Annotated in this window: 95 protein-coding genes, 3 tRNA genes and 9 pseudogenes (2 of these 107 cut by a window edge); 84 read left to right on the forward strand and 23 right to left on the reverse strand. The window is 54.1% G+C overall.

Features of this window, described 5'->3' with window-relative positions:
* The 4 genes in view from OZX57_RS01380 to OZX57_RS01395 are tightly spaced (at most 36 nt apart) and all read left to right on the forward strand, a layout consistent with a single transcriptional unit that may run on beyond the window.
* Positions 1–543, forward strand: the final stretch of a protein-coding gene (locus tag OZX57_RS01380; protein ID WP_277162416.1) for an iron ABC transporter permease. 1,167 nt of this gene lie to the left of the window's left edge; the window shows 543 of its 1,710 coding nt (coding positions 1,168–1,710); its start codon lies off the left edge, out of view; its stop codon occupies positions 541–543.
* An 8-nt stretch (positions 544–551) separates the two neighbouring features.
* Positions 552–1,691, forward strand: coding sequence for an ABC transporter ATP-binding protein (locus OZX57_RS01385; RefSeq protein ID WP_277162417.1), 1,140 nt, complete (start codon positions 552–554; stop codon positions 1,689–1,691).
* On the forward strand, positions 1,691–2,314 hold the full coding sequence (locus OZX57_RS01390) for a 2'-5' RNA ligase family protein (RefSeq protein WP_277162418.1): 624 nt from the start codon (positions 1,691–1,693) through the stop codon (positions 2,312–2,314). The genes OZX57_RS01385 and OZX57_RS01390 overlap by 1 nt, the downstream gene beginning before the upstream one ends.
* Before the next feature lie 36 nt (positions 2,315–2,350).
* Positions 2,351–3,358 carry a LacI family DNA-binding transcriptional regulator gene (locus OZX57_RS01395; protein WP_277162419.1) on the forward strand — a complete coding sequence of 336 codons (1,008 nt, stop codon included), beginning with the start codon at positions 2,351–2,353 and terminating at the stop codon, positions 3,356–3,358.
* A 143-nt stretch (positions 3,359–3,501) separates the two neighbouring features.
* Here the strand turns inward: OZX57_RS01395 and OZX57_RS01400 are convergent, their stop codons facing one another.
* Both OZX57_RS01400 and OZX57_RS01405 read right to left on the reverse strand, forming a co-directional pair.
* Positions 3,502–3,996 (reverse strand): inorganic diphosphatase, encoded by a 495-nt coding sequence (locus tag OZX57_RS01400; RefSeq protein ID WP_277162420.1) that lies wholly within the window; start codon positions 3,994–3,996, stop codon positions 3,502–3,504.
* A gap of 134 nt (positions 3,997–4,130) precedes the next feature.
* Positions 4,131–6,401: an alpha-1,4-glucan--maltose-1-phosphate maltosyltransferase gene (locus tag OZX57_RS01405; protein WP_277162421.1), complete on the reverse strand. Its 2,271-nt coding sequence runs from the start codon at positions 6,399–6,401 to the stop codon at positions 4,131–4,133.
* A gap of 341 nt (positions 6,402–6,742) precedes the next feature.
* On the opposite strand from OZX57_RS01405, the gene OZX57_RS01410 reads away from it, so the two are divergent.
* The 4 genes from OZX57_RS01410 (at position 6,743) to OZX57_RS01425 (ending at position 15,492) form a co-directional block, all read left to right on the forward strand.
* Positions 6,743–7,858 (forward strand): hypothetical protein, encoded by a 1,116-nt coding sequence (locus tag OZX57_RS01410; protein ID WP_277162422.1) that lies wholly within the window; start codon positions 6,743–6,745, stop codon positions 7,856–7,858.
* A 131-nt stretch (positions 7,859–7,989) separates the two neighbouring features.
* Entirely contained in the window at positions 7,990–13,464 is a 5,475-nt protein-coding gene (locus OZX57_RS01415) for an LPXTG cell wall anchor domain-containing protein (protein WP_277162423.1), read from the forward strand.
* A gap of 384 nt (positions 13,465–13,848) precedes the next feature.
* Positions 13,849–14,622 carry a hypothetical protein gene (locus OZX57_RS01420; RefSeq protein WP_277162424.1) on the forward strand — a complete coding sequence of 258 codons (774 nt, stop codon included), beginning with the start codon at positions 13,849–13,851 and terminating at the stop codon, positions 14,620–14,622.
* A gap of 240 nt (positions 14,623–14,862) precedes the next feature.
* Positions 14,863–15,492: a hypothetical protein gene (locus OZX57_RS01425; protein ID WP_277162425.1), complete on the forward strand. Its 630-nt coding sequence runs from the start codon at positions 14,863–14,865 to the stop codon at positions 15,490–15,492.
* 91 nt (positions 15,493–15,583) lie between these two features.
* Here the strand turns inward: OZX57_RS01425 and OZX57_RS01430 are convergent.
* A tRNA-Met gene (locus OZX57_RS01430) sits at positions 15,584–15,660 on the reverse strand.
* Between the two features lie 106 nt (positions 15,661–15,766).
* Here OZX57_RS01430 and metA point away from each other — a divergent pair.
* From metA to nucS, 10 genes and pseudogenes are all read left to right on the forward strand, one after another.
* Complete coding sequence (gene metA / locus OZX57_RS01435; RefSeq protein ID WP_277162426.1) at positions 15,767–16,807, forward strand: homoserine O-succinyltransferase; 1,041 nt, start codon at positions 15,767–15,769, stop codon at positions 16,805–16,807.
* Positions 16,808–17,401: 594 nt separating this feature from the next.
* On the forward strand, positions 17,402–18,217 hold the full coding sequence (gene atpB / locus OZX57_RS01440; protein WP_277162427.1) for a F0F1 ATP synthase subunit A: 816 nt from the start codon (positions 17,402–17,404) through the stop codon (positions 18,215–18,217).
* A 149-nt stretch (positions 18,218–18,366) separates the two neighbouring features.
* A complete protein-coding gene (gene atpE, locus OZX57_RS01445; RefSeq protein WP_277146158.1) occupies positions 18,367–18,594 on the forward strand; it encodes an ATP synthase F0 subunit C in 228 nt (75 codons plus the stop codon).
* 59 nt (positions 18,595–18,653) lie between these two features.
* Positions 18,654–19,181 carry a F0F1 ATP synthase subunit B gene (locus OZX57_RS01450; RefSeq protein WP_277162893.1) on the forward strand — a complete coding sequence of 176 codons (528 nt, stop codon included), beginning with the start codon at positions 18,654–18,656 and terminating at the stop codon, positions 19,179–19,181.
* Positions 19,182–19,272: 91 nt separating this feature from the next.
* Positions 19,273–20,100 (forward strand): F0F1 ATP synthase subunit delta, encoded by an 828-nt coding sequence (locus OZX57_RS01455; RefSeq protein ID WP_277162428.1) that lies wholly within the window; start codon positions 19,273–19,275, stop codon positions 20,098–20,100.
* Positions 20,101–20,187: 87 nt separating this feature from the next.
* Positions 20,188–21,816 carry a F0F1 ATP synthase subunit alpha gene (atpA, locus tag OZX57_RS01460; protein WP_277162429.1) on the forward strand — a complete coding sequence of 543 codons (1,629 nt, stop codon included), beginning with the start codon at positions 20,188–20,190 and terminating at the stop codon, positions 21,814–21,816.
* 3 nt (positions 21,817–21,819) lie between these two features.
* Positions 21,820–22,826, forward strand: a pseudogene (locus OZX57_RS01465) (F0F1 ATP synthase subunit gamma).
* 8 nt (positions 22,827–22,834) lie between these two features.
* Positions 22,835–24,328: a F0F1 ATP synthase subunit beta gene (gene atpD, locus OZX57_RS01470; protein ID WP_277162430.1), complete on the forward strand. Its 1,494-nt coding sequence runs from the start codon at positions 22,835–22,837 to the stop codon at positions 24,326–24,328.
* The gene (locus OZX57_RS01475; RefSeq protein WP_277162431.1) at positions 24,328–24,621 is read left to right on the forward strand and encodes a F0F1 ATP synthase subunit epsilon; all 294 of its coding nucleotides are present in this window, start codon (positions 24,328–24,330) and stop codon (positions 24,619–24,621) included. Before atpD ends, OZX57_RS01475 begins: the two co-directional genes overlap by 1 nt.
* A 158-nt stretch (positions 24,622–24,779) precedes the next feature.
* Entirely contained in the window at positions 24,780–25,652 is an 873-nt protein-coding gene (gene nucS / locus OZX57_RS01480) for an endonuclease NucS (RefSeq protein ID WP_277162432.1), read from the forward strand.
* A 199-nt stretch (positions 25,653–25,851) separates the two neighbouring features.
* On the opposite strand, the gene OZX57_RS01485 is transcribed toward nucS, so the two are convergent.
* The gene (locus tag OZX57_RS01485) at positions 25,852–26,823 is read right to left on the reverse strand and encodes an FKBP-type peptidyl-prolyl cis-trans isomerase (protein ID WP_277162433.1); all 972 of its coding nucleotides are present in this window, start codon (positions 26,821–26,823) and stop codon (positions 25,852–25,854) included.
* A gap of 117 nt (positions 26,824–26,940) precedes the next feature.
* Between OZX57_RS01485 and OZX57_RS01490 the strand changes: the two genes are divergently transcribed.
* The 4 genes from OZX57_RS01490 to OZX57_RS01505 all read left to right on the forward strand — a co-directional run bounded on the left by OZX57_RS01490 (position 26,941) and on the right by OZX57_RS01505 (position 30,909).
* Complete coding sequence (locus tag OZX57_RS01490; RefSeq protein WP_277162434.1) at positions 26,941–27,654, forward strand: hypothetical protein; 714 nt, start codon at positions 26,941–26,943, stop codon at positions 27,652–27,654.
* Between the two features lie 8 nt (positions 27,655–27,662).
* Positions 27,663–28,688 (forward strand): hypothetical protein, encoded by a 1,026-nt coding sequence (locus OZX57_RS01495; protein WP_277162435.1) that lies wholly within the window; start codon positions 27,663–27,665, stop codon positions 28,686–28,688.
* Positions 28,685–29,692 carry a hypothetical protein gene (locus tag OZX57_RS01500; protein WP_277162436.1) on the forward strand — a complete coding sequence of 336 codons (1,008 nt, stop codon included), beginning with the start codon at positions 28,685–28,687 and terminating at the stop codon, positions 29,690–29,692. The genes OZX57_RS01495 and OZX57_RS01500 overlap by 4 nt, the downstream gene beginning before the upstream one ends.
* A 242-nt stretch (positions 29,693–29,934) precedes the next feature.
* The gene (locus OZX57_RS01505; RefSeq protein ID WP_277162437.1) at positions 29,935–30,909 is read left to right on the forward strand and encodes a tetratricopeptide repeat protein; all 975 of its coding nucleotides are present in this window, start codon (positions 29,935–29,937) and stop codon (positions 30,907–30,909) included.
* Between the two features lie 198 nt (positions 30,910–31,107).
* Here OZX57_RS01505 and lepA read toward each other — a convergent pair whose 3' ends face one another.
* From lepA to OZX57_RS01525, 4 genes are all read right to left on the reverse strand, one after another.
* A complete protein-coding gene (gene lepA, locus OZX57_RS01510) occupies positions 31,108–32,904 on the reverse strand; it encodes a translation elongation factor 4 (protein WP_277162438.1) in 1,797 nt (598 codons plus the stop codon).
* Between the two features lie 49 nt (positions 32,905–32,953).
* On the reverse strand, positions 32,954–33,097 hold the full coding sequence (locus tag OZX57_RS01515; RefSeq protein WP_277162439.1) for a hypothetical protein: 144 nt from the start codon (positions 33,095–33,097) through the stop codon (positions 32,954–32,956).
* Positions 33,097–33,609: a TetR family transcriptional regulator gene (locus OZX57_RS01520; protein ID WP_277162440.1), complete on the reverse strand. Its 513-nt coding sequence runs from the start codon at positions 33,607–33,609 to the stop codon at positions 33,097–33,099. The genes OZX57_RS01515 and OZX57_RS01520 overlap by 1 nt, the downstream gene beginning before the upstream one ends.
* Before the next feature lie 266 nt (positions 33,610–33,875).
* Positions 33,876–34,502, reverse strand: coding sequence for a hypothetical protein (locus tag OZX57_RS01525; protein ID WP_277162441.1), 627 nt, complete (start codon positions 34,500–34,502; stop codon positions 33,876–33,878).
* A gap of 108 nt (positions 34,503–34,610) precedes the next feature.
* Here OZX57_RS01525 and OZX57_RS01530 point away from each other — a divergent pair.
* The 7 genes and pseudogenes from OZX57_RS01530 (at position 34,611) to OZX57_RS01555 (ending at position 43,385) form a co-directional block, all read left to right on the forward strand.
* Positions 34,611–34,684, forward strand: a tRNA-Arg gene (locus OZX57_RS01530).
* 355 nt (positions 34,685–35,039) lie between these two features.
* A complete protein-coding gene (argS, locus tag OZX57_RS01535) occupies positions 35,040–36,953 on the forward strand; it encodes an arginine--tRNA ligase (protein ID WP_277162442.1) in 1,914 nt (637 codons plus the stop codon).
* A 234-nt stretch (positions 36,954–37,187) separates the two neighbouring features.
* Positions 37,188–38,803, forward strand: a pseudogene (locus OZX57_RS01540) (diaminopimelate decarboxylase).
* Positions 38,804–39,105: 302 nt separating this feature from the next.
* Positions 39,106–40,413 (forward strand): homoserine dehydrogenase, encoded by a 1,308-nt coding sequence (locus OZX57_RS01545; protein ID WP_277162894.1) that lies wholly within the window; start codon positions 39,106–39,108, stop codon positions 40,411–40,413.
* Between the two features lie 198 nt (positions 40,414–40,611).
* A pseudogene (locus OZX57_RS08615) lies at positions 40,612–40,737 on the forward strand (homoserine kinase); the annotation flags it as partial.
* Between the two features lie 114 nt (positions 40,738–40,851).
* Positions 40,852–41,757: pseudogene (locus OZX57_RS01550) on the forward strand (homoserine kinase); the annotation flags it as partial.
* Between the two features lie 143 nt (positions 41,758–41,900).
* Positions 41,901–43,385 (forward strand): Maf family protein, encoded by a 1,485-nt coding sequence (locus tag OZX57_RS01555; RefSeq protein ID WP_277162443.1) that lies wholly within the window; start codon positions 41,901–41,903, stop codon positions 43,383–43,385.
* Between the two features lie 5 nt (positions 43,386–43,390).
* Here the strand turns inward: OZX57_RS01555 and OZX57_RS01560 are convergent, their stop codons facing one another.
* Complete coding sequence (locus OZX57_RS01560) at positions 43,391–44,335, reverse strand: AEC family transporter (protein WP_277162444.1); 945 nt, start codon at positions 44,333–44,335, stop codon at positions 43,391–43,393.
* A 165-nt stretch (positions 44,336–44,500) separates the two neighbouring features.
* Between OZX57_RS01560 and dapE the strand changes: the two genes are divergently transcribed.
* The 13 genes and pseudogenes from dapE to OZX57_RS01625 all read left to right on the forward strand — a co-directional run bounded on the left by dapE (position 44,501) and on the right by OZX57_RS01625 (position 58,313).
* Positions 44,501–45,688, forward strand: a complete 1,188-nt coding sequence (gene dapE / locus OZX57_RS01565; RefSeq protein WP_277162445.1) for a succinyl-diaminopimelate desuccinylase — start codon at positions 44,501–44,503, stop codon at positions 45,686–45,688.
* A gap of 264 nt (positions 45,689–45,952) precedes the next feature.
* On the forward strand, positions 45,953–49,069 hold the full coding sequence (locus OZX57_RS01570) for an Rne/Rng family ribonuclease (RefSeq protein ID WP_277162446.1): 3,117 nt from the start codon (positions 45,953–45,955) through the stop codon (positions 49,067–49,069).
* A 211-nt stretch (positions 49,070–49,280) separates the two neighbouring features.
* Complete coding sequence (rplU, locus tag OZX57_RS01575) at positions 49,281–49,589, forward strand: 50S ribosomal protein L21 (protein WP_277143582.1); 309 nt, start codon at positions 49,281–49,283, stop codon at positions 49,587–49,589.
* Positions 49,590–49,628: 39 nt separating this feature from the next.
* The gene (rpmA, locus tag OZX57_RS01580) at positions 49,629–49,880 is read left to right on the forward strand and encodes a 50S ribosomal protein L27 (RefSeq protein WP_277162447.1); all 252 of its coding nucleotides are present in this window, start codon (positions 49,629–49,631) and stop codon (positions 49,878–49,880) included.
* A gap of 179 nt (positions 49,881–50,059) precedes the next feature.
* A complete protein-coding gene (gene obgE, locus OZX57_RS01585) occupies positions 50,060–51,769 on the forward strand; it encodes a GTPase ObgE (protein ID WP_277162448.1) in 1,710 nt (569 codons plus the stop codon).
* Between the two features lie 72 nt (positions 51,770–51,841).
* Positions 51,842–52,969, forward strand: a complete 1,128-nt coding sequence (proB, locus tag OZX57_RS01590; protein ID WP_277162449.1) for a glutamate 5-kinase — start codon at positions 51,842–51,844, stop codon at positions 52,967–52,969.
* A gap of 109 nt (positions 52,970–53,078) precedes the next feature.
* The gene (locus OZX57_RS01595; protein WP_277162450.1) at positions 53,079–54,284 is read left to right on the forward strand and encodes a pyridoxal phosphate-dependent aminotransferase; all 1,206 of its coding nucleotides are present in this window, start codon (positions 53,079–53,081) and stop codon (positions 54,282–54,284) included.
* Positions 54,285–54,470: 186 nt separating this feature from the next.
* Positions 54,471–54,546: transfer RNA gene (locus OZX57_RS01600), tRNA-Trp, on the forward strand.
* A 29-nt stretch (positions 54,547–54,575) separates the two neighbouring features.
* The gene (gene secE, locus OZX57_RS01605; RefSeq protein WP_277162451.1) at positions 54,576–54,803 is read left to right on the forward strand and encodes a preprotein translocase subunit SecE; all 228 of its coding nucleotides are present in this window, start codon (positions 54,576–54,578) and stop codon (positions 54,801–54,803) included.
* A 30-nt stretch (positions 54,804–54,833) separates the two neighbouring features.
* A pseudogene (nusG, locus tag OZX57_RS01610) lies at positions 54,834–55,746 on the forward strand (transcription termination/antitermination protein NusG).
* Between the two features lie 330 nt (positions 55,747–56,076).
* Complete coding sequence (rplK, locus tag OZX57_RS01615; RefSeq protein ID WP_277162452.1) at positions 56,077–56,559, forward strand: 50S ribosomal protein L11; 483 nt, start codon at positions 56,077–56,079, stop codon at positions 56,557–56,559.
* 14 nt (positions 56,560–56,573) lie between these two features.
* Positions 56,574–57,269 carry a 50S ribosomal protein L1 gene (gene rplA / locus OZX57_RS01620; RefSeq protein WP_277162453.1) on the forward strand — a complete coding sequence of 232 codons (696 nt, stop codon included), beginning with the start codon at positions 56,574–56,576 and terminating at the stop codon, positions 57,267–57,269.
* Positions 57,270–57,605: 336 nt separating this feature from the next.
* Positions 57,606–58,313, forward strand: a complete 708-nt coding sequence (locus tag OZX57_RS01625) for an HNH endonuclease family protein (protein WP_277162896.1) — start codon at positions 57,606–57,608, stop codon at positions 58,311–58,313.
* 61 nt (positions 58,314–58,374) lie between these two features.
* On the opposite strand, the gene OZX57_RS01630 is transcribed toward OZX57_RS01625, so the two are convergent.
* From OZX57_RS01630 to OZX57_RS01640, 3 genes are all read right to left on the reverse strand, one after another.
* Positions 58,375–60,132: an MDR family MFS transporter gene (locus tag OZX57_RS01630; RefSeq protein WP_277162454.1), complete on the reverse strand. Its 1,758-nt coding sequence runs from the start codon at positions 60,130–60,132 to the stop codon at positions 58,375–58,377.
* A gap of 243 nt (positions 60,133–60,375) precedes the next feature.
* On the reverse strand, positions 60,376–61,287 hold the full coding sequence (locus OZX57_RS01635; RefSeq protein WP_277162455.1) for a sugar transferase: 912 nt from the start codon (positions 61,285–61,287) through the stop codon (positions 60,376–60,378).
* On the reverse strand, positions 61,221–62,123 hold the full coding sequence (locus OZX57_RS01640) for a hypothetical protein (RefSeq protein WP_277162456.1): 903 nt from the start codon (positions 62,121–62,123) through the stop codon (positions 61,221–61,223). The genes OZX57_RS01635 and OZX57_RS01640 overlap by 67 nt, the downstream gene beginning before the upstream one ends.
* 221 nt (positions 62,124–62,344) lie before the next feature.
* On the opposite strand from OZX57_RS01640, the gene OZX57_RS01645 reads away from it, so the two are divergent.
* From OZX57_RS01645 to OZX57_RS01680, 8 genes are all read left to right on the forward strand, one after another.
* A complete protein-coding gene (locus OZX57_RS01645; RefSeq protein WP_277162457.1) occupies positions 62,345–62,917 on the forward strand; it encodes a hypothetical protein in 573 nt (190 codons plus the stop codon).
* Complete coding sequence (locus tag OZX57_RS01650) at positions 62,914–63,972, forward strand: DUF4012 domain-containing protein (RefSeq protein ID WP_277162458.1); 1,059 nt, start codon at positions 62,914–62,916, stop codon at positions 63,970–63,972. The genes OZX57_RS01645 and OZX57_RS01650 overlap by 4 nt, the downstream gene beginning before the upstream one ends.
* Positions 63,973–64,215: 243 nt before the next feature.
* On the forward strand, positions 64,216–64,686 hold the full coding sequence (locus OZX57_RS01655; protein ID WP_277162459.1) for a glycosyltransferase family 2 protein: 471 nt from the start codon (positions 64,216–64,218) through the stop codon (positions 64,684–64,686).
* 100 nt (positions 64,687–64,786) lie between these two features.
* Positions 64,787–65,083 (forward strand): hypothetical protein, encoded by a 297-nt coding sequence (locus tag OZX57_RS01660; RefSeq protein WP_277162460.1) that lies wholly within the window; start codon positions 64,787–64,789, stop codon positions 65,081–65,083.
* Between the two features lie 57 nt (positions 65,084–65,140).
* The gene (locus tag OZX57_RS01665; protein ID WP_277162461.1) at positions 65,141–65,524 is read left to right on the forward strand and encodes a glycosyltransferase; all 384 of its coding nucleotides are present in this window, start codon (positions 65,141–65,143) and stop codon (positions 65,522–65,524) included.
* Entirely contained in the window at positions 65,428–66,093 is a 666-nt protein-coding gene (locus OZX57_RS01670) for a hypothetical protein (RefSeq protein WP_277162462.1), read from the forward strand. Before OZX57_RS01665 ends, OZX57_RS01670 begins: the two co-directional genes overlap by 97 nt.
* A gap of 165 nt (positions 66,094–66,258) precedes the next feature.
* Positions 66,259–66,903 carry a hypothetical protein gene (locus OZX57_RS01675; protein WP_277162463.1) on the forward strand — a complete coding sequence of 215 codons (645 nt, stop codon included), beginning with the start codon at positions 66,259–66,261 and terminating at the stop codon, positions 66,901–66,903.
* A gap of 292 nt (positions 66,904–67,195) precedes the next feature.
* The gene (locus OZX57_RS01680) at positions 67,196–67,585 is read left to right on the forward strand and encodes an oligosaccharide repeat unit polymerase (protein ID WP_277162897.1); all 390 of its coding nucleotides are present in this window, start codon (positions 67,196–67,198) and stop codon (positions 67,583–67,585) included.
* 13 nt (positions 67,586–67,598) lie between these two features.
* On the opposite strand, the gene OZX57_RS01685 is transcribed toward OZX57_RS01680, so the two are convergent.
* A complete protein-coding gene (locus OZX57_RS01685) occupies positions 67,599–68,540 on the reverse strand; it encodes an acyltransferase family protein (RefSeq protein WP_277162464.1) in 942 nt (313 codons plus the stop codon).
* A 175-nt stretch (positions 68,541–68,715) separates the two neighbouring features.
* Here OZX57_RS01685 and OZX57_RS01690 point away from each other — a divergent pair, with 175 nt between their 5' ends.
* The 4 genes from OZX57_RS01690 (at position 68,716) to OZX57_RS01705 (ending at position 71,093) form a co-directional block, all read left to right on the forward strand.
* Positions 68,716–69,174 (forward strand): hypothetical protein, encoded by a 459-nt coding sequence (locus OZX57_RS01690; protein WP_277162465.1) that lies wholly within the window; start codon positions 68,716–68,718, stop codon positions 69,172–69,174.
* Between the two features lie 67 nt (positions 69,175–69,241).
* A complete protein-coding gene (locus OZX57_RS01695; protein ID WP_277162466.1) occupies positions 69,242–70,240 on the forward strand; it encodes a hypothetical protein in 999 nt (332 codons plus the stop codon).
* Positions 70,241–70,266: 26 nt separating this feature from the next.
* The gene (locus tag OZX57_RS01700; protein WP_277162467.1) at positions 70,267–70,713 is read left to right on the forward strand and encodes a LicD family protein; all 447 of its coding nucleotides are present in this window, start codon (positions 70,267–70,269) and stop codon (positions 70,711–70,713) included.
* Positions 70,623–71,093, forward strand: coding sequence for a LicD family protein (locus OZX57_RS01705; protein WP_277162468.1), 471 nt, complete (start codon positions 70,623–70,625; stop codon positions 71,091–71,093). Before OZX57_RS01700 ends, OZX57_RS01705 begins: the two co-directional genes overlap by 91 nt.
* Positions 71,094–71,172: 79 nt before the next feature.
* On the opposite strand, the gene OZX57_RS01710 is transcribed toward OZX57_RS01705, so the two are convergent.
* Genes OZX57_RS01710 through OZX57_RS01720 form a run of 3 tightly spaced genes read right to left on the reverse strand, consistent with a single transcriptional unit; the run spans position 71,173 to position 72,954 of the window.
* The gene (locus tag OZX57_RS01710; protein WP_277162898.1) at positions 71,173–71,640 is read right to left on the reverse strand and encodes an NAD-dependent epimerase/dehydratase family protein; all 468 of its coding nucleotides are present in this window, start codon (positions 71,638–71,640) and stop codon (positions 71,173–71,175) included.
* A complete protein-coding gene (locus tag OZX57_RS01715; RefSeq protein WP_277162469.1) occupies positions 71,537–72,241 on the reverse strand; it encodes an NAD-dependent epimerase/dehydratase family protein in 705 nt (234 codons plus the stop codon). Before OZX57_RS01715 ends, OZX57_RS01710 begins: the two co-directional genes overlap by 104 nt.
* Positions 72,238–72,954 (reverse strand): IspD/TarI family cytidylyltransferase, encoded by a 717-nt coding sequence (locus OZX57_RS01720; RefSeq protein ID WP_277162470.1) that lies wholly within the window; start codon positions 72,952–72,954, stop codon positions 72,238–72,240. The genes OZX57_RS01715 and OZX57_RS01720 overlap by 4 nt, the downstream gene beginning before the upstream one ends.
* A gap of 334 nt (positions 72,955–73,288) precedes the next feature.
* Between OZX57_RS01720 and OZX57_RS01725 the strand changes: the two genes are divergently transcribed.
* A complete protein-coding gene (locus tag OZX57_RS01725; RefSeq protein ID WP_277162471.1) occupies positions 73,289–74,128 on the forward strand; it encodes a LicD family protein in 840 nt (279 codons plus the stop codon).
* A gap of 40 nt (positions 74,129–74,168) precedes the next feature.
* Here OZX57_RS01725 and OZX57_RS01730 read toward each other — a convergent pair whose 3' ends face one another.
* From OZX57_RS01730 to OZX57_RS01745, 4 genes are all read right to left on the reverse strand, one after another.
* Entirely contained in the window at positions 74,169–75,122 is a 954-nt protein-coding gene (locus tag OZX57_RS01730; protein ID WP_277162472.1) for a DMT family transporter, read from the reverse strand.
* A complete protein-coding gene (locus OZX57_RS01735) occupies positions 75,119–76,696 on the reverse strand; it encodes a phosphotransferase (RefSeq protein WP_277162473.1) in 1,578 nt (525 codons plus the stop codon). Before OZX57_RS01735 ends, OZX57_RS01730 begins: the two co-directional genes overlap by 4 nt.
* Before the next feature lie 478 nt (positions 76,697–77,174).
* Positions 77,175–77,588 (reverse strand): hypothetical protein, encoded by a 414-nt coding sequence (locus OZX57_RS01740; protein WP_277162474.1) that lies wholly within the window; start codon positions 77,586–77,588, stop codon positions 77,175–77,177.
* On the reverse strand, positions 77,554–78,531 hold the full coding sequence (locus OZX57_RS01745; RefSeq protein WP_277162475.1) for a DUF6056 family protein: 978 nt from the start codon (positions 78,529–78,531) through the stop codon (positions 77,554–77,556). Before OZX57_RS01745 ends, OZX57_RS01740 begins: the two co-directional genes overlap by 35 nt.
* A 1,294-nt stretch (positions 78,532–79,825) precedes the next feature.
* On the opposite strand from OZX57_RS01745, the gene OZX57_RS01750 reads away from it, so the two are divergent.
* A complete protein-coding gene (locus tag OZX57_RS01750; RefSeq protein ID WP_277162476.1) occupies positions 79,826–80,944 on the forward strand; it encodes an acyltransferase in 1,119 nt (372 codons plus the stop codon).
* 111 nt (positions 80,945–81,055) lie between these two features.
* A complete protein-coding gene (locus OZX57_RS01755) occupies positions 81,056–81,316 on the forward strand; it encodes a hypothetical protein (protein ID WP_277162477.1) in 261 nt (86 codons plus the stop codon).
* 296 nt (positions 81,317–81,612) lie between these two features.
* On the opposite strand, the gene OZX57_RS01760 is transcribed toward OZX57_RS01755, so the two are convergent.
* Positions 81,613–81,807 (reverse strand): hypothetical protein, encoded by a 195-nt coding sequence (locus OZX57_RS01760; RefSeq protein ID WP_277162478.1) that lies wholly within the window; start codon positions 81,805–81,807, stop codon positions 81,613–81,615.
* 208 nt (positions 81,808–82,015) lie between these two features.
* On the opposite strand from OZX57_RS01760, the gene OZX57_RS01765 reads away from it, so the two are divergent.
* From OZX57_RS01765 to galE, 9 genes and pseudogenes are all read left to right on the forward strand, one after another.
* Positions 82,016–82,810, forward strand: coding sequence for a TIGR04255 family protein (locus OZX57_RS01765; protein WP_277162479.1), 795 nt, complete (start codon positions 82,016–82,018; stop codon positions 82,808–82,810).
* Between the two features lie 25 nt (positions 82,811–82,835).
* Positions 82,836–83,468 (forward strand): hypothetical protein, encoded by a 633-nt coding sequence (locus OZX57_RS01770; protein ID WP_277162480.1) that lies wholly within the window; start codon positions 82,836–82,838, stop codon positions 83,466–83,468.
* 2 nt (positions 83,469–83,470) lie between these two features.
* The gene (locus OZX57_RS01775) at positions 83,471–84,283 is read left to right on the forward strand and encodes a hypothetical protein (RefSeq protein WP_277162481.1); all 813 of its coding nucleotides are present in this window, start codon (positions 83,471–83,473) and stop codon (positions 84,281–84,283) included.
* 20 nt (positions 84,284–84,303) lie between these two features.
* Positions 84,304–84,468: a hypothetical protein gene (locus OZX57_RS01780; protein WP_277162482.1), complete on the forward strand. Its 165-nt coding sequence runs from the start codon at positions 84,304–84,306 to the stop codon at positions 84,466–84,468.
* A gap of 618 nt (positions 84,469–85,086) precedes the next feature.
* On the forward strand, positions 85,087–86,109 hold the full coding sequence (rfbB, locus tag OZX57_RS01785; RefSeq protein ID WP_277162483.1) for a dTDP-glucose 4,6-dehydratase: 1,023 nt from the start codon (positions 85,087–85,089) through the stop codon (positions 86,107–86,109).
* 86 nt (positions 86,110–86,195) lie between these two features.
* Positions 86,196–87,649 (forward strand): annotated as a pseudogene (locus OZX57_RS01790) (bifunctional dTDP-4-dehydrorhamnose 3,5-epimerase family protein/NAD(P)-dependent oxidoreductase).
* 129 nt (positions 87,650–87,778) lie between these two features.
* On the forward strand, positions 87,779–88,690 hold the full coding sequence (gene rfbA, locus OZX57_RS01795) for a glucose-1-phosphate thymidylyltransferase RfbA (protein ID WP_277162484.1): 912 nt from the start codon (positions 87,779–87,781) through the stop codon (positions 88,688–88,690).
* Positions 88,691–88,933: 243 nt separating this feature from the next.
* Positions 88,934–90,361, forward strand: a complete 1,428-nt coding sequence (locus OZX57_RS01800; RefSeq protein WP_277162485.1) for a polysaccharide deacetylase family protein — start codon at positions 88,934–88,936, stop codon at positions 90,359–90,361.
* Positions 90,362–90,610: 249 nt separating this feature from the next.
* Positions 90,611–91,629: pseudogene (gene galE / locus OZX57_RS01805) on the forward strand (UDP-glucose 4-epimerase GalE).
* A 327-nt stretch (positions 91,630–91,956) separates the two neighbouring features.
* On the opposite strand, the gene OZX57_RS01810 reads toward galE, so the two are convergent.
* Together OZX57_RS01810 and trxA are read right to left on the reverse strand one after the other, a co-directional pair.
* Positions 91,957–92,958 carry a G5 domain-containing protein gene (locus OZX57_RS01810; RefSeq protein WP_277162486.1) on the reverse strand — a complete coding sequence of 334 codons (1,002 nt, stop codon included), beginning with the start codon at positions 92,956–92,958 and terminating at the stop codon, positions 91,957–91,959.
* A 435-nt stretch (positions 92,959–93,393) separates the two neighbouring features.
* On the reverse strand, positions 93,394–93,744 hold the full coding sequence (gene trxA, locus OZX57_RS01815; RefSeq protein ID WP_277162487.1) for a thioredoxin: 351 nt from the start codon (positions 93,742–93,744) through the stop codon (positions 93,394–93,396).
* 164 nt (positions 93,745–93,908) lie between these two features.
* Here trxA and OZX57_RS01820 point away from each other — a divergent pair, with 164 nt between their 5' ends.
* From OZX57_RS01820 to OZX57_RS01905, 18 genes and pseudogenes are all read left to right on the forward strand, one after another.
* Positions 93,909–94,541, forward strand: coding sequence for an NUDIX hydrolase family protein (locus OZX57_RS01820; protein WP_277162488.1), 633 nt, complete (start codon positions 93,909–93,911; stop codon positions 94,539–94,541).
* 113 nt (positions 94,542–94,654) lie between these two features.
* Positions 94,655–95,512: an alpha/beta hydrolase gene (locus tag OZX57_RS01825; protein ID WP_277162489.1), complete on the forward strand. Its 858-nt coding sequence runs from the start codon at positions 94,655–94,657 to the stop codon at positions 95,510–95,512.
* A 166-nt stretch (positions 95,513–95,678) separates the two neighbouring features.
* Positions 95,679–96,766, forward strand: a pseudogene (gene nudC, locus OZX57_RS01830) (NAD(+) diphosphatase).
* A gap of 190 nt (positions 96,767–96,956) precedes the next feature.
* Complete coding sequence (locus tag OZX57_RS01835; RefSeq protein ID WP_277162490.1) at positions 96,957–98,480, forward strand: L,D-transpeptidase; 1,524 nt, start codon at positions 96,957–96,959, stop codon at positions 98,478–98,480.
* 188 nt (positions 98,481–98,668) lie between these two features.
* On the forward strand, positions 98,669–99,079 hold the full coding sequence (gcvH, locus tag OZX57_RS01840; RefSeq protein ID WP_277162899.1) for a glycine cleavage system protein GcvH: 411 nt from the start codon (positions 98,669–98,671) through the stop codon (positions 99,077–99,079).
* Positions 99,080–99,219: 140 nt separating this feature from the next.
* A complete protein-coding gene (locus OZX57_RS01845; protein WP_277162491.1) occupies positions 99,220–100,461 on the forward strand; it encodes a phosphatase domain-containing protein in 1,242 nt (413 codons plus the stop codon).
* Positions 100,462–100,615: 154 nt separating this feature from the next.
* Positions 100,616–103,158, forward strand: a pseudogene (locus tag OZX57_RS01850) (S9 family peptidase).
* Between the two features lie 78 nt (positions 103,159–103,236).
* Complete coding sequence (locus tag OZX57_RS01855; RefSeq protein WP_277162492.1) at positions 103,237–104,280, forward strand: 3-isopropylmalate dehydrogenase; 1,044 nt, start codon at positions 103,237–103,239, stop codon at positions 104,278–104,280.
* Positions 104,281–104,466: 186 nt separating this feature from the next.
* Positions 104,467–105,141, forward strand: coding sequence for an NINE protein (locus tag OZX57_RS01860; RefSeq protein WP_277162493.1), 675 nt, complete (start codon positions 104,467–104,469; stop codon positions 105,139–105,141).
* Positions 105,113–106,216 (forward strand): lipoate--protein ligase family protein, encoded by a 1,104-nt coding sequence (locus tag OZX57_RS01865; RefSeq protein WP_277162494.1) that lies wholly within the window; start codon positions 105,113–105,115, stop codon positions 106,214–106,216. The genes OZX57_RS01860 and OZX57_RS01865 overlap by 29 nt, the downstream gene beginning before the upstream one ends.
* An 81-nt stretch (positions 106,217–106,297) precedes the next feature.
* The gene (locus tag OZX57_RS01870; RefSeq protein ID WP_277162495.1) at positions 106,298–107,011 is read left to right on the forward strand and encodes a Crp/Fnr family transcriptional regulator; all 714 of its coding nucleotides are present in this window, start codon (positions 106,298–106,300) and stop codon (positions 107,009–107,011) included.
* Between the two features lie 195 nt (positions 107,012–107,206).
* Entirely contained in the window at positions 107,207–109,489 is a 2,283-nt protein-coding gene (locus OZX57_RS01875; RefSeq protein ID WP_277162496.1) for a transglycosylase domain-containing protein, read from the forward strand.
* Between the two features lie 243 nt (positions 109,490–109,732).
* Positions 109,733–110,530 (forward strand): DeoR/GlpR family DNA-binding transcription regulator, encoded by a 798-nt coding sequence (locus tag OZX57_RS01880; RefSeq protein WP_277162497.1) that lies wholly within the window; start codon positions 109,733–109,735, stop codon positions 110,528–110,530.
* 140 nt (positions 110,531–110,670) lie between these two features.
* The gene (gene galT, locus OZX57_RS01885) at positions 110,671–111,924 is read left to right on the forward strand and encodes a galactose-1-phosphate uridylyltransferase (protein WP_277162498.1); all 1,254 of its coding nucleotides are present in this window, start codon (positions 110,671–110,673) and stop codon (positions 111,922–111,924) included.
* Between the two features lie 53 nt (positions 111,925–111,977).
* Positions 111,978–113,243 (forward strand): galactokinase, encoded by a 1,266-nt coding sequence (galK, locus tag OZX57_RS01890; RefSeq protein ID WP_277162900.1) that lies wholly within the window; start codon positions 111,978–111,980, stop codon positions 113,241–113,243.
* Between the two features lie 230 nt (positions 113,244–113,473).
* On the forward strand, positions 113,474–114,814 hold the full coding sequence (locus tag OZX57_RS01895; RefSeq protein ID WP_277162499.1) for an MFS transporter: 1,341 nt from the start codon (positions 113,474–113,476) through the stop codon (positions 114,812–114,814).
* Between the two features lie 163 nt (positions 114,815–114,977).
* Positions 114,978–115,250, forward strand: coding sequence for an ACT domain-containing protein (locus OZX57_RS01900; RefSeq protein WP_277162500.1), 273 nt, complete (start codon positions 114,978–114,980; stop codon positions 115,248–115,250).
* 14 nt (positions 115,251–115,264) lie between these two features.
* Positions 115,265–115,343, forward strand: the start of a protein-coding gene (locus tag OZX57_RS01905; protein WP_277162501.1) for a PFL family protein. 1,286 nt of this gene lie beyond the right edge of the window; only the first 79 of its 1,365 coding nucleotides appear in the window; its start codon is at positions 115,265–115,267; its stop codon lies off the right edge, out of view.

Below are 115,343 nucleotides of genomic sequence, written 5' to 3' on the forward strand. Positions count from 1 at the left end.
GACCTCTGGGGTATGCTCGGCGTGGCCGTTCCTGGCACCGTGCTCGGCCTGGGCTTCGCGCTGGTCTATTCGCAGCCCATCACCGTTTTCGGAGTGGATATTCTCCCGCCGCTTGCAGGCGGATTGGCAGTCGGCGGCGGCGCAATAGCCATTGTCATGGTCTTCATCGCCCGTGGCGATCCGACTGGTCAGCAGTCCTTCATCGCGGCATTCAAGCAGATCAATCCTGAAGTTGAGGAAGCGGCTGTATCTCTGGGCGCCGACCCACTGACGACAGTCCGCAAGGTCACGTTGCCACTGATGTCGTCTGCAGTGGTCACTGCGGTCACTTACGCGATTACCAAATCGATGACGACGATCACCGCAATCATCTTCATCACCACACCGCAGACCAAGGTCATGACCTCCCAGATTCTGGATGAGGTCGATGCAGGTCGATTCGGCAACGCATTCGCCTATTCGAGCTTGCTGATTGTTCTGGTGCTCATCATTCTGGGCATCTCGAACCTTCTGCTTCGCCAGCTCAATCGTTCAAAGGGATGAAATCTACAATGTCAGAAGAATCAACAACAAAAGGCACCGTTGCCGGCGCGCTCACGCTGCGCAACATCAGCAAGGTCTATCCGGGCAAGAAAGGTGATTTCACCGCGGTTCAAGGCACGAGTCTTGACATTGCGCCTGGCACGTTCGTCACCCTTCTGGGCCCTTCGGGCTGCGGAAAGACCACTACGTTGCGCATGATCGCAGGCTTCGAACAGCCTACCGATGGCGACATCCTGGTGGACGGCAAGAGCATCCTCGATGTGACTGCCGACAAGCGGCCGATGTCGATGGTGTTCCAGTCCTACGCGCTGTTCCCGCACCTTACGGTGAGCGGCAATGTGGAATTCGGTCTGAAGCTCAAGAAGATGAGCAAGGCCGAATGCAAGCAGAGGGCCGATGCCGCCTTGAAGATGATGGGCATCGAGGAGTATGCCGATCGCTATCCGAACCAGCTTTCCGGCGGCCAGCAGCAGCGTGTGGCTTTGGCCCGTGCGCTCGTGATGGAGCCGAAAATCATCCTTTTCGACGAGCCTCTTTCCAATTTGGATGCGCGCCTGAGAGTCAAGATGCGCGGCGAAATTCGCCAGTTGCAGCAGAAGCTTGGCATCACCGCCATCTTCGTGACCCATGACCAGTCCGAAGCGTTGACCATGGCCGATGTCATCGTCGTGATGAGCGCCGGCAAGGTTGAGCAGGTGGGCACTCCTTGGGAGATTTACCATAGGCCGGTCAACAAGTTCGTCGCTTCCTTCCTGGGAACTGACAACTTCCTCAAGGGCAAGGTTGCGCAAGTGGTCTCGCACAACGAGAAGGACGATTCATACCTGCTCGATACCGATTTGGGCCAGCTCAGCGTTCGGGGTGTTTCCGGACTTACTGTGGGCCAGCCGGTAAGTATCCTGATTCGTGCCGAGAACCTCACCGTCCACGACCAGTCGGTCGGGGCTCATCTGGAGATTCCGGCCACCATCGCCTCTTCCGCGTTCGATGGGGAGGCTGTGCACTATGAGCTGGATTCCAAGGTCGGCCATCTGACCGGTAGTGCTCCGGGTGTCTCCACACCTCTGCACAATAACGATTCCGTGGTGTGCGCGGTGGATGAGGAAGGACTATGGGCTGTTCCCGAAAGTGCGGGTGCTGAAGACTGATGCGTCGTTTTTTTGATAGGGCCGATACGAAGTGGAGAAGACTGGATGGGGCCATCCATCTTTACGCCTTGCCTGAACCTCATGAAGAGGTGACGGAAACGGCGAGGATGGAAGACCGCGCTCTGGCCGATATCGCAGGTCTGGCGGTTCAGCCGACGGACTATCTGCACATGACACTGCAACGTTTCGACCTGTATCGTGACGAGATTAGTGATGAGCAATGGAACCAACTCGATGAGGAACTTACCGCCCGAATCAGTGCGTTGAACGCTTTCGATGTTGCATTCAACAAGCCGCAGGTTCGGCAGGCTGCCATCGAGGTGGTCGGTAAGGACGGCGTTGAATGGCAGAAACTGGTGGATGCCATCAGGGATGCCTTCAGCGCTAGCGGGTTGGGCGATTCGCTTACCGATCAGCCGTTCGGCCCGCATTACACCCTTGCCTATTGCTCCAGTGACACCGACGAGCAGACCGATGAGAAAGTCCGGAAGATTCTGGATGAGGTATCGGTTGAAACGACGATGCACGTGAGCCGGGCTTGGATGGTTGCAGTCGATCAGTCGCCGCAGGAAGGTGTGTTCCGTTTCAAGAAAATGAAAGAATGGCACCTTGGCGTAAAATAGGGTTATCCATTCCTCGAGACCAGTAAGGGAGAGGCCATGCAGCAGCGCAAGCGTCGTGTGAGTATGACAGATGTTGCGCGTCTGGCGAAGGTCTCTCCCGCTACCGTCTCTAGGGTGTTGAACGATACCACGAATGTGAGCGAAGAGGCTCGTTCCGCTGTGCTGAAGGCCGCGGATTCATTGGGTTACGTGCGCAATCTTGGTGCGGTTTCGCTTGCAACCACTCAGACCATGACCATTGGGCTGCTCATTCGCGATTTGGGCAACCACTTCTATGGTGCTGTGGCTTCGCATGTTCGTAATCAGGCGGCAAAGGCCGGTTTCGACCTGCTTATCGTTTCTTGCGCGGACAATCTGGAAAGTCAGATGCGTGCAGTTCGTTGTCTCTTGGGCCATAGCGTGGGCGGCATCATCATTTCCTCAGGTCGCGTGGCGGCATCGGTCGCCGAATACGCGGCGAAATTCGTGCCCACCATCGCTTTGGCTACGGGTCTTGACTTGCCGAGTTTGAGTTCAGTACGCATTGATCCTCAATCCGAATGCGACTTGGCGCAACAGGTGGTTGAGCACGGGCACACCTGCATTGCCGTGACCGCCTCCACCAGTGAGCTTACTTCGGCGTTGCACGCGAGGACGGCGAATTTCCTGACACAGCTGGTCATCTCGGGTGCGCAGACTCACATCATGTCGATTCAGTCGGATTTGGGGAAACCCCTTTATCGTGCGGTCGATGAGGCCATTGATGCTGGTGCGACGGCGATTATGGCTGGTAATGACGCTATTGCATTGGCTATTCTTGAATACCTTGACACCATCGGACTACGCTGTCCGGAAGATATATCGGTCACCGGTTTCGACGGTATGGGAGCGTATCGCTCTCCGCTGCTGGGACTGACGACTGTGGAGCAACCTGTCGCCAAATTGGCGGAATCGGCCGTGGACATGATTTGCCAGAAGATTCTGGATGAATCGCAGGCGACCAGTCAGACGCTTATCCAGGGGCGTTATATAGCTGGACGCACCCTTGGAATGAAGAAGGGCTGATGTGTTTAGCAGTCTTTGCAGCTAGAAACTAAAAACGAAAAAAGGGACCGGAATCAATCCGTGTCCCTTTTCTGCATAGTTAGCGATGGTTATGAATCAGTGATATCTCAATGACTCATGCCAGCGCTTAGCCTAGTACGATCTCACTTCTTGGAAGCTGCGAGGCGCTCGCGAGCGGCCACGATCTGCTTCTCGGCCTCTTCGGCGCCGGTCCAGTAATCGCCGGGCATGACTTCCTTGCCGGGCTCCAGAGCCTTGTACTGCTCGAAGAAGTGCTTGATTTCGGCCTTGTGATAGTCGTTGACGTCGTCGACATCCTTGATGTCGTCGAAACGCACGTCAGCAGGCACGCACAGCACCTTGTCGTCGCCGCCCTCTTCGTCTTCCATGTGGTAGAGCGCCACGGCGCGGCACTTGATCTCGCAGCCGGGGAAGACCGAGTTCGGAATCATGACGAGTGCATCGAGCGGATCGCCGTCCTCGCCCAGGGTGTCCTCGATGTAGCCATAGTCATCCGGATAGCCCATCGCGGTGAAGAGGGTACGGTCGAGCTTGATGCGGCCGGTCTCTTCGTCCATCTCATACTTGTTCTTTGATCCGCGCGGGATTTCAACGAGGACATTGAATGTTTCTGCCATGTTTGCTCCTTTTGAACGTGCTTGCGTACGTTGTTTGTACGATTTTGTTACCTTCCCAATTCTAGCGCAGATACTCGCCGTAATGCCCGTCTGCTTCATCCGGGCATGGGTGATGGCCTATCGCTGAACTGTTGCTATTCCGACGTAACTCCGGCAATGCTGAAAATATAGGCCGGGCGTTCGATGGGGTCGAGGGTGACTTTGTTGTTGCTTGACCACGTGAAGCTGCCGCCGCCAAGCTCGTCGTGGACATCGAAGGTGTGGTCGCGAGGAAGCCCCAGTAAGGCCGGGTCGAAATTGACCTCCGAGGTGTGGGCTGCCTTGCAATCGAGATTCACCACAACGATAAGGGTGTCGTCGGGAGTGGTTTCTTTCATGTCGTCAGTGGCGTCGTTGGTTTGGTTCGCCGCGCCGGTGTTGCTGCTTGCGTCCGGCAGTTCGGTGTTTTTACTTTGCGCATTGTCGTTGGCGTTGTCACTGTCACCGTCAATTTTCCCGCTATCTTTGGGTACGAATTCGATGCAGGAGTCTGCTGGAATATGACGGGCGAAGGCGACGACATTCGGGTCGCTCGTCCAGAGCATCACCAAATCGTGATAGCTGCGGCATGCAGGGTGGTCGCGTCGAATGTGGTTGAGGTCGGCGAGCAGTGTGGCGATGCCGTATTCTTCAGCTTCGTTCCAATCGCGGACCTTGATTTCGTATTTCTCATTGTCGGCCTGTTCTTCGCGGCCCTCTTGCTGACGGTTCTCCACCAGTTCGTAGCCGTTGTAGATGCCCCACGAAGGTGAACCCATGGCTGCAAGCACCGCGCGAACCTTGTGGCCTTCTGGGCCATTGTCGCGCAGATAGTCGGTGAGGATATCGGGTGTGGTGGGCCAGAACGTGTTGTGCTGGTAGTAAGCCTCGTCGCTGTTGGTGGTCTGCAGGTATTCGGTCACTTCATCCTTGGTGTTGCGCCAGGGGAAATAACTGTGCGACTGAGTGAAGCCAGCCAAGCTCAACGAGCGCATAATGGCCGGACGGGTGAAGGCTTCGGCGAGGAAGAGGATTTCGGGGTGCTTGCGCTGCACTGCCTCGATGACGTCCTGCCAGAAGCGTACCGGCTTGGTGTGCGGGTTGTCGATGCGGAATATCGTGACGCCCGCCTCGATCCAAAGGTCCATGATGCGTTCGGTTTCGCGCTCGATGCCAGGCATATCGATGTTGAAATCGATGGGATAGATGTCCTGATACTTCTTCGGCGGGTTCTCGGCGAACGCGATGGTGCCGTCCGGCTTGTGGCGGAACCAATTCGGATGTTCTTTGACCCACGGGTGGTCGGGCGAGCACTGTAGCGCGAAATCAAGCGCAATTTCCAGTCCTAGTTTGTGTGCGTGGGCGCAGAAAGCCTTGAAGTCGTCCATCGTGCCCAGCAATGGGTCAACCGTGTCGTGCCCGCCCAGCGACGAGCCGATGCCGAAGGGAGAGCCGGGGTCATCTGGCCCTGCGACCAAAGCGTTGTTGCGTCCCTTGCGGTTGGTGACGCCGATGGGAAAAATCGGTGGCAGATAGACCACATCGAATCCCTCGGCTTTGGCTCGGTCAAGTCCGGACAGTGAAGTTTTGAGCGTTCCTTGGGTGATTTCGCCGGTTTGCGGGTCGCGCGTGGCTCCTTCCGAACGCGGGAAGAACTGATACCAAGCGGTAAAGCTTGATCCGGGTCGTTCGACCTTGAAGCGTTGCGGGGCGCTCAGAGTAAGACCGTCCCGGAGCGGATTGGAATGGTGCAATTCCGCGATGGCAGGATTGTCGGCGGCGGCAAGCCGTTCTTTGGTGTTCAATGTATTGTCGGCAAGTTGCTGGGACGCTTTTCTTAAGGTGTCTCGTCCGGTTTCATCAAGTTTGGCGTCTTCGTGTTCTGCCCAGCGTGCAAGCAGCTGAGAGCCGGAGATCAATGCGTTTTCGGCATCGTCATTGACCTCGACCTTGATTCGAGCGTCTGACAGCCATGAGGCATACACGTCCTCCCAGCCTTCGAGCGTGACCGTCCATTCGCCGAGTTGCCTCTGAATGACGGCGAAATCCTTGTTCCAGGGCTTGATATTGCTGGAATGGCCGGCAGTGAGTTCGGCTTTCCACAGGTCGAGGCCAGGGTTGATACAGGTCATCGGAATCCGTTGCCTGATTTCACCATGCGGGTCGCGCAGAATTGCTGTGGCGCCTGTATGGCTACGCCCCTCTATGAAGATTTGCGCGGTGACGGTGAACGTCTCGCCGAGTTCGATGCGAGCCGGGAAGATTCCATGTTCGGTGCTCGGAGTGATCGACATGATGACCACTCGTCCGAATTGGTGAGGCGCGGATACGGGGATGCTGGGCGTGGCCGGCTCGCTGAACTTCTGCTTGATTGTATTGGCTGCCATTTTGCTCCCACCTTGTCGTTATCGACGTTGATGAATCGTTCCGTATTGTTCATTGTAAAGGCAGGTTTGATAGCTTTCGCCGTTTTTGGTCTGAATAATAAAATTTGTGCATAAGTATTTTGTTGCATTACGGTACGGTTGATAATCATGTGGATGAATCGGGCAAAGATGACCTGAAAACGGCGAAATGTGGATAGTAAAAATCGAGTTATCCACAACACGCCGAGCCCTCGAGCATTTGACCACAGTACCTGAAATTGACCCGGAAGTTCGCGGATTTATGCAACCATGGCATGTATCGGGTCATGAACACAGAAGCGAGAAGAACAATGAGTGATGAGATGGAATCGGAGTTAACCTCTGATGAACATGGTGGGAAAGATACGCCACCTCCTGCTGAAGCGGATGTCCAAACGGTTTTGCCAAACGTTGGTGGTGACGAGTCAAGCGAGCATGATGTTGTTTCCGATGCTGACGTACAGCCATTTTGGAAGCGGCGAGTGGTGTGGATTGCTGCCATTGCAGTGGTCGTCGTCGCTGTGGCTGGTATTGCCGGCGCGGTGGTCTGGAGCGGTCATGCCAAGGATGAAGCGCTCGCAGACTGTCGACAATATACGGCGCAGGTTCGGAAGCTCAACAAAACATCCCTTGATAACAAGACCGTTGAGGCGACGAAGGTGGATAAGAACGGTGTCGCCGATGTCAACACATGGGAAGCACTGCAGAGAGATCAGAAGAAGCTAACCAATTTAACGCATAAAGGTGTGACTGTTTGTGATGCCACTTCTCGTAAGGTTGCTCAAAAGCAAGAGAGCGAGGCTAGTTCATCGCTGGAGTCGTTGAAGTCGGCGCGCAAAACCGTGGAAAATTCAGCGAAAGCGGTGTTGGCAAGCCGCGACGCGAAGGTCTTGAAAGATGTGCGTGACTCGCTGACCGCGAAGGTGGGGCAGGCGAAGCAACTGCTGGACTCATCGGCCGGCAACGTGGCCGACGAGAACACCCGCACCGTTCTGTCTCAGCAGATCGATGCGGCGAATGGGATGCTCGGCAACGGGCAGGCCAAGCTTACCGATCTCCAGCAGGCCGCCCAGTCGCTTGATGGCGCGGTGAGTGGTGCCAATGCGAGTGTGCAGGCCAAGACGGATGCCGATGCGCAGGTTGCGGCTCAGCAGGCTCAATCCATCCAGACAACCCAGTCGGGGCAGGTATCTTGGTCGCAGGGTTCACGTCAGAAAGCGCCGGCACAGTCCAGTCCGTCCCGGTCCTCTCAGCCGTCGCAGCAATATGCCTCTTCGGGCTCCGCTTCTTCCGGTTCCCGTGTCCCGAGCGGAGGTGCGGCTCCAGGTCCGCAGTCAAGCCAGCCTCAGCAATCTACAGGCAACTCAGGCTTTGATCTGTCGGGATCCATTAATCCCAATTGCGTTGCTGGGCATACAGGTGTTTGCCCGATTGGCTAAGTATTAAAAAATTTGTCGTGTCCCCCGCTGTTGATCTTGGCGGACAAGGGCGGGGGATGCGACTCCAATATCTGGAAGAGAGACCCCTGCGGGCTTCTCTTCCTCCATCCTACCGAATGGAGAGAAAATATATGAAACGTACAAAGGCAAGGGCCGTAGGCTTTAGCCGCCTCTTGGCCGGCGCGGTCGCCGGTCTGGCGGCCGTATCCATGCTTCTGCCGGGCGTGGCAAACGCTGATGGAGGCGCCGGTTCTGGTGGTTCTGGTACCGCAGGCAGTGGAACCGGAGAGGTCAAATGGACGTACCAGGACTCGTTTGGAACCCCGAGCGATGCGAACGTGACCAGCGTTCTCCAGGGCATGGGCATGCGAATGGAAGGGGCAGATGCTCCGGTCGCCATCAATCAGGCGACGAGCGGAGCGTTGAACGAATGCCAAGCACGTTACGGTGAGGCGCATCCCGGGCAGGAAGCACAGGCAAATTGTAGGCTTGTGTCCGTCGGAGCGATATATACCCCGTCGTTCGCAAACAGCTTCACTGGGCACCCGGCCGGTTTCACTTCAAGTCAATGGGCGGCGGCATGGAACAGCGAAACCCAAGGCAAGACTTACACCTACCAAGGTGCTAGCTATCAGACTAGGGATTTGTTCTCTGATGGAGTGACAAGCATCAATTCCCTTGTCGCCCGTGAGTCTGAAAAGAATGTTGCACTGATTGTAGTGGTTCTGAGCCGTGACGAGCCGCCGACGAACTACAGTCTCGGCCTGTCCACGAGTCAGCAGATGCCGGCAGGCGTCGTGGTCGGCTCCACGAGTCCGGTCCGTGACCTTATCCACGCCACCAACAACGGGTCTCCCATCATGGAGGACGTGAATGCCAACGTGACTCTTTATTACGGCGGTGAGGGCGACGGATATGTACCGGGAACTCATACCACGAAGACAGCGTCGATTCACAACAACGGTGATTCGTGGTCGCCGACATTCACCCCGGCTGACCTGGGTATGAGGCACTGGCAGGAGGGCTCCTACTGGTTCGATATAGCCGTGCCTAGGCAGGGAGGGATGAACGCCGACACTGGCCACATCGGCTATGCCGATGCCGCCGAGCGTTGGAGCGTGGCTGCTATGGCACCTTCAGCTCCCACGAAGTCCGTGCAGCAGGGAACGAGTACGGACGGTATGTCGAATACGACCGCCATCGAATCGGGCACCGGCCGGGGCGGCTATGAACTACATTTCAGGGACATCATCGCTCCCAACGGAGTCAATTACGACGTGACGGGTATGAAAGTCATGGATGCCACCGCGAATACGGATGTGTCAGGCCAGTTCTCGATGAATTGGGACCGGTCCGCCAACATGGTGAAGGCTGACCGTTCGAAGGACAAGGGTGAGATGCCTGCGGACCATATCTTCCGGTTTGAGTTCAGGGTGACGGTGCACCAGCCCAACGCGAACAAGGTGGGCGACACCGCCTCGGTCGCGTGGAACGCGCATCCCTTCGTAGACACCCCGCATTACGAGTTCCCGACACGTGGTCCGGATCCCGACAAGGCATGGACCACCGATCCCAACGAGGCCCTCGCTACGGCTGACCCGAATCACACCAACCAAGCGGGTAGCGACGGTCGGACGTTCGTCCCGGGCGACCGAGTCTCCAGCGTGGTCAACGGCACACTACCGAAGGATTTGATTGAGAACCTGAGCCAGTACAGCCTGACCGACGACTGGTCGGCCGCCTCCCGCTATGTGGATTTTCCGAACGGCAGCGCCAAGGTGTACGTGGACGGCATTGACCGTACCGCCGATTTCACCGTCGCCACCGTCGGGTCGAAGACCACGGCGACCGCGAAACCATCCATTCTTGCCAGCAGCGCCCATCAAGCGGCCGATCGTAAGGTCAAACTCGTGCTGGACGGCGCCTTCAAATCCTCTGTCACCGCAGCTGACGCAATCTCGATGACCAATTCCGGCGCCGAAAAATGGAACGGACAGATCTCCGCCACGAACACGCCTCCGGTGCTGGTACGTAGTCCCAACCCCGACAAGGCGTGGGTCAAGGACACCCCGGAGGCGTTGGCGACCAGCGACCGCAACCACACCAACGCCGTGGCCGCGGACGGCAAGACCTATGTGACCGGCGACGATGCCGTGGTGGTCGTCAACGGCATCCTTCCCAAGAATCTGGCCAAGGACCTCTCGCAGTATTCGGTTAGCGATGATTGGACTGGAGCCGCGCAGTACGCCGACTTCCCCAATGGCAGGGCCAGGGTTTACGTGGACGGCGTCGACCGCACTGCCGACTTCTCGGTTTCGACCACAGGCCATGTCACCACGGCTAGCGCGAAGCCGTCCATCCTCACCGGCAGCGGCAAGCAGACCAACGACCGCAAGGTCAAACTCGTGCTCACCGGCACCATGACCAAAGACGTGGACGCTCACACCGCGGCTACCATCGTCAACAAGGGTAGCGAACGGTGGAACGGCAAGACCGCCGCGACCAACGAGCCGCAGGTCCATATCTGGAGCCCCAATCCCGACAAGAGTTGGGTCAAGCTTGGCGCTAACGGCCGCTGGCAGACGGTCATCGACCCGTCGAGGTCCAACGCGACCGGTGCTGACAACCTGACGTTCCTTGACGGCGACCAGCTCGGCGCCGTCGTCAACCTGCCGATTACCAACCCGAAGTCGCTGGAATACGGCGTCAACAATCTGACCCTCACCGACGACTATGCGAAGGCCGACTACCTGGTCGACCCGCAGGCGCTCTCCAAGGTCCGCGTCTACATGGCCGCCGTCACCCGTTTTGACCAGTCCAGCGTGACGGGCATCAACGGCTCCGGCACCGACGTGACCGACAAGTTTGACATCACCCGGGCGGGCACAAGGATTACCGCGGCCGCGAAAACCGACTGGCTGGCACAGCTCTCCCGCCATGCCGGGCCCGTCCAGGTGACGATGCTGGTGCCGTTCACCGCTAACTACGCCAACGGCAAGGGCGCGAAACAGGTACGCGAGGACTTCCACAAAGCCCCCGGCGACGAACTCTCGTTCTGTACCAGCCCCGACGGCTCCGCCCTGCTCAACGCCGGGTCGATTACTGTCAATCGGCAGGGCAAGACCACGAACCTCCCCAAGGTCTGCGGCTACGTTCCGCCTACCAAAAAGGATGTTGTAGGCGAGGCATCACAGGGTGGCTCGCAGGAGAGTGTGGACGGCAAGGTCGTCTACCCCGGGCAGAAGGTCGAATACGATCTCGACACCCAACCGCATCTGCCGTCATCGCTTGCTTACACGGTCAAGACTGTCACGTTCACCGACAAATACGATCAGTACCTGAAGCCTGACAAGCAGACCCTCGAGCTCATGGACCTCAACACCGGCCGGATAATCCCCAAATCGAAATATGCCAACCGCTGGGACGACACGGCGCACCAGGTGGCTGTCAATGTCATCGATGCGGCGCTGATTGCGCAATGGCAGGCCGGCGGAGCCCCGCGCATCCAGGTGCGCTTCGAGGGCACCGTGGCCAAGGACGCCCCCACCGACCACAAGGTCAACAACCAGTGGGTGCTCATGCTCAACAACAGCCTGACGCCCAGCAATGAAGTGTTCAACATCCCGCCCAGCCTGAACCCCGCCAAACACGACTTCCAGAGCGCCCAGCAGGGCGACCCGACGGTTTCCATCGACGGCAAGACCCTGCTCAAGGGTGACACCGGCAACTACGTCATCGACCTCGATGCCACGCAGTCGAACATGGCCTACAAGGTCTGGAGACTTGGAGTAATCGACGATTTCGATGAGGAATACTTGAAGGTTGACCCCACCAGCGTCACTGTGACCGGCGACGACGGCAGAGACTATACCTCCGGATTCAATATCCAGGTGAGCGACGGTGTGCTTTATGCCTTCGCCAAGCGTGTCGACACATTCGTGCCTGCCACAGGCGAAACCGTGCATGGCAATCCGCAGCCTGCTGATCTCAAGGCCTACGCGTCCTTGGATACTTACCATCCTTTAACCGATCCTGCCATCAATCAGACGCTTCTGGGCCAGCACTACCACATCACGCTGCCCTACACGGTGCAGAAGGTCACCGACGGCTATGTGGTGAAAAACAAAGCCACGCAGGTCGAGAACGCTGTGCGAAAGGAGACCAACCAGGTGTCTAATCCGCTCAAACCAATCAATCCTGCAAAGGATGTGGTCGTGAAGGTGGGCGGAGAATCGGTCAACGGTTCCAGCATCTATCAGGGCAGCACCTTCCTTTATCGGCTTGATAGCTCGGTACTTCCTGCCAACCGTGCCTATCCTGCTGTCGATAAATGGAGCATTACCGACAAGCTTGACCCAGATTATGACGAATATACGGGCCAATGGGCAGTATATGCCACACGGAATTTATATGGCAGAGATGGCGGAGTGCTTGCGGAGCAAGGGCGCAGGATTGCCGGCAACGGATTCGACAGTGCTCAGCTTGGCAGTGATATGTTCACCTTGGAGGCGGCAAGTGATGGCACATTGAGCGTCATCGCCACGCCAGCCTACCGTGATTTGGTATCTGCTGACACCGCGCATGAGCAAGGTTGGTGTGCCTATCTGCAGGTCCGCAGGCTTAAAGCGACCGAGCGACATGAGAACCGGTTCACCGAGACCATGAATACCCATGTCAACGAGTCGAACATCGTGTGGACGCGCACGCCAGAGCTCACTCCCAGCCTGCATATCGAGAAATGGGACAAGGGCAGTGGCTGGTCTACCGGTGACCGGGACGAGCCTGATGACTCGTTGCTGATGGTGGGCGACACCGATATCGTCTTCACCGTCACCAACACCAGTAACAGCGAAGACGGCCACGGTGCGGTGTTTAGAGCCAAGGATCTGACAATCGCCGACACCACCATTTCGGGTGATGGTGCGATTGCGAGTCTGAAATATCCCGATGATTGGTCGACATTGGTGTTGAAGCCTGGCGATCATGTCGATGTCATCGGCACATTGAAGGACGCCACGCTGAAACATCGGGACCGCGCGAAGGTTACGGGTATACCGTTGGCCGAGTTGCCGACGGTGGACCGAAATCCTTGGGGAGAAAATTCTGTCAATGGCGTTGCCGAGCGAGACGCCCAAGGCCTTGTGATTGGGCTTCGTGAATCCGTACCGTCAACGGCGGCAGATGCGCCGGGTTCGGCCGAGACTATGTCAGATTCCGCAGGACCGGTGGACTCCAAAAACGGTACCGGCATCGCACCTTCGTCCGGATTGCAGAGGCGGGACAGTGCTGTCTGGCAAAATGTGAGGGCTTCACATCGAGGTAGTGAGGCCATAGGCGCGGAATCGTTTGCGCAAGGCAGCGGTGCACCAAGCGCCGAAATCGACGGCAAAGTCATGAGTGTCATGCAGCCTGTGGTCTCCAATCTAGATGATTGGAACGGGAGACGGGAAACGCAACCGGTAGGAATCGTGCCTTTGACAGGACAACCCTTGGTGAATACCGGATCATCCATTGTTTTGATGTTGCTTGTGGCCGGTGCGTTCTTCTTTGGTGCTCTTCTGCTGATGCTTCTGACTCAAAACAAGCATCGTCCACGGCATCGTTGACCGCAATCGTATGCCTGTTGTGGCAAGAAACGAAAGGATGAATCCAGATTGACGGGTCCAGTCAATGGATTGAGTCCCGAAGGTTCTTGCCAAAATAGCAGATATTGGGAATTCAGCAAGTATTCAGTAAATGTCCAAGAATGTTTCCTGAAAGTTGTTGCCTATCTTAGGCATTGTTGCAGTGATTGCCCATGAATGTGTTGTTTCATAAAAATATCTACGCAGAAAGCTTTAGAAGGATATTTGGAGTTGTTGCTTTGCTGCATAGACGAAGCGATGTACTTGAGCAATATGTGGGGAAGTCCCAAGTCACCGCTGTTCATATCGCTCGATGTGTATGTATCGAAATCTTCGAGCGAACAATAGCAAAACAGGAGTGTAATTATGAACGACAATATGAACAAGAATGATGCCACTCATACCGGTGCTGGCGCCCGTCAGGACGATACCGCCGCATTCAGCAGCGAACAGCCGACCACGCGTTTTGAACCAGATAATGGCTTTATGCAGTATCCGCCGGCTAACGGGGAGACTTTCTCTGCTAACGGTTCTACGGACCAATCTGGCCAGTCTGGTCTGCCGAACCAGCAGCCCAAGCGGCGCTTCAGCAAGATGTGGGGTGTAGTTATCGGCGTCGCTGTGGCATGCGGATTGGCCGGCGGAGCCATCGCTGGAGTGGCCACGGCGAAATCCGTCACTCCTTCGCATCCTCAGCAGATGCAGCGTGAGATGTCTGGCGGCCACAATGGTCAAAGCGGTCGTGGTGGCCGCGACGGAATGGGCCAGATGCCTGGTGCGGGTCAAGACGGGTCTGCAAAGGGCAACGGTCAACCGGGCCAAGGTGGATCAAGCCAGCCCAATGGTTCCGGGCAAGCTGATGGTTCCGGGCAAGCTGATGGTTCCGGTCAGAACGGCGGCATGGGTTCGCCGAATGACGGTGGTTCGTCGAACGGTCCCGATTCGCAGAATTCCGGTAACGGAAATCCTTCCGGCAAATCCGGTCAATCCGGCAACGGTCCATCTGCTACCAACCGAGGCAACGGTAATGGCATGAAAGACTCCGGAGCTGGCAAAACCGATGGCAGCGACACGGCCAATAACTCTGCCTACAAGGTTTCTGGTTCATCATTCGCTACATCGACCAGTGCACTGATCTAGGAGCGCTTCATATGACTTCGCGATGAAGTAGATCTTGGTATTCATACAGTGGCGGTCTCGACTTAGTCTGGGCCGTCACTGTGCTCAAATATCGATAACTGCTACAGGCCCAAGACGCACCGACATCACACAATCTTGCCAACCTTTCTCATCGACATCCTCTTGGAATAGGTACCTTCCTGTGCAGTAGACTAGTAATTGCCAGAAAAACCTAGCGGCCAATGATGGAAGGTAGGAATAATGGAACTCAAAGAGTGGGCCACGTTAGCCATATCGCTGGTCGCACTGTCCATATCGGTGGTAGTAGACTGGCGGCAATGGCGATGGCGGCCGCAAGCCGAGATATTTTTCAAGCACATTCCCAACGGCGACAACAAAACTCTGCCAAACTGCTCGCTTCTGAAAGAAAGCCGGAAGTTCGGGGAACCCATGCTGATCGGTTACATCATGAATTGTGGTGATGGAGAAGCATATCTGGCTGATTTGGATTTCGGAGGCTGTGTGGCCGCTCTGTACGAGCTAAGAAGGGGAAACGACTGGTCGCTTGTCGGATACGGCGAGGCTGCCAAGATAACGCATGAGCCGCTGAAACAATTTGTCGTCGTTTGGGATCTGCCCCACCAGGGAGAACAATTTGTAGGGGTGCACTGGACAGAACAGCCGACACGGTTGCATAGATGTCGGTACAAGCGCCTGCCGCTCCAAGAAATACCGAAACCGGTTGAGCATAGCCGGTCAAGAAGCCGTCGGTACCGTCTTCTCGAGAGTCTAAAGAACGCGCATGCTCATGCCATCTATCACAATCCGCCGAAAGATGGTTATTCCCAGATAATTGCCGAGGAATGGTCGCAGGAGGCACGTCAAGTTTGATGGTTAAGTCATTCTGATTCAGCATGCTTGCAATAAGCAAAGCTTTATATAGAAAAAGCCTCCGGCTTCATCAATATGAAACCGGAGGCATTGGTAGCGGGGTTAGGATTTGAACCTAAGACCTCTGGGTTATGAGCCCAGCGAGCTACCGAGCTGCTCCACCCCGCGACGGCTGTTTAAGACAGCAATAATCTAGATTACGGATAATGGCGGAAAAGTCAAATCTTCGGCGCGTTTTTTGCTATGAGGGCAGATTTGCGACCATAATAGGACTATGCCTATCAAGATTGCTAGCGGACTGCCGGCGCGCGAAATACTCGATTCGGAGCGGATTTTCGCCATCGAGAAGCCGGAAGCGGAGCAGCAGCGAATTCGTCCGCTCAAATTGGTCGTCTTGAATCTCATGCCCAAGAAAATCGAGACGGAAACGCAGCTGTTACGTCTGATTTCCAAGTCGCCGCTGCAGGTCGACATCGATTTCATGAAGACCTCGACCCATGAGTCCACCCATGTCAGCGCCGATCACCTACTCAAGTTTTACGAGAACTTCGACGCATTCAAAGACAATTACTACGACGGTCTGGTGGTCACGGGCGCTCCGGTTGAACATCTCGATTTCCAGCAGGTCGATTATTGGGATGAGCTCACGCAGATCCTCGATTGGGCGCAGACCCACGTTTTCTCCACGATGTACCTCTGCTGGGGAGCGATGGCCGGGCTCAACTATCGCTATGGAATCCGCAAGCAGAATTTCAGGGAAAAGCTTTTCGGCGTCTTCCCGCAATATCTGCAGGATGAGTACTGCTTCATCACCAACGGTTTCGACGAAATCTCGCTCCAGCCGCATTCGAGAGTGGCTGGTATCAACGAGGATGACGTTGCCGCCAACCCTGACCTGCAGGTGCTCACCTGGGGCCCGCAGGCTGGTTCCGGTCTCATCGCCGCCCGCGATTTCTCTGAGGTTTTTGTACTCGGCCATTGGGAGTACGGCAAGTACACGCTGCGCGACGAATACGAGCGCGACAAGGCCAAGGGACTGACGAACGTGCCCTTCCCGGCCAATTATTTCCCGCACGACGATCCGTCGCTGGAACCTCTCTTTTCATGGCGCGCACACGCCAATCTGCTGTGGCGCAACTGGCTCAACTGGGTCTACGAGACCACGCCTTACGACTTGAAGGAAGTGCCGAGACTTCGCGCAGAGAGGAAATTGGGGACTGACCGTTCCATTCGCCATGAGCCCGGCTCGCCGCGAGTGGATGGATTCAAGCCTGTGGAACAAGACGGTTACGGTCTTATTCCTGGCAAAGCTTGAAACGGCAAGGATTCCAGGACATTTGTAGGTCGCTGGACCTTTTATCCCCGCAAGGTTCTGCATACCTATATATCAAAGGTTGCGTTTGACGGTTCCAGAATGTTCCAGAATGTCCCAGAGTGATCTGTTCTACACGTTGCCATTAACCCATTTCAAGCCAGATTTGCTATATTTTGGCCACTATTCAATGGAAAAATAACAATATTTCGTATCATTTTTCAAAAAATGGACGAAACGCTAGATAAAAATATTTTTTCAAGAATCTTCCAGCGTTTTGTTGACAAAGAAATTTGTTGCAATCATTGGGTTTTCAACATCAAATTCCGAAAATCTGCAATATAAATTATCGTCTGAAATACCAAAAATCGTGATGAAATGTGTTCTAATTTACATTTCTCAAAAAAACGACGTACAATCGTCTGCGGCCGTTCGGAGTTGATCGCCATTTCGAAGCTCCGTGCTTCTATTTGGCTATTCTCTCTTCGACCACCAAAGTGAAATTGTTCCCACTACGCGCCATTTAGCGAAATGTAGCGGCTTCATTTCTTTTGGATGCAATAGACTGGTAAGCCTGAGATTAATCAGGGAGGGCATATGATCGAAGCTGTTGGCGCGAATATGTTGTTGGCGTCGGCGTCCGGTGCGGATTTGCCGGGTGTCAACGACTTCCTGCCTCCGGAGATTCTTTTCCAGGGCACCCCGTTCGCCATCAATCGCATCATCCTCATCCGCATTGTCGCTACGATTCTGCTGCTCATCATCTTGGGCATCACCGCAGCCCATGCCAAACTCATTCCCGGCCGTTGGCAGGGTCTTGTCGAAATGGGCATGGACTTCGTACGCAACAACGTGGTATACGAGACCATGGGCGAGTTGCGCGGCAAGCGTCATGTGCCGATGATTACCACTCTGTTCTTCACGATCTTCTTCTTCAATCTCTTCGGGGTCATCCCCGGAGCGAATATGGCTGCAACGGCCACGATCACCATGCCTTTGGTTTTCGCCATCTGGGTGCTGGTGCAGTACTGGATTACCGCGTGCCGCGAAAAAGGTCTCTGGGGCTACATTCGTGACGAATGCTTTACTCCCGGAGTGCCGTGGCCTGTCTACATTCTTCTGGCTCCGATTCAGCTGCTCGAGTTGGTCATCATCCGCCCGGCGTCGCTGACGATTCGACTGTTCGCCAACATGATTTCCGGCCACCTTACGGTAGCCACCTGCCTGGCGTTCGCACAGTTCTGGATGATTGAGTCGTCCAACAAGATGGTCGGTGTGCCGGTCGGCGCGGCGTGGTTCCTCGGCGGCATCGTGATGACACTGTTCGAAGTGTTCGTCGCCTTCCTGCAGGCCTATGTCTTCTCGATTCTCGCCACGGTCTATATCAACCTGAGCTATCCGGAGGCTGAATAGTCAACGACTGGCTTGGTCGAGACAACGCACGGTCTCGCTTGAAATGCGATACAGCGCGTAAACAATAAATTTTTACAATTGAACAAAGCAGTAACCAAAGTTGTACCGGTTTTTTTAAATGCCGACACGGCACTTGGAAAGGAAAACAAATGGATATCATCACTCTCGCAGCGGTTTCTGGCAACCTGAGCGTCATCGGCTACGGCCTGGCCACCCTCGGCCCTGGCCTCGGTCTCGGCATCCTCTTCGGCAAGGCCATGGAGTCCACGGCTCGTCAGCCCGAAGTCAGCGGCAAGATTCAGATGATCATGTTCATCGGCCTGGCACTGGTCGAGGTTCTCGGTCTGCTCGGCTTCGTTGCCGCTCTGGTGCTCTGAAACCAGCCCACGCAACAAGCGAAAACAATGACAAAAACGAACGATGAAAGGAGATCATGATGACATTTGCTGCCTCGAAGGGCATCAACCTGTTTATTCCCAAGGTTTATGACATCGTATGGTCCCTGATCATTCTTGCCATAGTCGCTGTGTTCTTCTATAAGTTCTTCATGCCCAAGTTCAACGCGATTTTCGACGAACGTGCCGAAAAAATCGAAGGCAACATCGCCAAGGCCAAGAAGGCCAAGGACGATGCGGACTCGGCCAAGAAGAAGTATGAAGACCAGCTCAACCATGCTCGTGTCGACGCTTCAAAGATCACCGACAATGCTCGCACCGAGGCGACGAAGATTATCTCCGACGCCCATACCCGTGCGGACAAGGAAGCGGAACAGATCACCGCGAACGCCCAGCGTTCGATTGCCTCGCAGCAACAGCAGGCGATGGTGACGCTGAAGAGCGAAGTCGGCACTTTGGCTACGGCTCTTGCCGGCAAGATTCTGGGCTCCAAGCTTCAGGACACCGACGTGCAGAGCAACATGATCGACAGCATGATTGACGATCTCGACAAGAAAACTGAAAAATGAGCGATGACACGTTTTCGGTTGTTTCCGGAGTCACGTGCCGTTGTTGATGGATTGAAGACAGTGTTTATTATTCAACGAATGGAGGTGAGCAATGCGAGGAGAAGCGTCGTTACAGGCTGATCGCACATCGCGTGATTCCCTGGCCCCTAGATTGAAGGAGAAGGGAACCGATGCGTGGCGTATCGGCGAGGAGCTGTTCGTCGTCACCAATCTGCTTGATCACAACGACCAAGTGGAGCGTTCGCTCACCGACCCGTCCCGTCCGTCGACCGATAAGGTTGCGCTCATCAACAACATTCTGGCCGGCCAAGCCGATGCCCTTACGGCCGATATTCTGTCCGATCTGGTTTCTCGTAATTGGAGCCGGGTCAAGGATATCGCCAACGCCGTCGAGGATTTCGCGGTTGACGCCATGATGTACTACGCCGACGCAACCGACAGCACGCTCACGGTTTCCGTGGAGCTGGCGCAGATTCATTCCGCCATGCTCAAGATGTCGGTGTTGCGTTCGAAGCTCTCGGATGATTTCGTGCCGGCCAAGGCTCGCCTCGATTTGCTGCACTCCGTTCTTGACGGCTCTCAGCTCAATAAGGTGACTATGCGACTGGCAGAACATGCAGTCGCGAATCCGCGTAACCGTCGTTTCCTGGAGACCTTGCAATGGCTGATCGCCAAGTTCACCCGTCATATGGGTGAATCGATGGTAACGGTCACCACGGCCACGCCGCTGGATGAAGCGCAGATCAAGCGTCTGGTGTCGATTTACTCGGCCAAGCTCGGACGTCCTGTGCATATCGACTCGACGGTCGATCCCTCCGTTATCGGTGGCATGCGTGTGCAGGTCGGCTCGGATGTGACGGACAACACCGTTGCCGCTCAGCTTTCCCAGCTCAAGCGCAAGGTTGCCACACAGATGTAGCCGGAACGCCGGAACAAACAAAAAGGCGCCGTAAAGGTGCCTGTACCAAGACTTATCAGTCAACAAATTAATCAATAAGGAGTGATCATGGCAGAACTTACCATTGATCCTGCGAATGTGCGAAAGGCCCTCGACGATTTCGTCGATTCGTACAAGCCCAGCGACACTCCCACCCAAGAGGTGGGCTATGTCGCCACGGCCGGCGATGGCATCGCGCATGTAACAGGACTGCCTGGTTGCATGGCCAACGAGCTGCTGACGTTCGAAGACGGCACGCTCGGCCTGGCTTTCAACCTTGATCCCCGTGAGATCGGCGTGGTTATCCTCGGCGACTTCGCAGGTGTCGAGGAAGGCCAGGAGGTACGGCGCACCGGTGAGGTGCTTTCCGTGCCGGTCGGTGACGGCTATCTCGGGCGTACGGTTGACCCTCTGGGCAAACCGATCGATGGCTTGGGTGAAATCAAAAGCGAAGGCCGCAGAATTCTCGAGGCTCAGGCTCCCGATGTGATGCATCGTCATCCCGTCGATCAGCCGCTGTCCACGGGTCTGAAGGCCATCGACGCGATGACGCCAATCGGCCGTGGTCAGCGCCAGCTCATCATCGGCGATCGCCAGACCGGCAAGACGGCCATCGCGATCGATGCGATCCTGAACCAGAAAGACAACTGGAAGAGCGGAGACCCGAAGAAGCAGGTGCGCTGCATCTATGTAGCCATCGGCCAGAAGGGTTCCACCATCGCTTCCGTGCGTCAGAGCCTTGAAGAGGCAGGCGCTATGGAATACACCACGATTGTGGCCAGCCCGGCTTCCGATTCCGCTGGTTTCAAATACATCGCACCCTACACCGGCTCGGCCATCGGCCAGCACTGGATGTATCACGGCAAGCACGTCCTCATCGTCTTCGATGATCTGTCGAAGCAGGCTGAGGCCTACCGTTCGATTTCCCTGCTGCTGCGTCGCCCGCCGGGGCGTGAAGCTTACCCGGGAGATGTGTTCTATCTGCACTCCCGTCTGCTCGAACGCTGCGCCAGGCTCTCCGATGACCTTGGTGGCGGCTCGATGACCGGTCTGCCGATCGTAGAGACGAAGGCGAACGATGTGTCCGCCTACATCCCGACGAACGTCATTTCGATCACCGACGGCCAGATCTTCTTGCAGTCCGACCTGTTCAACGCCAACCAGCGTCCCGCTGTGGACGTCGGCATCTCCGTGTCCCGCGTCGGTGGCGCGGCCCAGAGCAAGGCGCTGAAGAAGGTTTCCGGCACGCTGAAGATCTCGCTGGCACAGTACCGCTCGTTGCAGTCCTTCGCGATGTTCGCTTCCGATCTGGATGCGGCTTCCAAGGCTCAGCTCACCCGCGGCGCTCGTTTGACCGAACTGCTGAAGCAGCCCCAGTTCTCCCCGTATTCGATGGAGCAGGAGGTCGTCTCCGTGTGGGCCGGCACCCATGGCAAGCTCGATGACCTCGAGATCGCTGACGTGCTGCCCTTCGAGCATGGTTTGTTGGATTATGTCGAGCACAACACCGACATCATGAAGACCATTCGCGACACCGGTGACTTCACCGCTGAGACGGAGAAGGCTTTGGATGCAGCTGTCGAGGAGTATCGCGGCAACTACGTGACCAAGGCCGGCAAGCCGTTGGTCGTCGATAAGCCGACTGCCACCACGCCCACGAAGATCGAGCAGGAAAAGATTGTAGCGGGGGATAAGTAACCCATGGCTTCTCAACTCGGATTGAAATCACGTATCGCCTCCACCACGTCGTTGGGCAAGATCTTCAACGCGCAGGAGATGATCGCTTCTTCGCATATCGCCAAGGCTCGTACCGTGGCGTTGAACGCGAAGCCATACAGCGACGCGATTTTCGATGCCGTTGAGGCGTTGGCTGCACATACCGAAATCGACCATCCCATCGTCAAGTCCACGGAACACAACCCCAGGGTTGCCGTTCTGGCCTTGACGTCGGATCGCGGCATGGCCGGCGCCTATACCTCGTCGATCATCCGCGAAACGGAGTCACTGCTCGCTCGTCTCGACAAGGTGGGCAAAAAGCCTTTGCTGTATGTCTACGGCCGTCGCGGTGTTTCCTATTACCGTTACCGTAATCGTGAGATTGCGGCGACGTGGGAGGGTGACAGCGATCAGCCAGGGGCCGATATCGCTCGCGAGATTTCCGATCGGTTGCTTGCGGACTATATGAAGACGGCTGCGCAGGGCGGCGTTTCCGAGCTGTACATCGTCTTCACGGAATTCGTGAACATGGTGGTGCAGAAGGTTCGCGTGCTGCGTATGCTGCCGGTGGAACTGGTCAAGAACAGTGACCAGAAGACTGCAGTCATGAGCGATTCTGTCGAATCCGTCAATGTCGAGCAGTCGAAAAGCTCCACGTCCTCGAGTGCGTCCGCAGCTGCTACCAGTGACGTGACGGCAGTGGCGAAAAAGGCGAAATGGCACCGTTGTACACATTCGAGCCGAACATCAGCAAGGTGCTCGACGCGGTTTTGCCGATGTATGTGCAAGCCCGTATCCATGAATGCCTGTTGACCGCCGCCGCCTCTGAGACGGCAAGCCGTCAGAACGCCATGCACACCGCGACCGACAACGCCAACAATCTGATTGATTCCCTGACCCGCCAGCTCAACGCTTCGCGTCAGGCCTCGATCACCCAGGAACTTACTGAGATAATCAGCAGCGCAGACGCGCTGAATAAAGAGGAAGAGTAGGAACGCATATGGCTGAAAATGAGTCAACAGCTCAGTCCACAGCGACCTCCGCCGATTCGGCGACTGACCTGAATGCCGGACGCATCACACGCGTCCAGGGTTCGGTGATCGACGCCGAGTTCCCGGCGGGGCACCTGCCCGACATTTACAATGCCCTGAAAGTCAAGATCAGCAACGTGGGCAACACCGAAGGCGAGACCGTCAAGGAGATTACCCTTGAGGTTGAGCAGCAGATCGGTGATTCCACGGTGCGCGCCGTTGCATTGAAGCCTACCGATGGCCTCGTGCGTGGCGCATCCGTCGTCGATACTGGCGGCCCCATTGAGGTGCCGGTCGGCGACGTGACCAAGGGACACGTGTTCGATGTTACGGGCAATATTCTCAACGCCAAGCCTGATGAGCATATCGAGGTCAAGCAGCGTTGGTCCATCCACCGCAATCCGCCGGCCTTCGATCAGCTCGAGAGCCGTACCAAGATGTTCGAGACGGGCATCAAGGTCATCGATTTGCTCACCCCGTACGTTGAGGGCGGCAAGATCGGCCTCTTCGGTGGCGCAGGCGTCGGCAAGACCGTGCTGATCCAGGAGATGATTCAGCGCGTGGCGCAGAACCACGGCGGCGTCTCCGTATTCGCTGGTGTCGGCGAGCGTACCCGTGAGGGCAACGATCTGATCGGCGAAATGGGCGATGCAGGCGTTTTGGAGAAGACCGCACTGGTCTTCGGCCAGATGGATGAGCCCCCGGGGACGCGTCTTCGCGTGCCGCTGACCGCTCTGACGATGGCTGAGTACTTCCGCGACGTCGAGAACCAGGACGTGTTGCTCTTCATCGACAACATCTTCCGCTTCACGCAGGCAGGCTCTGAGGTCTCCACGCTGCTCGGCCGTATGCCGTCTGCAGTGGGCTATCAGCCGAACCTGGCCGACGAGATGGGCTCCCTGCAGGAGCGCATCACCTCGACCCGTGGCCACTCGATCACTTCGCTGCAGGCCATCTACGTGCCCGCCGACGATTACACCGATCCGGCCCCGGCCACGACCTTCGCCCATTTGGATGCGACCACCGAACTTTCTCGTGACATCGCCTCCCAAGGCATCTACCCGGCCGTCGACCCGCTGTCGTCCACCTCGCGAATCCTCGATCCGCGCTACGTGGGCCAGGAGCATTACGACACTGCGAACCGCGTCAAGGCGATTTTGCAGCGCAACAAGGAACTCCAGGACATCATCGCCCTGATCGGCATCGATGAGCTCGGCGAGGAAGACAAGACCACTGTCAACCGTGCCCGTAAGATTCAGCAGTTCCTTGGCCAGAACTTCTACGTCGCGAAGAAATTCACCGGCTTGGAAGGCTCGTATGTGCCCGCTGACGAGACCGTTGAGGCCTTCAAGCGCATTTGCGACGGTCAGTATGATGAGTTGCCGGAGCAGGCGTTCAGCGGCATCGGTGGCATCGATGACCTCGAGCACAAGTGGCACGACATGCAGAAGGAATATGCGTGATGGCTGGCTCCACGATGAAGGTGAATATCGTCGCTTCAGATCGACCGCTGTGGGCGGGCGAGGCAAAGTCCGTAACCATTCCCGCGAGTTCGGGTGGCATGGGCATCCTTCCCGACCATGAGCCGGTGATGACGGTCATTGACAAGGGTATTGTCTCGGCCGTGGATGTCGACGGAAACCGCCACAGCTTCGAGATGACCGACGGCTTCGCGTCGTTTGATTCCAATTTGCTCACGGTTGCTGCTGAGACTGGCGTGGACGTCGAGAAGAAATCGACGGAAGCGGCAGAATAGCGCTGTCGCTGACATCTTTCGTCACTTAAGTGGAGGCACCGATTCATTTCGGTGCCTCCACTTTTTAATATCAGAGCCAAGATTGATCTGGATAACGACGTCTGGAATCTCATGAACGGCTGATGTGTTCCTTCCATCGCCTCAGGTACAGTGGCAGGGTGCGAATTATTGTTGCTGATTGCTCTGCCGTCTATTCCGGAAGACTGAATGCCTCGTTGCCCATGGCCAAGCGCGTGCTGATGATCAAGGCCGACAACAGCCTACTGATCTTCTCCGAACTTGGTTCCTACAAACCGCTTAACTGGATGGCTGCCCCTTGCACCATCCGCGAAGTCACGCCGGAACATGACGATGAGATGGTGCCGGAAAGCCAAGAAGAAAGCGCCGAAGCGGTGGCGGATTCGAATGATGACACCGTTACAGCGACTTCGAACAGTGACCTTGCTATAGAAGATTCTACGGAAATCGATATCGACGTGGCAGCTGACTCGAATGACGACGTTGTTGCAGAGAGTTCAGGGGATACCGATGCTGAAGTGGCGCCGGAGAAGGTGTTCCGCGTGGCTGCGCAGAAATCGACTGATGTTCTCGAAGTAACGGTGCAGCACGTCTATTCCGACGAGACCTACGATTTGGGGGAGGACCCAGGGCTCGTCAAGGATGGCGTCGAAGACCATCTTCAGTATTATCTGGCCCAGCAGATTGAGCGCATCGGCAAGGGTGCGAAGCTGGTGCGTCGCGAGTATCCGACACCCGTTGGCCCGGTCGACATCATGGCTATCGACGGCAACGGTCAGCACGTCGCCATCGAAATCAAGCGTCATGGCGGCATCGACGGCGTTGAACAACTTACCCGCTACGTGAAGCTCCTCAACAAGGATCCGCTACTCGCTCCGGTCCGAGGCATGTTCGCCGCGCAGACCATCACCCCACAGGCCAAGGTCTTGGCACAGGAACGTGGCTTCGACTGCCTCATCCTCGACTATGAGGATATGAAAGGCACCGAGGACGACAGTCTGCGCCTGTTCTGACGAAAGTCAGTATCAAGAAAACGTGTCGGTCGGTTCGTTTGGCGTTCTGTTTTTGCTGACTGGTTGTTATTCTGTCTGCTTTTATTGAATCAAAGTCAACGAGGCGTTGCTACGTCATATGAAAATTCCCGGACATCGCTTGATAGTGGATGTCCGGGAATTTTGTTTCTCTACTTATTGCTGAATCTCAGCAACCAACTCATTGCTCAGTCTGCATCTCGCCGTAATCGTAGAGGATATCGACCACGAAGTAAAGCGTCGAATTAGCGGGAATTTTGGCTTGCGCCTGATTGCCGTAGCCCAAAGACGGAGGGATAACCAGCAGCACCTGAGAGCCAACCGTTTGACCGGCCAAGCCTTGCTTCCAACCTGTGACGACCTGCTGCAGCGAGAACTGCGCGGCCTTGCCCTTGTCCCACGATGAATCGAACTTCGAGGGCTTGCCGTCCTTGTCCATCACCCAGCCGGTGTAATGCGCGTCGATGGTGTCTTTCTCATCCACCTGCTTGCCTTTGCCCTTGATGAGCGGCTGTACGACGAGGTCGTTGCCGGGCTTATAGCCGTTAAAGTCGATGGACGGGGCGCCCTTGCTGTTGAGTGTCACCTTGGGCAGGTTCGCCGGCACATCGGTGACTTTGTCACCTTCGGCTCGGGTGAGCGACTTGGACTGGGAAACCATGGTGAGCGCCATAATATAAGAAGTTTTGGCGCTGTTCTTGTCGTTGACGCCGAAGGCCACGGTTGAGTTAATTCTCTGGTCTTTCAGCACGTTGTAATAGGTCTTGTTAATGCTCTGCTCGTTCATCACCATCGAGCAATCTGGGGTGTTCTTCTCCCAGGTGCTCATCATCTCACCGTCGTCCTTGGCGTTGAGTGCAACAGCCTGCACACAGACGTGATTGTCCTTCTTGATGGGCGCGCCGTTGCCCTTTTGCAGTACGGCGTAAGAATTATTGACCACGCTCATCGGGGTGTGGAAGGTGATCTTCGGCTTCTTGCCGAGTTCTCCGGTGGCCTTAACGCCCGCCATCTGGATGCCGTTCGAATCGGCAGAATTGTTGGAATCGTCGCCTTTACCTGATCCGCAAGCCGCCAAACCGAATGACAGCGCGATGGCGCAGGCCGCCGCAAGAGCACGGCTGAGCTGTCGTGAAAGATTGTTGTTATGCATGGTTCACCAGCTTAGCTGCGAACCTTGATTTATACCTGAATGTGCCTGTGATACGAAAAGCGTTCAGTATAAATTCCCAGCATTCTATCGGATAGGCCTTGTAGAATGTAGAACAATATGACTTCAGAAAACGATGAACAACAGAAGCGGAATACGAAACCCACGAAGCATGCGCTGGTCATGCGTGGCGTTGTCGCGCCCATTTTCGGTCTTTTGGCAGTGTTGTTCATCGTGCTGGGCGCGTTGAACGCGACCGTCTGGAAACCTGCAAAAGAAATCACTGCGGATACTTCCGTTTCGGGCGCACAATATGTGGTCACCGATCCTGGCATGCTTAACTTGCTCAACAAAACGGTGACGGTGAAGGTCAAGACGACGGCCGCCGACGATAATGGCAGCAAATCCGCGAAGGGCGAAAACGCCGATTCTTCTGTGAAAACCTGTGTCGCGATGGGCAGCTCCAAGGATGCTACGGGCTGGTTGGCCGGTCAGGACTACACCCGTATCACCGGCCTGCAAGGTTGGAAGACGCTTTCCAGCAAGACTGCCAAAGGTCAGAAACTCGCGTCGAGCGGCACGGCGGACGGTGAAGTGGCGTTCAAGGATTCGGATATGTGGTCTTCCGTTCAGTGCAGCAACGGAACTATTTCGATGAATTTGAACGATGTCAAGGCCGATCAGGTGATGGTTATTGATACTGGGATTTCTTCGGCAAAATCGGGGTCTGACACTGCAGACGCTGCGAGCGGCAGTGAAACCAATGCATCTGGTGAAGCCAATGCATCTGGCGATTCCAGTGATTCCGCTAAAAGGTCGCACAACCAAAGCTGACACTCACCATGCATTGGGTGCGTCAACAGGTGCCGGATCATGCCACACCGCTCTTCATCGTGGCGGCGGTTTGCGCGGTGCTGACGGTATTGTCGGCTTCGATCTTCGCGATTTCGGCCAACGAATCGGTCAAGCGCAAGCGCGAGGCTCGTCGTGAGAAGCGAGAAGCGGCAAAGGCCGAGGAGATTTCCATTTCGGAAGCCATGACCGGCAGCTTCGCCGTTCTGCGCACCAGCATCGTGCACACCACCCATAATCATCGGGCTTCGCACAAAAAGGTAGCGCCTGTCGATACGCCTGCCGCACCGGTCGGAATGTCGGATGATGGTAATGCGCTTGCCTCCGCCAGTAACGGTCTGGCCGGAGCAGACAATGGTGATGGATTCGATGACGAAACTTCCGCAGATGATGTATCGACACCCAGTATCATCGATCCGACCCGTCGCAATCTCGTGGCCGACATGCAGATGCGTAGCGACGACGATAAGTCCGCAGAAACTTTGCCAAGTGACGAATCTGGCAACGGAGTCGGACGCCATCGGGGAGCCTCTGAGCAGGAATCCGAATCTGATGCCAATCAAGAGGGCAAGGTCGGCAGACATAGCCGCTTTGCACCCGAGGCTGATGGTCAGGCCGCTGCGTCCGTTCAGGCGCCCGTTGCCGTCTCGTTGGATGAATCGTCCAGAAGCTCGGATGATGCTGGTGAAACAAACAAGGATGGCGAGGGTCGAAGGACTTCCAGTGCCGATGCCGTGATCGATGAAGGCCATGCCGAGGATGAGACCAGCGTCATTTCGCTGGATGAGCTTCGTGCCTATTACGCCCGCTTCTCCCAGGAAGATGATGAAAAGGACGAGACACCTTCACAAGACGCAGAGCATGAAAAAGCGGATGCGAATACCGATGAAACGGATGACAACGAGACAGTGGTAAAGCAGGCGAAGAAAACTGAGGAAACCGGCCAACAGGTTGATGACGACGGCGACAAGCCGCAGGCCAATGAGGATGACCATAAGGCCGAGGAGGACGCATGAACTCCAAGAGACTGCTGAAAACACTAACAGCCGCTGCATTGGCTGCGGCCACACTCATCGGAACCGCTGCGTGCGGCGACCAGGCCCCGCAACCGCAGGGCAGCCAGGCATCCGTGCAAACACCCGACATCACCGAGGCCCAGGAAAAGAAGATACGCAACGCAACGCTCGATGCGCTTGATGCCGCCGACAAGGCCAAGAGCCCCGACGGTTTGGATGTGCGTGTCACCGGCCCGGCGCTTCAGGTGCGCACCAGCGAACTGGCGATTGCCCAAGCCACCGGCAACCTCGATCCCAAGGCCACGATTCCCAAAGACATCGCCCAGACGATCATCCCCACCCAGTCGGGTTGGCCGCGCTCCGTTTTCTCGATTACGACCACCACGCAGGATCAGCAGTCCAAGCGTTTGCTGGTGATGACGCAGCAGAGTCCGCGCAGCAACTACAAGCTGTGGGGCGTGGTACGTCTGTTCCAAGGCGCCAAGCTGCCGGAATTTGCTATTCCCTCGATCGGCTCAAGCATGGGCGGTGTCGACGATTCCGGACTGTTGCTTTCGCCCAAGCAGACCGTCGACGACTACGCCGATGTGCTGGTCAACGGCCAGCAGAGCAAATATTTCAACGATTTCTCGAGCGATTATTTCCGTGAGGACCTGACCAAGCTTTCTCAAACCGTCCAGCAGGGCATGGAACGCAACCACGGCACGCAGACTCAGACCTTCACGCCGGTCAAAGACCAGATTTCAGTGATGCGCTCCAGTGACGGCGGTGACCTTGTCGTCGCACAGATCGATTCCGAATGGACTCGTTCGGCTGGCGAGGGACGCGAATCCCAGCCCGCCAGCGATGCCGAACGTGCGCTTTTCGGACAGGGCAAGGCCACCTCCACGATGAAAGTCACCTATGTCAATGTGGTCGCCTTCTATGTGCCGCCCGCCAAGTCCGGTCAGAAGGTTGTTGCCGTGGGCGCCGAGCGTCAGCCGATTAAGGTTGAGGCACTCTAAGCACGCTATTCGAACTCCCTATTGCGGCTCGACGTGTACAGGACATCAGATGCCAGTCGACGCAAATTGTTGCCCGGTATCGGTGAATCGGGCATGTGAAATTTTCCTTGCATCTGGGTCCGCCATCAGACAAAGCAGTGTCTTTTGGGGTCGGGCGGCAGGTAGATTAGACATTGTCATATACGGTATCGGGTAGATAGCGGGTTCTGCGTCGCAACGACGCAAGGAGAAAGAAGGTACTTTTGGCAGCAGCAAGCAATTCACAGTCGAATCCGGGCATTTCGTTGGCTGGTGCGGTCGATTTGAGCTCGATCAAGCATCAGGTGCAGGCCGAGCCGGGTCAGGCCGGCGGTGCGCCTTCGGCGGGCGGCTACGTCATCGACGTCACCGAGTCCACATTCCAAGCGGTTTTGCAGACTTCCGCCACGTATCCTGTGGTGCTGTTGCTGTGGATTCCCACCGACGACCGGCTGTTTGCCATGGCCAAGACGCTGGGCGATACCATCAACGGCATGAAGGGACAGTTGCAGCTTGCCCGTGTCGACGTCAATGCTGAACCCGGCATCGCTCAGGCCTTCCAGATCAAGGGTGCGCCGGCGTTGTTCGCGCTTATCGGCGGCCGTCCGATGCCGATTCTCGAGGGGCTGCCGAGCGACGAGGAATTGAAGCAGATTACCGACACCTTGTTACCGCAGATCGTTCAGCTTGCCCAGCAGGCGGGGGTTAGTGGAACAGCGCCGTATTCGGGCGATCCCGATGCCGATGCGGCTGCGGGTGCTGATGGAGACGCAGCGGCCGAGCAAGTGCCGCCCGAGCATCAGCAGGCTCACCAGCTCGCGGCCGACGGTGACTACGCCGGTGCCGCCGAGGCCTATGCTCAAGTTCTTGAAGCGAATCCGAATGATGCGCTGGCTGCCCGCGAACGTTCCAAGGCCTTGCTGCTGGCGCGTTCCGGTGAAGCCGATGTGCGCAAGGTTCGCACCGCTGCGGCAGACAATCCCGATGACGTCGATGCGCAGCTCGCCGTCGCCGATATCGATATGATCGGCGGTCAGATTGAAGATGCGTTCTCGCGTCTGCTCGATTACCTTGCAGCAGGCCACAAGGCAGACCTGGAGCCGGTTCGCCAGCGCCTGCTCGAATATTTCGTCATCCCCGAGCCCGACGACCCTCGACTGAAGGCTGCTCGTCGTCGCCTTTCCACGCTGATGTACTGAGCTTAATGCAAGTTCTTTATTCGTAAGAATGCACTTTCCTGATCCCACTGTCAGGAAAGTGCATTTTGCTTTCCGCAACATGCATGTTGATGGCACTGCTGCCGGAGACGAGCACCGAGATCCTTGTTAAATGCGCTTCCTTGTCATCTCTGTCAGAGAAGTGCATACCTCCCTGGCCTTGTTGTCGGGAAACACACTCTACATTGACAGCTCAAGCACTGCGTCGAAGACCTCCTGCGGTAGCTTGATGTCGCTTTTGGCGGCCTGGCGTTTGTTGATGCTCTGGCGTCGCAGCAGTGCCTGTTTCTTGGAAATGCTTTTCTTCTCGCCGCTCACCGCAGCGTTCTTGCGCAGCGGCGGCACGTCCACCCGAGCGAGCACACGGCCTTCAACCATCGCCTGCACCGGCATGGGGTAGAGCCTGCGTGGAATGGTGTACTTGAGCTTTTCGACCAGTGCCTGGGTCTTGGCCGGCGCATCCTGGCGGTGGATGATGAACGCCAGCGCATCCACCGGTGCGTAGTTGACATCCAGTTCCACCTTGACCACGTCGGCCATGCCGTAGTCGGCGAATTGCGTTTCCAGCGTCGCGTAGCCGTGCGAGATCGATTTCAGGGTGTTGAAGAAATCATAGGCGATCTCGGCGGTCGGAATGTGGTAGGTCACGGTGATGAGGTCGCCCTCGTTCGCGATGTCGGTCAGCGTGCCCATGTGCTTCTCAGCCAGCTGCATCACGGCGTTGAGCTCCTGCTCATCGGTAGTGATGACGGCGTTGGAGAACGGCTCCTCGACGTAATCGATTTCGCCGTAATCAGGGAACGTCGAAGGACTGTCCACTTCGTTGACAGTCTCGCTGCCCTTCATATGCACACGGTAGGTGACGTTCGGAGCCGTCGTGAGCACATCCAGTCCGTATTCGTTCTTGAGCCGCTCGCGGATGATCTGCAGGTGGAAGATGCCGAGGAAGCTGCAGCGGAACCCAGGGCCGAGCGCGTCCGAGTTTTCCTTGACGTACTGGAACGAGGAATCGTTGAGGCTCAGTTTTTCGACGGCCAGCTCGAGCTCGCGGTAGGTGTCGCCCTTGGGGTAGAAGCCGGCGAAAACCATCGGGTGCGCGGGTTCATAGCCGGGCAGCGCTTTCGTGGCGGGATGCGAGCTGTCGGTGATAGTGTCGCCCACGCGCAGCTGAGTCGGGTCCTTCACGCCGGTTTTGACATAGCCGACTTCGCCCAGCCCGAGCGTTTTCACTGGCGTTTGGCCGGGGGCGAACACGCCGATTTCGTTGTTCTGCAACGTCTGTTTCGAAGCCATCGCCTTGATGTTCTGGCTTTCGCCCAGCGTGCCGTCGATTACGCGCAGATAGGCGATGACGCCTTGGTACGGGTCGTAGGAGGAATCGAAAACCAAGGCCTTAAGCGGGGTGGAGGCATCACCCGAGGGTGCCGGAATCGTGGTGTGCACGGCTTCCAGCACTTCGTGCACGCCGTCACCGGTTTTGGCCGAGACGTACAGGATGTCGGCATCTTCGAGTTCTGGAGCCAGCGAGCGAATCTGCTTTTCGGTGCGTTCCAAGTCGGCGGCAGGGCTGTCGATCTTGTTGATGACCGGCAGAATGGCCAGCTTGTTTTTGCGGGCGAGCCGTAGGTTGGCGATGGTCTGTGCCTGCACGCCCTGCGTGGCGTCGACCAGCAATATCGCGCCTTCGCAGGCGGCGAGGCTTTTGGAGACCTCGTAGGAGAAGTCGACGTGGCCGGGGGTGTCGATGAGGTTGTATTCGTATTCCTTGCCGTCGTCGGCGCGATAGAAGTTGCGGACGGTGCGCGACTTGACGGTTACGCCATGCTCGCGTTCGACAGCCATGTCGTCGAGCAACTGATCGCTGGCCTCGCGCTCGCTGATGGTTTCGGTTTGCTCCATGATGCGGTCGGCCAGCGTCGATTTGCCGTGGTCGATGTGTGCGATGATGGCGAAGTTGCGGATGAGTTCGGTGTTCATACTTGTTATGTCCTTTAAGGTATTTGGTATTGGGGAAATCAGAACTTCGTCAGAGTTTTACGGACGGGAACTTTCCGATAAGGTAGTTGCGCATCACTTCCGTGCAATCATGTGCCAGATCCACTTGGAAATCGCTGAAATCGCGGTTTTCGAGTGTGACATGGTCGAAGGAATCGAGTCCGTTCATGTTCATCAGGCCGCTGATGACGGCGCTTTGCACAATGAAAAGCCTGCTGACCTCGGACTGGGGAGGCTCGGGATCTGGTCGGCGATAAGCGTGGCAAGCTGCTGATTCTTGTCATAGAGTTTCTGACGGTGATCGATCGTCTGCTCCATATTCGCGCCATGTTCGAGAATCGGTCCTCGCAGGGCGTTGAGCCGTACCAGCGACGGGCGCTCGCGCACAAGCTTTGAGGTGCTGTCGAGCAGCAGGTGCGCAAAGTCGTGCAGCGAGAAATCGGTTTGGGCGGAGATTTCGCTCATCAGGTCGTCGAAATAATCCTGATATCCGTCGAGCAGCAAGGTCATGAACAGGCTTTCCTTGCAATCGAAATAATTGAAGAGCGTTCCTTTCGACACCTCCGCGGCTTTGGCGATGTCGGACATGGTGATGGCGCCGAACGAACGTGTCTCGAAGAGTTTGAGCGCGGCAGCTGAAATACGTTGCGCCCGTTCCCGTTTCTGTTCTTCGCTGAGTATGTTCATGGCTCTTTCTTTCGAGAATCTATCGTGACCACCGGTCATTTTTAATGATAAACAATTACTGACCGCCGGTCAAATTTAACTTAGAAAGTGTTTGGTCAAGCTAAAAAGAACTTTGCAACGTGTGATTTGTTGAATGCTGCCGTTGTAAAAGTGCACTCAAGCTATCGTAAAACGTACTTTCTCGACGGCACCTTTAAAAATATGCAGTGTAGGCTCGCCAGAGTGAGCCTTTATAGTGCAGTTATCCAAAGACGTATCGGCGTCGATTATTCGTGCCGATTGCGGCCGTAGATCTGCTCGAAGTGGGGGCCTTGCTCGGCCAGTTCGCGGTCGAAGTCCTTGTTCCATGTGCTAAACGGCCTGCCGGCGAGTCCGTCGTTGGAGAAGCGTGCCTGATCGGTGATTTCGGTGATGCAGAAGTCGGGGATGATGAGGTTCGTCACCGGCCTCGAACGCTTGGCCTCAGCCACGATGAGCGGCGCGTTCGACCCGCCGAACACGTCGATATCCCATCCATCCTCGCCAATCCATGCGGCAAAACGATTCTTGATGATGATTTCTCCGCCACGCTTGATGAGTTCTGCGGCGATGTTGGCATCGATTTCTCGTTCGGCCTCGTAACGGGTGCCGCCCACGGACGGTCCTTTGATGGCGACGGATGCCTCGGTGAAACTGTCTCGATACTGGTCGAGCACCGCCATTGCGTCGGTTTTGGCATCCATTTCAATGCGAATCTTTCGACTTAGCAGCCGCACGCGCAGCGCATAGTTGTCGGAGTGAACGTAATAACTCTGTACGATGAGCGTCGGCGCACTGCCGTCGTCCAGTTCCGCGGGCATGGTTCGACAGAAGAACCGCCGGTCGAATTCGAAGTCGTTCATTTCAGGAGCCATATTCCAAGTCTAGACGAAACGGCGGTGTCGCGCATTTTCCTATGCAGATATGTGATTCTTCATGCCACGCCGTTGGTCGGTTGCGGTGCTATGCTGTAACAGTTGTTTGGGTCCGTAGCTCAGCTGGATAGAGCGTTCGCCTCCGGAGCGAAAGGTCGTGGGTTCGAATCCCATCGGGCCCACAAAGTCAGCGATGTTGTTACATTTTTCAAATCTTTAGTAATTATTGGGCGCTGTATTGCAGCAAGTTGCGAATGAAAAATAGTTAAAAATGATCCGTGATATCTAAAAAGTTTAAACTGTACTTTAAACTATTCGTCAATTTCCCCAAAGTTTTCAGTGTACTTTAAACTTTTTCGTTTTTTGCAAAAAGCTGTAAGTATAAGTGAAACTTTTTGTATTATTTTCAAGTTTGTGATTAACGATATCGGGATTTGTTAAGTAACGGATTAAAATCGAAATCTCGATACCTTTGATTGGGTTTCAGTTATTTGGCTGTGATCCAGTTGGTTTACTCGGCAGGATAGACTGTGGAACATGAATCCTGAAGCGTTAAGTGAACTTATTTCTGATATTGCACATGGGCTGGTTGGCGCCGGTGAGGCTGGCGAACTGACCGTCGAATTGATTCCGGCTGTTGATAAGCTGGCGGTTATGCGGCCTAAGGACCGCGCGCACGGTGACTGGTCGTCGAACGTGGCGATGCAACTGGCCAAGAAGGCCGGCATGAAGCCGCGCGATCTGGCTGAGGCGTTCGCGGCGAAACTGCGTGATGCCGATGGCATCGCCTCTGTCGAAGTGGCCGGGCCCGGATTCATCAATATCACTCTTGATTCTGCTTCAGCTGCTGCCGTGGTCTCGCAGATTCTCGATCAGGCCGTTGAGATGGAGCCGGTCGATAAGGGTGTCGAGGTCTGGAAGGGCAAGGACGGAGATACCGAAACAAGTGCTGATTCCGAAGCGACTTCACAAACTGTGCATTCCACCAAGTTCGGCCTGAACGACCACTTGGGTGGCAAGACGCTCAATCTCGAGTTCGTTTCTGCCAACCCGACTGGCCCGATTCACATCGGCGGCGTGCGCTGGGCGGCGACCGGCGATGCCATGGCTCGTGTGCTCGAGGCCAACGGCGCCAAGGTGGTACGCGAATACTACTTCAACGACCACGGCGAGCAGATCAACCGCTTCGCCAAGTCGCTCGTTGCTGCAGCCCATGGTGAGGAAACTCCGTCGGATGGCTACAAAGGCACCTATATCAACGAAATCGCCGACCGCGTCATCGCCGAAGCCAAGGCCGATGGCATTGATGTGCTGAATCTGCCTCGCATCGACGGCGGCAAGGACAAGGACGGCAACGACCTGGGCGAGGGAGACTCCGAGCAGCGCGAAGAGTTCCGCAAGCGTGCGGTGCCGATGATGTTCGCCGAAATCCAGCAGTCCATGAAGGATTTCCGCGTCAACTTCGACGTGTGGTTCCATGAGAACAGCCTGTATCAGGACGGTGCCGTCAAAGAAGCCATTGCTAAGCTGCGCGAGCAGGGCGACATCTACGAGAAGGACGGAGCCACCTGGTTCGCCTCCACCAAACATGGAGACGACAAGGATCGCGTCATCATCAAGTCCAACGGTGAGTACGCCTACTTCGCCGCCGACATAGCCTATTACTACAACAAGCGTCATCGCGACGGCAAGCCTTCCATGCCTGCCGACATTGCGATTTACATGCTCGGCGCCGACCATCACGGCTACATCGGCCGCATGATGGCGATGTGCGCCGCGTTCGGCGACAAGCCCGGTGAGAACATGCAGATCCTCATCGGCCAGCTGGTCAACGTGATGAAGGACGGCAAGGCCGTGCGCATGTCCAAGCGCGCCGGCAACGTCGTCACTATCGACGACCTGGTGGAAGCCGTGGGTGTGGATGCCGCGCGTTACTCGCTGGCCCGCACCGATTACAACACCAGCGTCGACATTGACCTCGATGTTCTCGCCTCGCACACCAACGAGAATCCGGTCTATTACGTCCAGTATGCCCACGCCCGCAGCTGCAACGTCGATCGCAATGCTGAAGCCGCGAAGATCGATGCTACCATCGCCGATCTGTCGTTGCTCGACACCCCTGCCGACGGCGAGGTGCTCGGCGCTCTGGCCCAGTGGCCGTCCGTCGTCTCGGACGCAGGCGACCTGTGCGCCCCGCACAAGATCGCGCACTATCTGGAGACGCTCGCTGGCACCTACCACAAGTGGTACAACCTCGAGCGCGTGGTGCCGATGGATCTCACCGACCTCGAGGCCCGCGAAAAAGATGCCGAGAAGCTCGAGGCCGCACGGATTGCCAAGAACCCTGAGCCGGCCCGAGCCGCAGCCCGTCTGCAGCTGAACGATGCCGTCCAGCGTGTCATCGCCTCCGGCCTGGCAATGCTCGGTGTCACCGCGCCCGACAAGATGTAAGAGCATATATCGTTTGTGAGCGCCAAACATCCCGTCGAAATCGTAATTTCGGCGGGATGTCGTGTATTCCGAGCTGGATGGATCAACGCAATAGAGAGTCTCTGAAACAGATTTTTGGGAGAATTATTGAAATTTCAGATAGAAAGCAGCGAAAACGATCTGGTTTTCAAACTAATTCGCTATCGTTAGAGACAACTTAAAAATATCGTGACAGACGAAAAGAAGAGGCGGATTATGGGTATCACTCCGATTTGGCCGGAAGCGACGGCGTTCAACGATAACGGCGAACTGACGTTCCATGGGCACAGCGCAGCGTCGCTGCTCGACGAGTTTGGCTCGCCACTGTATCTGATCGATACCGATGAAGTGCGCAACCGCGCGCAAAAGTTCGTAGGTTCCGCTGCGAAGGCCTTCAATACCAATACCACCCACGTCAGCTTCGCGGGCAAGGCGTTCCTCTCCAAGGAAGTCGTGCGCATCGTCACGCAGGCTGGCATGTACGTCGATACCTGCTCAATGGGGAGATCCAGATCGCGCTCGCCGCCGGCGCTCCGGGCCGCAGACTCGTGCTGCATGGCAACAACAAATCCGATGAGGAGATCGAGCTGGCCATCAAGGAAGGCTTCTCGAAAATCGTCGTCGATTCGCCGGACGAACCTGCGCGCATTGCCGCCATCGCTCATCGCTTGGGCAAGCGCGCCCGCGTCATGCTGCGCGTCACCTCTGGAATCCACGCCGGTGGACATGAATACATTTCCACCGCCCACGAGGATCAGAAGTTCGGCGTTCCTCTGCTGCCGGCTGGTGTCGGCCCGGAAGTGCTTGAAATTATCGACAAACTCGGCAATCCGCAAAGTGCCTCGAATGCAGCAAGTGCCAATGATGCTGTTGCAGGTGCGTCGCCGTCCGCCGACACATCGAGCGAGTCCAAACTCGATTACTCCGTCAAATACCCTTATGATATGAGCCACGTCAAGGTCTCCGACGAGGATCGTGAGCTGGCCAAGGCCATGAACGCCGTGGCGGATGGCCCCGCGCTCGCCGTGCTCAAAGACATTTATTCCCGTCAGGAAGACCTTGAACTGGTCGGCATCCACTCCCATATCGGTTCGCAGATTCACGATGCCAGTGCCTTCATTGAAGCCGCACGGCGCATGATGCTGTTGCGCAAGACCTTCTACGCCACCGATGCCTACATCATGCCCGAGGTCGACTTGGGCGGTGGCTATTCCGTGGCCTACACCGATGCTGAGGATTCCATGGACATCGACGTCGAGCTTGGCCGCCTTGCGCAGGCCGTCGCTTCGATCAACAAGGCGCTCGGCATGCCGGCCCCGGTCATCTCCTTCGAGCCCGGTCGATGGATTGTCGCTCCGGCAGGTGTGACGCTGTATCGAGTCGGTACCATCAAACACGTCACGTTGCCGAAGGGCACGAAAGACGAGGCTGGCAACCCAATCAGCGAACGCACTTACGTTTCGGTCGATGGTGGCATGAGCGACAATATTCGTCCTGCGCTCTATGGAGCGGATTACACTGCGGTGCTCGCCAACCGCGATTGCGGCGGCGCGAAAGACGGAAACGGCAATCTCAAAGACTCCATGCTCGCCCGAGTGGTCGGTATGCACTGCGAATCCGGCGATATTCTTGTCCACGAATGCCGTTTGCCGCGCAATCTCAAGCGTGGCGACATCCTCGCCATTCCGGTCACCGGCGCCTACGGACGTACGATGGCCAGCAATTACAACCAAGCGCTCATCCCCGCCGTGGCCGCCGTCAGCGATCAGGATGCTCATCTCATGTTGCGTCGTCAGACCATCGACGACCTGCTCGATCTCGACGTGAGCTGACGGGCTACTGACATCATTGCCGATAAAGAGAATAATCGGCAACGATCAAGCATCGCATCAATCGGCATGATGACAAGCGAAATGCGACAAATTATTATTGCAGATGAGTGCTGGTGACACTTCAAAAATATGCTTCTGGAGTGATGCCGTCCTATCTGTCGGATTCACTCCCTAGGATTGAACAGTCTAACGTGTGGTGCAGCAAAAGCGATTGAAACGGGAGAATTATGGGTCAGGTGGAAGGTTTGTCGCAACAGGAAGCCGGTGGTGAAGGCAATGACGCGGAAGTGTCGCGCAAAGGTATTCACCACAGCTCAACCCCGATTCGTGTAGGTCTGCTTGGCGTTGGCACTGTCGGTTCCGAAGTCGCGAGAATACTTACCGAACAGAAGGACGAGCTCCAGCAGCGCATTGGACAGCCGCTTGAGATTTCCGGAATCGCCTGTCGTGACCCCGAAAAGGTCACTTTCCCATGGATCGATAAATCTCTACTCACCACCGACACCAAATACGTTGCCACACACAGCGACATTCTCGTCGAGCTCATCGGTGGGCTCGAGCCCGCACGCAGCCTGGTCTTGAAGGCGCTCGACAGCGGTGCTTCCGTGGTCACGGCCAACAAGGCGCTGCTGGCGAAATACGGTCCCGAAATCTATCGCACAGCCGAGGAAGACGGCGTCGATATCTACTTTGAAGCGGCCGTGGGTGGCGCGATTCCGCTGGTTCGTCCGCTCCGTGAATCTCTGGTGGGTGACAAGGTCACTAGCGTCCTGGGAATCCTCAACGGCACCACCAACTACATTCTTGACGAAATGACCACTAAAGGTCTCGATTTCGATGTGGCCTTGAAAGACGCGCAATCCAAGGGCTATGCCGAGGCCGATCCGACCGGTGACATCGAGGGTAAAGACGCGGCCAACAAGGCAGCCATCGTCGCTTCGCTTGCGTTCCATACGCCCGTGAGCATCGACGACGTCACTACGGAAGGCATCACCCGCATCACCGCCGATGACATCGCCTTGGCCAAAGCCGAAGGCAAAGTTATCAAGCTGCTTGCCGTGGTGGATAATGACGATAATGGTGTTTCCGCGCGCGTCTATCCGGCTCTCATTCCCGACGATCATCCGTTGGCTAGCGTCCACGGCAGCTTCAATGCCGCATTTATCCATGCTCAGGCGGCCGACGACCTCATGTTCTACGGACGTGGTGCCGGCGGCGCTCCCACGGCCTCTGCCGTTTTGGGTGATATCGTCACCGTCGCACGCCATATTGTCCAAGGCAGCACGGGCCCGCAGATTTCGATGTACCAGGACCTGCCCAAGGCCCCGCTGAGCGCTTCGAACGCTGCGTTCGCTGTACGTTTCCGCGTTTGCGACCGCCCCGGCATCCTTGCCGCGATTTCCAAGATTTTCGCCGACCACGGCGTCTCCATCAACGGCATCAACCAGGATTTGAAGCCCACCCCGCACGATCCGGGCTATTCCGGTGAGCTGCAGACCCTGCGCGTGGTGACTCACCAGTGCAATGAGAACACGTTGCGCGAGACGGTCGATGATGTCTGCAAATTCGATTTCGTCATCGGCGAGCCTTCGATTCTGCGCGAGATGTAGCCTCGCCGCATTCAATCTTGTATTGGATGTGCGGTTGGCTTTGTTGATATGGTTCAGACGTCGCTTCTGACATTTGGTGGCGTCTCGTGGACTTTGAGTTGGTGGGCGACCCATCCTGTTGATGTGGCTTTCGCGTTATTCTATTGTCATTGAGACGTAACGATGCAAACAGCAGGCGAGGAGACGGCTATGGCAGGAATGATGCCGAAGGTAAAACAGGTCAAGGTGCGGGTGCCGGCCACGAGTGCGAATCTCGGTTCCGGATTCGACACCGTCGGTCTGGCGTTGGATTATCACGACGAACTCACGTTTACGATTAATGAGACTGAGCTGGTTGATAATCATGGCGGCGAAGCTGATCAAGGTGGTCAACGTAATCAGCAAAGCCAAGGCAATCAACTCAACCAAAGCGACGCGGCCGTTTTCCCCGACACCGCCGCAACAGTGATCATTCATGGCGAAGGCGAAGACACTCTGCCTCGCGATGAGACGCATCTGGTCGTCTCGGCTTTCCGTAGGGCGTGCGAGGCGTTCGGATTGAGCCGTTTCGGTTTCACTCTTGAGGCGCACAACAACATTCCGCAGGCGCGTGGCATGGGCTCCTCGGCCGAGGCTATCGTCGCCGGCATCGCCGCGGCCGCCGCATTCGCGCAGGGTGACGCCGATTTCAATCGTGAGACGATTTTCCAGATGGCCGCTTCCATCGAGGGCCACCCAGACAACGTGGCTCCGGCGGTTTATGGTGGACTGACGGTCTCGTGGAATTTCGAGACCGCAGAAGGTGTGGGCTCTGTGGGCATCCCCGGCGGTGAGCCGTTGCTCGCCGGTTTCCATACGGTCAATTATCCGGTGGCCGAATCCATGACTGCCGCCGTTTTCGTCCCTGATTTCGAGCTTTCCACGCAAAAAGCGCGCGAGGCTCTGCCTCAAAAGCTTCCATACAAGGATGCGGTGTTCAACATCTCTCGCGTCGCGCTGCTGCCGGCCGCGATGAATCCGATGAATATTGCCGGAGCCGAAACCGAAGGGTCTGAAAACCCGGACGACGTTGCTCACCATGATCTGGCATCAAAGGCGAACGCCATGCTGTTCGCCGCCACACAAGACAAGCTCCACCAGCCTTATCGCAAAGGGCTCATGCAGCCTTCGTGGGATTTGATCGAGACCTTGCGTGCCAAGGGTTTCGCGGCCGCGGTCTCGGGAGCTGGACCATGCGTTTTGGTACTTCATTACGGCGACGCCTCGACGCAAATCGACGAGATTGCCGCCTCCCAGCTGGCGAGCGGCCACTGGCGAGTTCTCCATCTTCCCGTCAGTTCCCAAGGCGTTCAGGTTGAGCTCTAGCTTCGGTCAAGGAGCCGATGGAACGGTATCGTTCGCGGTCTCTGAAATTTATTTGATTTGCCCTGACATCAGACACGGGATTTGGGTAGGGTAGCAGTAGATATGTTGTGTGCCGGTCGAGCCGGTGAAATGTTTGGAGTGTTATGTCGATTCCGCTGATTCTCGCCTCGCAGTCGCCCTCGCGACGCAATGTGCTCAATGCCGCTGGCATCAGCCCGACCATCCACGTCTCGCACGTCGATGAGCCGGCTGCCGTCGCCGCCGAGGCGAAGGCGCGTGGCGTCACGGTCGAAGATCTCAGCTGCGAGCAGCGCGTGATGATTCTGGCGCAGGCTAAGGCGCAGAGCGTCTATCAGGCTTATCGGCAGGTTGCCGAGACCGCAAAGGACGCCGGTGGTGAGCAGGTGACCGCCTATCCACTGCAAGCGGTGACGGACGATGATTCCGCTGACGAGGCAGCCCAAGCGGATTTGGAGCCGGCGAATGGCGATGTGACGACGATAACTCGCGATTTTTCTGACGTCACGGTGCCGGTCGAGGCCGAGCCGATGAAGGTAGCGTTGACTGAGCATCCAGGGTTTGCCAATGCCGAAGTTGGGCCGTTGATTATCGGTTGCGATTCCATGTTCCTCTTTGAGGGCAAGGCACTGGGCAAGCCGCATACCCCGGAGGTCGCATGTGAACGGCTGCGCGCCATGCGTGGCAAGTCGGGGGAATTGTGGACCGGTCATTGCTTGATTGATTTCGCCACCGGTCGCCAGGAGCTCGAATCCAGTCGTGCCACGGTGCGTTTTGGTGATTATTCCGACCGTGACATCGAGGCATACATCGCCTCCGGCGAGCCGTTGGAAGTTGCCGGTTGCTTTACGCTGGAAGGCCTTGGCGGCGCGTTCATTGACGGCGTTGACGGCGACCCTAGCGGTGTGCTTGGCCTGAGCCTGCCACTGCTGCGTCGCATGGTCGAGAAGATGGGCGTGGCATGGACGGATCTGTGGAATGTCGGTCTCGGCAGAGTAGCTGCGGTGAACTTGGCAGGTCAAGCCAAGTCAGCTTCGGTCGATTCAGCTAAAGGTGAGGTCGATACCATTCAAGAGCAGGCCGCATCGGTGGTTCCGCCGAAAGACAATGTTCATCAGCCCGGTGATGGGTGGGTGGATTGCGCCTGCGGCCGTCGCCACTGGGGTCTGAACGGTGCTGCCGGTGTGCTGCTCGCTCGTCGTAGCAAGGAAACTGGCGAAGTCACCGATATTGTCATGCAGCATCGGGCGATGTGGAGTGCGGAGGGCGGCACGTGGGGCATTCCCGGCGGGGCGCTCGCCGATGGCGAAAGTCCAATCGAGGGCGCGTTGCGTGAAAGCTACGAGGAAGCGAACTTCACTCCGGAGGATATCGAGGTCATCGGCACGCATCGTGAGGAACACGGCCCGTGGGCCTACACCACGGTTTTCGCCTTTGAAAAGCCGGGCCACGAGGTCAATCCGCGTCCCAACGACGACGAAAGCATGGAAATCGCATGGATTCCGGTAGATGAGGTTCCCAAGCGCAAGCTCTTGACTGCAATGAACGCCGATTGGCCCCATTTCGTCGAGCGTCTCAACATTCTGGCTGCTGATTACCACAACCGGTAGAGGCGTCAGCTTAGCAGTGCCGCGATGATGGCGATGACAATGGGGCTGGTGATCGTGGAAATCAGCACGCCATCGCGGGCGAAGGTCATGCCGACGTTGTAGCGGGCCGCGTAGTTGTAGACGTTCTGGCCTGCCGGTAGCGCCGCGAGCACGACGCAGGCGTAAAGCACCTTGCCGCGGAAGCCCATGATGAAGAACGCGATGAGGAAGGCGATGAGCGGCATCACCACGTTCTTCAGAACGGTGACCGCAATGACAGCCGAGCGCGAGCTCTTGTTGTTCTGCATCGGCTGGGAACCATGCAGCGACATGCCGAACGCCATCAGGATCATCGGCACAGCCGCCTGCCCGATCATGTTGACCGGGTCGTAGATGAATTTCGGAATCGGATAGTAGCCGATCCAAGCGCTGATGGCCGAAACCAGAATCCCGCCAAGTGAGCCGATGAGCAGCGGCTGGTGCAGCGGTTGCATCAGTGCCTTCTTGAGCGACATCTTGCCGGTGGTCGTGTAGTCGAGCACGGTCAAGGCGATAGGCGTGAAAATCGCCTGCTGCATCACCAGAATCGGCGCGACCAGCGCAGGGTTGCCGAGAATGTAGGTAGCGATGGGCAAACCGATGTTGTTGGAATTGAGATAGAGCGAGTTGAGCGCGCCCACTGTGGCGTCGGCCGGACCCATATGGAAGAACATCTTGTTCAAGATCAGGAAGAGCACACCTACAGCCAATGCCGAGAAGAATGCGACGATAATCGAGGGGTGGAAGATTTCCAAGATTGGCTCTTTGGAAAGGATCGCGAACATCAAGAACGGGTTGGTGACGAAGAACGCGTAGCGGTTCAGCACCATCTGCGCGGTCGGTCCGCCGATGTTGAAACGTGCGGCTACATAGCCGGTGCCGATGATGATGGCGATAACCACGAACCCTTGCATCGCGCTCAGCAGACCCATGAATCTCTCCCTTTGTGTGGCTGAAATAAAACCACGACTACCTTAATATAGTGCCTCGTTGTCGGCGATTTGTGAAGATGTATATCATGTGGACGTCATCTGTTCAATAACTTATGCGGTCCTTTGCCTTTGCGGAATAGGGCACGGGTTCGCTAGGATGAAACCATGAGTTTGACGATAAAGCAGGGAGCCACGCGCGAGGCTGCGCTGGTCGGGTTGTTCGAAGCATTGATGAAGTCGTATTCCGTCTCCGACGATGAGACGGCGCTCGCCGACGAGGTTGAGGAGTTTTTGCGTAGTCAGCCTCATCTCACGGTTCACCGCATGGGTGACACGGTGGTTGCGTCGACTTCGTTGGGTCGTGAGCAGCGGGTCGTGCTTGCCGGCCATCTCGATACGGTTCCGGTCATCGACAACTTCCCGCCTGTCTGGCTCGAGCCGGGTGACAAGCGCATCCGTGAGGATGTGGCGAAGGCGTATCCTGCAGATCGTGTGATGTTCGGACGCGGTGCGACGGATATGAAGGCTAGCGACGCGGTGATGCTGTATCTCGCTGCAACGATGACGGATCCGAAATACGATCTGACATTCGTCTTCTACGACCACGAGGAGGTCGTGGCGGAAAAGAATGGACTGGGCAAGGTCGCCAAGGCTCATCCCGACTGGATTCAGGGCGATTTCGCCATCATCGGCGAGCCGACCGATTGCGGTATCGAAGGCGGTTGCAACGGCACCATGCGTTTCGACGTCGTCACCCACGGTGTCGCCGCGCATTCCGCCCGCGCATGGATGGGCGAGAATGCCATCCACAAGGCCGCACCGGTGCTTGACCGGCTTGCCGCCTATGTTCCCCAAGACGTGGAAGTGGACGGGCTGACCTACCGCGAAGGTGTCAACGCCACTCTGATTTCCGGCGGCAAAGGCACCAACGTCATTCCCGACGAATGCCGTATTCACGTCAATTACCGTTTCGCGCCCGACAAGGACCTGCCGGCTGCCAAGGCGCTGATGATGGGGGCCGATTCCGGTGCCGAGATGGGCAACGGCGAGCACAAGGCCACCGGAGGCATGTTTGAAGGTTTCGATATCGAGATGAAGGACGAATCTCCGTCCGCGCGCCCGGGCATGGATGCCCCGCTGACACGTTCCCTGGCCAAGTTGGTCGAAGAGCAAACCGGGCTCGCACCTCAGGCGAAGCTTGGCTGGACCGATGTCGCCCGTTTCTCGTCGATCGGCGTTCCTGCCGTCAATCTCGGCGCGGGTTCACCGTTGCTGGCGCATAAGGCCGATGAGCAAATTCCGGAAAGCCAGCTCACGCTGATGGCCGACATTCTTGGAAGTTGGCTGCGCTGACGGTTTGGTGTTGAATTTGCGGTCAATATGATAATTCCGATCATAATGGCGCGTGATTGACGTACAATAAACGCAGGTAATTCTGCAAGTTGCCGAATTCCGATGGCGTTGATCCCCTCGCGTGTCAATCCGCAAGTGCCGGTGTCCGCTGTCGTGAACGTATGACTTTTAGAAATGCTGGCTACGAGCGCAATTGTTGCGTGGCCGCGGTGAGAGCGTGGCGTGAGAGCCGTAGACGGCCGGATAAGCCGACATGGTTGCAGCATGTCGCCAAGGAGCATTGTGCCCAGAACAACCCGAGGCGGGGTCGATCAAATCGACGACGCCAAATTAAGCGATATCAATTCATCTTCTGCATCTTCTTCGAACGACACCGAACCCACTAAACGCCATCGTGTGGTCCGCCGCCGTGTGGTTCGTGGCGCAGGCGCGGCCGATGCCGATGTGGCGTTGAAGGTCGAGGAACGCGAGAGCGCCAAATCGACGGAGAATGTCAAGGAAACGTCCGAAGACGATGCCTCTGCCAAGGAAACGGTGAAAACTCGGAGCGCAGGAACGCGGAAATCCGCATCGAATACCCGCTCTTCAACGGCAGCGAAAAGGACCCGTACGCGTAGCCGTGTTCGTGACGACGAAGCACTCGATGACGATTCTCGAGCACGAAGCCGTAGTGCCAGAAACGATGACGACGATATGGAAGCTACGTCGAACCGCAGCCGTCGTACCAGTCGCTCCCGTTCCCGCAGCGTGTCCAAAAACTCTGCACCGGCAAATGATGATGTGGAATTCAAGATTGAAGCGACCGAAGATCGTGCTATCGACGCCGTTGAAGGATTGCCGAAAGGCCACGAAAGCCGCCATACGCCTCGTCCGATGACCTCACTGCTCTTCCAGGAACCGGTACTTCCGGGCGTTGAAGATGATGAGGATGAGTCGAAGGGAACTCGTCGGCGCACCCGTTCCCGTAGCCAGGAAGAGAACGAGGATGATGAGCGCCGTGTGGAGCGCGGGTCTCGTCGTTCCTCGCGTTCCTCTCGTACCACCCGCTCGCGTCGCGGTGCCGAGTTCGCTGATGAGGATTCGGATGAACCTCGCGCAGAACGTGGTAGCAGGTCCGTCTCCAGGCGAGGCCGTTCGAACGACCGCGATTATGTGGACGAGAATGAAAGCTCCTCGCGTTCTGTCCGTCGTTCGCGCCGTGATGATGACGATGATATTTATGACGAAGAGGCAGCCGAGCGCACCGAGCGCCGCACGCATCGCCGCCGCAGGCTCAATGCCGAGGAACGGCATGCCGCCGATGAGATTGAACAGATCGAGGAAGACCTCGAGGATGACGACATCATCTATCGCCCGATTGACGATGTTGAAGCCGAACAGTCCGAAGCGAGGTCGCGTCGAGGACGCGGCAGTGAACGTCCGTCCGAGCGTAGCTCACGTCGTTCCCGTGGTGCACGTGGTTCCAGCCGCAGCGAACGTGATGAAGACGAGGATGAGGAAGAAGAGAACGAAAGCCGTAGCAGCCGTTCTCGTGGTTCGCGCAGCGAACGTGATGAGGATTCGTCAAGCCGTGGCGAGACCCGCCGCCGTAGGCGCCGTGAATCCGATGAGGAAAGCGACGATCAGCCGCTGACCCGTCGTCGTCGCCGTCACCGCGGTTCCAAGGGCGAGGAAAACGATAGTGGTCGCGATTCGTCGCGTTCCAATTCTCGTCGCTCGCGCAAGCAGCAGTATATCGACGAAATCACCGACATCGAAGGCTCCACCCGTCTCGAGGCCAAGAAGCAGCGCCGCCGCGACAACCGCCGCGAACGCAGCCGTCAGAACCAGCTGATCGAGCAGGACTTTCTCGCCCGTCGCGAGAACGTCGATCGCTTGATGGTCGTGCGTGAAAGAGGCCAGCACACTCAGATTTCCGTGATCGAAGACAACGTGCTCGTCGAGCACTACGTTTCCGATATCCAGGAAGTCGCCACCGTCGGCAACATCTACCTGGGCCGCGTACAGAACGTGCTGCCCAGCATGGAGGCCGCGTTCGTCGACATCGGCCAGCCGCGCAACGGTGTGCTTTATGCCGGCGAAGTTAACTGGGACACCACGCGTCTCGAAGGTCAGCCGCGCCGCATCGAGCTGGCGTTCAAGTCCGGTGATCCGGTGCTGGTGCAGGTCACCAAGGATCCGATTGGCCACAAGGGTGCACGTCTGACCTCTCAGGTTACTCTTGCGGGCCGTTTCCTGGTGCTTGTTCCCTCCGGCGGCATGACCGGTGTAAGCCGTAAGCTGCCCGAACGCGAACGCGGTAGGCTCAAGTCCATCGTCTCCAAGATCGCTCCGAAGGATATGGGCGTCATCATCCGTACCGCCGCCGACGGTGCCAGTGAAGAGGCACTCAAGAAGGATCTCGAGAACCTGCAGCGCCAGTGGAGCAAGATTGAAGACAAGCGCAAGCTTTATCACAACGGCAAGCGCGCCAAGCTGCTGCAAGGTGAGCCCGACGTCGCCATCCGCGTGGTGCGCGACATCTTCAACGACGACTTCTCCAAGCTCATCGTCGAGGGTGACAAGGTCTACGATCGCATCGAGGAATACCTCGACACCATGGCTCCCGACCTCAAGGATCGCCTCGAGAAGTGGGATCCGGAAGAGCATCAGGGCAAGGATGTGTTCGATAAGTGGCAGATTGATTCCCAGCTTCGCAAGGGCATGGAGCGTCAGGTCTACCTGCCCAGCGGCGGTTCGATCGTCATCGATCGCACCGAGGCCATGACCACCATCGATGTCAACACTGGCCGATTCATCGGCAAAGGCAAGTCGCTCGAGGAGACGGTCACCCGTTGCAACCTCGAAGCGAGCGAAGAGATCGCCCGTCAACTGCGTCTGCGCGACATCGGCGGCATGATCATGATTGATTACGTCGACATGGTGATGCCCGCCAACCGCGACCTCGTGCTGCGTCGCCTGGTCGAATGCCTCGCGCGTGACCGAACCAAGCATCAGGTGGCTGAAGTCACCTCACTGGGCCTTGTACAGATGACCCGTAAGCGTATCGGCCAGGGACTGGTGGAAGCGTTCTCCGAGGAATGCCCGACCTGCAAGGGCCGCGGCTTCATTCTCCACGACGAGCCCACGATTTCCGCCGATTACTCCGATCCCTACGCCATGAAGGGCGGCGATCCGTTCGTCCACACCAACAAGCACGGCCACGGCAGTGCTCCCGAGGTGCAGGCTCCGAAGGGTTCCAGCCCGGCGGTCAAGGCCAAGCTGGCGCAGATTGCGGCAGCTGCGGTGGCAGCTAATGACGATGACAAGGAAGATGTGTCCGATTCGGATTCGTCTGCTGAAGTGGATACGAATTCCGAGTCCTCGATGCAAGAGGACTGAGGCAACCAGTCCGGAGTTCCCGGTTTCGCTTTCGCCTGTCTTTGGCGAAATCGGGAATGCAACACCCTAACCCGGCCATAACGTACCGACATGCCGTTATCATTGATTGACGTTAGTACGTGGGTCGGTGTACTCTAAAAGACTGGTGTCTGGCCGTGGAAGTCGAAGACGTGCTGGGCAGTTTAGCTTTCGAAATAGCAAGGAACGAGATATGTACGCGATTGTGAAGGCCGGTGGCCATCAGGAAAAGGTCGAGGTCGGTGACGTCATCCTGGTCAACCGTCTCAATGCGAAGAAGGGCGATACCGTGGAATTCCCGGTCGCGCTCGTGGTCGACGGCGCCAAGGTGACGCTCGCCGCCAAGGATCTTGCCAAGGTTTCCGTCAAGGCTGAGGTTGTTGACGATGAGGCCAAGGGTCCGAAGATCAACATTCAGAAGTTCAAGAACAAGACTGGTGTCGCCCGTCGTAAGGGTCATCGTCAGCCGCTTTCCGTCATCAAGATCACGGCAATCGCCTGATTTCGGGTTACGGTAATTAAGGACTGAAAGGAACAGACAATGGCACATAAGAAGGGCGCATCCGCTTCCCGCAACGGTCGCGATTCAAGCGCGCAATACCTGGGCGTCAAGAAGTTCGGTGGCGAGGCTGTCGTCGCCGGCAACATCATCGTTCGTCAGCGTGGCACCAAGTTCCACGCCGGCCAGAACGTCGGCACCGGCAAGGATCACACCTTGTTCGCGCTGTCCGACGGCAATGTGAAGTTCGGCGTTCGCCGCGACCGCAAGGTTGTCGACGTAGTCTCCGAGTGAGACCCGAGCTAGCTAGCTTTTAACAAAAGGTCGTACCCCGAACGGGTGCGACCTTTTTGCATGTATCGATAATTGAACTCGTGCTATACAAGCATGGTGACTTTTGCCCAAAACGATAATCCCTCGTCTCGTCGGTGGGGGTATGGGAAGATGAATACCCACCGGTAAGGTAAGGAAATATGACAGACTTTGTAGATAGAGTGACCGTCCACGTCAAGGGCGGGGATGGCGGCAACGGTTCCGCAGGCGTGAAGCGCGAGAAATACAAACCGTTGGCTGGTCCGAACGGCGGCAACGGCGGAGACGGCGGTTCCGTCATTTTCGTGGCCGATGCCAACGCCAACAACCTTTTGGATTATCGTTTCGTTCCACATCGTAAGGCTGAAAGCGGCACGATGGGCTTGGGAGACACCAAAGACGGCTCGAAAGGCGCCGACGTGGTGCTACCCGTTCCGCCGGGAACCGTGATTTTCGAAGCCAAGGGTGCCCAGGGCAAGGCCAAGCGCCCCGGCCGCGAACTGGCTGATTTGCGCCATGCCGGGGATAAGTTCGTTGCCGCGGCAGGCGGTATGGGCGGCCTGGGCAACGCCGCGCTGGCCAACAAAACGCGCCGTGCCCCTGGATTCGCCTTACTCGGTGAGCCAGGCGAGGAACGCGACGTGATTCTGGAGCTCAAATCCATCGCCGACGTGGCGTTAGTGGGCTTCCCGTCGGCCGGCAAGTCCAGTCTTATCGCTGCGATGAGTGCAGCCAAGCCGAAAATCGCCGATTACCCGTTCACGACTCTCGTGCCGAACCTTGGCGTGGTCAGTCTCGAGGAATATCGCTATACGATTGCCGATGTGCCAGGTCTAATTCCCGGAGCTTCGGAAGGCAAGGGTCTTGGTCTCGAGTTCCTGCGTCATATCGAGCGCACCGAAATCATCGCGCACGTCATCGATTGCGCGACGCTTGAGCCAGACCGTGATCCGATTTCCGACTATCACGCACTGGAAGACGAACTGGCGAAATACGCTGCCCAGCTGAAGTTGCCGCTTGGCGTCATTCCGATTCCCGATCGTCCGCGTGTCATTATCCTCAACAAGGCCGATGTGCCCGAGGCCAAGGAGCTTGCTGAATTCGTGCGTCCTGAGTTTGAAAAGATGGGACTCAAAGTCTTCATCGTTTCCACTGCTTCGCATGAGGGCTTGAAGGAACTTGGTTTCGCCTTGGGCAAGATGGTCACCGAACTCCGTGCGAAGTTGGCTGAGGAAGAGGCCGAGCGCGACGAGGAACGCGTGGTCATCAAGCCGTTGGAGCAGCCAACGCGTCGTCGCCGTCGTGCCGACGATGAACGGGGTACATCGCTCGATTTCCATGTTGAGCGCGAAAGCAACCCCAATGGAGACGTGTGGTTCACCGTCACCGGCGCTAAGCCGGAACGCTGGGTGCGACAGACCAATTTCGACAACGACGAAGCCGTCGGCTATCTTGCCGACCGCTTGGCAGGTTTGGGTGTCGAGGACGACTTGCGTCGTCACGGAGCCAAGCCGGGTGACGAAGTGCGTATCGGTAAGGGCGACAACGCGGTTGCGTTCGATTGGGACCCGACCATCGCCGCCGGCGCTGAAATGCTCGATGGTGCCCAGCTGGGCGCTCGTGGCAAGGATTTGCGCTTGGATGATGGAGCCGATGGCAATCGTGTCCGTCGTCGTACCAATGCCGAGCGTCGTCGTCAGTATCACGAGATGATGGATGCCAAGACCGCCGTGCGTGAGGCCATGCGTCAGGAACGCACCGCCGGCCACTGGGCCGACCCGAGCGTCGATGACGATCGTCACGACGAACACGCGATTCTCGGTGGCCACCATTCCGACGACGAACACGAGTCTGGAACCAGCGAAAAATAAGGTTCGTAAGATGGTTCTTCAGGAACGATAACGCAATAATCAAGAGGCTTGGCTGAAATGTCGGGAAACCAGATGCAGACAGAACATGAGGTGCGAGCTGCGGTCGCGGCCGCACAGACCGTCGTGGTGAAGGTCGGTTCGAGCTCGCTGACCAAGCCTTCCGGCCATTTGGATGTGGATAAGGTCGGTGCGCTCGTCCAGGTTCTGGCGCAGCATGCCAAGCGCGGCACCCGTATGGTGCTGGTCTCGTCTGGTGCCATCGCCGCAGGTTTTGGCCCATTGGGATTCGACGCAAGACCGGACGATGTCTCGACCCAGCAGGCTGCGGCATCGGTGGGCCAAGGCGTATTGATGCAACATTACGAAACCGGTTTCGCCCGTTACGGTGTGCGTGTCGGCCAGATTCTGCTCACTGCCGACGACACCATGCACGCCTCGCGCTACCGCAACGCCCAACGCACGTTGCGGCGGCTTCTTGATCTTAACGTGGTTCCGATTGTCAACGAAAACGATGCATTGGCAACCAACGAGATTCGTTTTGGCGACAACGACCATCTTTCTGCACTGGTGGCCAATCTGGTACGTGCCGATGCTTTGGTACTTCTGACCGATGTTGACGGCCTTTACACTGCTCCGCCTTCCAAACCGGAGGCTAAACGGGTCGGTTTTGTAGCCGATGCCAACGAGATTCTCGACAACGTTGCGGTAGGCGGCAGCTCGTCGGGTGTCGGTAGTGGCGGCATGGTCACCAAGCTGGAGGCGGCGCGTATAGCGGTCAATTCCGGTATTCCCGTCGTGCTTACCAGTGCCGACAATATTGAAGGGGCGCTAGACGGCAGGCCTACGGGAACTGCCTTCGCGCCGTCAGCCCACCGTGATTCCTCGCGTCGTCTCTGGATCGGTTTCGCTGCGAACCCGCGTGGGTCGTTGGTCGGCGATGAAGGCGCAATCAAGGCGATTCTTGGTGGCAAGGCCAGTCTTTTGGCAGCCGGTGTATTAGAAGTGCATGGCGAGTTTTCCGCCGGCGATCCGGTCTGGATTGACGACGAGAACGGCAACCACATCGCCAAAGGTCTCTCGGGCTTCGATTCCGATGAGATTCCGCATACCCTCGGCCGCGACACTTCCCAGCTCAAGCGTCTGCTTGGCGAGGAGTATGCCCACCCGCTGGTTCATCGCGACGATTTGGTGCTGTTGTAAAGCATTTTTGGTCCATATTCCGAGCTCCATGCTGCTGTTCGTCTTACCAATTCGTCACTGCGGTCTAGTCTTAAAGTGGTAATAACCACCAAGAACGTGGGAGATAAAAATGGCAGAGTGGCAGACGTTGAGTGACCGTGTGAATTCCGTGGCGCCGAGCGCTACATTGGCCGTGGATTCCAAGGCGAAGGAGATGAAGGCCTCCGGTATCGATGTCATCGGTTTCGGTGCTGGCGAGCCCAATTTCCCGACTCCCGATTATATCGTTGACGCTGCTGCGGCGGCTTGCCGAGATCCAAAGAATCATCGCTATACCCCGACTCCCGGTCTGCCGGCGCTGCGCAAGGCCATCGCCGAAAAGACGTTGCGCGACTCTAGTTACGAAGTCTCACCCGACCAGGTCGTGGTGACCAATGGTGGCAAGCAAGCGGTTTACGAGGCATTGCAGATTCTCATCAATCCTGGCGACGAGGTTATTATTCCTGCGCCCTATTGGACCACCTATCCCGAAGCCGTGAGGTTGGCAGGTGGCACGCCCGTCGCTGTCTTCAGCGGTGCGGAAAACGGTTTTGCACCGACGGTCGAGGCGCTTGAGGCAGCAAGAACGCCGCATACCAAGGCCATCTTTATCAACACTCCCTCGAATCCAACCGGAGCGGTCTGGAGCGAGGAAACACTGCGCGCAGTAGGCGAGTGGGCCCTGGAACACCACGTGTGGGTCTTGAGCGACGAGATCTACGAACATCTGACCTATGATGGCGAAAAGACTGCATACATCGGCGCGTTGGTGCCGGAGTTGCGCGACCAGCTCATCGTCCTGAACGGTGTGGCCAAGACCTATGCCATGACCGGCTGGCGGGTCGGCTGGCTCATAGGCCCAGTTTCGGTCGCCAAGGCCGCTGCCAAGATGCAGAGTCATATGACTTCAAATGTTGCGGACGTCTCTCAGCAGGCCGCATTAACGGCAGTATCCAGAACGTTGGATGCGGTGGCGATGATGCGTACGGCATTCGACAAGCGTCGTAAAGCCATTGTTTCCGATCTCAATGCCATCGACGGTGTGACCTGCCGTACTCCCAAAGGTGCTTTTTATGCGTTCGCCGATGTCACTGCATTGTTGAACCGTCCTCTCGGCAAGAACGGCTCGATTGTCAAGACCTCCTCCGAACTGGCTGAGCTTCTGCTCGAAGAGGCCCATATCGCCGCCGTCCCTGGAGAAGGGTTCGGCGCTCCTGGCTTCCTGCGTTTCTCGTATGCGCTTGACGACGACGATTTGGCCGAAGGCATGCGTCGTTTCAAAAAATGGGTCGGCTGAGAACCGATATCGATAAACGTCCACGTTTGCAGATTCGGTCAGGCATCTTTCAACATCAGCGTTGTTTCCTGATCTTTTAAATGCGACACGTGGAGTGGACGAAATCGCGAAAAACGGCTAAGCTATTCTTTCGGCGGTTTATGTTGCATGGTCTCGTGCTTCGAGTACTGTGGACAGAGTTCACCTAGGGAAGTGGCGCAATTGGTAGCGCAACGGTCTCCAAAACCGTAGGTTGTGGGTTCGAGTCCCGCCTTCCCTGCCAAGTAATCACAAGCCGAACGAAGGACGGATATGGCGAAGGCACGAGAGTCTGAAAAGAGCGTCAAGCCGAACATTTTTATGCGTATCGGCTTGTTCATCAAGCAGGTTATTGACGAACTGCGTAAGGTCGTCACGCCGAGCGCCAAGGAACTGGCCGGTTGGTCGGTTGCGGTGTTCATTTTTGTGCTTATTCTGATGGCTCTTGTTTCAGGTATGGATTTCGGTCTTGGCAAGCTGATCCTCTGGATCTTCGGCTGAGCATAGACGATTTTAAAGGTGACTAACAGTATGGATAATGAAGTAAATCTCGAAGGCTTGGACGCATTGCCCGATTTGCCGAGCGACGATCAGTCTGCGGCTGAGGCTTCTAGCGTTGATAGCGCGGCGGTTGATGCCGTTGACGGTATCGAAAACGCAGATGTTGCTGAAAAGACTTCCGATGATTCTGCAGATACTGCTTCCGCTATGGATTCCGATGTTTCTGATGACACATCCGAAAGTGCTACCGAATCAGCAGACGGGGAAGCTGCTGCAGAGGCGACTAGCGACACCGCCGCAAATGCTGAGAACGAAGATGCTGACGATGCCGGCGCAAAGGCCGTCAAGGAGTTTTCCAGAGAGCCTGCGTGGTTTGGATGGCAAGTGGTATGTGCTCCACACCTATTCCGGCTATGAAAAGCGTGTGAAGACCAACGTCGAATCCCGTATCCAGAGCTATGGCCTCGAAGACCAGATTTTCCAGATTGAAGTTCCGATGGAAGAGGTCGAGAAGCATACGGACAAGGGCAAGAAGGTTGTCACCCGCGTGCGTGTGCCCGGTTATGTGCTCATTCGTATGTGGCCTGATGAGAACGCTCGTCGCATCGTCCGTGAGACGGAAGGCGTCACCGGTTTCGTAGGACCCACCAAGGATCCTGCACCGCTGAGCCGCAAGGAAGTCGTCAAGATGATGGCTCCGATGATTGCTTCCGAAGCGTTGAAGGAAGCGGGCGACAAGCCTGCTGCTGCCAAGAAGCGCACCGTTGAGGTCTCCTACAAGGTCGGCGACCAGGTCACTGTTATCGATGGCCCATTCGCCACGATGGCCGGCGCGGTTTCCGACGTCGAGCCCACCACCCAGAAGCTCACTGTCTTGGTCTCCATCTTCGGCCGCGATACACCGGTCGAGCTGGGCTTTGGCCAGGTCGAGAAGATCGTCTGAGTTCCGTTCCGCTTAAGTTTTAAGTAATTGATGCCGCAGATTGCAAGGTCTGCGGCATCATTCGTATTTACGGTGTTTTTACTATGCCGATGGCCGTGAAGTGATTGCCATTATGTCGTGCTGGCTTGGAATAATGGAAAGGCTTGTGTCTGGAGGGGAGACCCGCTAGCACAGCACAGCAATATCAGTTGCGGGAGGAGACCCGTGACACTTGATATACCAATGGTTTTACCGAGACTGGTGATAGTCGGTTTCGGTTTTATCGCAGCGTGGTTCGTTGACCATCGCAAGATGGCACTCAACGGAAACTGTCGGAACCTGATATATCGCATGGTGTCGTGGGCGACCGTTATTACCGCACGGACAACGAAAAGGAGCCATTTCTATGGCTGGAAAAAGGTCACTGCGCTGATCAAGCTGCAGATTGAGGCCGGCAAGGCCAATCCTGCGCCGCCGCTCGGTCCTGCCCTCGGTTCGCATGGCGTCAACATCATGGACTTCTGCAAGTCCTACAATGACGCGACGAAGGACAAGATGGGACAGGTCATCCCTGTTGAGATCACCGTTTACGAGGATCGTTCCTTCGATTACATCCTCAAGACCCCGCCGGCAGCAGCACTTCTGCTCAAGGCCGCCGGTATCAAGAAGGGCACCGATAACCCGCTGACCCACAAGGTCGGTTCCGTCACCTCGGCTCAGGTCCGTGAGATCGCCGAGACCAAGATGGCCGATCTGTCTGCTCGCGACGTCGAGGCCGGAATGAAGATCATCGCGGGCACCGCCCGTTCGATGGGCATCACGGTCGAAGGCTGAGGGAGGAGAAACAGATGGCTAACAAGCATTCCAAGAAATATCGTGAATCGGCCGAAAAGGTCGACGGCAGCAATCTGTACACCGCTTCCGAAGCTATCGCACTGCTGAAGAGCATGCCTGCACGTGGTTTCGATGAGACCATCGAAGCTACTTACTGCCTGGGTGTCGACCCGCGCAAGGCGGACCAGCTGGTCCGTGGCGTGGTCAACCTCCCCAATGGCACCGGCAAGACCGCCAAGGTCCTCGTGTTCGCACGTGGCCCGAAGGCTACCGAAGCTACCGAAGCCGGAGCCGACTTGGTCGGTGACGACGACATGGTCGCCAAGGTGCAGGGCGGCTTCCTCGACTTTGACGCCGTGGTTGCTACTCCTGACATGATGGGCAAGGTCGGCCGTTTGGGCCGCGTGCTCGGCCCCCGTGGCCTCATGCCGAACCCGAAGACTGGCACCGTGACCATGGATGTGGCCAAGGCTGTCAAGGACATCAAGGGTGGCAAGATCGAGTTCCGCGTCGATAAGGACGGCAACCTGTCGTTCATCATCGGCAAGAAGTCCTTCGATCAGAAGGCTCTGGAAGAGAACTTCCAGGCTGTGGCTGCGGAAATCAAGCGTCTGCGTCCTTCCACTGTGAAGGGCCGCTATATTTCCAAGGCGACGATTACCTCGACGATGGGCCCCGGCGTTCCGCTGGATCTCGCCCCGCTTGCCTGAAATATGTGAAGCGTAGTCGATAAGTTAAGTTGCCCGATACCTCGCAAGAGGTGCCGGGCAACTTTTGTTTTGCGGGTCAAGAAATCTTGATTTTTCCTTAAAAATCGCTCTTGGCTCTTGCGTTTCTGCTTGGTTTCTTATATTCCTTAATCAGTGTTTCATGATTATTCCTGTTGCATATCTTGTTTGCAATGGAAAACATTGAGAAAGGATATATAAGAAAGCATGTCTATTTGGGGCAGTGAAGGGCCTAATGGGTCTCGACCAAATAACTACGGCCGTCGGCCGGGAAAACGTGGCAGAAGTGGCAGAAATGCTCATTTTCGGCGTCGGAGAATTAATCTCGACAGTTTGCTGACACGATTTCTGATTTTGCTGGTTGCGGCTGTGTTCATCGGCGTCGGTTCCGGTCTGTTGCTGCCGAAAATCAGCAAGCCTTTGGGGCAGATGACCGGCCAGTATGTGGCTACTGGACCGGTGGCTCAGGTCCTGTCGACGTTAACGGTGGACGATCACCCGAACACGTACGGCTACAACCGCGATTCTTTTGGTTACAACACGACTGATGACGATGGTGATGGCTGCACCATCCGCGATGACATTCTCAAGCGCGACATGACGGATGTGAAGTACAAAGCGCCTAGCACTTGTAAGGTCAAATACGGCACGTTGCAAGAGCCGTACACGGGCAAGACCATTCATTTTGTCCGAGGCAAACAGACGAGTGCAGCGGTACAGATCGATCATGTAGTGGCACTCGAGAACGCCTGGCAGTCCGGTGCCAAGAAATGGGACTCGGCCAAAAAGCTGCAATATGGCAACGATCCCTATAATCTGCTGGCCGTCGATGGCCCAGCTAACCAGGAAAAGAGTTCTGCGTCCGCAGCCTATTGGCTTCCTTCCAATCGAGCGTTCCAGTGTTCCTATGTCGCTCGTCAGGTTGGTGTCAAGCAGAAATATAATCTCACCGTCACCACCGCTGAAAAGCAAGCGATTTCAAAGGTTCTGCGCACCTGCCCTGCGCAGGAAGTCCCTAAAAGCTGAAAAATGCCGATGACATGTTGAAATGTCATCGGCATTCTTATATCAGCAGGAATATCGAGCTTTACTTGTGCGTGTGGAAGCGGGGAACACGGACATGGCGCAGAGTGCGATTGGCAAGGTCACGAGCCGAACCGGCGCCTTGGCCTCGCACACCGAAGGTGACCAGCAGAACCATACCCAGCGCAATAAACGAGCTGACGATAAGCGACACCCTGATGCCGTAGACGTTAGAGAGGATCGCGGCCGAATGGCTCGATCCCATCGAACGCTGGAAGATCTTGGTGAACTCCTCCATGAGGATGACCAGAACAGGTGCGCCGATGGCACCGGATATCTGACGAACCGTGTTGGTGACGGCTGAACCTGCCGAAACATTTCCCGGGGACAGGCAGTTGAGCGACCAGGTTGTGATGGGCATCAATACGAAGCCCATACCGATCTGGCGAATGAACTGGCAAATCGAGACCCACCAGATGGGCACGCCCATGCCGATGAAACTCATCATGATGGTACCGGTCATCAGTGTGAAGGAGCCGATCAACGCCACCGGTCGCGCACCGAACCTGTCGAGCAGCCTGCCGCCGCCGAACTGGGATATGCACTGTCCGAGTGCGCCCGGAAGCATCACCAAGCCGGAGATGGTCGCGGAATAGCCGCGATCGTTCTGGATGAACAGGGGAATGATAACGGTGATGGAACTGAAGGCAAAGAAGCTCATAGCAGCCGTAATGGTGCCGACCCTGAAGCTCTTGTTCTTAAGCACGGTGAGATCAAGCAGCGGCGGCTGCAACTTGCGGATTTTTTCGATTTGTCCACGAACCTGAGGGGTCTTGAAATGTTCCTCGACCTTAGCTGCGGAATCCGGATCGGCCCGCAGGCGCTTGATGGCTGCACGCAGTTCGGCAACGTTCTTGGGCTTGTTCGCTTCTTCCTGAAGATGTTCGTTCTCTTCCAAGCCGGCAATCAGAGTACGAAGCTCAGCTTTGTAGCGTTTGGCGCCCTTGAGCTGACGGACGACGAACCAGACGATGCCGATAAGACCAATAGTCATAGGCAGCCAGACCATCGGGTTGAAGAACGCATAGGTTTCGATGTTGGTAAAGCCGAACAGCAGGCCACCGAAACCGAGAACGGAAAGGCATACCGAGAAGAAGTCGGCCTTGGCGTCGTTGTCACGTTCGCTGAAGTTGTGCATAAAGAAGATGGCAAGTACCAGAGCCAAAGCGCCGACGATGGTCAGCGAGACGAAGATGGAACGCCAGCCGCTGGAATCTGTCTGCCAACCGCCGAAGGTCGGGCCGATGGCAGGGGCCACGCTCATGGCCACGCCAACAGTACCCATAGCCACACCGCGCTTCGACATCGGATAGACCGAGAAGACGATGATTTGCAGCACCGGCCACATCACGCCGGAACCGATGGCCTCGAGCGTACGTCCGGCAAGTACGAGGGTGAAGGTGGGTCCGAGCCAGGCGAGCACCGAACCCAGCGTGAAGATGCTCATTGAGGTGATAACGATCTGGCGGGTGGAGAAGCGCCGGGTGAGATAGGCCGTCAGCGGCACCATGACACCCTGCACAAGCTGGATGACGGAGGTCAGCCACTGGCCGGTGGTCACGTTGATGCCGAATTCATGGACGATGGTCGGCAACGCGGCGCTCAGTTGCAGCTGGGTGAAGTTGCCGATGAAGGTGATGAACGTGAGGATGGCGATGGATACAAAGGCCGCATGGCTCAAATGTCCATCGACGTATGATTCCTCTTTGGTAAGGACCTGCGACAATGCTGGTTTGGAGGAAGACTTTGCTTGTGATTCCACGAGATTAATCGCTCCTTGTTGGCTGCATGGAAATTTTCATGATTATTTGCATACGTATTCCACTATATCCAAAAATGTTCGATGATGACGATAATGAAAAAGATTTGGCCTTCAATATCGCCAGAGTAACTGGTTTAGCCTACACCCTCAGGCGGATGGCCGGAGCGTTGTGTTTCATTATGGGAATGCAAAAATCCTGCAATATGTTATTGCAGGATTTTCAAAAATCACGGATGCCGAATGCTACATTCCGGTGCCACGAAAGACGGCCATCACCGTCTTGAGCAGAATGGCGATATCCCCGGTGAATGACCAGTTTTCCACATACGAAATGTCAAGCTGCTCGCTCTCCTCCTGATTCAAAGCGTTACGTCCTGAAATCTGCCAAGGGCCGGTGATACCAGGTTTGACCAGCAAGCGTGCCGAATACAGGGAATCATATTGATCCACTTCATACTGCTGTTGCGGACGCGGACCGACAAGGCTCATGTCGCCTTTGAATACGTTAAAGAACTGTGGAAACTCGTCCAGTGAAGTCTTGCGTATAAAATGCCCGAACTTCGTGATGCGTGGATCATCTTCGGCCTTGAAGAGGATACCGTGTTCGTTGCCGGTTTCCTCCGCCACTTCTTCGTCATATTTGTCTGCATTTACGCGCATCGAACGGAACTTATAGAGTGTAAACGGCTTGCCATAAAGTCCGATACGTTGTTGCGAATACAGAGCTGGACCGCCATCCTGGGTTTTGACTCGCAGAGCGACAAATGCCATGACAGGGGAGGAAATAATGATGGCTATGGTGGAACCTACGAGGTCGAATATACGTTTGAGGAAGCGGGTCAGTGTGGAATACTGTGGCAAGCGCGCTGTGAGCATTGGCATTGATGGATTGCTTCGTAGATGCAGTTGCGAGGATGCGATATCGGCAACGTTGGCCATAAGTACGAGTTCGATGCCCATGGACTCGACCGCCAGTGAGAAAGTTCGCATCGTCTCAGAATATCGTGACATGACATCTGCGATGAGAATGGCCTGTGCCTTGATCTCCTTAGCTTTTTGTGGCAGATGGGAATCCATCGGCAGCACTTTCAGCTTCTTTTCCTCTGGACAAGTGCTGCGGAATGGCACGGATACGAGTTGCTGGGCCTCTGCCAAATTTGAATCTTTTTCCCATTCGAGACAGAGACAACGGGACAGACAGCAACGGGCTTGTAACCCATTCCGGGGTTTTCCTTGAGTTGTGCAATGACTTTATGGATTCCCTCGGGCGAACCGACAATCACAGTGTCATACATATAAGTATCTTTACGCCGATGACGATGCAAAGAACGTCGCATGATCCACCGCTCCAATAGTTCGAACACACAAGAACATAGTGGTATGAGAATCGTCAACGAACGGGGAATGTCAAGTTTGAAAATATAGCTGAACATACAGATGATGACAAAATCAACCAAAGTAGCGTTCAGGATTTCGCTGTATAGCTCGTAGCCTTCACCCATTGCGTGTCGATGGTAGATATGCTGTGAGGCTAGGCTGGCGACCCATGCAATGCAGATTAACGCAAGAAATTCATTTAGTCGTCCTGGATTAGTACCACTGCCTTGTATATTTGCATAGGCATCGGGCTCAATAGTTAATATGAATAGTGTTGCTAGAAGCGTCATTACAACGTCAAGTGCAATTAAGGTGGCGTTGAAAATAATACTCCATGTGGGAATGGAATAGTTCAACAGCTGATGGTTGGAATTTTCAGCTTTGGAGTGGAATACGCCTTTGTTATCTGAAAGAAAGTATGAGCCATCGAAGAAACTGTTGCCGACGGACGGTTTTGGGTGATGGAGAGTCGATGATGCTGTCCGCTCAACCGGAGTTATCGGAGGCAAGGATGTTTTCTTATCCTTAGCAGCCTCAACTTTTACTGTATCTTTTTTGAGTTGCGCGGTGGCAGAAGCCTGAACATCGCTACTTGATCTGTCTCTTTGCAACATTACAATACCTTCTTCTCTTAATGCTTCATTTATTTTACATACTGTCCAGTCTGGAAATGATTGATTGGTGTCACTTCGAAGATTTTTATTTTGGAATTGCACAATTTCCCCACAGAACATCGACATGCGCATACCAAGTTTGTGCAGAATCTGCGTTGGCTCACTAAATTTCGAGACAGTAGTGGATAATGGTTCACGGTCGTATGAATGAGGGGAAACCTATGCGTGAGCCAAGAGGACAACATCTAGCAGCCATTCAGCCGAGGCATCGTCATCGTGTTTGGCCTTGGGCGTTACTGGTGATATTTGTACTGTTACTTGCTATGGCTGGAATTGGCGCTTATTGCGGCAAAGTTATGTATAGCCAGGCTAAAGAAGTGAAGACCCATGAACAAAATGCTGTGACCATGCTCAGCGGCTTTTCTGGTACTAATGATCTCAATTCGCTTGATCAGGTTTCCCAAAAATTACCGCAAGTCCAGAGTGAGACTCAAAAAGCCGACAGTATCGCTCACGGAAAATTGTGGAATCTGGCTGCCAAGGCCCCGTTTGTGGGCAATGATATCAAGACGGTGCAGGGTATGACGTCTTCGGTGAATAGCATTGTGCATGATTCGATTCCACAGTTCCTGAATGTTGTCAACAATCTTAAAAGTGCACAGTTGAGCGAAGGCAATGGCCAGATTAATCTTCAGCCGATTCTTCAATCGCAGCAACAGATAAAAACTGCCAACACTGCTATGCAGACCCAGGTATCGTCTTATAATCAGTTGCCGGCGCAAAAGCTCAGTTGAAAGTAGTACGGGATGCTTACGGAACATCCAAAACTAAGCTTGACGCCCTTGCACAGAAATTTGACCAGCTATCGAATGTTTTTCAAGTGTTGCCAGATTTTCTTGGCGCAAATCAGCAACGTAACTATGCGATTACAGCTATGACCACTTCGGAAGCTCGGTCTTCTGGCGGTTTGATTGGCTCAGTAGGCGTACTCACCACTGATAATGGGAAAATTACAATAGGTAAATTTAGGCCCAATGCTGAGTATCAAGCGTATGGAATGGCCAAAGTCAGTCCAAGTGAAAGTGCAATATTCAGGCAATGGGGGCCGATGCATCAATCTTTGGTGATGCAGGATTTGGCTTCTTGCCCTGATACTCAACGTCTTGCCGAAAATGTGAACTCCGTTTGGAAACGTACACCATGGGGCATGAAACAGCCGATTGACGGTGTAATCGCCATGGATCCTGTTTATTTACAAGCGATGATAAAATTGAGTGGAAACGTTACTCTTGACGATGGACGTGTGCTAACCGGTGATAATACGGCTCAATTCTTGTTGAACACTATATACAAGGAGTATCCTCCGTCACAACAGGATTCGTATTTCGGACAGGTGGCTGCCAAAAGTACTACTTCTTTGTTCGCCAATATGAATGTGAGCAAGATGATGGGCCTTATGAGTGTATCCGGTCAAATGGCTGCAGGTCGTCACCTCTCAATGTATGCGTTCGATTCGAATATAGAATCGGAATTTGCATCTTCGGGGCTGACCGCTCACACTCCCAATGATGAGGCAAAGCCAACCATTGGGGTTTATTCCAATGAGCAGAATGCGTCGAAAATGGATTGGTACATTCATAAAACGTCGAAAATTACCAGAACAAGTTCGAATTCTACTGGCGTTCGTACTTACCATGTGGATTATACGATGACTAATACCATGACCCAGGCAGAGTTGCAGTCTGTACCGGATTATATCAAGGGTATGGGGGTGTACCACGTGGGAATGGCGTGGAAAAGACCTTGCTTTATGCTCCAGCTGGTGGATCCATCAGTCATCTTTCAGTAATAGGCTATGACGAGACGATGCAGCAAAAGACATTGAACGGTGTCCCACTTTACGCTGGTGTCGTTCAAGTCGCTCCTGGTCAATCAGTGACTTTCTCTTTCGATGTCGTAACATCGTCAAAGGCCGTTTCGGATTTGCAAGTAGATCAGAGCCCAATGGGCTGGGAAAATCCTGGCGTCACTTATGTTGACGGTTCTACTCAAAAATAAATAATTATCAGTACATTCAACGGAGGCTATTACAGTGGAGCAAGTTTCGGCATCGGTCAGTCTGGTTATTCCCACGTTAAATGCTTCTCAAAGCATAAGTGAGTTAATTGGTGCTCTTAACAGGCAATCCTTGCCGTTGGATGAAGTTTTGGTGATTGATTCGAGTTCTGAGGATAACACAGCGGATTTGGCGGAAAAGTGCGGGGCACGGGTAGTTGTTATTCCACGTTCCGAGTTCAATCATGGTGGGACTCGGCATAAGGCCTTTTTGATGACCAAAACCGATTATGTCCTCTTTATGACTCAGGATGCGCTTCCTGCAAACGAGCATTATGTAGAGAATTTGTTGGAGCCTTTTAGCGATGGAAAGATTGCTATGGTCTCGGGTCGTCAATTGCCGCGTGCAGATGCTCGGGCTTTTGAAAAATTGGTGCGTGCGTTTAATTATCCGTCGGATTCATTCGTTCGTGATGTATCGACTTGCCTTGCCTACGCTGGGAATTAAGACTTTCTTTGCCTCGGACGTATGTAGCGCTTATCGCCGTACGGCTTACTTGGAGTGCGGAGGTTTCGATACTTCATGCAATACGAATGAGGATATGCTTATGGCCGCTAAATTCATTAGTGCCAATTATAAAGTTGCTTATGCAGCGAATGCTGAGGTCATACATTCTCATAATCTCTCGTTGAAGCAGCAATACCAAAGAAACAAGGAGATTGGTATCTTCCTGAAAAAGCACAAAGCAGCGCTGATGAACGCTTCCGAATACGGAGAAGGTAAGCGCATGGTTCTGTATGTGATGAAACACCTGTTCAACGATAAACAGTATGCGGAAATCCTATCTTTCTTCTTTGATTGCGTTGCTCGATACTGCGGCAATAAAGTTGGTAAGCTAGGTTAATGAGTTATCAGTAAAGTAGGATTATCCAGATATCGGAAACAGAGATTAGAGAATACAGTGCAAGATACGGTTGATGTTTTGCTGGCTACTTTCAATGGTGAAGAATATATCGATGAGCAAGTCCTTTCTTTGGAAAAACAAACAATGAATGATTTCAATATATTGATTTCCGATGATGGCTCAACTGATTTGACAATAAAGCATATACACGAACTTCAACTTCGATATCCGAATGTTCATGTCATTAAAGATCATCCTCGTTTCGGTGGGGCGAAAGGGAATTTCCTATTCCTCACGCAGCAGACCCAAGCGCAGTATGCAATGTTCTGCGATCAGGATGATTATTGGCTGCCTTCAAAAATCGAATTGACATACAAGAAGATGAAGCAGCTCGAGAAAAATATGGTGTCGACATACCATTATTGGTTTTTACTGACATGAAAGTAGTTGATTCATCATTGAAAACCATGAATGATTCGTTTGAATCCTATTCGAATATCGATCCGAGTCGGACTGACTTTAAACAGGTTATGGCCCAATCCTTTGCTGCTGGATGCACGATGATGGTCAATAGGGCGCTTCTGAATCTGCTGCAAGAAACCCCGTCCGGTCAATTTATGATTATGCATGATTGGTGGATATCTCTTATAGCTGCAGGTTTTGGACATATAGGGTATGTTCCTCAGGCGACTAGCCTCTATCGTCAACACGGGGATAATTCAATTGGAGCGAAACGTTTTTCAATTCTTAAAGCGGTTTCGGTGCCTAAAAAAATGGTTTCCAGCTTCAGGGCAACAGTACAGCAAGCCACATCATTCAGAGAAATATATGGGGACAGGCTTGATGCCGATAAACTGGAATGCCTCAGTTATTTTGTTTCCATCGGCCAAAAGGGTCTGATTCCTCGTCTATTTTCCTTATTCAAAAGCGATGCATGGAAAAAAGGTGCAAGGAAAATTGGCCAGATCTATGCGGTTTTGACGTATCGTTTATATCATTTTAATAGCTAGAAAATGATAACAGTTCTGTCGTTTATATATATGAATGATAAAATCGAACAGATTAATCGGATGACTGCTTGGCGGTTAATGGTGATACGGGAATAGCCTACGAGATAGGGGATACTTTTGCAAGTGAAAAGGAAAAGACTATCTAACGAACTTTCTGCAAAACAGATGTGGGTCAATATCCTCAGTGTTGTGACGAGTACACTTGGTTTTGTTTTGTTGGCGCTTAGACTTCCTTCGTTTGTGAATGCTCTAGTTTTCCTTGCTGTCAGTTTTTTCTGCTTCATCTCTTTTGGAAAAGCCATCGGAAGATTTATCACGGCACGTGGTATTTTCGCTTTATTTTGGTTTGGAAGTATCGCGCTCTCTTGTCTGCGTATTCATCCCATGCAAACGGCATGGAGTTATAAAACCATCATTGCCTTGGCATTCGTTTTTCCTGCTTTTATTGCAGGGTATATTCTTTGTGAACTGCTTTTTGCTAAATTTGGCAAATCTTCTGACAAGATTGAAATATCGGCAGGTTATTATTATAGGCCGCTAATTGCTTTGGGGATCCTGATCATCATTGCTTTTCTTATGGATTGTCTGTATTCCAAGGATATCCCGCTTTTTGCCAAGAATATGGCCGCCTATAAAACATTCGGTATGCCGATGGTTCACTATCTGACAGTGTCAGTAGGCTTTTATCCAGCATTGGTGCTTTGCTATTGTAGGGAAAAAGAGGTTTCTATTTTCAAGGAGCCTGTTCTTCTTGGATTCAGTATTTTTCGTTTGTGTTGCCTATACTCATCGTTTCGAGGCAACTCTTGATTCTCGAGTTTATCCTTTTTGTTTTTGCTTGGCTTCTTTATAAGCGTCAGCCAATTGATGTAATCAAGTCACTTACTACTAAGCGAATCATTGTCGGTCTTGTCGCATTAATTGTCATTGTATGTTTGTATCTTGTGATTTCTGCTTCCAGGAAGCAAAACATCGTTTATCTCACCCAAGTTTTCAGATTGCCATCTGTACCATCGAAACTAGGCATGACAGGTTGGCAGGCTTATCTGTATGTTGCGTTTAACTATGATAATTTTAATTATCTAGTGGCTCATCTGCATTCATTTTCTTATGGGGCCAATGTTTTTCTCCAGTTATCGCGTTGCTAAAGCTTAAACATTTTGTTCCGGCAAGTTTTGTCAGTAGTAATGGATTAATGTTATTGCCCACATTCACTACTTATCCTATAGTTTGCTTTGGTTATAGAGATCTTGGCATCATCGGTGTTATTGTCAGTCTTTTTCTAATTGGAGCTGTTGCCTTGATTGCTGAGAAGAAAGCAAAAGAAGGCACTGCGATTACCTACCATGTTATTTATTATTTGGTGTTGTATTCCTTGGTTTTCTGCTTTTTCTCAAATATGTTCGCGAATTCCACGATTTGGGTCTATGTTATTTTGCTACTTTTCATGGAAATGGCAGCAAGGCTATTGGCCAGGCGAGAAATGAAGTAATGATGCAATATATTTACAGTGAATAAAGCTTTCTTACGGCTTTATTCACTGGTTTCAAACCGCTTAGGCTTATTGCCAATACCGCAAACAACACTGCCACGACAAGCGACACGGAAGTATTGGTGATGGGGTGAAGAGCCATCAGTTTTTTCAGGCCGAACAGAACGACAACGTGACCTAAAAATATTGCAAGAGACCGTTGTCCCAGAATCTCGAAAAGTGGCCACTCTATATTCAAGCTTAAGATAACGATGGTGCCGCAAATTCCGATTGCTAGGAGAATAAAACGGAGTATGCCGCCTTTCAATGGTGTTGTGCCTAGCAGTGCATAATTCCAATTACGGAATAGCCAGTGAGGTTCAAGATGAGTGTGCACGAACCAAAGAATTCCACATAAATAGAGGAAGACAAGTGCTGTGATAATTGTCCGATTCAATTTCCGGCAGAAGAGAACGATTTGCTTTCCCCATGCTTTTCCGAGAACGTAGAAGGGCAGGAATCCAAACGTTCTTTGTATCGCGAACCAATTTCCGTGGAAAGGGATGAGACCGGATAATACCAAACCGATCAGGCTCGCGATGAATGTGGCGCGCGGCCAACGGTTGATCAGTGGGATGAGAAAAGTCCACCAAATCATGACGATAAGATACCAAAGCGGACCATAAGGCCAATACCAAGGCTCTCCGGGGATTTTCAATACATAACCTATCGCTTTATAGATTATTTCGAATACCAGGAATGTGGCTGCAAGTCCACCGAGTTTCCGCAAGCTGATTTTCTTTGGAGAAAACATGCCAGTCAAAAATATAAAAGCTGGCATATGTACACCGTAAATTAATATGAGCAAGGCTCTAGTGCCGCCGATATTCCAGCCGTTGATGTCCTCCAATGCGTGCCCTAATACTACGGAAACTATAAGCAGTCCCTTAATCACATCAAGTCTTTTGTCGCGCACTTAGACTGTCCTCTCATTGGTATGAACATGTCCATATGTCTTACGTTCTGATTGTACAGATTGTCATACAGTTGAGAATTTGTAATATTGAGATGTGAGACAAAGTCTGATTCACAACGTGTCTTCAGTTCCAGGCTTTGTCGCTAGATGTGTTTCAAGCAGCATGCAACTAAGTTTGATTAAGGGCTTGTTCGTCGTGTCTTTGACGCAAATTGGTAAGTTAAGTGTATTATTGGCTTTATTAAAGCCAAAGTGGGAAACAAGGCGCGTGCTAGTTGGAGGTTTGTCGGTGAACGGTAGAGCCATTATTAGTAATATGTTCACCGCTTTCTTTGCACAAGGTGTGAGTCTTCTTTTAAGTATTCTCCAATCGCTGATTATCCCAAAAATGCTGGGTGTGACACAATTTGGGTATTGGCAGCTGTATCTGTTTTATGTAAGCTATGTCGGATTTTTCCATCTGGGGCTGAGTTCAGGGATTTACCTGAAAATGGGCGGAGTGCCCAGAGATGAGATGGACAAGGGGTCCGTTAAGTCGCAGTTTGTGTTCGGTGTGACGTACCAGACCATCATGGCACTGGTGATTATTGCGGCTTCTTACCTTTTCGGTTCGGTTCCCAGCGTCAATTCGTGATTTTTGGACCGGTGTTTATCTGGTTCTGCAGAACGCCGCAACCTATATGTCAAACGTTCTGCAATGTATGAACGAGACAAAGAAGTCTTCATATTCGGTAGTGGTGGAGCGAGTCGCATTCCTCATCCCCATGATTGCCTTCATGGCGATGGGTGTCCGCTCTTTTAAACCGTATGTGCTGGCTTATACGGTTTCGACGATTCTGCAGCTGGTCTATTGCATTTGGAATCTTCGAGATTTCATCAGTGCACCTTGGCTTGGTTTCAGAACGGCAGCCCGTCAGGGATGGGAAAGCATCAAAATTGGTATCAACCTTATGCTCGCCAATATCGCAAGTATGCTGATACTCGGCGTAGCCCGCTTCTTCATCGATTTGCAATGGGGTATCGAAAAATTCGGCGAGTTGTCGCTGGCCCTTTCTCTGGTCAACTTCTTCCTGGCTTTTGTCAGTCAGGCCAGTATGGTTCTTTTCCCTGCTCTACGGCAAGGCAGCAAACAAGAAGTACGTTCATTCTTTAAATATGCCAAGGACGCTTTGAGCCTGCTGTTCCCGGTTGCCTATCTGATATATTTCCCCCTGGTCTGGATTCTGGATCTTTGGCTGCCAAACTATGCAGCCAGTTTCTCATATCTGATTTTGTTGCTTCCTATTTGTGTGTTCGACAGCAAGATGAACATTCTGTGCGTTACGTTCTTCAACGTCACCAGACGAGAAAAGATCATGCTTAAGGTCAATATAGTTGCGGCTTTAGGCAGCTTCATTCTCACACTAGTGGGAGTGTATGTTTGTAAATCAATCATTTTTGTCATCGGTTCCATCACGCTGATGATTATTCTTCGCAGCGTTTTTTCTGAACGATTCATTTCCGACATGTTGGGTTTCAAGCAGGGGCCTATACCTGTCGCTGAACTTGCGCTGACACTTGTCTTCATCCTGTCAGCAGAGTTGCTGCCATCGGTTTGGGCGTTTGTGATATATGCCGTCGCATATATTATATTCATATGCGTATTTTCTGCCACATTAAAAGGATTGTGGAGGAAGTTACGTCCAGCCACAAGAACGTGAAAAACATAAGGGCGTGAAAGACAATTATGCAGACGACCGGTCATGAGCTGACTCTACGTCAGATACAGCTCGCTACTCTTAAAATTCTTAAGCAGATTATTCAGATCTGCGAGGATCAAGGGCTTACTTATTATTTGGCATATGGTTCGCTGATTGGTGCTGTCCGCCATCATGGTTTCATTCCGTGGGATGATGATTTAGATATTTGCATGCCTCGGCCTGATTTCAACAAATTTTTAGCTTATTTCGATGATGAGAGCCATGACACCGGCACGTTGAGAGCGATTCACAATAAGCCGGGACACCTTCTTCCGTTCCTTATCGCACGTATCAGTGACACGGCCTATCGGGAAATAGGGAGTTCGGTGATGAGATTCCCGAAATGGGCACCTTCATTGATGTATATCCTTTGGATGGAGTCGGTAACGATTCCGAGGCTGCGGAAAAGCAAAAGAAGATGGTCGACAATTTGACCAAGCAGTATCTTCGCGCAGCGGATTTCGATATCTATAATAAAAACTCTTCGGCTATCAAGAAAAGCCTTAAGAGAATTCGAGCTTTCTTCTTAAAGTCTCCTGAATATTACTGGCAGAAGATCATGCAGCAAAGTAGTGAAAAGCAGTATGAGGATTCCCGATTCATTTCATGCCAGGTTTGGATTCCTGTATTTACCAGATTCCATAAGAAAGAGGATTATGGAACCGGACAAATTACTGAGTTCGAAGGTCTCCAAGTGCGGATTCCGAATAATCCGGATGCCATTCTGCAGAGCCAGTACGGCGATTATATGCGACTCCCGCCAAAAGAGGAAAGAATCAGTCATCATTTCTATTCCATCGTTCCGCGAGCTTGATGGATTGAAGATTGCATGGGTGTTGCTTTCCGTGAGAACAGGAAAGGCAGCACCCATAATGATAAACAGGCAGAGTTGCCTAACGTGATTCCTTAAGAATAGTCAGAGTTCTGGCAATGCCTTCAGGAATGGTATAGCCAGAACTCCATCCTAATTGGTTGAGTTTCAAACCGCTTTGGCACGCTACAGTTGCTTTGCTGAAACCAGCCTGCTCTGTCGCATTCGGCAAATCAAACACGACGTGAGTACCGGCATCTTCTGCGATGATTTCTGCAAGGTCTTTTAGGTGAATACAAGAACTGGTATCGGCGACATTATAGGCATCTCCGTCCTTCCCCTTAAGCATTACGGTCAAGAGCCCCGAAACGGCGTCGGCGACATAGGTGTATGAATAGAACTGGTTGCCTTCGCTTTTCAGTACAATATCTTTCCCGTTCAATGCGTCATGAATGAACTGTGATGATGCCTTGGTGTCGGTTGCAAGCGTTGTGGGTCCGTATGATCGTGAGAACCGGGGGATGACGGTTTCGATCTTTTTGTACCCGATAGGCCTGGCATAATGCCTCTCCACATCGCTTGCTTTCCGGGTATCCGGCACGTAGTGTATTTGGGTCTATATACCCGCAATACTGCTCGTCGAAAGTATCGACATCGTTTCTGTTTTCCCCATAAATTTCGCATGATGAGGCGAAAACAAAACGTTTTGTGTGTGCTTGGCCGGCATAATCAAGGAGATTGCGGGTTCCTATGATATTGGTGGTTATCGTGCCTATGGGATTTGTGGCATATTCGACAGGGTGTGTGCTGCTTGCCAGATGAATGATATAGTCCGCTGGAGCGTCAAGAATGTTGGTGAGCGCATTATCCAGATTCACTTCTTTGAACGTGAAATATGGTGAGTCCCAATATTCGCCGAATCGTGCATGCGCTTTTTGGGCATTCCTGCCTAAGGCGATAACGTGACAATCGAGATGCCTGGCGCGGTTATTGAACATGAGTACATCGATGAGGAAGGTTCCAAATAACCCGGTTGCGCCGGATATCATCACGTTTGCATTTTCAAGATCGTGCCAAGGAAGATTCAGTCCTGCTACTTGTTCGATGTCCGCTTTGTAGAGAGGATGGTTAAACGTTTGTGTTGAGCTCATTTCAGCCAGCTGTCTTTATCGGCCTTGAGGTAGGCCTTGAACATTTCGAGATCGTTCCGATTGGTTAGTTTGATGTTCTTGTCAGAGCCTGCGGCAAAATACAGACGTTCGCCTAAGTCTGCCATCATGGTGTTGGTATAGGAATTCGGACCGATTCCGATTCCCTTTTCGAAAGCAGTTTCGTATGCCCAGTTCAATTTTTTGAAACGGTAGGCTTGCGGCGTCGACACTCGGCGTAGTGTTTCGCGGGGGATGTATGTGGTGGTCGATTCTTCATCGTCTTTGATGAAAATCTGCTCGTTATAGGGCAATGAGGTTACGGCGTTACCCTTTTTCTGACAGGTGATGATGACATCCGACAATACTGCGTCATCGACCAGAGGACGGATACCGTCGTGAATGACGATAATATCGTCGTCATTTGCAATGTCTTTTAGATTGGAAACGCCATTATGAATGGATTCCTGAGCGCTGTTACCGCCGGCTACAATCCATTTGAGCTTGGATATATTGAACTGTTTGGCGTAGGCGCGTAGCATATCTTGCCAGCCGTCCAGACAAACAACTTCTATGGCGTCAATCATTGGATGATTTTCAAAGTTTTCCAATGTGTAGACCAACACTGGCTTATCGTATACATTGATAAACTGCTTGGGAATATCCTGTCCCATTCGTCGGCCTGATCCGCTGGCAATGATAACTGCGATGTTCATATTTCCGCTTCTCGTTTTTGTTGGTATCAGTATTCATAAATTATAATATATCGACGATATACAAAGAAACTTTAAAGTTCTAATTAAAGGCATCTAAGCTTCTTCTTGCGTACTCAGTATTACACAATTGTTGGATTTGAAGAAGAGCCGGCTTCCTTCTGCTAAGCGGTTATCTGTCAGGGTGTTCCATTTGTGCCTATATTTATTAATTTATGATAAGAATTGGTCTATAGTCTTAATTGTTTTATATACAAGTGGTTTTTATCGCAAAGTGCTAAATCTTTGGTTTGACGCTTATATCCGAATAATCAAAAAAATAATAAAGGATGAGCAAATGGCTGATAGAAAGCAAGAGCTGACGACCTCTGAAATCAAAGCTGCCATATTGGATATTCTCAAAAGCGTCATTCAGATTTGTGATGATCAGAGATTAACTTACTATTTGGCCTATGGCTCTTTGATTGGAGCGTTGCGTCATCAGGGATTTATTCCTTGGGATGACGATTTGGATATTTGGATGCCGCGTCCGGACTACGACAAACTGCTTCAGTATTTTGACGATTCCCAGCATGATACGGGTTCGTTGGTGGCGTTGCATACTACAGAGCAGAGGTTGCTTCCGTTTCTTCTGACTCGCATTAGTGATACTCGGTATAAAGAGATTGGTGAATACGGCGATTTAGTACCTGAAATGGGCACTTTCATCGACATCTATCCGCTTGACGGGCTACTTGGCAACTATGAGGAAGCTCTTGAGGATAATGAAAAGACTTTCTCCATTGTTGCGAAGTATATGAAGGCGGCTAATTTTCCCACTATTAATAGGCCTATAAATTTTTTGAAAGAGGTGTTAAAGAAACTTCGTTCTATGATGATGAAGAGTCCTATTACTGATTGGCGTGAGATCTGTAGCCGTTCAACGGTGAAAGGTTATGAAGACGCTGAATATGTTTCATGCAAAACCTGGAATGATGCGCAAAGCTGCAAAGTCGTAGACAGAAAAGACGACTATGGCGAAGGTAAAATGGCGATTTTCGAAGGTTTGCAAGTGCGCATTCCCGATAATACAGATGCTATTTTACGGCGTATTTATGGCGATTATATGCAGCTTCCTCCGGAAAGCGAGAGGGTGGGACATCATTACTATTCGATCGTGCCCAGAGAAGATGCCTAACGGTGTTTAATCCGTGATTTGTTTTGCTATTGTGACGGATTTATTTGATTTTCTTGTTTGTTTTATCTGCGTAAAATAGCTCGTTCCAGTCCGAAGCTGCAAGAACCGTGCTGCAGAGAATCAGCAGGCAGAGTAGTGCGGTTGCTGCACTCGGCACGGTGCCCTGCAGAATGAATCCGAAGACCACGGCCCATGCGGAATATGAGATGTTGAGGGCCATCGCTCGCGCTGTTCCGATGACCTCGATGCCCTTGTAGTAGCACAAGTACGATGCGGTTCCTGCGAGCGCAGCCAGAAGAATGACGGCGCTCGACAGGTGTGGTATCGCGTTTGCGGTGAACTTCCATGCTCCGAAGAGGGGCAAAGCAATTATGGCGTATGCGAGGGCAGATGTGGTCTCTCTGATCTGCAGGGCGGTGTCGTTGTCGACGGCGTCGTCGCGCATGCCCCAGGCGCATAGCACACCTTCCGATCCCCATCCTGCGACGGCGAGCAATGCGCCGACGAGCCCAAGCACGGGGTTCGCCAGTTTGGTGTCGCTCGAGGAAATGAAGCCGACGGCCATCACGCCGGCGAGAGCGACCAGGAGTGCTCCGACCTGTCCTTTGTTCATTCGTTCCTTGAGGAACACGTATGAAAGAAGTGCGCCCAATGCCGGGTAGCAGGCTGAGATGATGGCGGTATAGCCGGGGCCGATATTGTTGATGGCGATGAGATAGCCCGTCATGCCGATTGGCCCGCCCAACAAGGCGCCTGCCATGACCACAAGTCCGCTGCGGGTTTTGAGTGCTTTCAACGTAGCGCCCAGACGTTTGCGTGCACCCATGTAGACGACAAGCCATGCGGCGCACAACGCGTCATGGAGGAAGGCGCTCGCAATGGAGACTATCGATGCCGTCTGGGTTGGGTCAGAAAACGGAGACATGGCAAGCGCGATACCGAGAACGACCGTATCGAGTCCCCATAAGAGGCCGCTGAATACGCCGAATCTCAAGAGGCGTCCTTCTCGTAGAGCTCCAGCGTGCGGTCGAGATAGGTTGAGGCGTAGCGGAAGTAGATGTAAAGCCATTCGTCCACGAAATCACCTTGGGACTGCTTCACCAGTGACCACAAATACCAGCACCATCCGGCCAGCTCGATATGGGCATAGTTGTGGCGTCGTTCAGCGGGCGTTGGCGTGCGGCCGAAGTAGGCGGCTAGCGCGGCGTCGACCTCGTTTTCGTCCAGCTGGCAGCACACGCAGAAGGTGCCGAAATCGTTGGCGTAGTCGCTCATACCGGCATATTCCCAGTCGATGAGCGAGTAGGAGCCTTTCTCGTCGATAAGGAAGTTGAGGGCGAAGAAGTCGTTGTGACAGAGGCATATCGGGGTGTTGTCAGCGCGGACATATTCTTCGAGGCGTGCCACCCGTTCAGCCATCTCCTCGAAACCGGGGATATCGATGGGTCCTTTTTGGTGCAGCAGCTTTTCGTAACGTTTGGCTTCCTCGAAGAAATCGAATTGACGCTTGACGCTCGCTCCGCTTTCGTGCAGTGCTCGCGCCATCTGCATGGCCTGTGCCACCTGGTTAGGATCGTGTGGGTCGAGGTTGCGGGCATTGGGAATGAAACGCGAGATTTTCCAGCCTTGCTCGGGGTCTTCGTAGATATATGTAGGATCGAGACCGAGTCTTTCGGCCGCCTTGAGCGCATCCACTTCGGCTCGGCGATTGATCAGTAGCTCTGTGCCCACGCCCGGATGACGGTACACGTACTCGCCATCGTTGGTGGAAAAATGGCATGACAGGTTGGTGAGACCTTGCTTGAGCGGATACACGTCATGGATTTCATCTTTGTCGCAGTGAAGCACGCGCACGATATTGTCAAAAATATCCGTATCGACGTTCTCGAGAAAATGGGGATCGAAGACGCGCACCTCGTCTAACGAATCAAATTCGTTGATGACACCGCTCTCGTAAGGGCGCATCCGCATATCGAGCTCTTTGATGTGTTCGATGTAGAGCGTTTCCCAGAGCTTATCGACGGTCTCAGGCAAGTTGTATTCGGCTTCGAGGATGGCGCGGAATTTCTTCGAGAATGCGCGGTCGAAGTAGACGTGACCGAGCATGAACCAGGAGTCGCTGCCGCCTACCTGCACCGAAGTGATACGCCCATGAGCACCTGTGGTCATGCACCATTCGTCGGTTGGCCCCTCGGAATATTGGGCGGCGTAGTAAGCCTTCCACGCATATGGTTCAAAGGGGTTGACGGTGAAGTAGTCGTCGGACGAGCAGATGTAGGTGTTGGCGAGCCGGTCGCGCACGCGCCACAGCGATCCGTTGTTGTTGCGTGTTGCGTATTCGTCGTTGACCACAATGGATACGCCGAACTTCTGCTCGAGGTAGAAGAAGAACTCTTTCTTGTAGCCCACTACGACGGTGATGTCGTGGATGCCTGCCGCCTGCAATTGCTTGATCTGACGCTCGATAAGAACTTCTCCGCGGACTTTCAGAAGGCCCTTGGGCTTTTCGTAGGAGATGGGGGCGAATCTGGATGAGAGGCCTGCGGCTAGAATGATGGCGTTATCCACCTTGTAGGGTGCAAGTGCCTCGATGCCTGCAGGCGTGATATGAGAGTTTTTAATGTATCTTTTATCGGTGAGCTCGCTTACGGCTGTGTTTACACTACCGAGAGAAAGGCCAGTTGCGGATACAATTAGGCGTTGCTGCGCGTCGGGATGAGTCCGCAGATATGTGAGGGCTAAAAACTGTTTTCTGGATAGCATCGGTTCCGCTTTCTCAAATGCGATAATGTTCAACTATTATAGCACAATTAAGGAAAATGAACATATAAGGCTATATGAGCTTATCTGTCTGTTAAGTCGCACATTACGTTTCTGCCTGAAAGGGAATAAAGGTACAAGAACAGAAAGGCGTCTACAGCTTTCCGCCCATACTTGGTTAATGATTAAAATCGAATAATGCCGGGGTTCATTGACTGAGCTTTTACGCTACAAAGATTGATTGGCGGAACTTTGAAGTGCTAGGTCAATTATTTTAAAGAGATTCTTAAAACATTGGAAGATGGAAACCGGAATGCAGAATAATTGCAAACATATTTGCGTAATTAACGATTCCGAGAAGCAGCACTGTTAAGTAAATGATTTTGTTTTTGAACTGCTGTTGGATTATGCAAAGGATCATTCCCAGTAAAATTCCGGAAACGAATATGACGCGCCGGCCAGAAGCATAAATGGTGGGGAGAACCACATGATTGCAGAGGCACAGAAAGCTGCCAAAAACAGAAACAGTACAATATACTTTTCCTGAACGTACCTTTGAATCAGCAAAGCCATGCACGCGACAAAAAGAATCCAGAAAAGATAGGGAAGCAGTCGCATCAAGAATGATGATGGTTGCTGGCCCATGAATTTGAACAGGGAGAAGCTCAACAGCAGATCGGTCTGGAAACATAGTACGCATAGCATCGCCAGAACGATAGCGCACACGATACTGTAGAATTTATCTTTTTCCCGCTCCCACTCTTGTCTGTAAGGAGGTCATCATGCCTCGAGATCATTGCAGACATAACCAAGCTGAAGGCGATGAGTGCGATAATCATGAATAGGAAGTTCGCGAAGAAATCAAATTCCCATGTGATGCCTTTGCTGATTTTCGTGGTGATCGGCATTTTGTCGAATCCTGGGTACCAGCGTTTTGTTTCGTGCTGTGTTCGTAGGTGTGTGCCGGGGCACATTAGCTCAATGATTAGTCCAATGATTGAAGCTACGAGAATGCCTATCGCCGGGAAGGTAAACTTATGCTTTTTTATGTACACATACGTAAGCGTGACAAGTGCGAAACCTACAACGCAGGGGCCCACCTGTTCGCAACCCAAAGAGGCGAGGAACGCACAGGCGATATAGAGACCACTATACTTCGTCGTCTTGTCGTGCACTACATTTGCTAGTGGAATGCACCCGAAAACGGCCAAGGCCATCGGCCACAGGTACACGACCGAGCCGGCGAGCCACAGGGCCGATTCCGTGATAAGTCGCGGCGTCAGCAACCAGAAAACAGCATACGAGAATAGGATATTGGAAGCAGTCACCTCACCGAATGCGACTTTCGACATTGCATATACTAGCAAAGTTAAGAAACATGCGTTGAGAATGCACCATATAAGCTGAGGCAGTGGAATGACCAGCGCAGCCATTGCATCCGAAAATAGGCGACCTGACCATGTCTGATAGCGGTTAGCCAACCAACTCAGGCCGTTCATTGCGCTGAGTTCTTTCTCATAGTCCAGGTCGTCGTCGACCCTCTTGACGATCAAAGAAATAAGAAGAGACAGTACCCAGCATGACAAGACCGCAGCGCAGACCCTATATGCATTGCGCTTCATTGCGTGTTTCAATGTGTTCATTCGGGGCTTCTTCTTTAGGGGAATGCTCAATCAGTCATTCCAAAGTTTACGAACGTTGTCGGCTTTCGCCGGGCTATGTCCTAAGTAACTGTGAGCAATACTAATCCATGATGGCGAATTCAAATGAATTCGATTCTGCATGGGAGTGCACTATTGTTTCTGCAGATATAGAATCTAAGCAATTGTATTATTGTGCGGAATCGTCAGTTTTTGGGCATGCCCCAAACCCTTCTGTTAACTGTACGGCTCCTGGAATTATTGTTCGGAATGTATTTCGTGCTTTTGGCATCGGGCTCCACGATATTTAGCGACCGTTCTTGTGTCCTTTTAGCGATTCGACAAGTTTTAAGTCTGTTTGCTATTATCTGGCGTCTACTTGTAGGTATAGGTTGTTTCTCTTTTTTGAAAATCGTGAAAGTGTCTTATTTGTGGAATTGCCAAACCGTAGTAAAAATACCAGTATCCGATTTTCTCGTTCATCGCCGTGGGGTTGGGTGCTCGACTTTCCTCTTTATCCTCTGCATCGATTCTGCAAATTCGAAGGAAAGCATGCGCAGAAATTCGTTCCGGTAATTACTAGAATTTCCCGATTTTCGTTTGATGCGTACATGGTTCACCCGTGGGTGTCGAAAGGTTGCATACGCTGGTTGACTAGTTCAAGTATCGGTTTGAGCAAGGGATATTTGCTTTTTATTATTATTTTCCTTTTGACCTATGTAGGTGCGGTTTGCTGGCTTGGATATTGTCGCTGGTCCCAGTTCTTCACAAATGGCTTCTGTTGATGGAATAAAATGTTCATCTTGAAAACATTAAGATGAATGTAATTTTGAGCTACAGTTTGTACCGATACGCTTATTCCTGTTGTTGTGGTTTTCGCCGACGATTTATGCTTTAGGCCATCGTACGCTCTTTGTGTCTGAAGCTTCATTGGCAATTATTCTTTGTCTGATACAGCATCACTTTCGTAACAAATTGTGTATTTTGTAGTGTTTATACCTGCGATTGGTAATGTTGTGAATACGTTTAGACTGATTCTTTATGCCGGTTATACTCTGTCCTTGTTTGGCTAAAAGAACTCGGGGTAGGGGCTGCGAAACCGTGTCTAAGTTTTCTCTATCCCCACTAGGCCTACTAATAAATAGTGCGCCCACTGAATTTATGATAATTTGTGAATTTCATATATAACTATCGATGTACAGAGTAGGATGTGGAAATAGATCGAGAGATTGTGGTGATGTCTGTACTCCACATTGTATAATTAAAGCGAGTGCTTGCGCAATGGGGAGATTGACGAATGAAGAAAGAACGACAATCGAACTTTGAAGCTTTGCGGCTTTGGGCGATGTTCATCATTACGTTCCACCATTTCGCGATGCATCAGGCTCTTCCTGTTGCGGTAACGATTCCCAAAGGAATTAACCGGTTTTTAGTAGAAGTTTTTATGCTTTCTCAGGGACAGATGGGGGTTATTCTTTTCTTTGCAATTACCGCCTATTTTCTCTGCGATTCGACTCCTTCTCTGCATAAAGCCTTTAAAAAGGCATGGTCTTTGGAATGGGAAGTGTTGTTCTGGTCTTTGATGCTTTCTGTGTTAAGCATTGCAAAGGGCTGGGGGCCGTTTCCAACTTCTTCCAAAAAAGGTTTCCTGAAATATTTTATAAGCGCGTTTACGCCTGTTCTTTCTGACACATGGTGGTTTACCACAGCTTATATGGGCTTTTTGGTACTATCCCCATTTCTGATCAAACTATTGCAAACGTTGACACAAAAATGGCATTTTGTGTTATCCATTATTGCTTTGGCAACGGGATTGAGTTCGCAAATTCCGATTATCAAGAAGTCTTTCACTGACGGTTCGGGATTCATCGACCTTGAACTCATTGGACTATTTATCATTATTGCCTACATTCGTTGGTATGCACCTGAATTGTTCAAGAAGCCTGTACTAAGTGTTGTCTGTCTGCTTATTGGGTATGCGTGGACGTCAGTACATGTTATTTTGCAATTCAATATGACTCCTCTTGCCTATAATCCAGCTGTGCTTTTTGAAGCTTTTGGCTGGTTCTCTTTATTCTGTAATCTGCATTTCCAATCGAAAATAGTTAATAGATTGGCGAAACATACGTTTGCTGTCTACCTCATCACCGAGTTCGGCACGATGAGGATTTTCTTGTGGCAGAAAGTGTTTTCAATTCAACCATTTCTTCATTCACCATGGCTGATTCTATATGCGCTTGCGGCTACGTTGACAATATATATCTCCTGTATGTTGCTGGATTGGGTAAGAAGCTTGATATTCAAAGTCACTGTTGATCGGTTCGAAGGCGTGCTGTTTGAGTGGCTGTGGAATTCAGTCAATCGAATCGTTACTCCCTGGGTGACAAAGGGCAAGGATGAAAAACAAATCGAATAGCATCTGACAGAATATTGAATGCTGTCAATTAATGGCAAAACTTGATTCTTGCGGTGTTTCAACTGTGTTTTCCATTATCGGTTTGAGAGGCAACATGTCCAGGTAGCATCGTTGGGCCAGCTCGGGGTGACGTTCCTGCTTTTCGCGGTGATGAGCATGAGAGCGCTGCAACTGTCGGGGAATTGGCTAAACGACCCTGGTTCTGCGGCGTATCTTGCGGTCGTGGTGTTCGATCATATTGTTGGTATGGATCAGTCTTCAGTGTTCTATGAGGAATTCCGGCGTCTGGCAGGTAGTCGTCTACCGATGCTCTCTCACAGGCAGGAAGGGCTTCCCCAAGTTTCCATCGAGTCCAAACTTGTCGGTCACTGATTCAGCCTTGTCGAGGGGCTTTCGCGATTTTCCGTGGTGAATGCAGCTTTGAGTTTCGTGGACATCTTTGCGTCATCGAAGGGGCACTTTGAAACGTACGTCGCTTTCGAAGTGGAGCATGCACCGCTGTTATTACGCCTTGGGAGCAGTTCACTGATTGAGTCATCCTGCCGGAGGAAACCCACTGAAGTGCATCTCCATGAGGATCTATCCGACGCTCGACTCGTACATCTGGTTGCGCTGGGTGACCGCCGACTTAAACGGCGCTCTTTCAATTTGAGGACCCTGCCCCACCGTTAGACTTCTTCATAATAGCTGGTGTGGTAGGTCTTCCTTCTACCACTGAACTCATCATGCGCCGCCTTTGCAACCTCGTCGGCTTCGGCGTTGAACATCGCGTTGATGATTTTCTTGACCTTTTTCGACGTCATCCGGTCGAGTTCGGTCTCGAACTTAGATTCGCTGACCCGTACGAGTTTGCTGGTGGGCATGGCGTTCGCCTGCTTACAATCGGTTTTCTCTGTTTACGATTGAAAATTGTACGCAGGAGGGAGATCACACCTCTATCAAACTCCAGAACTCAAAGTGCACAAATTACTGGACACCACTTTTGTTTGAGTAATGAAACTACCCATTATTCTGATTTAAGAAGTTGGAAAAAATTTGCTTTTAATATAGATGTGAAGTAGAGTGTGAAGCATGCAAATGCCGAAGATATTGTCAAAGTCGCCATTGTCCCTGGTGCTAGTTCAGGTGCGTTTCCCGTCCGGCCTGACTGCTCTTGGTGAACGAAATTATGACAAACTTAATGAATTATTTAATAATGATTACCCATTTGCCAAGACCAAGTCTGTTCCTCCTCTACAAATACAAACTGATTCTGGTACAATCCAGGTTGGCAATGTTACTCAGCGTAGAGTTTATAGTACGGCAGATTTGTCTTGGAATGTAACTATTGCCGAGTCTTTTATTAATGTTTACTGTATCTGTGAGCGAGATATACGAGCTTATACAGGGCGTGAAGATTGTGTTGATCGGTTAAAAGATGTTCTTGGCAAGATATCCACTTTAATTTCTGTCGATACGGTTTCTCGTATTGCATACAGATATGTTAATAGAATTCCATATAAAAATTTGCAAAAAGTTGAAGGGTTATTTAAATCGGAAAGTTTGGGATTTGTACAGAATTTCGCAACTTCGCGAATGGAACTTTCTAATTCCACGAATGAGGCGAATTTTGTCGTTGACCAAGATTCTTCCATTGTTCTTAATGTTCGATCTGGTGTTTTAGGACCTGGTGATGTGCCTGATCCTTCAGTGAAACCAATAAAAGATTCAAGTACCTGGGTCGTAGATATGGATGCTTCGCAGACTGAGAAGATACCGACTGATATAAGTGAAATGGCAGAACAGATTCGTCATTTGGCAAATATCGAGCATGACTTCTTTGCCCAGCATATTATTACTGAAGAATTTATAAAGGAATATAAGTAAGCTCTAAAATAGAAAGGTGAATGAAATGTCTGTAGCAATAATGGATTCATCTTCTACTGGTGACTTTCAATTAGTGAACGATGAACAACATATGCTAAATCATCAGTCTTTGTCCTTGGGCGAAGTCGCAAAACCTGTATTCGCATTATTAATGACAGCTGCTGTGCTTACGTTTACGACTGGGGAGGAAATCGCCTATATTCCAAAGAATTTCTCTACTTATAGTTATGCCGTTGATGATGTGGTGTTGTCGGCCGGAAATAAAGTTTCCGACGTTGACAATACAACTGTTGAACCAAAAACCGAAACAGATATTTCTAACAAAATAAGCTCGATTACAACAGAACAAAAGATTAAAGATTTTCATGATAAGTCTCAACTTACGTGGTCTCAGATTAGCAGACTTTTTGCAGTTAGTAGGCGTTCTGTTCATCTTTGGGCAGCAGGTGAAAGTATGGATGCAGGTCATGAAGAAAGATTGAATAATTTGATTGAGGATTTTAATTCGTTTGCTTCTCAAGATTATATAAGTATGAAATCTGCTTTATTGGATTCCAGCAAAGGAATGAGTCTTTTTCAAAAATGGCTAAATGAAGTTCAATTGCCTGATATTGTCAATCGTCAGCCTCTTTCTCCTCGTCAACTTATTGAGGCCTGAAATTGGAAAATAAGCAAGCATTTCCTATACTCAGAGAGCTCCGACAGGGCGATTGGGTTAATTCTGCGCGTTTGCAAGGTGAGGCTGCGAAATGTCTCTCAGAGGAGAAGAGGTTTGAGAATGGTTTTGTTATCCTGACGCAGACCTGTGATGTTGTGTCACCTTCAAAGGAAAGAATTCTACTTGCTCCTGTATTTGCTGTTGATAGTCAGACTGCTGATGATATCTGGCGCGGGAGAAGACCTACTAAAATTCCACTTAAGTTAATTCCACCGGAATTAAAAGATGGGAACGACTGGGTTGTTGACGCGACTTTTGCCTTTTCACTAAACAAACAAGTTTTTGAACAATCATATCGCTTTTATCATTGTGTAGATGTTAATTCTAGTGAGGAAGTTTCGGCTTTCTCAAATCGGATTGGGCGCGTGTTTACAAGGTTTCCTTTCCCGGACGAAGTTCATGATTGTTTGCGTAAAATTCAGAGTAAAGTGAGGGCAGCTGAAGGGAAAGATACCAAGCCATTGGCAGGGTTTTTGGACTTAACTCGTACGATACAAGTGTCTTGCGATGATTGGTCAAAACCTGAACGGCAGCTGCATTTCGTGTTTGTTATGCGCAGTGATGTCATTAACTACAGTGAAGACGATGGGATTATAAAATTTGATAGTCTAACCAAAGAACAAGTGAATTTGGAAAAATATGGGGTAAAGAAATGTAGTCGAGACCCTAAAAATATGAGTTTTTCTGATTTGTGCAGTTTAATATGTTTTTGGCGGGTCAGGACTCTAGAGATAATGTTGTTCTTGCTTCGTTGATTGAAGGTTGCATGACCCATATGGGTGAATTTATTTTCGGCGATATATCTAAATACGAGCCAGAAGTCAAAACTGTTAAATTTGATTGGAAGCCGTCAAAAGAATATAGTATTGATGAGATGGATCGTTCTTATAGCTTAGATTTGGAAGTACTGTCTGATTCCCATTTTGGGGATGATTCGTGATTGCAAAATTGATTCTTTAAAGATTCAACGATGGTATTTGATATTTGTCGCGGCGAGTTTTAGTGATTGTTGCAACATCCTTAAAATGAATCGGTGTGTTGCATGGGGCATGCGAGCAGGGTGTTACCATTCATACGGCTGGTCATTGATAATATGAACTACACGTAGGCGGCCTCTACGGTCGCGGTGACCAAATTACCGAACATTACCCATCGGCGCGACGACTATCTACCGGCTGTCAGTTTCTCGGCTGGTCATTGGTAGCTAATTTGCACCACCAACATGATTGAACGTTTCAACTGCAAGCTACACCGGCTAACCAAGGTCGTCGGTCAGTCCCCTCCCGACGGCCCAGCGCCCTCATACTCGTCAACGCGAAAATCAAACGTCACCCAGGACTGGTTGAACTGGTGATAGCCGGATATGTCGTTACTCGAACCGAAAATCGGAAAGACGATAGAAACGTCGCACATAGGCGACTAAAACTGAAAACCAAAGGCACGCAACAAGCTGGACATTATCTATGTATGTTGTGTTTTCTTTCTGATTAATAAATACACAAATAAAACGACTCCACTCAATACGGGGTTGCCTAGTCTCACGGCTAATATAAAATTTATGAAAGAAGAAGTATTTCAACCTAAGAACATCATCGTCACTGGTGGATGCGGGTTCATCGGATCGAATTTCGTGCATTATGTGGCGAAGAACCACCCAGAGACGCATGTCACCGTGCTTGATGCGTTGACCTATGCCGGCAACATCGAAAACATCAAGGGGCTGCCCGAAGATCAGGTCGAGTTCGTGCATGGCAACGTATGCGATGCCGAACTGCTCGACAAGATCGTTCCCGGCCACGACGCCATCGTGCATTATGCTGCAGAGTCGCACAACGACAACTCCATTGTCGATCCGGAGCCATTCATTCAGTCCAACATCGTCGGCACTTTCCGCCTACTCGAAGCGGCACGCAAGTACGACGTGCGTTACCACCAGATCAGCACCGATGAGGTCTATGGCGACCTCGCGCTCGACGATCCGCATCGTTTCACCCCGGAGTCCCCGTACCGTCCATCCTCGCCGTACTCCTCCAGCAAGGCTAGCGCCGATATGTTGGTTCGTGCCTGGCATCGTACCTATGGTCTGCGCACCACGATTTCGAACTGCTCCAACAACTATGGCCCCTACCAGCACGTGGAAAAGTTCATTCCGCGCCAGGTCACCAATATCCTCGACGGCATCCGTCCGAAGCTCTACGGCAACGGCCTCAACGTGCGCGATTGGATTCATACCGAAGACCATTCCAGCGCCGTCTGGACCATTCTCACCAAGGGTAAGGTCGGCGAGACCTACCTCATCGGTGCCGACGGAGAGCGTAACAATCTTGATGTTCTTCACGACATCTTGCGCGTGATGGGCCAGCCGGAGGACGCGTTCGACTGGGTGCGCGACCGTCCGGGCCACGACCGCCGCTACGCCATCGATCCGACCAAGCTCATGACCGATCTGGGCTGGAAGCCGCAGCACACCGATTTCGAGTCTGGTCTGAAGCAGACCATCCAGTGGTACACCGACAACGAGGACTGGTGGCGTCCGGCGAAGGCCGCTACCGAGGCCAAGTACAAGAAGCAAGGTCAATGATGCGGCTGCGTGCCGCTACCGGTGCGGTGCGGCACGCTTTGTCTTGGACAGTTCGGCAATGAGGACAATATAAACGAGGCTAGGATATGGCATTTGAATTTGAAAAGGACCTGAAGGTCACCAAGACGAACATCCCAGGGCTGCTGGTGTTGGATCTGCCGGTGCACGGCGACAACCGCGGCTGGTTCAAGGAGAACTGGCAACGCGCCAAGATGACCGAGCTCGGACTGCCCGACTTCGGCCCGGTGCAGAACAACATCAGCTACAACGATAAAAAGGCGTCACCCGCGGCATCCACGCCGAGCCTTGGGACAAATATATCTCCATCGCGGCCGGCGAGATTTTCGGCGCATGGGTCGACCTGCGTCCGGGCGAAAGCTTCGGCCAAGTCTATACGACTCGTCTTGATCCATCGCGGGCAATTTATGTGCCGCGTGGAGTGGGCAACAGCTTCCAGGCACTGCAGGACGGCACGGTCTATACGTATCTGGTGAACGCGCACTGGTCGTTGGAACAGAAGAAGACCTACACCTTCGTCAACCTTGCCGACCCCGATCTTCATATTGAATGGCCGATTCCGCTGGAGGAAAGCGAACGTAGCGACGCCGACCTGCATCACCCGATGTTGAAGGATGCCAAGCCCATGGCTCCTCGTCGTACATTGGTGACTGGCGCAAACGGGCAGCTCGGCCGCTCGATTCAGGCGTATGTCAAGGAACATGACCTGCAGGGCTTCGAGTTTACCGACCGTGACGAGTTTGATTTCTCCGACCCGAAAGCCTACGAAAGCTATGACTGGAGCCTGTACGGCACCATCATCAACGCCGGCGCCTATACCGCGGTCGATAAGGCCGAAACCGCCGAGGGGCGACGCGACGCGTGGATGGCCAACGCGCAAGGTCCGGCATTGCTCGCCAAAACCGCAAGGGAACACAACCTGACACTGGTGCACATCTCCAGCGATTACGTCTTTGACGGCACGCAGAAGGAACATAGCGAGACGGAGACGTTCTCGCCGCTCGGCGTCTATGGGCAAAGCAAGGCTGCAGGCGATATCGCAGTGGCCAATGTTCCTCGTCACTACATTCTTCGCTCCAGCTGGGTGATTGGCAACGGCCATAATTTCGTTAAAACCATGATGGGGCTTTCCGACCGTGTCGCGGATCCGCAGGACAAGCTGAACCAGGTCACCGTGGTTGACGACCAATTCGGCCGCCTGACCTTCACCGACGACATGGCGCAGGCCATCTTCCATCTGCTGGATGCCGATGCTGCTTACGACACTTACAACCTCACCGGAAGCGGTGCCGTGAAGAGCTGGGCGGATATTGCCAGGGAGGTCTTTGACGAGACCAACGGCAACGGCGACAAGGTCGTTCCGGTAAGTACCGACGAATATTATGCCCATGCCGCAGGCCCGATTTCGCCGCGCCCCACCAATAGCGCCTTGGATCTTGCCAAGCTGGAGGCGGCGGGGTACCGTCCCGCGGACTGGGAGCAGACGCTTATCAATTACGTGAGCGAGCAAAAACAATCGTAAACACCCATGTTGTCTCGACAATTGAGAGGGAACTGCATAGATGCAAATCAAGCGGATTCTCTCTCGGGTTGTCGGGACTAGGCTGGGTAAATATTCTTGCACATCGTCATTGTTGAAAGTGAGTCGAACATGAAGGGCATCATTCTTGCGGGTGGATCGGGGACTCGTCTATATCCGTTGACCACGGTCACCTCAAAGCAGCTGCTTCCTGTCTACGACAAGCCAATGATCTACTATCCGTTGAGCGTGCTGATGATGGCCGGCATCCGCGATATCCTGATCATTTCCACGCCGAAAGACCTACCGAATTTCGAACGGTTGCTGGGTGATGGTTCCGATTATGGCATCAAGCTGTCGTACAAGGTGCAGCCGAAGCCGGAAGGTCTGGCACAGGCGTTCACACTGGGCGAGGAGTTCATCGCTGGCGAGCCTTGCGCTCTGGTACTCGGCGACAACATTTTCTACGGCAACGGACTTCGACGTGTGCTCAAAGAGGCGGTTGACCTCGCTCAGCATGGTGAATCCACCGTCTTTGGCTACTATGTTGACGATCCCAAGCGCTACGGCGTCGTTGAGTTCGACGAGAATAAGAAGGCCATCAGCATTGAGGAGAAGCCCGAGCATCCTGCGAGCAATTATGCGGTGACTGGCCTGTATTTCTATGACGAGCGTGTGGTCGAATTGGCTAAGAAGGTCGAGCCCAGCGCTCGCGGAGAGCTTGAAATCACCGATTTGAACCGTATGTACCTTGAAGGCGGCTCTCTCAATGTGCGCACGCTTGGCAGGGGCTACGCTTGGCTTGACACGGGAACCATGGATTCACTCTATGAGGCCGGTGAGTTCGTGCGTTCTGTCGAAAAGGCCCAGGGGCTACCGATCGCGGCTGTCGAGGAAGCGGCATATGAGAACGGTTGGATTACCAGGGACCAGTTGCTTCAGGCGGCGGATAAATATCACAAGTCTGCATACGGTCGGCATCTCAAGGATGTCGCCGAAGACAAGATTATCGCCAAGGACAAGATCTCGGATATTTCCGAGTAAGACAGCTTCGGATATTTTTCTGAATACGTGTTTTTTCTCTTCTGTGGCTGATGAAGATTCGCGCTGATTCTTTTGTTCACAATGATTGTGCTGTGTCTTCCTCGAGTCCCAGCTATTCTTGATAAGTAGTATGAAGAAGTCCGTACGGCAATGCGAGGGAGAGCATCGATGAGTCGCAAGAAGGGGCACAGGAACTCTAAGTCTAAGGGTAAAGCTGCCGCTAGGATCCGTCTTGCAAACAACGTGAGTGCCGATGACAAGGACAAGCGTACTTCTGGTCAGATTGCCGTAAACGAAAGTCATGAAACCGCCGCTGATCGCCATGATCGAGCTGATGATAAACGTGATGACAGCCGTCCGATTCATCAGGACGATTCGATCCAAAGCGTTTCGGCTCAGGATACTCCAACTCAAAGTAGCCCAGAACCCGATGCCTCGATCGAGGAACTGACCATCGAGCCGCGTAAACCGCGCAAGTTGCCCCGGTGGACGTTTCACTCGATCATCGCGGTGTTGGTGGTTGCCCTTGTGGCGGCGGGCGTCGGCGTATGGGGTTATAGCCATTGGCGTCATATCGCTGTGAGTGTCAACGGCACTGAACAACAGGTGCGTGCCGACACCACGCTTGGCAAACTGGCGAAGGACAACCGCGATTTCGGCGCCAAGCCGGGCAGGTTGATTTCCGTGTCGGGCAAAGTTCTCAAATCAACCGGCGGAGAACCGGTGGTTTATAGGGTCAACGGGAAAAAGATCGCAAGCGTCGACGCGACAAAACATAAGACATCTAAAGAGAACTCCAAGGAAGCAACCGGCGTCCCTGCCAACCTTAACTCGGTCAAATTGCCCGAAAACGCAAGAATAAGCGTGAAGAGCGGCAAGGACGTCGTCGAAAAACATGATATCCAACGCACCGTGGTTCCATTCAATGTCATTATTAATGGGCATGGTGTCATCCAAAAGCTCAGGCAGGCCGGCAAAGATGGTTCAAGCGAAGTCTGGACCGGCAAGATTTCCGGTGAGCGTGTGAACAAAGGCGTGGTCACGCAGCCTCAGGACGTCATTGTCGACACGTTCTCGCCCAAGCCCGCAAGCTGCAAGGTGGTTGCGCTGACTTTCGACGATGGACCCAGCCAATACAGCGGCCCGATTCTTGACATATTGAAAGAGAAGGGCGCCAAGGCCACGTTCTTTGATATCGGCACGGGTTCGGCGGAATATCCGCAAATGGAGCAGCGCATGGTCGCCGAGGGCCATCAGGTGGCCAGCCACAGCAACACGCATCCGGACATGAAGAAACTGAATGCCGAGCAGTTGCGCACGGATATCTCCCAAGGTCTGGCGAACATCAAAACGGCTTCTGGGGTTACCACCAAGATGCTGCGGGCGCCATACGGCAATTTTGGTGTGGACCAGTGGCGCTATACCAGTGATTTGATCGATAGCAACGTGATATGGACCGTCGATACGCAGGATTGGAAGAAGCTTGGTGCGCCGGAAATCAGCGATGCCGCGCTTTCGAAGGCATACAACGGTGCCGTGATACTCATGCACGACGGTGGAGGCGACCGGTCGCAGGATATCGCGGCGTTGCCGGGCATTATCGACGGACTGAGAGGGCAGGGCTATGAGTTCGTCACGATCGACCAGCTCATCGCGATGAACGGCAAGTAGATTGGCCGCTGCTGCTGAGGTTGCTGCGCTGATGCGGGTTTGATGTTGTCGGCAAACGTTTGTGTGCTATTGTGCCGGTGAATGTTCGCGGTTTTGCATTGCATGCAATTGGGTGGTTTCTGCGTTTCATGATTGCTCATGGATAGAATGAAGGATATGCGCTGTTACCGAAGCTGAGTTGGAATAGTCTTGGTAGCTATTGTGTGTTAATGTTATGTTTTGTTAAGTTAGCAAAATAAGGAGTAGGAAATGACAACTGTGTTGGTTACCGGGGAGCCGGATATATCGGCACGCACACCGATGTGGAGCTGCTGAACAAGGGGTACAACGTCATCAGCGTCGATAATTACGTCAATTCCGTGCCTGAGGCGCTTGACCGTGTTAAGACCATCACCGGCAAAGAAGTCAAGCGTTACGACGGGGATGTGCGCGACGAAGAGCTGATGAATCGCATCTTCGATGAAAACGACGTCGACTGGGTCATCCACTTCGCTGGCCTCAAGGCTGTGGGCGAGTCCGTTGCCAAGCCGATCGAGTATTACGACAACAACCTCACCGGAACCATGGTTCTCCTGAAGGCCATGCGCGACCACAACGTCAAGAAGTTCATCTTCTCCTCGTCCGCCACGGTTTACGGTGCAGCCGAACATCTGCCGCTCACCGAGGAGAGCCCGGTCGGTGGCACTACCAACCCGTATGGCACTTCCAAGCTGTTCCAGGAGCAGATTCTGCGCGACGTCCATGTTGCCGACGATTCCTGGACCATCGTGCTGCTGCGTTACTTCAACCCGGTCGGCGCCCACGAATCCGGACTGCTTGGCGAGGACCCGAAGGGCATTCCTGCCAATCTCACCCCGTACATCGCCAAGGTGGCGCTGGGCGAGCTCAAGGAAGTCCAGGTCTACGGCGACGATTATCCGACCCCGGACGGCACCGGCGTGCGCGATTACATCCACGTTGTCGACCTTGCCAAGGGCCATGTCGCGGTGATCGACAAGATCAACAACCCCGGCGTCTATACCTACAACCTCGGCACGGGCCATGGCTATTCCGTTCTCGAGGTCATCAAGGCTTACGAGAAGGCTGCGGGCCACGAGCTCCCATACGCCATCAAGCCCCGTCGCCCCGGTGATATCGCGGCCTGCTATGCGGATTCTTCCAAGGCCGAGCGTGAGCTGGGCTGGAAGGCCGAGCTCGGCATCGACGAGATGGCTGCTTCCTCGCTCAACTGGCAGACCAAGAACCCGAAGGGCTTCCGCAAGGACTGACGTTTCTTTAGTCTGATTTGTTGAAAGGCTGTTGTTGTGCTCAGTGCATGGCAACAGCCTTTTTGATATGACTAGTCGTTTGATGCGAACGGTTTTAATACTTGTCGATCGCATCGAATATTCAGACAAAAAGCTATTGAGCTCGTTACGAATGTTGACGGTTGTCAACAATGTCATTTGTTTATGAGTCTTAACAAATATTGATAGAGAGGGATGTCAAGAATAACGACGCAGTTTTTAAGAGTAAACTAAAAGCTTTGCTTGAATACAAATTGGGGCTTCCGGAATTACCGGAAGCCCCAAACGATTATTTACCGAGCACTGAACTCAGTAGCTGTGAGCGCTGAGCCAGTGGGCATAAGCGCCTTGCACGCCACCATAGCGGCCACAGTAGCTCCAGAACCATTTGAGCTGGGTCTGATAGTTGGTGGCCCAGTCCGCGCCAGCACTTGCCATCTTGCTGCCCGGCAACGCCTGGGGAAGGCCATAAGCGCCAGAAGGATTCTGTGCGTTGATGCGCCAGCCGGATTCGTGGCTGATGATGTAGACGGTGGCGGTGAAGTCCGCCTCCGAGCCACCTGTAGAAAGCAGGTAGTCGTGCGCCCACTGCTGCATCTCGCCGACAGGAACGGTGGAGCCGATGTTCGCGGCTGCGTTGGAAACAGGTGAATTGGAACCGGTGCCCACAAGGATGACCTTGTCGACAGGAGCCTGCTTCACGAATGAAGTGAATACGTTGGAAGAGACGGTCTTGTCGCCGGCCTTCGTGACGAGGCTCGTGGTCTCCATTACGCCTTCCTGACCTTCGGACTCAACCTTCTGCTGGCCCTTGGGCAATGCGGACGTTTCCTTGGTTACCACGTTGAAACCAATGGGGGCGTCGGAAGTCTCGAGATTGGCATCGGCCCGCTCGATGGTGATGACGGTGGATTCGTTGACTTTGGTCTTGAGATCCGGCTTAACGACGTCGCCTGTTTCCAAGGTGATGTCACCTTGGTCGAGCACGGACTTGACATTGGTGAAGTGGGAGCCGACCACGGCACGGTTCTTGCCGTTGATCTTGACAGTGACGTAGGTGTCGCCAGCCTTGCCGCCACGTAGATTCTCGCGGTCTGCGCCACGGGAGACACCAAGTGCATTGGTGTCGGTCGCCGAATATGAAGTGACGCGAGTGAGAGAATCCTGCTGCGTATTATGGGCATGAACGGCAAAGAAGCTGCCGCCCACCAGTGCCACAACCGCTGTTGCTGACGCCGCGATCTTCAGCCACTGGCGTTTGCTCAGCGACCTCAGGGTCTTGGTTTGCTTACGGTGGTTAGCCTTAGCCATTTGCCTTAAATACTCCTAGGTAGTCCTACAGTTTCTGGCACATCAAACAACGGGCGTGCCGTTAGTCTCTCTCAACTCTTAACGTACTCTTTCGCACCAACTACACGCGCGAAATGTAACGCTGCAAACTGTTGCAGTCCGCATCAGCGGATACGTCATTACATCACAAAACATCCACTATTATAACGCGTCACTCGGAACAATCGGGAGGTTGAGCATTCCCTGTACCATGTGTCGCTTTTGTGGTCGTCGATGATTGTCTTGAAAACCGCGTCGTTTCTCGGCTCCAGAAAGCAATATGCCGATAGCCAAAACATATCGGCTATCGGCATATCGGTTTGAAATGTTGAGAACGCACTTATTTCAAATGTCGTTTGAAGTCCGGGCTAAAACGGATTCGTACTTGTTGCCAATTGAATCCAAGTCCGGTTTTGTTCAGGCGTTCGCGTCTTCCTTGGCATTGACATCAAGAGCGCGAGCCTGCTTGATGACCTCGTCGAGGTCGGAGGCGCGCAACGCGCCTGCCTGCTTGAAGATGATCTGGCCTTTCTTGGCGATCATCAGCGTAGGGACGGCCTGAATCTCGGCTGCCGTGGCGAGGTCCTGGTTCTGGTCGATGTCGACCTTGCCGAAGACGATGTCGGGGTTGGCCTCGCTGGCCTTCTCGTAAACCGGGCCGAATGCCTTGCACGGGCCGCACCAAGTGGCCCAGAAATCAACCAACACGAGATCGTTGTTGGTGATGGTCTCTTCAAAGTTCTTTGCCGTCAAAGTCTGCGTTGCCATGATTGTGGCTCCTTTCGCTTGTGCGATGCACCGAATCTGGCTTTGCAATGGCCTCAGACCCGATGTACTGTCCAGTTTCGCAGTAAACCCCAACATTGCTAAGCCAGTGACGAAAAGAACGGTCGTTTCGCGCATTCGTCAGCCTTCAAGTCGATAATGGAGCCATGGCAGTCTTGAATGATGAAGTGCCCGACGAGGGCGATTTCGATGCGGGGCGGCATCGTGGCGAATTCGACAGCATCACGCCCGAGGACTTTGTGCGCGGGGGCAGCAACGGCAACCCTCCAGGGTGGCTTTCGCCGCATGACATCGACGAGGCGCGTGCCAAGCTGCCCATCGTCTATGTCGAAGTGGTTCCGGTGCACACCGATGAGATGGGGCGCGTCTCCGAGGTGGGCTCATTGCTTCGCGTAGGCGACAGCGGTTCTGTGGAACGTACGTTGATTACCGGCCGCATTCTCTTCCATGAGACGATTCGGGAGGCCATAGCCCGCAATATTGCCAAGGATCTGGGCGATCTCGCCTTGCCGATGTTGCCTGCGAACCTGCAGCCTTTCACCGTGGCGGAGTTCTTCCCGACTCCTGGCATTTCAGAGTTCTACGATTCTCGCCAGCATGCCATCGCACTGTGCTACGTGGTGCAGATTTCCGGCGACTGCAAGCCGCTCGATCGCACGTTGGATGTGGAATGGTGCGATGTGAACAGCAAACAGCTCGACACGTTCGTCGATCAGATGTCAGGCGGGCACGGCCAGATTATTCGTCGCGCGCTCTCGTGGGCCGGTGTGGGGGAGTAGCCAACAGCCGGCAGAACGTAAAACGTGTTGACGTTTCAGCATGGGGAGTCACTGCGCCCATATGGGGCAGAATCTACTCCTGATACATTCCTAGTTGTTGTGGAAAGAATGGCATGAATATTCGTATTAATAACAAGGTCTACCGCTCGGGCGAGGGGATTCCGCTGATTCTTCTGCACGCGTTTCCCGTCGACGCGAGAATGTGGGACGATTGCGCGGCAAGCCTTATCAGCTTGGGCAACGAACGCGGGATAGAGCCGTTCCCGATTTGGGCACCAGACGCACCTGGCGCCGGCGAGGCTTCGATTCCCGACGCTCATGCCACTGGTGCGGTTGCGGCCGATGGCGCGTACGCCGAAGCGATGGATAGACTCGCTGGAGCCTATGTTTCGATGTTGCATGTTACCGGGCATGCCAAGGCGATTTGGGTCGGTCTGTCAATGGGCGGTTATGTGACGATGGATGTGCAGCGTCTATACCCCGAAACCGTTGCAGGGCTAGCCTTATGCGACACCACCACGGCGGTTGACAGCCCTGAAGCCCGGGCGAATCGTCTTAGGATTGCCGATACCTGCACGGACGATAACACCGTGGAGCCCGTCATGCATTTCGCGCGACCGCAAGCAGGCGATTCCAGCGTTAAGCAAGGCCAGCAATTCCAAGACACGATGACCAGTTGGATCAAGAGCCAGAATCCGGAAGGCCTCGCTTGGCGTGAGCGCATGGCCGCCGGGCGAGTGGACACCACCGACCAGCTGGCTCGCATAGCCGTTCCCGCAGCTGTGGTGAGCGGAGAAAACGATCCCTCAAGCCCGCCGGCAAAAATGCGCCCGATCGCGGAGGCCATGACTTCCACAAAAGCCACGTTCACCGCGATACCGAATTGCGGGCATTTCAGTGCTGTGGAGCATCCCGACACCGTTGCTTCGGCATTGCTTGATCTGGTCGATCGGGTGCAAAAATCCGCCTGATGTATTCGGTGCCATCACAGTCTGGCAATACAATTGTTGTCGAGTTGTGAATGGTGCGTGCAGTCGCGATAGCTATGGTCTTTTGCGGGCTCATTGAAAAGCAAGTGCGAATTTAGCGTAATTTAGCGTAGTCATTCACTTAAGTCTTAAGGTAAAGAGGTTTGTTATGGCCACTTCGTTCTCATCGTTGGCGTTGACCCAGGTGCTGCCGTTTTTGCCGTTGGCACAGGGCGACATCGATTATCAGACCGAGCGCAGAGGCGACCCAAACCTCATCAAAACGGTGCTTGCGCAGGACGGGACCACCGTGGTCTTCGTGCGAGATGGCCTGTTGGCAGTGCCTGACGGGCAGGCGGCGCGAGTCGATTACGAAACCGCGAAGATACGGTTGGCGGGTGTGCCGGGCGAATATGTCCTACGTGAGCTTGGCGATAGCCTTGACGATTGCGAGCAGACCGGCGTCATTGCGATGTTCCTTGGCAGTTATGATGTATCCTCGTCGCATCCTCAGGCCGTGGTTGCCCTTGATGTGTCTGGTTTGGCGAAACGTTGCGAAAAGGATAATGGCAATAACACTGGCGAAGCGGCCGATGTGCCTTCGTCAATCGTGCTGAGCCGAGCCCTGGAACGTTTTGATTGGGTCTCGTTGCTTGGGTTCGCGCCTCACGCTTCAGCTCGCGAGGCCGGCCAGGCCACCACGGCGACGGCGCTGAGCATGTGGCACCATTCGCAGCGCCATTGCCCGCGATGCGGCTCAGCGGTCCGTCCGGCGATGAGCGGATGGGCCCAGCAATGCGTCAATGAAAGCTGCGAGGCACATTCTTCACTGCTGTTCCCTCGCATCGAGCCGGCGGTCATCACCTCCATTGTTGACGGACAGGGGCGGTTGCTGCTGCAACACAACAAGGCTTGGAAAGATCCTTCGTTGTATTCGGTCTGCGCCGGGTTCGTCGAGGCTGGCGAAAATCTGGAACATGCCATCAAGCGCGAGGCGGGGAGGAAACGGGTCTTCAGCTGGGCGAAGTGAAGTATTTGGGGTCGCAGCCCTGGCCTTTCCCGGCCTCGTTGATGGTCGCGTTCAAGGCTCGTGCGCTCAGCACCGATATCAAGGTGGATGGCCGAGAAACCCTTGAAGCGAGCTTTTTCACCCGCGATGAATTCACCGATGCGCTGACCATGGGGCGTATATCACAACCCGGCAAAGCGACCATTGCTCGATACATGATTGAGGAATGGTACGGCCAGGAGCTGTAGTCGAAAACCCACCTTTGGGTATCGTGAAAACAGTGCAATACGAACGAATTTTTACCATTGTCTACGTTTCGTTTGCGCGATGTGAAATACATCATTTGTTTATTGCCCACGGCGTTACTGATAGTCAAATCATTGAGATATTCTGATTATTCGGTACGCCGAGAAAGGCATCTGGAGGAAGTAGCGAGGAATGAACGACGTGATCAACAGCGGTGGTGAGCCTGAGGCATTGACCAGCGAGCTTAGTCAGGCCGATATCGCTGCCCTTGGAATAGGGACTCACGGAAAGCATGAGCACAGCAAGCACCGGTTGCCGATAATCATCGCAGCTGTAGCGTTCGTGGTTCTCATCGTGGCGTTGGTCGCGGCCTACTTCGGCGCGCAGTTCTATTACAAAGACAAGGCCGCTCCGGGTGTGCATCTGGGCAACGTCGCGGTGGCGGGGCAGAGCACCGCGCAGCTCAAGCAGACGGTCGATCGCGAAGTGAGCGATTCGAAGGTTCTTATTTCCGACGGTCAGGGCAAAAAGACGACTGCCAGTTTCAAAGATCTCGGCGTGAACGTCGATGTCAACAAGACAGTGCAGGATCTGTTGGCCGCGAAGGGCAATGGTGCGGGTCGCGTCGCCCCATTCTCACAGTCGGACGTCAAACTGGTCGCCACGACCTCTGACATGCCGATTAATACCTACCTGACCAATACTTTTGTCAAAGACAATGACAAGGCCGTGCCCTCGAGCATCGCTTTCGATGGCAATAATGCGTTTGTGGCGAAGGCTGGCCATGGCGGGCGCTCGCCTGAAATGAGCGGCGTCAAGCGTTCCATCGACACCCTGATTGCGAACCCGGGGCAGGTGCAGACCGCCAAGATTACCTATAAGACGATCGATGCCCCCATCTCTCAAAGCACTGCTGAAACCGCAGCGGCATCAGCCAATAAACTTCTGGCCAACAAGATCGTCATCAACAATGGTGATGCTCGTAAATTTGAGGTTCCTGTCGGGCAACTGGCTTCCTGGATCAAGCCGAACGCCAACCTTGAAAAGGGCACCATTTCGCTTGATATCGACAAGAATGCCATCACCAATTACCTCAATGCCGAAATTCCTGGAAAGCTCAATCAGGACATGGTGAGCCAGCAGGACATCATCGACAGTACGGGCAACGTGCTGCTAACGATGACCAAAGGTGTCAACGGCGTCAAGGTCAAGGATTTCAACCCGGTGATTGACCAGGTTTACAACGCGCTTACCGACTCTCAGCCTGCCAATATCCAAGTGGCGGCGGATGTCACCAAATTCGATGTCAAGCAGACCAAGCCGCAGATGCGCCTCGTTGTCGACCGTGCTTCGCAGACCGTCACCGTTTACAAGGATGACCAGCAGGTGCAGTCCTTCCCCGTGTGCACCGGCAAGCCGGGACACGAGACGAGCCTGGGCACCTATGTCATCAATGTTCGTTACACCACTCAGACCATGCGCGGCGAGGATTATGTGACCCCCAATGTGCAATGGGTCAGCTACTTCAACGGCGGGCAGGGCTTCCACGGTGCTCCGTGGAATCCGACCGGCATCGGCACGGGCGACCCTGCGGGGCATGGCTCGCACGGCTGCGTCAATATGAATGTGTCCGACGCCAAGTGGATTTTCGACAACTGTCCTCAGGGCTCTCTGGTGCAGGTCGTCGGCAACCAGCCCAGCGGCCCGGTTCGCTAAAGTTCCGGTTCGACGTTTTTTCGATACGGCATTTCGCTTGCTTGACAGACGAGATGCCGTTTTATTTCGCGCCAAGCAAGACGGCTAGCGCCGCGATGCTGTAATCTGGCAGCATGAGTGAAAACAATATGAATGACACCGATATCGAAGAAACTGCTGACTCCAACGCCGTCAACGGTGCTGCGGGTATGGCCGATCCGGCCAGCAAGGCCGCTGCTTTGGACGTGCCTGATCATCTGCAATATTCCGGCGATCATGTTTGGGTTGATGACGAGGAGGGATTGGCCGTCATCGGCATCACCGAATATGCGGCCAATCAGATGGGCGAAATCGTCTATGTCGACTTGCCAGAGTCCGGCACGCCGGTGCGCTCCGGCGATGAGATCGTCGAGATGGAAAGCGCCAAGACGGTGCAGAATCTCATCTCACCGGTCGACGGCATCGTGAAATACGTCAATCAGGCGGTTGCGGACGACCCGCAGGTCATCAACAACGACCCGTATGGCGAGGGCTGGATACTGAAGATCGAGCTCGATGACGACGAGCCTGAGCTCATGGATGCCGACCAATACGCCGCCATGGTCAAGCGAGCTCAATGATCGTGTTGCTGCTTTGGTGAGCGGGCGGTGGCGGAACGGCCGCGAGCTGAGGCAGGAATATCAATGTGTCAACGGAAAAAACGTAATACATACTGAGGAAGATAATAGATGCCCGCGGACGTGCGGGCGGACGGAACTATATGGCACGCAAACAGGTAAGAGGGAACGGAGAGCCGGCACCGGTGGACGAGATGCCCACGGTGCCAATTGAGGTGCACCGTGCCTCTACCTCATTCGATTCGCACAAAGTGGCGTCGGCCCGCCATAACGGCCTCGAGCCGCTGCTTCGGCATGCAAGAGGCGCGGTCACTACGGGATTCGGTATGTGGGCGAAGTTTTCCACCAGACTTGTGCGACAGTGGGGGTGGTTCCCCAAAGTCGAGCCTTACGCGGGCTATGGCACCGGTGATTACGCGCGGTTGGTCTGCAGGACGGTGCTGGCGCCGGGCGGTTCTCGTTCTGGCGAACTGATGCGTGGCATCCGCGGCATGCTTGCGGTGCCGGCGGCCGGGGTTCGTGTGAAAATTGCCATCGACGATGTGCCGGTTAATTCGGTGCAGGTCGGCGTCTCCGAGGTCTACGACCGTTACGACACTTCACGCGAGATCAGTTCATCATATGCCATGTCTGACAGGGCCGGCTATCTCGATCTTGTCGCTGAACGTGGCAGCACGCCGGGTATCCATCACGTTTCTTATCAGGTGGCCGGGCGCGGGAAAGTCGACTCGGAGCTGTTCGTTGTGCCTTCGAATGCCAAGGTGGGCATCATCACCGACGTCGATGACACGATTATGGTGACGCAGGCGCCGAGCCCGGTCAAAGCGGCCTACAATCTGCTGCTGCTCAACCCCAAGAAACGTACCAGCGTGCCGGGAATGGGCGCCCTATTCACCAAGCTTGCCGATATGTTGCCGGATGCGCCGTTCTTCTACCTGTCGACCTCGCCTTGGAATGTCGAAAGTTCGATACGCAATTTCATTACCGAGCATGGCTATCCTGCCGGACCGCTGCTCCTTCGCGACCTTGACCCGCGGCCCAAGACTTTCATTCCCTCCGGTGTGGAGCACAAACTTGAGTTCGTCGAACAGCTGATGGAAGATTTCCCGGATATGAAATTCATCCTGATTGGCGACGACGGGCAGAAGGATCCGGTGACCTACGCCACCATCGCTCGTCGCTACCCGGGTCGGGTATTGGCCATCGCCATCCGAGAGTTGAGCCCTCGGGAGTCCTCGCCTTTGGCCGAAGTCGCCGGACTCACCGCCACCCAGCCTATGCCGGTCACCGATGTTCCGGTGTTCACCGGCACCACCGGTTCCAACATCATGAAAACCATGCTGCCTTATTTGCGTCAGACATTGGGGTTGTCGGCGACTGACTGACTCACGGCCGGGAACGGCATGCGGCAAAGGGAGATCGCGAAGGATGACGGCATAGAGTCGATAGCTGCCTGTGGCAGATGAGACGGATACTGAAATATTTACTGTTGCCTCGTATCCTGTCGATGTTCGTTTGATGAGTATAGTCTTGATGCTTATGACTGACGAAACGAACCTCACAACGGTGCTGCTGCAAGGTGCCGATAAGCCATCTGCCTCGCGTGATTTACCTGTTCCCCAAGCCAAACTTGAGCCGCACCGACGTACGGCATATGGCGACACCTTCATCGACCCCTACGAGTGGATGCGCGACAAGGATTCGCCGGAGCTTCAACGGCTTGTGCGTGAGGAAAACGACTATTACCAAGCTCGAACCGCCGGTTTTGACGGCTTGAAGCATAAGCTGTTCGAGGAACTCAAGTCAAGAGTCGACGAGACTGACATGTCGGTGCCGACACGAATGGACGGTTATTGGTATTTCGTGCGGACTCAGGAAGGGCTGCAATACGGTGTGCAATGCCGCCTGCCGATTGCCGGGCCGGACGATTGGGATCCACCTCAAATTAAGGCGAGCGATGCGGCCGGTTCGATGCCGGGGAGCAGGTCGTCTTCGACCCGAATATCGAATCGAAAGGCCATGACTTCTTCCGCTTGGGCGGACTGGACCTGACTCGCGACGGTCGTTGGCTGCTCTATGGCGTCGATACGGCCGGCAGTGAGCGTTACGACTATCGTATCCGTAGCCTTGAGGACGGTCACGAGCTGCCCGAAGTGTTCGAGGGTGTTGCCGAGGCGTGCTTTACACCCGATGGCAAGTGGGTGTTCTATACCTTGCTCGACCAGTCGTGGCGGCCGTATGCGGTTTGCCGACATCAGGTCGGCACGAACCTTGACGATGATGTCGAAGTCTTTCGCGAGAACGACGAGCGTTTCTGGGTCGGCGTTGGAATGAGTTTCGACGAGCGCAACGTGGTCATCGGTTCCTCGTCCAAGACCACCAGCGAAGTGCTGATGCTGCCGGTCGATACTCCGGAAGGTGAGTTCCGTGCGTTCATTCCACGTCAGGAAGGCGTGGAATACGATGTGAGCTTTGCACAGTTTGAAGGCGCGTGCGAAGACGGTGCTGACATTCCACTGGCGCTGGTCTATCACAATGCGAAGAACCCGAATTTCGAGGTGGATGTGGTCGACCTGCGCTCGCATGAACCGCCGTATACGCTGGGCGAAGGAGTGGTCGTAGCCCAAGGCTCGCCGTATGGTTGCGAGCGCGGCGATGAGGTCGAACCGGAGGCCTCCGGCAAGCGCGTGAATACACCGTATGACAATCCGGAGAATCCTGAGATTTTGCGTGGCGCTCGCGGACTCGGCATCGAAGGAATCTCGATATACCGTCATTTCGTCGTGCTGAGCTATCGCAAGGACAGCCTGCCGCATGTCGCTGTGATGACCAAGCAGGATGCGCTGGAGGATTTTCTGGCACACCGCTCATGGCGTTTCCGCGAATTGCAGCCGGATGAGGGCAGTGAGGGCTCGCATCTGTATTCCATCTCAGCGGGTGGTAATCCTTCCTATGACGTGCCGCGTATGCGTTATTCGTTCTCAAGCTATACGCAACCGGGGCAGCTGCGCGAACTTGATGTGGCCACGGGTGTGAGCAGGCTGCTCAAACAAGCAAAGGTCCATGGTGGTTTCGATGCTGCCAACTACCGCGAGAAGCGTGTCTGGGTGCGGGTGCGCGATGGCGAGTCGGTACCGGTTTCGCTGGTCTGGCGACCGGATTGTTGCCAGTCCATGGTTGCGTTGGATGGGCATTTGAGCGATATTGATGTACTGGCTTCTGACAGCGGCAAACTAGTTGAGAACCAATCCGGTCTGACTCCTGCCGGTCCGATGTTTATCACCGGCTACGGTGCCTATGAGGTCAGCAGCGATCCCGGATTTTCGGTGGCGCGTATCAGCATGCTCGACCGTGGCGTGCTTTATGCAGTGGTGCATGTGCGCGGCGGCGGTGAGATGGGCCGTGCGTGGTACGAGCAAGGTCGCCGGCTTGCCAAGCGTCATACGTTTGAGGATTTCGTCGATGCCACTAAAGCGTTGCAACAAGCCGGACTTGCCGACCCTAAGCGCACCGTTGCCAACGGCGGTTCCGCGGGCGGATTGCTGATGGGTGCCGTGGCGAATATGGCGCCTGAATGTTACGCGGGCATCGAGGCTGACGTGCCGTTCGTGGATGCGCTCACCTCGATTCTCGATCCGTCGTTGCCCCTGACCGTCACGGAATGGGATGAGTGGGGCGACCCGCTGCACGATAAGAACGTCTATGACTATATGAAGTCATATTCTCCTTATGAAAATGCGCCATTCGGCCCTTGGCAAGGTGATGACAAGTCTGCAGACACATCGCAAAACCAGAGTGTCGTAAATCGAAGTGGCGAAAGGCAGAGTTCCGATGGAAACCCATCTGATACTGCCGCTTCGCGATATCCGAAGATATTCGCCACCACCTCGATGAACGACACCCGCGTGCTCTACGTGGAACCGCTCAAGTGGATCGCCCGTCTGCAATCGCAAGGTGTGGATGCCATCGCGCGTATCGAGGTCGAAGCCGGTCACGGCGGGACTTCCGGGCGCTACAAGCAATGGCAGGAAGTCAGCGATGAAAATGCATGGTGCCTAAACACGATGGGCGTCATGAGCTGACTATTGTTGGGCCGACAGGGTGTCCATTTTCCGGACCAAATAGTGGACAGTGCCGAATTCGCGACTATTGTCACGGCTATGAGCACTAAAAAGACATATCATATTGCCGTCATCCCCGGTGACGGCATCGGCAAGGAAATCGTTCCGCCGGCCCAAGAGGTCATGGAGAAGGCTACCGAAGGCGTGGCCGACTTCGAGTACGAGGACTTCGATCTTGGCTCCCAACGTTATGTGCGCGATGGGGCGGTGCTGCCCGACGAGGATCTCGAGCGTATCAAGAAGACCGACGCCATTCTGTTGGGGGCCATCGGTGACCCCCGGCTCCCCGTACCGGCCGGTTTGCTTGAGCGTGGCCTGCTGCTGAAACTGCGTTTCTCGCTTGACCAGTATGTCAACCTGCGTCCGTCCAAGCTTTACAAAGGCGTCGAGTCACCGCTCAAGAATCCGGGCGACATCGATTTCGTCGTCGTGCGTGAAGGCACGGAAGGTCTCTATTGCGGCGCTGGCGGCGACATTCGCAAGGGCACCCCGCATGAGGTGGCCACCGAGGTCAGCCTCAACACCGCTTACGGTGCCGAGCGCGTGATTCGCTACGCTTTCGAGCTGGCGATGAAGCGCAAGAAGCACGTCACGCTGGTCCACAAGAAGAACGTGCTGGTCAACGCCGGCGACATGTGGCAGCGCATCGTCGACAAGGTGGGTGAGGAATACCCCGAAGTCAGTCATGATTACCTGCACATCGACGCGACCACCATCTTCATGGTCACCGATCCCAGCCGCTTCGACGTCATCCTGACCGACAATCTCTTTGGCGACATCATTACCGACGAGGCCGGTGCCGTGGTCGGCGGTGTCGGTTATTCCGCCTCTGGCTGTATCAACGCCACCAACGAGTACCCCTCGATGTTCGAGCCCATCCACGGCTCGGCGCCCGATATCGCCGGCAAGGGCATTGCCAACCCGACCGCCACCATTCTCTCCACCGCGATGCTGTTGCGCCACCTTGGTATGGATGAGCCGGCCAAGCACATCGAAGAGGTCGTCGAGGCTGATATCGCTGAAAACACACAGAAGCAGCGCACCACGGCCGAAGTCGGCAAGTCCATTCTGGATAGAATCTGAGCTGTTTGGTTCTGATCGTGTGATAGGCCACGGCTCGGTACTCACCTTCATATAGTGCGTCGGGCGGCATCTGAAAAGGATGTCGCCCGACGCGCATTGTGGAATAAATCGCGAAGGAATAGATTCGCAGGTAATTCCCAGCAATTTCGTATGCTTGGCTCGACAGTTTAGGCTAAAGTGGAAACTATGAACAACACTTCGGATTCCCAAGGCGGCCAGCCCGACCGGCGGCCCGATCAAGGTTTCGACGCTTCGCAGACAGGTGCCAACGGCCAAGGCCAGTACCAGCAGCCTTCTGACCAGTATCAGGGCCAGAGTCAGCAGTATTCGCAGCCTGATTATGCCCAGGATGGCGCATCGTGGCAGTCGCAATCGTCGCAGCAGACGCAATTCGGCCAGGGCGATTACCAGCAGCCCGGTTATACGCAGCCCTATTATGGGCAGCCGAACTATCAGCAGCCCGGTTATGCTCAATCTTGGCAAAGCCAGCCCGGGTATGGTTATACGGCGGGCAATGGCGGCCAGCCCTATGCGCCGCAGAACGGCTACCCGCAGGGTCAGCCTTATGCCCCGCAATACGGTCAGCCGCAACCCTTACCTTACGGTTATCAGCCGCGAAGCAAGATGGTGGCAGGCCTGCTCGGTGTCTTCCTGGGTTGGCTTGGCGTGCACAATTTTTATCTGGGATACTATGCCAAGGCTGTAACCCAGTTGCTCCTGACATTGATCGGCTGGATTCTGTTTGGCTTGGGTCCGGTTGCGGCCTTTATTTGGGGTCTGATTGAAGGCGTGCTGATTTTGAGCTCCAACTATGGTTCGCCATGGCACAGGGATGCCAAGGGTGTCGAGCTTCGCGAATAACTTGCGCGGCGAATACAAGACTCCTGGAGGCAAGCTGGTAGGGGTCGATGTCTACGTTGACGAGGCGGGAAAACCGGTCTCGTGCAAGGTCGATGGCGATTTCTTCGTGATGGGCGACGATGATGCCGCGCAATCCCTGCTTGCGGATATCGAACGGGCGCTGATTGGCGGCGAGCCGTTGGACACCGTTTTCCGTGCCCATCCACGGGTACGGTTGGTGGGTGTCGATGGTAACGCGATACATACGGCGTATCTGAGAGCTTTGGGAAACGTTGTAAAAGGTTCTTCACGCGAAAAGTGCCGTTCAATTTGTGCAAATGTCGATGCCAATGATAATTCAGACAAATCAACGTCAAATAATGACGCTTTTCATCAACTTTGTCGAAAGCGTTGGATGGCAATTCGTCCAGAGGTGGTCCTCGACATCGCCCGAGACTCGGCCGAGCAGATGGCGGTCGACGAGCGTTGGGCTCGTGAGGTATCTGAAGGAATAAGACCTGCCACACTACGGTTCTGGCGCTGGTCGCGCCCGGCCGTCGTGGTCGGCAGATTCCAGTCGATTGACCATGAGGTCGATGTCGAAGAAGCTCGCAAAGAGGGATTTGACGTGGTCCGTCGCTGCACTGGCGGGGGCACGATGTTCATTGAACCGGCAAACGTTATCACCTACTCGCTCTATGCCCCGCAGGCTTTCGTCCAAGGACTCTCCGTGAACCAATCATTCCGATTATGCGATCAGTGGCTTGTCGACGCGCTCAACGAATTGGGCATCGACGCAGCATTCGGAGGAACCAACGATATCGTCTGCAGTGAAGGTAAGATTGGTGGTGCTGCACAACGCCTCTTTTCCGCTCATCATGGCGGACCCGGGGCATTGCTGCACCATACCACTCTCGCGTATGATATCGATGCCGAACGAATGAGTAGGATATTGAAGACGTCATCGGAAAAGATGCGTGACAAATCCGTCAAATCGGCCGTCAAACGTGTTGCGCCGCTCAAACGGCAAACGCAAATGGGGTTTGAAGAGCTTTTCTCTCACCTCGAAACCTACATCGAACAGCGTTACAATTAAAGTAAGTAATAGTTGGGTCGGCCAGTGTAGGCAAAAAATTTCTGGTAACGACACAGCGAATATTTTTGGAGGTGCGATCTCGTGGCTAGTCCGAATGGAACCCCTGAAGCGGACAACGAACTTCTGCAGACGGCATTGTTCAAGCATGTCTCTCCATCAGAGGCAGAGGAACTCATGCCCTACATGAAGCGAGCTGAGTTCGAAAAGGGTGACTACATTTTTCGTGAGGGTTCCACCGATCAGCGCATGTATCTGTTGGAGCGAGGCAAGGTGAAGCTCACACGCGAGGCAAGTGACAACCGTGTGCAGCTGCTGAGCATCCATACGCGCGGTGAGATTCTCGGTGAGATTCCCGTTTTTGACCCGACCGGTGGTCCGCGCACGGCTTCGGCCGTTGCGATGAACAACGGCACACAGGTCGGTTGGCTCGAACATGACACATTGTTCGCCTGGCTCAACAAGCATCCGCGCGTGGCCGTGGATATGTTGCAGGTGATGGCCAACCGCATGCGCAACAACAACGAGCAGATTTCCGATCTGGTCTTCATGGACGTCCCGGCTCGTTTGGCCAAGACGCTGCTCGATTTGGCTTCGCGCTTCGGCGAACCGGTGGAATCCGGCGTGAAGGTGCCGCACGACCTGACGCAGGAGGAGATGGCCCAGCTGGTCGGCTCTTCTCGTGAGACGGTCAACAAGGCGCTGATGGATTTCGCCAACCGTGGCTGGATTGCACGTGAAGGCCGTTCCATCATCATCTACCAGCCAGGTGCGCTGATTCGTCGTTCCCGTCACTGATTATCGCTTCACGCTTACGTTTTGTTCGTGGTCCGTTGCCAGATGGCTTCGGACCGCGATTGATATCTGGTATATTCATATACATTTTTCGGCTTGCTTTCGGCAAGTTCTCAGACTCTCCGAGCAATGTGCGCATCGGGCGATAATGCCACTGAATCGGCCGTTTCGGTAGAGGCGATACCATAGAATGACACCATGCCTAAAATGAAGAACAACCTCACTGTGCGGCGTGTGATCGCCCTGCTGCTGACCTATGTCACCCTTTGCATCGCTGGCGGTGTGGTTGGCGGTATGTTCTTCATTCCCGGCGTGCTTGGCATCAATAGCGCGGCCCGCACGGTGGCTCCGTCGCTAAAGGTAGAGGACATCGATTTCGATGTGACCAGCCTGCCGCAGAAATCGACCATTTACGCCTCTGACGGCAAGACTGTCATCGCCACCTTCTACGCGCAGAACCGCACCGTGGTGCCGTTGCGACAGGTCTCGAAGCCCATGCAGCAAGCCGTGGTCGCCCGTGAGGATCGCCGCTTCTTCGAGCATTCCGGCGTGGACGTGCAAGGCGTGCTCCGTGCCTTCATTCAGACCTTCATCAATCACGGCGATACCCAAGGCGGTTCGTCGCTGACCCAGCAGTATGTCAAGAACGTATTGTTGGTCGAGGCCAAGGAAAAGAACGATCCTATCGCCGAATATCATGCGTCGGAAGACACCATCGCTCGCAAGATACGTGAGATGCTCATCGCGGTGCAGATGGAGAAGCAGTATTCCAAGGCCGAAATCCTTCAGGGCTATCTCAATATAGCCCAGTTCGGGCGCAACAATCTTTATGGTGTGGAGACCGCGGCGAAACGGTATTTCAACGTTTCTGCAGCCGACCTCAACATCGGGCAGGCGGCGACCATTGCCGCCATCACCAAGAACCCGGCCAAATACGATCCGTCGGTGGCCCAGAACCAGCCCGAGGCGCAGAAGCAGCGCAACATCGTCCTTGACCTGATGCTCGAGCAGCATTTCATCTCGCAGGGTGACCACGACAAATACCGGTCACAGCCCATAGCAAGCACACTCAATCTGCAGGACAACTCGACGCAGGTCGGTTGCCAGGTTGCGGGTGACGCAGGATTCTTCTGCGATTACGCCACCAAGCAGATTCTCAATTCCAAGGAATTCGGCAAGACCGCTAGGGATCGCACCAAGCTTCTGAACGAGGGCGGACTCAACATCTACACCACCATGGATGTGCATGCCAACGCCGACGCAATGCAGGCCGCGCGCGACACCGTTCCTGTGAATGACCCGAGCGGATTCGAAGTCGCCATGGCCTCCATCAAACCCGGAACCGGCGAAGTACTCGGCTTCGGCATCAACCGTACCTATGACCCGACGGATGCGGCAAAAAGTGATCCCACGCGCACGGCCGTCAATTATGCGGTCGATCAGAAAGACGGAGGCGGCACCGGCTGGGAGGTCGGTTCCACATGGAAACCCATCAACATGATCGCTTGGATGCAGCAGGGCCGGTCCATCACCGACGTGGTGCACCCCAAAGGCTTCTATCCTCGGCACTCCTTCGCTTGCCCCGGCTACACCGGCACCGACAACGGTTGGTCGCCAAAGAATTCGGAAGGCGGCGTCGGCGGTGCCGAATCCGTGCTTGACGGCCTCGTCCATTCGCACAACACCACCCAGGCCGCCATGGCCGAACAGATTGGGATGTGCCCGATTGTCGATGCGGCGAAAACCGTCGGCTACCATCAAGCTCAGGATGGTGACAAGTTGTTCACCTCCAAGAACTGGCCCGGACCGCTGATCATCGGTACTGTCGCGGCCTCGCCGCTCACGATGGCCAACGTCTACGCCACCATCGCGGCCAACGGTGTGGAGTGCACGCCTATCGCTTTGAAGAAGGTTGTCTCCAAGCAGGGCAAGTCGCTGAAGGTTCCTAGCGCCAACTGCCATCAGGCCATCGACCCCGCCATTGCACAGACCACGGCTTACGCCATGAACCAAGGCGTCGTCCGCCCCGATGGTCAGGCCAAGAAAGCCCAGCTCGACAACGGACGCAAGACCTTTGCCAAGACCGGCACCAACGAGCAGACTCGTATGCTCACCTCCGGGTTCATTCCTAACCAGGTCGCGACTTTCGTCTCCGTGGGCAACGCCGAATACAACGTCTCCTTCTCCGGCAAGACCATCAATGGTCAGTCTCATGCCTACTGGTATGGCTCCGATATTGCCACGCCGGCTTGGAGGGAGTTCATGAATAAATACCTCGCTGACATCAATGCCCCGATTGACAACAGCTACGGTAACGCCGACCCGAAGTTCATGGGCGGAGCCAGTACCTCCGATAACACCAATCGGTCCGATACGAGTGGCAATACCGGCAATGTCAGTACGCAAAACACGCAAGGTGGTCAGCAGGGTCAGGACCAGCAGCAGTCACAAGGCGAAGATACTGAACAGGGCATGCAGTAATTCACTATTGAGGGCACCGAGCCTGTTGTTTTGTGGCTTTTCGGTTCGACTATGTGATTTTTTGGTCGGTTCAAATCAAGACAAAAGCGCGGGCTGGCGTTGATCGGATTCGTTGTTTTTAGCCGGCTGAGCTCCTGTCTTTTCGATGTTTGATTTCATCTCAATGTTCGATTTTGGTAAACCTACCAGAGGAAACGCTCACGTGAGTTTGTTTCGTGCTCTTATTTGTGCGATAATGTTCGTATGATTTCCTCTCAACGTCAGCATTTGATTCTGAGCCGACTTCGTACACGAGGCGCGGTGCGCATCACCGCGCTCTCCAAGGAACTCGGCGTCTCTGCGATGACGGTGCGCCGCGATATTGCGGACTTGGCCGACAAAGGCCTGTTGAAACGTGTCCACGGCGGCGCGGTGACTACCAGCACGTTGCTCAGTGAACCGCTTTTCTCCGTCAAATCGCAGATGGATATCGGGCTTAAGGACGCAATTGCGCAGGAGGCTGTCAAATACGTCTCGCCCGGTGACGTCATCGCCATCGGCGGCGGCACGACGTCTTACATCTTCGCGCAGCACCTCCTGGAAAGCCAGCGTGCGAGCAATATCACCATCCTCACCAACTCGATTCCCGTGGCGGAGCTCGTACAGGCCTTGGAGAGCAAGGACGTCGAGGTTATCGTCACCGGCGGTGTGATCACCCGCTCGAACTCGTTGGTCGGCCCGATTTCCGACAAAGTCATCGAGTCGTTGCGCGTCAACACCGTGTTCTTGGGTACTCATTCCGTCTCGATACCTCGTGGTTTCCTCATGCCGAACTCGCTTGAGGCTGCCACCGACATGGCCATGATGGATATCGCCGACAAAACGGTGATTCTGACCGATCACACGAAGTGGAGTTGCACCTCGCTTTCCCTTTTCGCCCGTTTCGATCAGGTCGACACCCTCATCACCGACGACGGTCTTGATCCGACCTCGGCCGAAGAGACCCGCAAGCTGGTCAATCATCTGGTGCTGACCAAGGGTCCCGGGCAACTGGAGGACTGAACGCACGAGAGGCGACGACGCCAATCGTAACCAATAACTTTTCACGATTATGCAACGATAATCGAATGCCGACGGCGGCTGCCTCGATGGAGACGAAACCGATGGTCTGATGACATGAAAACCTACGCGAAGGAGCAGCGATGAAGCAGCAGGAATTCAAGTATTATCATCCCGGAAAATATGCGTCCGAGCATATCCGCATCACGTCTACGAAACTGGCGGACGGGCGAGATTTCTTCTATCTGGACGACGATCCGGAATATGCCAGTGGGGCCAAAACCCGCGAGTTGAAGGACCCGCGTCCACTGGCCAACCGGTTCGCCCCGCATCTTGATGCCGATGGCCACGAGGTGCCGTACGCCGAGCCGATCATGCGCCGTGATCCGTTGACTGGTGAATGGATTCCGATGGCGGCGGCCCGTATGAACCGACCGATTACCGCCGGTCCAGGAGCCACAGCCAAAGGCAATCCGCTGGCCGCACGCAAGCCCGGTGATCCGTATCAGGACGGGGAAGTGCCCGACACCGATTACGATGTGGTCATCTTCGAGAACCGTTTCCCCTCGATGGTGCAGGTGCCCGGCGTGCCGAACGCTGTTACTCAGGTCGATGACACCGAGCTGTGGGAGCAGAAGCCTGCGGCCGGACGTTGTGAGGTCATCTGTTTCGATCCGAACGAGGACGGTCTTCCCGCCGATCTGCCGGTTTCGCGCCTGCGCACCGTCGTGGAGGCATGGGCCTTCCGTACCGCCGAAATCTCGCACATGGATGGCATCGAACAGATTTTCCCCTTCGAGAACCACGGCGCTGAAATCGGTGTCTCGCTCGCGCATCCGCATGGTCAGGTCTACTGCTATCCGTTCATTCCACCTAAGATGGAGACCGAGCTGCAGCATACGCAAGCCTATTTCGAGCGGACCGGCGGCAATCTCCTGCGCGACATCATGGATGCCGAAATATCGGCCGGCACACGCGTGGTGATGCGCAATTCCAGCTGGGTCGCCTATGTGCCGGCCGCCGCACGCTGGCCCTTGGAGGTCCATGTGGCCCCCGTGCGTGACGTGCGAACCCTCGACGAGCTCAACGACCAGGAACGCTGGGATCTGGCCTCGATGTATTCGCATCTGCTGCGCCGCGGCAACGCCTTCTTTGATAAGGGCGATGGCAAAGGCATGGATCTGCCGTACATCTCAGCCTGGCACCAGGCACCTGTGCACGATTCGCGCGGCGAGAACTACCGCCTCAACCTGCAGTTCTTCTCGTTCCGCCGGGCCGCCAACAAGGTCAAGTACTTGGCCGGCTCCGAATCCGGGATGGGCGCATGGGTGAGCGACACGACACCGGAACGCATCGCCGCCCGCTTCCACGAGCTCGGGCCGATCGATATCGACTGAATCAATTCCGCAGATCGTCACACTTATTTCATGGAGGAAATCAAATGACCAACATCAGAGACGTCCAATACCTTGAACCGTTGGATGCCAAAGAAGCGGTCGGCGAGGTAGCCGAACTCTTTGTGGACACATTCAACGAGGCTCCGGCGGGCGTGTGGTCGGCTCCAGGGCGCGTGAACCTGATCGGCGAGCACACGGACTACAACGCCGGGCTTTGCCTACCAATCGCTCTGCCTCATCGCACATTTGTCGCCGTCGCTCCCAAGGAGAGTGGCGTGGTGCGCGTCGTTTCCAGTTTCGGCGACCGCAAGCCCGTGACCGTTGACCTTGATGGGCTCAAGGCTCGGGATGTTGAGGGTTGGGCCGCCTATCCGATTGGCGTGGCCTGGGCGTTGCGCGAGGTCGGATTCGATGCGGTGAAGGGCTTTGACGCCGCATTCGTTTCGTGTGTGCCGGTCGGCGGCGGGCTGAGCTCATCGGCCGCGATGACCTGTTCCACGGCGCTCGCGCTCGACGACATCTACAAGCTCGGTTTCGGCGGAAGCGACGAAGGTCGCGTCACCTTGATTCAGGCCGCGATGAAGGCGGAGAACGACATGGCCGGCGCATCCACGGGTGGGCTCGACCAGAATGCTTCGATGCGCTGCATGCCAAACCATGCATTGCTTCTGGATTGCCGTCCGGAGCTTGATGCGCTGCACAATGTTTCCCAGCAGCCCTTCGATCTGGATGCGTTGGGTCTTGAACTGCTTGTGGTCGACACACAGGCCAGCCACCAGCTCAACGACGGGCAGTACGAGGCTCGCCGCAGCATGTGTGAGGAAGCCGCAAAGATGTTAGGCGTCGAAAATCTGCGAGTTGTCGCTGATCGGATTTCACAAGACTCCGGAGATGATGCCGATGCTGCGCAGACGGCGTTGCAAGCTGTGATCGACAAGCTGCCGGACGAGACGATGAAGAAGCGCGTGCGCCACGTCATTACCGAAATTTGGCGTGTACCTGAGTTCGTGAAGGCATTCACCGCTGGGGATGTCAAGGAAGCTGGGCGACTATTCAACGCTTCTCATGATTCGCTTGCCAAAGATTACGAGGTTACCGTCCCTGAGCTCGACGTGGCGGTGGACGTCGCTCGCAAGCACGGCGCATATGGTGCTCGGATGACCGGAGGCGGTTTCGGCGGCTCCATCATCGCGCTGGTCGACAAAGGCCAAGGACACGCCATCGCCCAGGCGATCGCCGACGAATTTGCGCATCAGGGCTTCCATGCTCCGCGTGCTTTGGCTGCAGTCGCATCCGATTCCGCACGCAAAGAGGCATAAGCCAGATAAACCAGATGACTGAAATAAAGTTGTAGTGATATTACGAGAACAACAATTGAACTGTCGCATAAATCTACGATGATCTCGCCAGAGTTGTGATGAAGTTGCAATATCCGTAAAGGGGATGTGAACGCTGGTGGAGATAGCGTCACAGTCATTGTCTTTCCGCGTGATGAGCCGATAACCTTCCAGTGGTTTCCATGAAAATCGCTGGAAGGTTTTGTATTTCTATGTCGTCATCTCGTTTCTCTGCCATCAGGCCATGGCTGGTGTTCGTAGGTTGCTGCGTGTTATCGCTGGTCGGTTTTGGCATGATTATTAATACGCCCGGTCTCTATTATGCGGTGCTGAGCCAGGAACTCCACGTCAGCCGCGCGCAGGTGGCGCTGGCCACCACCATCATGAACGGCGTGGGGGCGCTGACGATGGTTGTGGGCGGGCGTGCGATGAAGCGTTTCGATTCCCGCATACTGATTAGCGTATGCGTGGCCGTCTGCGCGATTGTCTTCTTTGCGGGTTCCTATTTCACGGCCCTGTGGCAGTTCTATGTGGCGTTCGTCATCCTCGGCGTGGCCTACGTCATCCCGGTTTCCCTGGCGCCCAGTGTCTTGCTCTCCAACTGGTTTGAACAGAAGGTGGGTATGGTGATGGGCATCGCACTCGGACTCTCCGGTGTGGGCGGCATGGTTTTCAACCCGGTGGTCTCCTCATGGATCTCCGATTTCGGTTGGCGCACCTCCTATCGATTCACGGCGCTGGTGTTGGCCGTCTGCATTCTGCCTTTCTCGCTGTTGGTACTCAAGTTTCTGCCTGATGAATCTCGTGGTGAATTCGCATACGGGCACAGCACTGTTGCGACTGATGCAAGCTATGTTGCCGGCGATGAGGCATCCAAGGACGGCAATATGAACGGTGGCGATAAAGATCTAGAAGCAAAGGCCGATGATTCCTCTATCACAGGTGTTGCCGCTCATGACGCTTATCGCACGGTGACGTTCATGCTTCTGGCCGTTATCTCTGTGATGTTGCAGTTCACCTCTGGTCTGGTGCAGCATGTGTCGGGATATGAGCAGACGCGTGGGCTGAATCTGCAGCAAGGTGCACTGGTCGTCTCCGGTATCATGCTTGGCGCGGCTGTCGGCAAGGCCACCATAGGCATTCTGCTCGATCGGCTCAACACCCAACTGGTGCTCGTCCTGTATTCGGTGGTCGGGTTGGCGGGCTGGCTCATGATGATGCTGGTCAAGGTTCCTGGACTCGCCACAGTTGCTGGTCTGTTGGCCGGACTCGGGCAAGGGGTCGTCTTGGTGGCGGTGCCCTGGTTGGTGCGTCGATGCTTCGGCAGGCGCAACTACGCCGAGATCTTCAGTGGCGTACAGGTGGCCGGTACGATGGCGCTTGCGCTTTCGGCGACCGTGCATGGAGCGGTCTTCGATTTCACAGGTTCCTATCTGCCGAGCCTGGCCAGTGCCGTCATCTTCTTCGCCATTGCGGCGTTCGGCCTGTCTGCGGCGTTCCGACTTCGCCCGCGTTTCGAAAATGCTGCTGAACCGGTGGCTGATGGACGATGAACCGAATGGTCCACGTGACTTACGAATGCCATGAGGATGAACCGGCGGGTCCATGTGACAGACGGACGTTGCGGTGATGAATGACCGTTGCTCGTCTATACTGGATTCAACATGAGGTTAGGTGGCCATTATCGCCAGCCTTCAAATCGTTTAAGGGGTTTCCATGGATAAAGCGGTCATCACCGTGGTCGGACAGGACACTGTCGGCATCATCGCGCAGGTCTGCACCTACCTTTCGCAGCATAAAGTGAACGTTCTCGACATTTCGCAGACCATCATCGACGGATTCTTCAACATGATGATGATCGTCGATTATGCCAATTCCGACGAGGAGTTCTCGGCGCTGGTCGACGACCTCGAGGCGCTTGGCGACAAGATCGGCGTGCGCATCCGCTGCCAGCGCGAGGAAATCTTCACGAAGATGCACCGGGTCTGAGCGAGGGACAAGCAATGCTGAACATTATGGAGGTCCACGAGACCAATCAGATGATCGAGCAGGAAAAGCTCGACGTGCGCACCATCACCATGG

The organism is Bifidobacterium sp. ESL0682, assembly GCF_029392815.1.
GTDB lineage: Bacteria > Actinomycetota > Actinomycetes > Actinomycetales > Bifidobacteriaceae > Bifidobacterium.

Bases quoted from the DNA above. Each gene is read 5' to 3' on its own strand.
- OZX57_RS01385 (WP_277162417.1), top strand. From the start codon at position 552: ATGTCAGAAGAATCAACAACAAAAGGCACCGTTGCCGGCGCGCTCACG.
- OZX57_RS01390 (WP_277162418.1), top strand. From the start codon at position 1,691: ATGCGTCGTTTTTTTGATAGGGCCGATACGAAGTGGAGAAGACTGGAT.
- OZX57_RS01395 (WP_277162419.1), top strand. From the start codon at position 2,351: ATGCAGCAGCGCAAGCGTCGTGTGAGTATGACAGATGTTGCGCGTCTG.
- OZX57_RS01400 (WP_277162420.1), bottom strand. From the start codon at position 3,996: ATGGCAGAAACATTCAATGTCCTCGTTGAAATCCCGCGCGGATCAAAG.
- OZX57_RS01405 (WP_277162421.1), bottom strand. From the start codon at position 6,401: ATGGCAGCCAATACAATCAAGCAGAAGTTCAGCGAGCCGGCCACGCCC.
- OZX57_RS01410 (WP_277162422.1), top strand. From the start codon at position 6,743: ATGGAATCGGAGTTAACCTCTGATGAACATGGTGGGAAAGATACGCCA.
- OZX57_RS01415 (WP_277162423.1), top strand. From the start codon at position 7,990: ATGAAACGTACAAAGGCAAGGGCCGTAGGCTTTAGCCGCCTCTTGGCC.
- OZX57_RS01420 (WP_277162424.1), top strand. From the start codon at position 13,849: ATGAACGACAATATGAACAAGAATGATGCCACTCATACCGGTGCTGGC.
- OZX57_RS01425 (WP_277162425.1), top strand. From the start codon at position 14,863: ATGGAACTCAAAGAGTGGGCCACGTTAGCCATATCGCTGGTCGCACTG.
- metA (WP_277162426.1), top strand. From the start codon at position 15,767: ATGCCTATCAAGATTGCTAGCGGACTGCCGGCGCGCGAAATACTCGAT.
- atpB (WP_277162427.1), top strand. From the start codon at position 17,402: ATGATCGAAGCTGTTGGCGCGAATATGTTGTTGGCGTCGGCGTCCGGT.
- atpE (WP_277146158.1), top strand. From the start codon at position 18,367: ATGGATATCATCACTCTCGCAGCGGTTTCTGGCAACCTGAGCGTCATC.
- OZX57_RS01450 (WP_277162893.1), top strand. From the start codon at position 18,654: ATGACATTTGCTGCCTCGAAGGGCATCAACCTGTTTATTCCCAAGGTT.
- OZX57_RS01455 (WP_277162428.1), top strand. From the start codon at position 19,273: ATGCGAGGAGAAGCGTCGTTACAGGCTGATCGCACATCGCGTGATTCC.
- atpA (WP_277162429.1), top strand. From the start codon at position 20,188: ATGGCAGAACTTACCATTGATCCTGCGAATGTGCGAAAGGCCCTCGAC.
- atpD (WP_277162430.1), top strand. From the start codon at position 22,835: ATGGCTGAAAATGAGTCAACAGCTCAGTCCACAGCGACCTCCGCCGAT.
- OZX57_RS01475 (WP_277162431.1), top strand. From the start codon at position 24,328: ATGGCTGGCTCCACGATGAAGGTGAATATCGTCGCTTCAGATCGACCG.
- OZX57_RS01485 (WP_277162433.1), bottom strand. From the start codon at position 26,823: ATGCATAACAACAATCTTTCACGACAGCTCAGCCGTGCTCTTGCGGCG.
- OZX57_RS01490 (WP_277162434.1), top strand. From the start codon at position 26,941: ATGACTTCAGAAAACGATGAACAACAGAAGCGGAATACGAAACCCACG.
- OZX57_RS01495 (WP_277162435.1), top strand. From the start codon at position 27,663: ATGCATTGGGTGCGTCAACAGGTGCCGGATCATGCCACACCGCTCTTC.
- OZX57_RS01500 (WP_277162436.1), top strand. From the start codon at position 28,685: ATGAACTCCAAGAGACTGCTGAAAACACTAACAGCCGCTGCATTGGCT.
- lepA (WP_277162438.1), bottom strand. From the start codon at position 32,904: ATGAACACCGAACTCATCCGCAACTTCGCCATCATCGCACACATCGAC.
- OZX57_RS01515 (WP_277162439.1), bottom strand. From the start codon at position 33,097: ATGAACATGAACGGACTCGATTCCTTCGACCATGTCACACTCGAAAAC.
- OZX57_RS01520 (WP_277162440.1), bottom strand. From the start codon at position 33,609: ATGAACATACTCAGCGAAGAACAGAAACGGGAACGGGCGCAACGTATT.
- OZX57_RS01525 (WP_277162441.1), bottom strand. From the start codon at position 34,502: ATGGCTCCTGAAATGAACGACTTCGAATTCGACCGGCGGTTCTTCTGT.
- argS (WP_277162442.1), top strand. From the start codon at position 35,040: ATGAATCCTGAAGCGTTAAGTGAACTTATTTCTGATATTGCACATGGG.
- OZX57_RS01555 (WP_277162443.1), top strand. From the start codon at position 41,901: ATGTCGATTCCGCTGATTCTCGCCTCGCAGTCGCCCTCGCGACGCAAT.
- OZX57_RS01560 (WP_277162444.1), bottom strand. From the start codon at position 44,335: ATGGGTCTGCTGAGCGCGATGCAAGGGTTCGTGGTTATCGCCATCATC.
- dapE (WP_277162445.1), top strand. From the start codon at position 44,501: ATGAGTTTGACGATAAAGCAGGGAGCCACGCGCGAGGCTGCGCTGGTC.
- OZX57_RS01570 (WP_277162446.1), top strand. From the start codon at position 45,953: ATGTCGCCAAGGAGCATTGTGCCCAGAACAACCCGAGGCGGGGTCGAT.
- rplU (WP_277143582.1), top strand. From the start codon at position 49,281: ATGTACGCGATTGTGAAGGCCGGTGGCCATCAGGAAAAGGTCGAGGTC.
- rpmA (WP_277162447.1), top strand. From the start codon at position 49,629: ATGGCACATAAGAAGGGCGCATCCGCTTCCCGCAACGGTCGCGATTCA.
- obgE (WP_277162448.1), top strand. From the start codon at position 50,060: ATGACAGACTTTGTAGATAGAGTGACCGTCCACGTCAAGGGCGGGGAT.
- proB (WP_277162449.1), top strand. From the start codon at position 51,842: ATGCAGACAGAACATGAGGTGCGAGCTGCGGTCGCGGCCGCACAGACC.
- OZX57_RS01595 (WP_277162450.1), top strand. From the start codon at position 53,079: ATGGCAGAGTGGCAGACGTTGAGTGACCGTGTGAATTCCGTGGCGCCG.
- secE (WP_277162451.1), top strand. From the start codon at position 54,576: ATGGCGAAGGCACGAGAGTCTGAAAAGAGCGTCAAGCCGAACATTTTT.
- rplK (WP_277162452.1), top strand. From the start codon at position 56,077: ATGGTGTCGTGGGCGACCGTTATTACCGCACGGACAACGAAAAGGAGC.
- rplA (WP_277162453.1), top strand. From the start codon at position 56,574: ATGGCTAACAAGCATTCCAAGAAATATCGTGAATCGGCCGAAAAGGTC.
- OZX57_RS01640 (WP_277162456.1), bottom strand. From the start codon at position 62,123: ATGTTGCAAAGAGACAGATCAAGTAGCGATGTTCAGGCTTCTGCCACC.
- OZX57_RS01645 (WP_277162457.1), top strand. From the start codon at position 62,345: ATGCGTGAGCCAAGAGGACAACATCTAGCAGCCATTCAGCCGAGGCAT.
- OZX57_RS01660 (WP_277162460.1), top strand. From the start codon at position 64,787: ATGGCCGCTAAATTCATTAGTGCCAATTATAAAGTTGCTTATGCAGCG.
- OZX57_RS01675 (WP_277162463.1), top strand. From the start codon at position 66,259: ATGTGGGTCAATATCCTCAGTGTTGTGACGAGTACACTTGGTTTTGTT.
- OZX57_RS01695 (WP_277162466.1), top strand. From the start codon at position 69,242: ATGAACGAGACAAAGAAGTCTTCATATTCGGTAGTGGTGGAGCGAGTC.
- OZX57_RS01700 (WP_277162467.1), top strand. From the start codon at position 70,267: ATGCAGACGACCGGTCATGAGCTGACTCTACGTCAGATACAGCTCGCT.
- OZX57_RS01705 (WP_277162468.1), top strand. From the start codon at position 70,623: ATGGGCACCTTCATTGATGTATATCCTTTGGATGGAGTCGGTAACGAT.
- OZX57_RS01715 (WP_277162469.1), bottom strand. From the start codon at position 72,241: ATGAGCTCAACACAAACGTTTAACCATCCTCTCTACAAAGCGGACATC.
- OZX57_RS01720 (WP_277162470.1), bottom strand. From the start codon at position 72,954: ATGAACATCGCAGTTATCATTGCCAGCGGATCAGGCCGACGAATGGGA.
- OZX57_RS01725 (WP_277162471.1), top strand. From the start codon at position 73,289: ATGGCTGATAGAAAGCAAGAGCTGACGACCTCTGAAATCAAAGCTGCC.
- OZX57_RS01740 (WP_277162474.1), bottom strand. From the start codon at position 77,588: ATGCGTACTATGTTTCCAGACCGATCTGCTGTTGAGCTTCTCCCTGTT.
- OZX57_RS01745 (WP_277162475.1), bottom strand. From the start codon at position 78,531: ATGAACACATTGAAACACGCAATGAAGCGCAATGCATATAGGGTCTGC.
- OZX57_RS01750 (WP_277162476.1), top strand. From the start codon at position 79,826: ATGAAGAAAGAACGACAATCGAACTTTGAAGCTTTGCGGCTTTGGGCG.
- OZX57_RS01760 (WP_277162478.1), bottom strand. From the start codon at position 81,807: ATGCCCACCAGCAAACTCGTACGGGTCAGCGAATCTAAGTTCGAGACC.
- OZX57_RS01765 (WP_277162479.1), top strand. From the start codon at position 82,016: ATGCAAATGCCGAAGATATTGTCAAAGTCGCCATTGTCCCTGGTGCTA.
- OZX57_RS01770 (WP_277162480.1), top strand. From the start codon at position 82,836: ATGTCTGTAGCAATAATGGATTCATCTTCTACTGGTGACTTTCAATTA.
- OZX57_RS01780 (WP_277162482.1), top strand. From the start codon at position 84,304: ATGGGTGAATTTATTTTCGGCGATATATCTAAATACGAGCCAGAAGTC.
- rfbB (WP_277162483.1), top strand. From the start codon at position 85,087: ATGAAAGAAGAAGTATTTCAACCTAAGAACATCATCGTCACTGGTGGA.
- rfbA (WP_277162484.1), top strand. From the start codon at position 87,779: ATGAAGGGCATCATTCTTGCGGGTGGATCGGGGACTCGTCTATATCCG.
- OZX57_RS01810 (WP_277162486.1), bottom strand. From the start codon at position 92,958: ATGGCTAAGGCTAACCACCGTAAGCAAACCAAGACCCTGAGGTCGCTG.
- trxA (WP_277162487.1), bottom strand. From the start codon at position 93,744: ATGGCAACGCAGACTTTGACGGCAAAGAACTTTGAAGAGACCATCACC.
- OZX57_RS01820 (WP_277162488.1), top strand. From the start codon at position 93,909: ATGGCAGTCTTGAATGATGAAGTGCCCGACGAGGGCGATTTCGATGCG.
- OZX57_RS01825 (WP_277162489.1), top strand. From the start codon at position 94,655: ATGAATATTCGTATTAATAACAAGGTCTACCGCTCGGGCGAGGGGATT.
- OZX57_RS01835 (WP_277162490.1), top strand. From the start codon at position 96,957: ATGAACGACGTGATCAACAGCGGTGGTGAGCCTGAGGCATTGACCAGC.
- gcvH (WP_277162899.1), top strand. From the start codon at position 98,669: ATGGCCGATCCGGCCAGCAAGGCCGCTGCTTTGGACGTGCCTGATCAT.
- OZX57_RS01845 (WP_277162491.1), top strand. From the start codon at position 99,220: ATGGCACGCAAACAGGTAAGAGGGAACGGAGAGCCGGCACCGGTGGAC.
- OZX57_RS01855 (WP_277162492.1), top strand. From the start codon at position 103,237: ATGAGCACTAAAAAGACATATCATATTGCCGTCATCCCCGGTGACGGC.
- OZX57_RS01860 (WP_277162493.1), top strand. From the start codon at position 104,467: ATGAACAACACTTCGGATTCCCAAGGCGGCCAGCCCGACCGGCGGCCC.
- OZX57_RS01865 (WP_277162494.1), top strand. From the start codon at position 105,113: ATGCCAAGGGTGTCGAGCTTCGCGAATAACTTGCGCGGCGAATACAAG.
- OZX57_RS01875 (WP_277162496.1), top strand. From the start codon at position 107,207: ATGCCTAAAATGAAGAACAACCTCACTGTGCGGCGTGTGATCGCCCTG.
- OZX57_RS01880 (WP_277162497.1), top strand. From the start codon at position 109,733: ATGATTTCCTCTCAACGTCAGCATTTGATTCTGAGCCGACTTCGTACA.
- galT (WP_277162498.1), top strand. From the start codon at position 110,671: ATGAAGCAGCAGGAATTCAAGTATTATCATCCCGGAAAATATGCGTCC.
- OZX57_RS01895 (WP_277162499.1), top strand. From the start codon at position 113,474: ATGTCGTCATCTCGTTTCTCTGCCATCAGGCCATGGCTGGTGTTCGTA.
- OZX57_RS01900 (WP_277162500.1), top strand. From the start codon at position 114,978: ATGGATAAAGCGGTCATCACCGTGGTCGGACAGGACACTGTCGGCATC.